General features: G+C 69.3%; 90 protein-coding genes. 39 read left to right on the top strand and 51 right to left on the bottom strand.

The genetic code is table 11. The features are described from left to right. The first annotated feature begins 1,525 nt into the window (after positions 1-1,525). From CVO96_RS17065 to CVO96_RS17055, 3 genes are all read left to right on the top strand, one after another. A complete protein-coding gene (locus tag CVO96_RS17065; RefSeq protein WP_103313659.1) occupies positions 1,526-2,032 on the top strand; it encodes a phospholipase D-like domain-containing protein in 507 nt (168 codons plus the stop codon). Positions 2,033-2,194: 162 nt separating this feature from the next. After that, positions 2,195-2,596 carry a hypothetical protein gene (locus tag CVO96_RS17060; protein WP_133161832.1) on the top strand — a complete coding sequence of 134 codons (402 nt, stop codon included), beginning with the start codon at positions 2,195-2,197 and terminating at the stop codon, positions 2,594-2,596. Further along, positions 2,593-3,624 carry an AAA family ATPase gene (locus CVO96_RS17055; protein ID WP_207795357.1) on the top strand — a complete coding sequence of 344 codons (1,032 nt, stop codon included), beginning with the start codon at positions 2,593-2,595 and terminating at the stop codon, positions 3,622-3,624. Before CVO96_RS17060 ends, CVO96_RS17055 begins: the two co-directional genes overlap by 4 nt. A 58-nt stretch (positions 3,625-3,682) precedes the next feature. Here CVO96_RS17055 and CVO96_RS20805 read toward each other — a convergent pair whose 3' ends face one another. From CVO96_RS20805 to CVO96_RS17035, 5 genes are all read right to left on the bottom strand, one after another. Beyond that, positions 3,683-4,060: a hypothetical protein gene (locus tag CVO96_RS20805; protein WP_133161831.1), complete on the bottom strand. Its 378-nt coding sequence runs from the start codon at positions 4,058-4,060 to the stop codon at positions 3,683-3,685. Between the two features lie 112 nt (positions 4,061-4,172). Beyond that, on the bottom strand, positions 4,173-6,710 hold the full coding sequence (locus tag CVO96_RS17050) for a tetratricopeptide repeat protein (RefSeq protein ID WP_103313657.1): 2,538 nt from the start codon (positions 6,708-6,710) through the stop codon (positions 4,173-4,175). A gap of 90 nt (positions 6,711-6,800) precedes the next feature. Continuing rightward, a complete protein-coding gene (locus tag CVO96_RS17045) occupies positions 6,801-8,132 on the bottom strand; it encodes an alpha-amylase family protein (protein WP_103313656.1) in 1,332 nt (443 codons plus the stop codon). 50 nt (positions 8,133-8,182) lie between these two features. Further along, positions 8,183-9,517 carry an MFS transporter gene (locus CVO96_RS17040; RefSeq protein ID WP_133161830.1) on the bottom strand — a complete coding sequence of 445 codons (1,335 nt, stop codon included), beginning with the start codon at positions 9,515-9,517 and terminating at the stop codon, positions 8,183-8,185. A 141-nt stretch (positions 9,518-9,658) separates the two neighbouring features. After that, positions 9,659-10,966, bottom strand: a complete 1,308-nt coding sequence (locus CVO96_RS17035) for an MFS transporter (RefSeq protein WP_103313654.1) — start codon at positions 10,964-10,966, stop codon at positions 9,659-9,661. 476 nt (positions 10,967-11,442) lie between these two features. Here CVO96_RS17035 and CVO96_RS17030 point away from each other — a divergent pair, with 476 nt between their 5' ends. The 5 genes from CVO96_RS17030 to CVO96_RS17010 all read left to right on the top strand — a co-directional run bounded on the left by CVO96_RS17030 (position 11,443) and on the right by CVO96_RS17010 (position 21,746). Then, entirely contained in the window at positions 11,443-13,287 is a 1,845-nt protein-coding gene (locus CVO96_RS17030) for an NPCBM/NEW2 domain-containing protein (protein ID WP_165795410.1), read from the top strand. Between the two features lie 73 nt (positions 13,288-13,360). Then, positions 13,361-15,130, top strand: a complete 1,770-nt coding sequence (locus CVO96_RS17025; protein WP_103313652.1) for an NPCBM/NEW2 domain-containing protein — start codon at positions 13,361-13,363, stop codon at positions 15,128-15,130. A gap of 412 nt (positions 15,131-15,542) precedes the next feature. Continuing rightward, positions 15,543-17,825: a DUF4832 domain-containing protein gene (locus CVO96_RS17020; protein ID WP_165795409.1), complete on the top strand. Its 2,283-nt coding sequence runs from the start codon at positions 15,543-15,545 to the stop codon at positions 17,823-17,825. A 311-nt stretch (positions 17,826-18,136) separates the two neighbouring features. Continuing rightward, positions 18,137-19,984: an NPCBM/NEW2 domain-containing protein gene (locus tag CVO96_RS17015; RefSeq protein WP_103313650.1), complete on the top strand. Its 1,848-nt coding sequence runs from the start codon at positions 18,137-18,139 to the stop codon at positions 19,982-19,984. A 214-nt stretch (positions 19,985-20,198) separates the two neighbouring features. Further along, a complete protein-coding gene (locus CVO96_RS17010; protein ID WP_165795408.1) occupies positions 20,199-21,746 on the top strand; it encodes an NPCBM/NEW2 domain-containing protein in 1,548 nt (515 codons plus the stop codon). Positions 21,747-22,041: 295 nt separating this feature from the next. Here CVO96_RS17010 and CVO96_RS17005 read toward each other — a convergent pair whose 3' ends face one another. Then, positions 22,042-23,406, bottom strand: coding sequence for a hypothetical protein (locus tag CVO96_RS17005; protein WP_133161829.1), 1,365 nt, complete (start codon positions 23,404-23,406; stop codon positions 22,042-22,044). A gap of 320 nt (positions 23,407-23,726) precedes the next feature. On the opposite strand from CVO96_RS17005, the gene CVO96_RS20800 reads away from it, so the two are divergent. Then, entirely contained in the window at positions 23,727-24,092 is a 366-nt protein-coding gene (locus CVO96_RS20800; RefSeq protein ID WP_133161828.1) for a hypothetical protein, read from the top strand. Between the two features lie 340 nt (positions 24,093-24,432). Here CVO96_RS20800 and CVO96_RS17000 read toward each other — a convergent pair whose 3' ends face one another. The 6 genes from CVO96_RS17000 to CVO96_RS16975 all read right to left on the bottom strand — a co-directional run bounded on the left by CVO96_RS17000 (position 24,433) and on the right by CVO96_RS16975 (position 33,387). After that, positions 24,433-26,772: a type IV secretory system conjugative DNA transfer family protein gene (locus tag CVO96_RS17000; RefSeq protein WP_103313647.1), complete on the bottom strand. Its 2,340-nt coding sequence runs from the start codon at positions 26,770-26,772 to the stop codon at positions 24,433-24,435. Between the two features lie 6 nt (positions 26,773-26,778). Continuing rightward, entirely contained in the window at positions 26,779-28,362 is a 1,584-nt protein-coding gene (locus CVO96_RS16995; protein WP_133161827.1) for a hypothetical protein, read from the bottom strand. A 128-nt stretch (positions 28,363-28,490) separates the two neighbouring features. Then, complete coding sequence (locus tag CVO96_RS16990; RefSeq protein WP_103313645.1) at positions 28,491-29,780, bottom strand: hypothetical protein; 1,290 nt, start codon at positions 29,778-29,780, stop codon at positions 28,491-28,493. Positions 29,781-29,828: 48 nt separating this feature from the next. After that, a complete protein-coding gene (locus CVO96_RS16985) occupies positions 29,829-32,393 on the bottom strand; it encodes a TraG/VirB4 family ATPase (protein WP_103313644.1) in 2,565 nt (854 codons plus the stop codon). 1 nt (position 32,394) lies between these two features. Continuing rightward, positions 32,395-32,817, bottom strand: coding sequence for a hypothetical protein (locus CVO96_RS16980; protein ID WP_133161826.1), 423 nt, complete (start codon positions 32,815-32,817; stop codon positions 32,395-32,397). A gap of 93 nt (positions 32,818-32,910) precedes the next feature. Beyond that, positions 32,911-33,387: a TrbC/VirB2 family protein gene (locus CVO96_RS16975; RefSeq protein ID WP_165795407.1), complete on the bottom strand. Its 477-nt coding sequence runs from the start codon at positions 33,385-33,387 to the stop codon at positions 32,911-32,913. A gap of 36 nt (positions 33,388-33,423) precedes the next feature. Here CVO96_RS16975 and CVO96_RS16970 point away from each other — a divergent pair, with 36 nt between their 5' ends. Further along, entirely contained in the window at positions 33,424-34,965 is a 1,542-nt protein-coding gene (locus tag CVO96_RS16970) for a hypothetical protein (protein ID WP_133161825.1), read from the top strand. Between the two features lie 411 nt (positions 34,966-35,376). On the opposite strand, the gene CVO96_RS16965 is transcribed toward CVO96_RS16970, so the two are convergent. The 4 genes from CVO96_RS16965 to CVO96_RS16950 form a co-directional block, all read right to left on the bottom strand. Then, positions 35,377-37,626, bottom strand: a complete 2,250-nt coding sequence (locus CVO96_RS16965) for a hypothetical protein (RefSeq protein WP_133161824.1) — start codon at positions 37,624-37,626, stop codon at positions 35,377-35,379. Positions 37,627-37,693: 67 nt separating this feature from the next. Continuing rightward, entirely contained in the window at positions 37,694-38,638 is a 945-nt protein-coding gene (locus CVO96_RS16960; protein WP_133161823.1) for a hypothetical protein, read from the bottom strand. Then, positions 38,619-39,548, bottom strand: a complete 930-nt coding sequence (locus tag CVO96_RS16955; RefSeq protein ID WP_103313638.1) for a ParB/RepB/Spo0J family partition protein — start codon at positions 39,546-39,548, stop codon at positions 38,619-38,621. The genes CVO96_RS16960 and CVO96_RS16955 overlap by 20 nt, the downstream gene beginning before the upstream one ends. 128 nt (positions 39,549-39,676) lie before the next feature. After that, positions 39,677-40,621 carry a helix-turn-helix domain-containing protein gene (locus tag CVO96_RS16950; RefSeq protein WP_103313637.1) on the bottom strand — a complete coding sequence of 315 codons (945 nt, stop codon included), beginning with the start codon at positions 40,619-40,621 and terminating at the stop codon, positions 39,677-39,679. 263 nt (positions 40,622-40,884) lie between these two features. Here CVO96_RS16950 and CVO96_RS16945 point away from each other — a divergent pair, with 263 nt between their 5' ends. The 7 genes from CVO96_RS16945 to CVO96_RS16915 all read left to right on the top strand — a co-directional run bounded on the left by CVO96_RS16945 (position 40,885) and on the right by CVO96_RS16915 (position 48,595). Further along, on the top strand, positions 40,885-42,051 hold the full coding sequence (locus CVO96_RS16945; RefSeq protein WP_133161822.1) for a hypothetical protein: 1,167 nt from the start codon (positions 40,885-40,887) through the stop codon (positions 42,049-42,051). Between the two features lie 219 nt (positions 42,052-42,270). Continuing rightward, entirely contained in the window at positions 42,271-43,308 is a 1,038-nt protein-coding gene (locus CVO96_RS16940) for an ROK family protein (RefSeq protein ID WP_165795406.1), read from the top strand. Between the two features lie 56 nt (positions 43,309-43,364). Then, positions 43,365-44,624 (top strand): extracellular solute-binding protein, encoded by a 1,260-nt coding sequence (locus tag CVO96_RS16935; protein ID WP_103313634.1) that lies wholly within the window; start codon positions 43,365-43,367, stop codon positions 44,622-44,624. A gap of 76 nt (positions 44,625-44,700) precedes the next feature. Further along, positions 44,701-45,648: a carbohydrate ABC transporter permease gene (locus CVO96_RS16930; RefSeq protein WP_243398478.1), complete on the top strand. Its 948-nt coding sequence runs from the start codon at positions 44,701-44,703 to the stop codon at positions 45,646-45,648. Further along, positions 45,645-46,511, top strand: a complete 867-nt coding sequence (locus tag CVO96_RS16925) for a carbohydrate ABC transporter permease (RefSeq protein ID WP_103313633.1) — start codon at positions 45,645-45,647, stop codon at positions 46,509-46,511. Before CVO96_RS16930 ends, CVO96_RS16925 begins: the two co-directional genes overlap by 4 nt. Positions 46,512-46,584: 73 nt before the next feature. Beyond that, positions 46,585-47,643 (top strand): SIS domain-containing protein, encoded by a 1,059-nt coding sequence (locus tag CVO96_RS16920; RefSeq protein WP_103313632.1) that lies wholly within the window; start codon positions 46,585-46,587, stop codon positions 47,641-47,643. Continuing rightward, positions 47,633-48,595: a carbohydrate kinase family protein gene (locus tag CVO96_RS16915; protein ID WP_103313631.1), complete on the top strand. Its 963-nt coding sequence runs from the start codon at positions 47,633-47,635 to the stop codon at positions 48,593-48,595. The genes CVO96_RS16920 and CVO96_RS16915 overlap by 11 nt, the downstream gene beginning before the upstream one ends. Positions 48,596-48,739: 144 nt before the next feature. Here the strand turns inward: CVO96_RS16915 and CVO96_RS16910 are convergent, their stop codons facing one another. Beyond that, positions 48,740-49,069 (bottom strand): hypothetical protein, encoded by a 330-nt coding sequence (locus CVO96_RS16910; RefSeq protein WP_103313630.1) that lies wholly within the window; start codon positions 49,067-49,069, stop codon positions 48,740-48,742. A gap of 544 nt (positions 49,070-49,613) precedes the next feature. Between CVO96_RS16910 and CVO96_RS16905 the strand changes: the two genes are divergently transcribed. Both CVO96_RS16905 and CVO96_RS16900 read left to right on the top strand, forming a co-directional pair. Further along, the gene (locus tag CVO96_RS16905; protein ID WP_103313629.1) at positions 49,614-50,807 is read left to right on the top strand and encodes a sugar ABC transporter substrate-binding protein; all 1,194 of its coding nucleotides are present in this window, start codon (positions 49,614-49,616) and stop codon (positions 50,805-50,807) included. A 408-nt stretch (positions 50,808-51,215) separates the two neighbouring features. After that, complete coding sequence (locus CVO96_RS16900; protein WP_103313628.1) at positions 51,216-52,115, top strand: MerR family transcriptional regulator; 900 nt, start codon at positions 51,216-51,218, stop codon at positions 52,113-52,115. Positions 52,116-52,352: 237 nt separating this feature from the next. On the opposite strand, the gene CVO96_RS16895 is transcribed toward CVO96_RS16900, so the two are convergent. Next, positions 52,353-54,335 (bottom strand): alpha-amylase family glycosyl hydrolase, encoded by a 1,983-nt coding sequence (locus CVO96_RS16895; RefSeq protein WP_103313627.1) that lies wholly within the window; start codon positions 54,333-54,335, stop codon positions 52,353-52,355. Positions 54,336-54,494: 159 nt separating this feature from the next. Here CVO96_RS16895 and CVO96_RS16890 point away from each other — a divergent pair, with 159 nt between their 5' ends. Together CVO96_RS16890 and CVO96_RS16885 are read left to right on the top strand one after the other, a co-directional pair. Further along, positions 54,495-55,280, top strand: a complete 786-nt coding sequence (locus CVO96_RS16890; protein ID WP_103313903.1) for a lytic transglycosylase domain-containing protein — start codon at positions 54,495-54,497, stop codon at positions 55,278-55,280. A gap of 199 nt (positions 55,281-55,479) precedes the next feature. Continuing rightward, positions 55,480-56,397, top strand: a complete 918-nt coding sequence (locus tag CVO96_RS16885; RefSeq protein ID WP_103313626.1) for an aldo/keto reductase — start codon at positions 55,480-55,482, stop codon at positions 56,395-56,397. Positions 56,398-56,419: 22 nt separating this feature from the next. Here CVO96_RS16885 and CVO96_RS16880 read toward each other — a convergent pair whose 3' ends face one another. The 6 genes from CVO96_RS16880 to CVO96_RS16855 all read right to left on the bottom strand — a co-directional run bounded on the left by CVO96_RS16880 (position 56,420) and on the right by CVO96_RS16855 (position 63,284). Next, positions 56,420-57,385 (bottom strand): NADP-dependent oxidoreductase, encoded by a 966-nt coding sequence (locus tag CVO96_RS16880; RefSeq protein ID WP_103313625.1) that lies wholly within the window; start codon positions 57,383-57,385, stop codon positions 56,420-56,422. Then, the gene (locus CVO96_RS16875) at positions 57,382-58,308 is read right to left on the bottom strand and encodes an SDR family oxidoreductase (RefSeq protein ID WP_103313624.1); all 927 of its coding nucleotides are present in this window, start codon (positions 58,306-58,308) and stop codon (positions 57,382-57,384) included. The genes CVO96_RS16880 and CVO96_RS16875 overlap by 4 nt, the downstream gene beginning before the upstream one ends. 490 nt (positions 58,309-58,798) lie before the next feature. Then, positions 58,799-60,310: an ATP-binding cassette domain-containing protein gene (locus CVO96_RS16870; RefSeq protein ID WP_207795356.1), complete on the bottom strand. Its 1,512-nt coding sequence runs from the start codon at positions 60,308-60,310 to the stop codon at positions 58,799-58,801. Beyond that, a complete protein-coding gene (locus CVO96_RS16865) occupies positions 60,280-61,173 on the bottom strand; it encodes a branched-chain amino acid ABC transporter permease (RefSeq protein ID WP_103313623.1) in 894 nt (297 codons plus the stop codon). The genes CVO96_RS16870 and CVO96_RS16865 overlap by 31 nt, the downstream gene beginning before the upstream one ends. Next, positions 61,170-62,036 carry a branched-chain amino acid ABC transporter permease gene (locus tag CVO96_RS16860; RefSeq protein ID WP_103313622.1) on the bottom strand — a complete coding sequence of 289 codons (867 nt, stop codon included), beginning with the start codon at positions 62,034-62,036 and terminating at the stop codon, positions 61,170-61,172. The genes CVO96_RS16865 and CVO96_RS16860 overlap by 4 nt, the downstream gene beginning before the upstream one ends. Before the next feature lie 84 nt (positions 62,037-62,120). Next, on the bottom strand, positions 62,121-63,284 hold the full coding sequence (locus CVO96_RS16855; protein WP_165795404.1) for an ABC transporter substrate-binding protein: 1,164 nt from the start codon (positions 63,282-63,284) through the stop codon (positions 62,121-62,123). A 449-nt stretch (positions 63,285-63,733) separates the two neighbouring features. Between CVO96_RS16855 and CVO96_RS16850 the strand changes: the two genes are divergently transcribed. After that, on the top strand, positions 63,734-64,786 hold the full coding sequence (locus CVO96_RS16850; protein WP_341476187.1) for an aldo/keto reductase: 1,053 nt from the start codon (positions 63,734-63,736) through the stop codon (positions 64,784-64,786). A 4-nt stretch (positions 64,787-64,790) separates the two neighbouring features. On the opposite strand, the gene CVO96_RS16845 is transcribed toward CVO96_RS16850, so the two are convergent. From CVO96_RS16845 to CVO96_RS16795, 11 genes are all read right to left on the bottom strand, one after another. Continuing rightward, the gene (locus CVO96_RS16845) at positions 64,791-65,486 is read right to left on the bottom strand and encodes a histidine phosphatase family protein (RefSeq protein WP_103313620.1); all 696 of its coding nucleotides are present in this window, start codon (positions 65,484-65,486) and stop codon (positions 64,791-64,793) included. Continuing rightward, on the bottom strand, positions 65,479-66,603 hold the full coding sequence (locus tag CVO96_RS16840; protein WP_103313619.1) for a phosphotransferase family protein: 1,125 nt from the start codon (positions 66,601-66,603) through the stop codon (positions 65,479-65,481). The genes CVO96_RS16845 and CVO96_RS16840 overlap by 8 nt, the downstream gene beginning before the upstream one ends. After that, positions 66,600-67,394: an SDR family oxidoreductase gene (locus CVO96_RS16835; RefSeq protein ID WP_103313618.1), complete on the bottom strand. Its 795-nt coding sequence runs from the start codon at positions 67,392-67,394 to the stop codon at positions 66,600-66,602. The genes CVO96_RS16840 and CVO96_RS16835 overlap by 4 nt, the downstream gene beginning before the upstream one ends. Before the next feature lie 202 nt (positions 67,395-67,596). Beyond that, the gene (locus tag CVO96_RS16830; protein ID WP_165795403.1) at positions 67,597-68,004 is read right to left on the bottom strand and encodes a type II toxin-antitoxin system VapC family toxin; all 408 of its coding nucleotides are present in this window, start codon (positions 68,002-68,004) and stop codon (positions 67,597-67,599) included. 2 nt (positions 68,005-68,006) lie between these two features. Further along, positions 68,007-68,351, bottom strand: a complete 345-nt coding sequence (locus tag CVO96_RS16825; RefSeq protein WP_103313616.1) for an AbrB/MazE/SpoVT family DNA-binding domain-containing protein — start codon at positions 68,349-68,351, stop codon at positions 68,007-68,009. Positions 68,352-68,388: 37 nt separating this feature from the next. Further along, positions 68,389-69,630 carry an acyl-CoA dehydrogenase family protein gene (locus CVO96_RS16820; RefSeq protein ID WP_103313615.1) on the bottom strand — a complete coding sequence of 414 codons (1,242 nt, stop codon included), beginning with the start codon at positions 69,628-69,630 and terminating at the stop codon, positions 68,389-68,391. Further along, on the bottom strand, positions 69,627-69,971 hold the full coding sequence (locus CVO96_RS16815) for a hypothetical protein (protein ID WP_103313614.1): 345 nt from the start codon (positions 69,969-69,971) through the stop codon (positions 69,627-69,629). The genes CVO96_RS16820 and CVO96_RS16815 overlap by 4 nt, the downstream gene beginning before the upstream one ends. Further along, positions 69,968-71,092 carry an SMP-30/gluconolactonase/LRE family protein gene (locus tag CVO96_RS16810; RefSeq protein ID WP_243398477.1) on the bottom strand — a complete coding sequence of 375 codons (1,125 nt, stop codon included), beginning with the start codon at positions 71,090-71,092 and terminating at the stop codon, positions 69,968-69,970. Before CVO96_RS16810 ends, CVO96_RS16815 begins: the two co-directional genes overlap by 4 nt. Further along, positions 71,089-71,538: a MaoC family dehydratase gene (locus tag CVO96_RS16805; RefSeq protein WP_103313613.1), complete on the bottom strand. Its 450-nt coding sequence runs from the start codon at positions 71,536-71,538 to the stop codon at positions 71,089-71,091. Before CVO96_RS16805 ends, CVO96_RS16810 begins: the two co-directional genes overlap by 4 nt. Then, positions 71,538-71,987 (bottom strand): PaaI family thioesterase, encoded by a 450-nt coding sequence (locus CVO96_RS16800; protein ID WP_103313612.1) that lies wholly within the window; start codon positions 71,985-71,987, stop codon positions 71,538-71,540. The genes CVO96_RS16805 and CVO96_RS16800 overlap by 1 nt, the downstream gene beginning before the upstream one ends. After that, the gene (locus CVO96_RS16795) at positions 71,984-72,760 is read right to left on the bottom strand and encodes an SDR family oxidoreductase (protein WP_103313611.1); all 777 of its coding nucleotides are present in this window, start codon (positions 72,758-72,760) and stop codon (positions 71,984-71,986) included. Before CVO96_RS16795 ends, CVO96_RS16800 begins: the two co-directional genes overlap by 4 nt. A 209-nt stretch (positions 72,761-72,969) precedes the next feature. On the opposite strand from CVO96_RS16795, the gene CVO96_RS16790 reads away from it, so the two are divergent. The 9 genes from CVO96_RS16790 to CVO96_RS16750 all read left to right on the top strand — a co-directional run bounded on the left by CVO96_RS16790 (position 72,970) and on the right by CVO96_RS16750 (position 84,866). Next, positions 72,970-73,803, top strand: coding sequence for an MHYT domain-containing protein (locus CVO96_RS16790; protein WP_103313610.1), 834 nt, complete (start codon positions 72,970-72,972; stop codon positions 73,801-73,803). A gap of 122 nt (positions 73,804-73,925) precedes the next feature. Next, positions 73,926-74,288 (top strand): response regulator, encoded by a 363-nt coding sequence (locus CVO96_RS16785; protein WP_103313609.1) that lies wholly within the window; start codon positions 73,926-73,928, stop codon positions 74,286-74,288. 8 nt (positions 74,289-74,296) lie between these two features. Next, entirely contained in the window at positions 74,297-74,710 is a 414-nt protein-coding gene (locus tag CVO96_RS16780; RefSeq protein WP_165795402.1) for a chemotaxis protein CheW, read from the top strand. A gap of 146 nt (positions 74,711-74,856) precedes the next feature. Beyond that, positions 74,857-76,137, top strand: a complete 1,281-nt coding sequence (locus tag CVO96_RS16775) for an ABC transporter substrate-binding protein (protein ID WP_103313607.1) — start codon at positions 74,857-74,859, stop codon at positions 76,135-76,137. A gap of 90 nt (positions 76,138-76,227) precedes the next feature. Then, positions 76,228-78,102 carry a methyl-accepting chemotaxis protein gene (locus tag CVO96_RS16770; protein WP_165795401.1) on the top strand — a complete coding sequence of 625 codons (1,875 nt, stop codon included), beginning with the start codon at positions 76,228-76,230 and terminating at the stop codon, positions 78,100-78,102. Between the two features lie 63 nt (positions 78,103-78,165). Then, positions 78,166-80,403, top strand: coding sequence for a methyl-accepting chemotaxis protein (locus CVO96_RS21485; RefSeq protein WP_279327020.1), 2,238 nt, complete (start codon positions 78,166-78,168; stop codon positions 80,401-80,403). Positions 80,404-80,414: 11 nt separating this feature from the next. Next, a complete protein-coding gene (locus CVO96_RS16760) occupies positions 80,415-83,297 on the top strand; it encodes a hybrid sensor histidine kinase/response regulator (protein WP_243398476.1) in 2,883 nt (960 codons plus the stop codon). Beyond that, positions 83,294-84,037: a DUF4388 domain-containing protein gene (locus CVO96_RS16755; protein ID WP_103313604.1), complete on the top strand. Its 744-nt coding sequence runs from the start codon at positions 83,294-83,296 to the stop codon at positions 84,035-84,037. Before CVO96_RS16760 ends, CVO96_RS16755 begins: the two co-directional genes overlap by 4 nt. Positions 84,038-84,044: 7 nt before the next feature. Next, positions 84,045-84,866: a response regulator gene (locus tag CVO96_RS16750; protein ID WP_165795400.1), complete on the top strand. Its 822-nt coding sequence runs from the start codon at positions 84,045-84,047 to the stop codon at positions 84,864-84,866. A gap of 56 nt (positions 84,867-84,922) precedes the next feature. Here the strand turns inward: CVO96_RS16750 and CVO96_RS16745 are convergent, their stop codons facing one another. Continuing rightward, positions 84,923-86,719: an acyl-CoA dehydrogenase gene (locus tag CVO96_RS16745; RefSeq protein ID WP_103313602.1), complete on the bottom strand. Its 1,797-nt coding sequence runs from the start codon at positions 86,717-86,719 to the stop codon at positions 84,923-84,925. A 204-nt stretch (positions 86,720-86,923) separates the two neighbouring features. Between CVO96_RS16745 and CVO96_RS16740 the strand changes: the two genes are divergently transcribed. Both CVO96_RS16740 and CVO96_RS16735 read left to right on the top strand, forming a co-directional pair. After that, positions 86,924-87,898: an NADPH:quinone oxidoreductase family protein gene (locus CVO96_RS16740; RefSeq protein WP_103313601.1), complete on the top strand. Its 975-nt coding sequence runs from the start codon at positions 86,924-86,926 to the stop codon at positions 87,896-87,898. Continuing rightward, positions 87,898-88,362, top strand: a complete 465-nt coding sequence (locus tag CVO96_RS16735) for a MerR family transcriptional regulator (RefSeq protein ID WP_103313600.1) — start codon at positions 87,898-87,900, stop codon at positions 88,360-88,362. Before CVO96_RS16740 ends, CVO96_RS16735 begins: the two co-directional genes overlap by 1 nt. Positions 88,363-88,404: 42 nt before the next feature. Here CVO96_RS16735 and CVO96_RS16730 read toward each other — a convergent pair whose 3' ends face one another. Beyond that, entirely contained in the window at positions 88,405-89,817 is a 1,413-nt protein-coding gene (locus CVO96_RS16730) for a replication initiator protein A (protein WP_103313599.1), read from the bottom strand. Between the two features lie 750 nt (positions 89,818-90,567). Between CVO96_RS16730 and CVO96_RS16725 the strand changes: the two genes are divergently transcribed. Together CVO96_RS16725 and CVO96_RS16720 are read left to right on the top strand one after the other, a co-directional pair. Then, positions 90,568-91,374, top strand: coding sequence for a ParA family protein (locus CVO96_RS16725; RefSeq protein WP_103313598.1), 807 nt, complete (start codon positions 90,568-90,570; stop codon positions 91,372-91,374). After that, on the top strand, positions 91,371-92,246 hold the full coding sequence (locus CVO96_RS16720) for a ParB/RepB/Spo0J family partition protein (RefSeq protein WP_103313597.1): 876 nt from the start codon (positions 91,371-91,373) through the stop codon (positions 92,244-92,246). The genes CVO96_RS16725 and CVO96_RS16720 overlap by 4 nt, the downstream gene beginning before the upstream one ends. Positions 92,247-92,290: 44 nt before the next feature. On the opposite strand, the gene CVO96_RS16715 is transcribed toward CVO96_RS16720, so the two are convergent. The 7 genes from CVO96_RS16715 to CVO96_RS16685 form a co-directional block, all read right to left on the bottom strand. Beyond that, positions 92,291-92,986 (bottom strand): HAD family hydrolase, encoded by a 696-nt coding sequence (locus CVO96_RS16715; RefSeq protein ID WP_103313596.1) that lies wholly within the window; start codon positions 92,984-92,986, stop codon positions 92,291-92,293. Between the two features lie 75 nt (positions 92,987-93,061). Continuing rightward, positions 93,062-93,829, bottom strand: coding sequence for a 4-hydroxy-2-oxoheptanedioate aldolase (gene hpaI / locus CVO96_RS16710; RefSeq protein WP_103313595.1), 768 nt, complete (start codon positions 93,827-93,829; stop codon positions 93,062-93,064). Continuing rightward, positions 93,822-94,667, bottom strand: coding sequence for a 2-oxo-hept-4-ene-1,7-dioate hydratase (gene hpaH / locus CVO96_RS16705; RefSeq protein WP_423739383.1), 846 nt, complete (start codon positions 94,665-94,667; stop codon positions 93,822-93,824). The genes hpaI and hpaH overlap by 8 nt, the downstream gene beginning before the upstream one ends. An 8-nt stretch (positions 94,668-94,675) precedes the next feature. Then, positions 94,676-95,689 carry a 3,4-dihydroxyphenylacetate 2,3-dioxygenase gene (gene hpaD / locus CVO96_RS16700; RefSeq protein WP_103313593.1) on the bottom strand — a complete coding sequence of 338 codons (1,014 nt, stop codon included), beginning with the start codon at positions 95,687-95,689 and terminating at the stop codon, positions 94,676-94,678. Continuing rightward, entirely contained in the window at positions 95,682-97,175 is a 1,494-nt protein-coding gene (gene hpaB, locus CVO96_RS16695) for a 4-hydroxyphenylacetate 3-monooxygenase, oxygenase component (protein WP_103313592.1), read from the bottom strand. Before hpaB ends, hpaD begins: the two co-directional genes overlap by 8 nt. A 76-nt stretch (positions 97,176-97,251) precedes the next feature. Continuing rightward, on the bottom strand, positions 97,252-98,820 hold the full coding sequence (hpaE, locus tag CVO96_RS16690; protein WP_103313591.1) for a 5-carboxymethyl-2-hydroxymuconate semialdehyde dehydrogenase: 1,569 nt from the start codon (positions 98,818-98,820) through the stop codon (positions 97,252-97,254). 17 nt (positions 98,821-98,837) lie between these two features. After that, positions 98,838-99,638: a fumarylacetoacetate hydrolase family protein gene (locus tag CVO96_RS16685; protein WP_103313590.1), complete on the bottom strand. Its 801-nt coding sequence runs from the start codon at positions 99,636-99,638 to the stop codon at positions 98,838-98,840. A 110-nt stretch (positions 99,639-99,748) separates the two neighbouring features. Between CVO96_RS16685 and CVO96_RS16680 the strand changes: the two genes are divergently transcribed. Beyond that, positions 99,749-100,960 (top strand): PucR family transcriptional regulator, encoded by a 1,212-nt coding sequence (locus tag CVO96_RS16680; protein ID WP_103313589.1) that lies wholly within the window; start codon positions 99,749-99,751, stop codon positions 100,958-100,960. Positions 100,961-101,123: 163 nt separating this feature from the next. Further along, positions 101,124-102,263 (top strand): ABC transporter substrate-binding protein, encoded by a 1,140-nt coding sequence (locus CVO96_RS16675; protein WP_103313588.1) that lies wholly within the window; start codon positions 101,124-101,126, stop codon positions 102,261-102,263. A gap of 203 nt (positions 102,264-102,466) precedes the next feature. On the opposite strand, the gene CVO96_RS16670 is transcribed toward CVO96_RS16675, so the two are convergent. After that, positions 102,467-102,676: a hypothetical protein gene (locus tag CVO96_RS16670; protein WP_103313587.1), complete on the bottom strand. Its 210-nt coding sequence runs from the start codon at positions 102,674-102,676 to the stop codon at positions 102,467-102,469. A 134-nt stretch (positions 102,677-102,810) separates the two neighbouring features. On the opposite strand from CVO96_RS16670, the gene CVO96_RS21475 reads away from it, so the two are divergent. Further along, a complete protein-coding gene (locus CVO96_RS21475) occupies positions 102,811-105,099 on the top strand; it encodes a LuxR C-terminal-related transcriptional regulator (protein WP_133161821.1) in 2,289 nt (762 codons plus the stop codon). A 210-nt stretch (positions 105,100-105,309) separates the two neighbouring features. Here the strand turns inward: CVO96_RS21475 and CVO96_RS16660 are convergent, their stop codons facing one another. The 5 genes from CVO96_RS16660 to CVO96_RS16640 form a co-directional block, all read right to left on the bottom strand. Further along, a complete protein-coding gene (locus CVO96_RS16660; protein ID WP_103313585.1) occupies positions 105,310-106,035 on the bottom strand; it encodes a DAPG hydrolase family protein in 726 nt (241 codons plus the stop codon). 16 nt (positions 106,036-106,051) lie between these two features. Continuing rightward, the gene (locus tag CVO96_RS16655) at positions 106,052-107,020 is read right to left on the bottom strand and encodes an SDR family oxidoreductase (RefSeq protein ID WP_103313584.1); all 969 of its coding nucleotides are present in this window, start codon (positions 107,018-107,020) and stop codon (positions 106,052-106,054) included. A 182-nt stretch (positions 107,021-107,202) separates the two neighbouring features. Continuing rightward, positions 107,203-108,729: a hypothetical protein gene (locus CVO96_RS16650; protein ID WP_103313583.1), complete on the bottom strand. Its 1,527-nt coding sequence runs from the start codon at positions 108,727-108,729 to the stop codon at positions 107,203-107,205. Then, positions 108,726-110,081, bottom strand: a complete 1,356-nt coding sequence (locus CVO96_RS16645; RefSeq protein WP_103313582.1) for a glycosyltransferase — start codon at positions 110,079-110,081, stop codon at positions 108,726-108,728. Before CVO96_RS16645 ends, CVO96_RS16650 begins: the two co-directional genes overlap by 4 nt. Before the next feature lie 86 nt (positions 110,082-110,167). Next, the gene (locus tag CVO96_RS16640; RefSeq protein ID WP_103313581.1) at positions 110,168-112,045 is read right to left on the bottom strand and encodes a hypothetical protein; all 1,878 of its coding nucleotides are present in this window, start codon (positions 112,043-112,045) and stop codon (positions 110,168-110,170) included. 282 nt (positions 112,046-112,327) lie between these two features. Between CVO96_RS16640 and CVO96_RS16635 the strand changes: the two genes are divergently transcribed. Then, complete coding sequence (locus tag CVO96_RS16635) at positions 112,328-112,876, top strand: hypothetical protein (protein WP_103313580.1); 549 nt, start codon at positions 112,328-112,330, stop codon at positions 112,874-112,876. A gap of 976 nt (positions 112,877-113,852) precedes the next feature. Here the strand turns inward: CVO96_RS16635 and CVO96_RS16630 are convergent. Further along, on the bottom strand, positions 113,853-115,193 hold the full coding sequence (locus tag CVO96_RS16630) for a replication initiator protein A (protein ID WP_165795399.1): 1,341 nt from the start codon (positions 115,191-115,193) through the stop codon (positions 113,853-113,855). Between the last annotated feature and the right edge of the window lie 150 nt (positions 115,194-115,343).

Here is a 115,343-nt window from a genome sequence, read left to right as displayed (position 1 = left end):
TCGCATCTCTCAGCCACTCTACCAAGATGAAGACTTTATAAATGTCGAGACGGCCCCCGGCCATCGGCAACACGCGCCGGATCGGGTGGCCCTCACCTCCCGACAAGCGGTCACCCGGATCAGCATCAACTTCAGAATGGCCTGGGAGGCTGGGCACTGGACTGCCCCGATCTCCGGTCAGCTCACATCCATTCCCTCACCCTCTTCGCTGCCCGTCAGTCGCTCTGTTCTGAGTCACTTGTCCGGCGTCCATCTCCCAACGCCCGGTTGAGCTGACCCGAACGACAGGTCAGCCCCCGACGGTGTTGACAGGATCTCAAAGCAGGGCGGCCCAGGGCCGGGCGGGAAGGCGAGGCGTCCCACCCTCCGCGGTTCCGGGAGACGTACTCGTGCCACTTCCGATGCGAAGTCTGAATGCCGACCTGAGCCGCGCTCCCGTAACCCCCCGCCGACATCGTGGGTCGATCACCCAGGTCAGGGCCTGGATTCAGCCCCGGCGTGAGGCCGGACGAACCCTGAGTTTCGGCCCACTCGGCGGCCCCCTCCCCCACTGGATGAGGAGGTCATGGCCCCTGGCAGGGGAATCCCAGATCCTGCCACCCTCACCAGAGCTTCCAGTAGATGAAGCTTGGGTAAAGACCGATCTCGCCTCCCCGCCAGCGAAGTCGCCCTGACATGGCGCCCACAACACCATGATCCGCCACTGCGGTCAGGCCCAGCCAGGACGGTGTTTTCAGGTGGCGGATGCCCATACCACAGGCGGCGGAGCCCGTCACCAGCCGCGCCATCCGCCGCCACGCTTTCTCACTGTCCTCATATGGAGCACAGAAAACCCCTCATGGCGGATTTCTACAGTCGATTTCAGAGCCAGGCGGCCAGCGTGCTCCTGAATCCGAACGGACGCCGTCCTGGCAAGCCTGACCATCCAGCCCCGGCTCCCGACCTCACATCCCAGAAGTGATGCCCAGAAGTGACGCGAGTTGACACCAGGAGGTGAACCATGCGGAATCCCGACTTCAGAAGTCCAGGCCAGCGGCGCCCACAGGTTCACCTTCCTGCTGTCGGCGGTCGGTACGTCTGGTCTCTGGCGGCTGGAGCCTCCCGTGTTTGAGCTGAGCTTCTCCACCACAGGCCAGGAGGCGCCCCGCCCCATCACCGTCATGACCCGTCTGCCCCAGGGCGCACCGACCCTGCTCGCTCTTCATGCGCCCGCACCTGCGCTTCCCCTGCAGGCTCCCGAGATGAGCAGCGGGCTCCGGGAAGCCTCCCTCAAGAGGACAGCCTGAGAAGCCTGTTCCTCTGCCCTGCGGACTCACCCCCCGGTTCCTCAGCAGCGCGGGCGCACCGGAAGCCGCCCTGTCCCAGCGGCCTGGACTTCTCTGGCCTGCAAAGGCGGACTGGGCGGTGAGATTTTCCCTGGCATCCGCAGATGCCCATGGTGTACTCGCTCCAGGAGGCGACGATGAACAGAGTGGTGCGATCCCCCCCTTCGGGTCTGTCTCCCCGACGCCGCTCCATTGGGCTGATGGTGCTGATGCCCGCGCTGGTGGCCCTGACGGTCTGCGGCGGCGCCCGGGCGGAACGTTCCTGGACGCTGACCACCTCCCAGCAGGTGGGCGCCAGTCTGTATGAGGCCACATCCGAGGTTCTGCTGGTCACACCGACCCTGCGCTCGAAGGACGTGGCCGAGGCCCTGAGACGGGCGGCGGTCGAGCGCGGCGTCCGGATCTTCCTGATCGCCGACGGCCGGTATGTCAACGAGGGCGCCAGCTATCTCGCCAGCCTGAGCCTGACCCCGGGCATCCAGGTGCGGCTGGTGCGCGGTCTGGAGGCCAGCCGGGCCACCATCGACCGACAGATGACCGTCTCGGGGCCGCTGCTGGCCGATGTCCCCAGTCCACGGCGCCCAGGCGCCACCCTGGCGCTGCAGCAGCCTCAGGCCGTCAGGGTGGCCAGCACCTGGTTCAGCAAGGCCTGGGCCACCGCCCGCCCGTACCGGTATCAGGTGCCTGCTTCCCCCCGCAGGAACTGAGGATGGCGCCGCTCCCAGTACGGAATTCCGGAAAGACGCCGATCCCTCTCCACTCACGCTGCACCACCCTGTCGTCGGTGCCCGCTCTGTTTCGCAGCTGTGCCAGTCCGCTCCGTCGATCCCAGAAACAATTTCGCCCGACCTCGTGCCAGAAGGAGTCTCATGTTAAACTCGACCCCCCAAGCCGTGTCCGCCCGCCTGCCCCTGCCGGCCCGCCGTCTGCCCCCGCTGGGCACGCTGGCGGTGACCCTGCTGATCGTCTGCTGCGGGGTGCTGGGACTCGCCGTGTTGATCTTCAAGCTGTACATTCCCGCCCTGCTGTTCTGGATTACGGCCGCCGGCCTGGCGCTGGGCCGGCAACTGACCGAGCAGTCCCGTCAGGCCAACACCCGCTTCGAGGAGATGGCCCGTGAACTTCGGCTGATCCGCATGGGCCTGGCCGCCGCTGCCCAGACCTCAGCGGCTCAGCCATTGGCGGCCCAGACCTCCACCAGCCCGTCGTCCGCGCTTGGTGAACCGGGCAAGGGCGCGCCGACGGCTGAGCCCACCGCGCCGATCCGATGACCGCCCACATCCAGCCCGGCACCCCCCCGCCCCCCCGCGACCTCACGGCCCTGCACCGGGAAGCGCCCGCCATGACCGCCACCGGGTTTCCCGCTTCCGGGTCGTCTGCCGCGGGGATCCCGGCCATCGACGGTGCTGAGCCCTTGCTGCGCCTGCTGCCCGGCTGGATCCGGATGGTGGCCGAGCAGCATCAGGACGGCCTGGAAGAGATCGCCATGGATCTGGGCAAGCCCCTGGCGCTGCGGGCGGGCGATCGGCATATCTTCAGCGACCGGGAGGTCGAGGAGCGCGACATCGACTATGTGGTCGACCGGGCGGGGCAGTTCCGCGCCGACAACCGCCTGGGCATCGAGCGCACCCTGCACCGGATCAGCGCCAAGCGCGACCGCTACGACAGCCTCGACGGCCTGACCCTACGCGTGGCCCGCATGGTACATGGCGTGGCCGAGCCGCTGCGCCAGTACGTGGACGGCGACCAGGGGGTGATGCTGATCGGCCCGCCCGGCGTGGGCAAGACCACCCTGTTGCGCGACATGGTTCGCATCCTGGCCGAGCGGCGCGGCCCCCGCGTGATCGTCATCGACACCTCGAACGAAATCGGCGGCGACGGCAAGCTGGTGCACCCGGGGCTGGGGTCGGCCCGGCGCATGCAGGTGGCCAGCCCCGATCGGCAGGCCGCCGTGATCATGCAGGCCATCGCCAACCACGGCCCCGAGGTGCTGGTGTGCGACGAGATCGGCTACCACGGCGATGTGGCGGTGCTGCAGACCGCCGGGCGGCGCGGCGTCCACGTGATCGCCACCGCCCACGGCCGGGTCTTTCAGGACGTACTGGAAAACCCGGTGCTGCACCCGCTGCTGGGCGACCTCGATCTGGCAGCGGGCCAGCGGCGCTCCCGCCCCATCTTCGACGTGGCCGTGGAGATCCGGGCCAAGAACAGGTGGCTGGTTCATCCGAGCGTGGCCGCCTCAATCGACGCCCTGCTGAGTGGAGGCGAGCCGCCAGCGACGCAATATGGCAACTGGTAAACGTGTAAAGGAACCGGGGGCTCAGAATAAATCTGAGCCCCCGGTTTTAAATTGGCGGCTATTCGAGCAGGCGCTCGATATCCGCCTTCAGTAGTGATGCTTCGTCAATCTCAGACAACCAAAGTTGGTGAATGAGCAGCTCTAATGCTGCTTCAATCCGCCGAAGATCCTGTGAAATCCAGCTGAACCGGGCAGCCACATCGGCCTCAGTGAAATTAGGAAAGAATTTGCGAACTTCACTAATCTCAACCTCAAGCATTATCGCCGATGTCGACAGGTCGTTTAAGGAGGAGAGGGTCAGATTAGACGCACAGTGTATAAACACAACGTCGTAAACTCGTTTTACCTCTATCTGAAAAACTTCAATCGACCGAAGAGTCTCAAGCGCATCGCCCAAGGACGCGCTGCGAATCCGGCCCTTAATCTCTGATAACATAATGTATTCGATAAACAACAGGTCGAAACCAAAGCTTCGACTTCTCTATTTTCGACTGTTCTGCACCGCATCACGCCAAAATCCCACCTACCCAAATCCAGTTGGGTAGCCTCTACTCCAGCAGCCTCTCCTGCAAGGCCCGCGCCACAGCCTCGGCGCGGCCGCGCACACCCAGCTTGCTGTAGACCGAGGCCAGATGGTTTTTCACCGTGTTGTCGGCCAGCTTCATGGCGGACGCGATCTTCTTGTTGGGCCAGCCACGCACCAGCAGGGCCAGCACCTCGCGTTCCCGCTCGCTCAGGTCGTCGCGGTGGGTCGGGATCAGGGCGGATGCGGTGGACGTTGGGACGCTGCGGAACATGTCGGCGGCGCCCGCAATCAGGGTGTCCCACGGCGTTCGCTCGCCCAGGGCCAGCTCAGCCTGCATGCTCTGTCCGCCCAGGGCCTGGCGCCCCTGGGCCTCCACCGTGGCCCGTTCGGCCTGCTGTCCTGGCCAGAGCGGTGATCCCCCGTCCAGGAACAATCTGCTGGCGCCCAGCAGACGGGCCACCCAGGGCCACTGCTCACGCCGGGCAGCCAGGGTGGCCAGCGCCTGCAGCACTCCGGCGCGGTGTATGGACGACACACCGACTGAGCCACCGCCACTGTCTGCAGCGGCCAGCAGCAGCGGCGTCGCCTCGTCCAGTCGGCCCAGCGCCAGGAAGGTCAGTCCCAGATTGAGCTGCGCGGGCGCGATGGCCTGCGGCTGCGTCCCCTGCTGGCGCAGCGTCAGAGCCTGCTCGTGCAGCGCTGCGGCGGCAGCCGCGTCTCCAGCGAGGCGCAGGGCTGTGCCGAGATTGCCCAGCGTCTCCGCTTCCCCGTGCCGGTCGCACAGCTGGCGCCGCAGCTCCAGGGCGCGGCTCAGGTGAGCGCTCGCCAGCGGCCAGTCGGCAGCCTGACACGCCAGCACCCCCAGATTGGAGCGGACGTCGGCCTCACCCCGGGCGTCTCCGGAGGCCAGGCACATGGTCAGAACCCGGCCCAGCAGGTCGGTGGCCCGTTCGAAGTCGCCGGCGCGCAGGGCCACGGCTCCCCTGTTGTTCAGCGCGTCGGCGCTGTGCTGGTCGCCCAGGGTGATCTGCAGGCTGAGTTGCCGGTCGAGGGCGGCGCTGGCCCGGCCCAGGTCACCCTGAAGCGCCAGGGCCACGCCCAGATCGCCGGTGGCCGCCGCCTCCTGCCAGGTGTCCGCCGCGAGCTGCGCGGCCAGGGTGGCCCGCTCGGCCCACTGGACGGCGCCCGCAAGATCACCCTGCTGCCGGGCCAGCACGCCGGCCCCTCGATAAAGGCCCGGCAACCCGGCCTCACCGGCACCGCTCAGCGCCGCTTCCAGCCAGGCGCGGCCCTCGCCGAGGTGGCCGTGGGCCAGCCAGTACGGCCACAGGGCCTCCGCCAGTTGCACGCCCACCTGTCGGTCGGCCAAGTTCGCCTGCGCCCTGAGCGTCCAGGCCAGGGCTGCGCGGACGTTGGGGTGCTCCTCGTTCAGCTGCGCCAGCACCTGCGCCTGGGCCTCAGATCTCCATTCGGGAGTCAGGCGTTCGGCCAGTTCCAGACACCACTGCGCGTGGCGTTGCCGGGCCAACTGGAATTCAGCCGGGTCGGCCTGGGCGCCTGCATAGTCCCGAACCGTTTCGAGCATCCAGAAGCGGGGCTGACCGTCGTGGCCCGGTCTGGCGGACAGCAGATTCACGTCGGTCAGGGCCAGCAGGACGTCCAGGGCGTCGATGCCCAGGGCGTCGGTCTCGGCCATGACCCGGGCGGCGTTTTCGCCGACCCCACCGGCCGCCACCGCCAGACGCCGCAATGTGGCCTGCTGGGCCGCGCTGAGCATGTCGTAACTGGCCCCGATGACCGCGTTCAGCGAATGGTGACGGGCCGGACGATCCGGGGCCGGCGTGGACGGCAGCGCCAGGTGACGCTCCAGCCGCGCCAGCAGGGCGGCAGGCCCGAACTGTGCGGCGCGGGCGGCGGCCAGTTCGATGGCCAGGGGCAACCCGTCGAGCCGGGCACACAGGCGCGCCGCCGCGCCCAGGTCAGTGACCTCTGGCCCACCGGCCGCCCTGGCGCGCTCCAGGTAGAGCTGCACCGCCGGAGAGGCGTCGGCAGGAGACGGGCTTCCGGGCTCCGGCAGGGCCAGTGGCGGCACCTCCAGCCGCCGTTCCCAGCGCAGGTTCAGGGCCACCCGGCTGGTCACGATCACGCGCAGGGCCGGGCAGGCGCCGAGCAACTGGCCCAGCAGCGGCGCAGCGTCCGGCACGCTCTCGAAGTTGTCGAGCAGCACAAGCAGCGGCTGATCGGGGAGTTGACCCACCAGGCTGTCCAGGGGGTCTGCGCCGTCCAGGGTCAGGCCCAGCACCCGTGCCAGGTGGGCCGGCAGCGCAGCCGGAGGCAGACCGCCGCTCAGGTCGATGAACCAGGCGCCGCCGGCGAAGTCGGGCCGCACGGTGGTCGCCAGTTCCACCGCCAGCCGGGTCTTGCCCACGCCACCCGGCCCCAGCAGGGTCAGCAGGCGGGTGGGGCCCCATAACAGGGATGACACCTCCCGCAGGACATCCTCGCGCCCGAGCAGCGCAGTGGGCTGAGGGGGCAGGTTGTGTGCAGCGGCAAGGCTCACAGCCTTCAGTGTAGGGGACGGGTGCCGCCGGGCCAGACCAAAAGAAAGCGGTGAAAATGACTGAGAGTCATCTTCACCGCTTCAACCGCGCTAGTTACCTAAGAGGTAGACCGAGCGGGGCGCTAAAACGCCGCTGATGCGGCCTCCTTCGATTACGAAGGATTTGCCTGGTCGGAGCAGGCAATGAATGGTGCCGTCGGGTAGCAGCCCTTGGGCGTCGATGCCGCCTAGATCGGTCAGATCGACCGCTTCATCCTCATTGTTGAGGAGGACAACGGTGGACTGGAGTCCAATCTTGGCGAATGCCCATACGTTGCGGGGGCCGGGAAGCCATAACTCCCGGTAAGTCCCATGCGCCAGCTCGGGCCGAGTGTGGCGCAACGTGGACAGCCTGGCAATGGCTGTCTCTAGGATGGGGCGCTGGCCCCAGGGGGCGGGCAGCCGGTTGCTGCCGAGAGGGTCTGCCATGCCCTCTAAATTCAGCGCCCAGGAGTCAAGGTAGTAGATGGTGGGGACACCGCGTACGACCATGATCAATGAAAGTGCCATAAGCATGCGTGCCCGCGCATACTTGATGGCGTTGCCGGGGTCTGACGAGCGCCTGACGCACTCGCGGACGAAGGAGGCAACGTCGTGGTTGTCCACAAACGTTGCCAGGCTCTGCTCCCGGCTGTAGGGGTGTGCCAGCAGGGCGTGGAGCTGCTCTACGCTCCCCTTGCCTGCCAGCACTTCAAACATCGAAAAGTTCATTGGATAGTCAGTCCAGTGAACCCCCTTCAGTAGCCCCTGAACCAGGGTGGGGTCGCCATCAAAGACTTCCCCGATGAGAAATAATCCCCGGCGCTGAGCCGTCGCGATGACGGCGCCTAAAAACTCCGAGGGGAGTTCAAAGGCAGTATCCAGGCGGATACCCCAGAAGCCCATGTCCGCAAACCAGTCCACGGTCTGCAGGACATAAGCCCGAACCTCGGGATTGCGGAGGTTCAGACGCGGGAGGACTCCCATACACCAGTCCTCCCGAGGGGTTGCCCAACCCTCAGGAAAACTGGCCCCAGGGCCAAAATGAAAGGTCATTTCCCCGATGACCTTCATTTCGGCGGCTTGACAACTGCGGATGAAGCGCCGCAGCTCGCTCTGGGAACCGAATCGGTGGTTCAGTTCCCGGAAGTTCTTGGGCCAGAACCCGTGAGCAGCAGGGTTCTGAAGCCCAGTCCAGACGTCCCACCGTGGCTCGGCGGGTGCGAATGGACAGGAGACGTGCACGGAGCACGCTCCTAACGCCCGAATGGAACTCAACACTTCGAGCAAAGTGTTGTAGCTCCCCCCCTGGAAGGCCAAAGGATTGGCAAGGTTTTGCCCCGTTGGGGGCGCATTTATCCGGTCGGTTGGGCCGGAGTAAATGACTATCTCTTTAAATTTCATGCAGTCAACGCTGGACGCCAGTTCTTAGCCGACGCCCAGAGATAAGGTCATTAGGTTGTTTGCGCCAATAAGTAGCGGAAGGCCGCTCCCTCAAGTCCGCCCATGCGGAGGCTCAGGTAAACCTCTGCATGCAGGCGCAGGACAGCGATTTCCCACTGCCGCGCCCGGAACTCCAAGACGCTCAGGCCGAGGCCCAGAGCGGTCGCCAGAGTCCCGGCCACCATGAAGGTGGTGCTGGAGCCAACGGCGTCGCCCAGGGTGCCAACCCCAAGTTTCGCCAGCGCATACATCGCCCCGATACCGAGGCTTTCCACGAGCGCCGTGAGGCGCGAAGTCAATGCGGTGGGTGCCGCATAGACCAGGAGGGCGTAGACCCCTCCTCCAGAGACGTTTGCCGCAGCCCCGGTGACCAACCGGAATGCGACGACCAAGGCGAGGGTGCCAGCCACGCCGAGGAACTGATGGCTCAGGCTCATCACCACCGCTCCAGACAGCCCGGTTCCCAGCGCCAGCAGCAGGGTTGCTGCCAGCACCAGGGCGACTGTGAAGCGGGCGTTGATCGCAGCCAGCCCGGTGGCCACTGCGATCTCACCCACCTGGGCGGCAATGACCACCAGACCAAACGCTTCTGGTGCGCCCGCCTCCTTCAGGAGGTAGGCGCCCAGAATGTCCCACGCCGCCCAGACCAAGGTCATCGGCGCGTACAGCGCGAAGACCCGGCTCAGGCGGGAACTGCCCAGGACATAGCGGATGGCCACCGCCACGTCACGGAACACGGCGCGGGGGGCCAGTCGAGGCCCACCAGGTGGGAGCGCAGGTGCGCCCGAACCCAGGGGGAGCGCCGCAACGATCAGGGTGGCAACCCCGAACGTCGCAGCATCGACGATGAAGACGGCGCTCCCCGCCTTCAGAGCGATGACCGCTCCCAGACCCGCCCCGACCGCTGTTCCCAGCCGGTTAGATAAGGTCTGGAGCGAAACCGCCCGCCCGTCAACCCCGCCGCCAGGAGCCAGCAACCGGAAGGCCCGGTTATAGGCCCCATTAAAAGCGCTCTGGCACAGCGCTTTCAGGACGAAAATTCCAGTCAACGCAAGGACGGCCTCACGTTGAGGCAGCAGGAAGGCACCTGCTGCTCCCAGGCTGGTCAGGCCCAGAAGGACGTTGATGAATAGAAGCGCCCGTTTCAGGCGGGCTCCCTCCATCAAGGAGCCTAGAACAGGGGCCAGCACCAGGGCTGGCAGGGCTGGAATAGCCAGCACCAGCGCCAGCTCGGTCGCCGGCGCTCCCTGCGCCGCCCAGAGCGTGGCGAGCCCGGCGGCGCTGGCAGCGCTTCCGAACTCGCTCACTGCCTGAGCGAGCAAGAACCATAAGAATTGAACTGTCATGCTTCACGGAGCCTGTGACTCCGAAGAAAGAACGTCTCAGTCTAGACAGCGCTTACAGACAGACACGGCAAATCTTCACGCTGACCATCCTGAACACAAGAAAGCGCCGCCCCCTCAACAGGTGGAGGAGCGGCGCTCATTTCAAATGCGGCTGATGCCGACGAGGAATTCGCCCTGAGCAGCCGCTATTCCGAGGCCCCCGGCCCGCCGCGCCCAGTAGACGCGGCAGACCATATAGGCCTGGAGATGGTGGTACTGCTGTGCCCGGAACTCGGCACGGCACAGCAGAAGACCGAGCGTCATGCCGACCATGCTGGGCAGGATGAAGGCCAGGGTGGGCCCAACGGCGTCGTTCAATATACCGACACCGACCTTGGCACCGCCTGCAACCAGTCCAGTTCCTACGGCGCCCACCAGCACGGCCATACGGGCCCGCAACTCGGAGGGCGCGTCAAGCACCATCATGGTGTACGAGCCATTGCCACCCAGGTAGCCGGTCATCCCGAACAGACTCCGGAGGATAACCAGCAGGACGATGACATATGGACTCGGCCCGAACATGCCCAAACCACCGGCGACCAAGCCCGTTCCAGCCAGCACCAACGCTGATATCTGGGCCTTGTTGACGCTGTGTCCCAACCCCTGACTGAAAAGCCAGAGGCCAATGGACATTTTCCCTATCTGGGCACCGGAGTTGGCTACCCCTGACGCCTCCGCTGAACCAGCGGCGACAAAGAGGTAACCGCCAACGATGTCCCACGCCGCCCAGGTGAGCGACATGGAGCAGTAGGCGCCGAACAGGCGGGCGATCTGAGCATTGTTGCTCACATGGTCGACCGCGACCTTGACGTCGCGTACCACCTGGTTTCCACCCCGTCGAGCAGGTGCGCCGCCTAGCAGCGGCAGCCAGAGGGTAATCAGACCAGCCACCACAAAGGTGGCTGCGTCGATCACGAAGACCTCGCCGCCGCCCTTGCTGGCAATCAGACCGCCGACAGCCGCCCCCAGCGCCGCTCCGCTCTGGCTGGTAAAATCGGCCACCATCACCGGTCGGCCTGTCGTGGCGGGTGCCAGAGCACCGAACGCCCGCGCGTAGCCTGCCGCAAAGGCGCGGTTGCCCACCTCTTTCAGGGTGAACATGGCGACCAACAGGGTTGGCTCAGCCTGCCCGCCCGAGGGCGCCACCGCCCACGCGACAGCGCATGCGACGGCACCTAGAAAGATATTGGCGCCAATCAGGAAGGGACGCAACGCTACCCGTTCCACCGTCGCGCCGACGAATGGCGCCAGCAGCAGCGACGGAATCGCTGGCAGAGCCAAAATGAGTGCCAACTGCGTGGCTGGTGCGCCGCGAGACGCCCAGAGGGTTGTCAGCCCGACGGTGCTGACCGCCGTTCCAAACTGGCTGACCGCCTGAGCGATCAAAAACAATAAAAACCGAGTTGACATGAGACGCGGTGCCAGACGGCACCGGAGAACAACACCGCGATAGTAGGCGCTGTATGTCAGCTGAACGTTCGCTGGGACGCCGACGAAGGGCGGGTGGGGAGTGGTGAGCGGTATTGACCTTGGTATCAGGAATCCGGGGGTCAGATGAAGAGCTGCCCGCCTGAAGTCGCGCTCACGCGTATGTGAGCTTCCTCACGGGGTAGCCATGAGAAAAGGTCACAGTGTCACAAAGCGGTTCAGGAGAATCGTGATCGACCAGGGGAATCTCTCGATTCACCCGTCTTCGACCTATGGAGTGCCGAATGAAGGAGATCAATCGTTTCCGTTCCCCGGTCGTCACGCAGCTTGTCAGGAACTCTGTTGGGTTCATCCGCCGAAGTGGAACGGGCCTGACGCTGACCCTCTTGCTGGCTGCCTGTGGCTCGGGAGGAAGTCCCAGGGCGCCCACGGTCACCGGGAAAGGATCCATTTCGCTTGTGGCGACCTCTACAGACCTGCAGGGGGGATACCTCAGCGACCAGCTGAACCTGGCAACCGACGTGACCAACGGCTGGGGCCCCGTCGAGCGTGACCGGGAAAACGGTGAGCAGGTTCCCGGCGATGGTCAGCCCCTGCGGCTCTCGGGAGTCGAGTTCAGCAAGGGGCTGGGCGTCCATGCCTCCAGCAGCCTGACTTTTCCCCTGGGCGGCGCCTGCACCACCTTCCGGGCCAGCGTGGGCCTCGACGACGTCGTGCGCCCATTTGGCGGCACGGTCGCCTTCCAGGTCTTCGCAGACGGCGAAAAACTCTTTGATTCAGGTGTACTGACGGCCAAGAGCCCGACCCGCGACGTGCAGGTCAACCTGACCGGGCGCCAGAGCCTGAAACTGGTGGTGACCGATGGCGGTGACCATATCGGCTACGACCACGCCGACTGGGCCGACGCCCGCGTGGAGTGTACGGCGCCCACCCCACCCCCCACGCCCGCGCCTGGCCCGGTCAACACGGTAAGCTACAGCCAGAGCCTGGAAAACTTCCGGAATCCGGAGCGCGGCGACATCATCAGCTATCAGCCGGGCGGGGCGAACGACGGGCTGCCGGAGAACAATCCTCCCCTGACCGTGTCTGGGGTTCGGGACTACATCCAGCGGGAATCCGTCTCGTTGCCCTCAAGCCTGATTCGCTTCGTCTATATCCTCGGTGAATGGAAGGGCGCGCCACTTCCACAGAGCTTCCTCGACCGCATCTCCAGTGACATGGATGTGGTTCGGCAGCTCGGTCTGAAGGCCATTCCCTACTTCGCCTACAGCTGGCCACTGGATGAGCGGCAGGCCTCCGATGCCCCCAGGGATCGGGTGCTCGCCCACATCGAGCAGCTCAGGCCGGTACTGGCCGCGAACACGGACGTGACCGCCTTCATGTTCGCTGGATTCATCGGCCCCTGGGGAGAATGGCATAAGTCGACCAACGATCTGCTGGGCCCGAACGACGAGGTCAATGGCAATACCCGCATGATCATGGACAAGTTGCTGGACGTGGTGCCGAAGTCCAGGGCCGTTGTCGTGCGGTATCCGGGGCTCAAGTACCAGCTCTTCGACAAGACGCCACTGACCCAGCAAGAAGCCTTCACGGGCTCGGCCCGGTCACGGGTCGGCTTCCACAACGAGTGCTATATGGCCGATTACCATCCGGAGGTTCGAAGGATAAGGCTGGCCGACCGGGGCTATCTGCAGCAGGAGGGGCTCTACGTTCCGCAGGCTGAGATGATGGACACCGGCTGCTTCGATTTCGCATATGCAGTGTGGAAGGAAGTGCCCTGTCCAGAGCTGATCGAGGAGATGGCCATCACCCGGCCCGACGCCACCAACCAGTTCCCGGTGAACCGGGTGCAGGGCGACTGCCTCCCCGAAGTCAAGCGGCGCACGGGCTACCGCTACCGCCTGCTGGAGTCCAGGGTGCCGCTGAGCGCCCGGGCCGGCGCAGGGCTCGCGGTACAGCTCACCATGACCAACGACGGTTTCGGGGGCATCTACAATCCCCGGGCCATCGAGCTGATCCTGCGCCCGAAAGGTGGCGGCCAGCCCACCCGGCTGGTGGTCAACCCACCCCAGGACACGAGGCTGTTCCTGCCTGCACCCGGGACGACCAGGGTGTTGACGCTCAGCACTACCCTGCCCGCCGGTCTCGCGCCCGGTCAGTACGACGTATTGCTGGCGCTTCCCGATCCCATGCCCAGTCTGCACAGCCGTCCGGAGTACGCGATCCGCCTCGCCAACGAGAACGTCTGGGAAGCGGGCAGCGGATTCAACGCGCTCGGCCAGACGCTCGACGTTCAACCCTGATCTGAGACTCCAGCCGCTCCAGGCAGCCGGAGTTCTGTTTCAGTGGCATGGCACCCGCCCACCGAGGTCGATCATGAACCAGGATCGCAGAACCGACCGCCACTCGATCTCCCGGCTCTCGCGGGGAGGATCCGGCCCCTTCCTCGCCCTGCTCCTGGCGGCCTGTGCGTCCTCGCCGGCGGCGCCCAAAGCGCTGAATGTAGAAAGGTCAGAGCTGAGCAGCGGCTTCCTGAGTGACCAGCTGAGCGCGGCGACCACCACGGTGAACGGCTGGGGGCCGCTGGAACTCGACCGCTCGAATGGGGACGATCCGGGTGGAGATGGTGAGCGGCTCAGCCTGGCGGGGGTCAGCTTCGAGAAGGGCCTGGGCACACACGCCAACAGCGACCTGGGCTTCGCCATGGGCGGCAACTGCACCCGCCTGACGGCCAGGGTCGGTGTGGATGACAGCGTCCGGGCAGGGGGCAAGTACGACGCTCGTGGGGTGAGCAGTGTGGTGTTTCAGGTCTTCGCCGACGGCCACAAGCTCTTCGATTCGGGCATCATGACTGCCAGGAGCAGTACCCGAACCGTCGATGTCACGCTGCCGGCGGGCGCCCGGACGCTGCACCTGCTCGTGGGCGACGCCGGCGACGGCATCGGCTACGACCACGCCGACTGGGCCGACGCCCGCGTCGAGTGCGGCGAGGGCGCTCAGCCGCCCAGCCCTCCAGCCGGTTCAGGCAAGAAACTGATCCAGTTGGGCTGGGACGCGCCTACCCCGGACTTCGTGCGCGCCAACATCGCCACCATGGAGCAGCAGCCCTTCGACGGTCTGGTCGTCAACCTGAATGCCGGCAAGACCATCTTCAACAAAACCGCCTACCCCGACAGCGCCTATGTTCAAGACCGCGCCGACCTCGCCGCCACCCGCTTCGCCTCGCTGAGACACAACTTCATCTCCATCTGGGCGGCCCGTGAGGCGAACTGGAGCTGGTTCAGCGATCAGGACTGGGCCGCCACCCAGGCCAACGCCCGCAACTTTGCCCGAACCGCGAAGGCCGGCCACTTCAAAGGGTTTTTCTTCGACCCCGAGCCCTACGGCACCAGTCCCTGGTCGTACTCCCGCAGCCTCTATCCGGATCAGGACTTCGCCGCTGTGCAGGCCAAGGTGCGCCAGCGCGGCGCCGCCTTCCTGAGCACCATCCAGGCGGAGATGCCCGACGTGCAGATGCTCACCTTGTTCGGCATGACATACCTGAAAAAGCAGGCAGATCAGCGCGGCGGCCTGGAACAGGTCGAGTGGGGCCTGCTGGCCTCCTTCATCGAGGGCATGCTCGATGTCATCGGCCCCCAGGCCCGGCTGATCGACGGCAATGAGCCCTCGTACTACTACTACCTGCCCAATGCCCAGGAGTTCAGCAGCTTCGCAGGGCAAAGAGACGCGGCGCGGACTCTGGTATCGCCGGAAAACCGCGCCAGATACGACGCCCAGGTGAAGACCTCGCACGCCGTATTCGTCGACGGACTGCTGGGGCTCTACAACGCCAGTGGAGTCAATGGCCTGCTGGGCTGCCACCTGCGGAACACGGCGGAACGCCGGCTGATGCTCGAGCACCACCTGTATCAGGGACTGAACACCACCGACGAGTACGTCTGGGCCTACAGCGAGCAGATGGACTGGTGGGGCAGCCTGGGGCAGGGCGTACGCCTACCCGACGAGACCCGAAACATCGTGGCCCGCGCCCGGCAGAAGGTCAGCGCACAGCAGCCCCTGGGCTTTGATGTGGAGCCCTTCCTGGGGGTGGCGGCCGCCCGCTATGCCCGAACCTGGAACGGCGAACCCACCCTGGGCTGCCTGTGAGGCCCGGCTGATGAACCCAGCATGTACAGCGCGCCAGTTGAGCCCCGGGCGTGACGGCAGCCGAACGACCCACGCAACTGCGACCGCACCTTCCCCCCCGGAAGCGTGATTTTCCCCGGGCCCCTTGAAGACAGTGGGTATGTTCGGTGAAACCACTCCAGCTCATCAGTCCGCCAATCTGTCCTGCGCCCGTCGGCCCCCCGAGGTATGCATGAACGTCACGACGTCCCAGTCCCCTGCGCGGCCTCCGAAGCTTCAAGTCCACGGCCTGGCGGCCCTCAGTCTGAGCCTGGCCCTGGTGGCCTGCGGCAGCCCAGCCTCTACGAAGCCTGCGATCAGCGCTACACCCTACGCCGAAGGCAGAGCACCCTGGAACGATCTGACCGCCGCAGCGACCGAAGTCTCTCCGCTGGTGTCCGGCTTTCTCAGTGATCAGGCCTGGCAGAGCGCCAGCAACGGTTATGGGCCGGTCGAACGCGACCGATCCAATGGCGAGGGCGCCGCCGGCGACGGCAACGCCCTCACGCTGTCGGGAAGACGCTACGCCAGGGGGCTGGGCGTGCATGCTGACAGCAGCGTGGTGTTCGTCACCGCGGGGCGCTGTTCGACCCTGTCGGCCAGCATTGGAATCGACGATGAGAGCCGGGCTCAGACGGGCCGGGGCAGCGTCGTCTTCCGAGTGTACGGCGACTCCGCCAAACTGTACGACTCCGGCGTCATGACCGGCAGCACGGCGACCAGGGCCATCAAGGTGGATCTCCGTGGCCATGAGACGCTGCGACTGGTCGTGGATCAGCACAGGAACGTGGCCGAGGGAGACCGGAGTCCCTGGTTCGACCACGCGGACTGGGCCGAAGCGAAGGTCACCTGTGACGCTGCCGGCGCTCCGGCCAGCCCGGCCGTCTCCGCGCCCCTGAAACTTCAGGCCGAGGACTTTGACAGGGGTGGCGAGGGCGTCGGCTATCACGACAACGACGCGGCCAACCAGGGGGGCCAGTACCGCACCACAGAAGGTGTGGACATTGACCGTCGGGGCAATCCCGAGGGCTACGGTGTGGGCTGGTCCGGGGCGGGCGAATGGCTGAACTACACCGTGAACGTGGACAGCGCGGGAACGTACGGTCTGAATTTCCGCCTGGCGACACTCCGAACCGGGGAACTGCTCGAGATCAGCGTCGACGGGGTGAAGGTGTTGACGCCGAGCCTGCCGGACACCGGGGGTTTCGATACCCCTCAGGTGGTCAGGGCGGGCGACCTGCGGCTCAGCGCCGGGAAGCAAGTCGTGAGGGTGGCGTACGTGGGCTCCGCCCCGGCCGTGAATCTGGACTGGCTGGAACTGGCTCCGTCAGACGCGCCCGCACCTGCACCCACGCCAACCCCGACCCCCACGCCCACACCCGAACCGGCAGTGTCCACGACCTTCACCGGCACCAGCGAGGACTTTCCCAACCCCGAGCGGGGCTTTCACGGCGACAGCTCCGACCTGGCCGCCGAGCCCACCGGCTCCCTGAGTGGGCAGGCCGACCTGGGATTTCGCCTGGTGCGTACCTACATCAGGCTCGACGATTTCCGGAACTCGGCCCTGAGTGCGGACTGGCTGTCCAAGCTGGATCAGGGCTTCGGCAGGGCGCGCGCGGCCGGCCTCAAGGTGGTGCTGCGGTTCTCGTACAACTTTCCTGGCAGTGACTACGCCAACGCACCCGACGCGAACGTCAGTCTGGTTCTCCAGCATATCCAGCAGATCAAGCCCATCCTCGCCCGCAATGCCGACGTGATCGCCTTCTGGCAGGCCGGTTTCGTGGGGGCGTGGGGCGAATGGCACGACTCGGTGAACGGGCTGGATTCGGACGCCAACAAGGTGACCATTCGGGACGCCCTGCTGGACGCCCTGCCCGAGGGCCGGTTCCTGCAGATGCGGTACCCGGACGATATGCGCCGGTGGTATCCCTCGCCCCCCACGGAGGCGGACACCTTCACGACCCGTGCGCGCATCGGCATCTACAACGACTGCTTCCTGGCCAACAACGGGGACGCCGGGACGTACGGCGGTCTGAATGATCCCCTTCGCGAGTACACCAAGGCGTTGTCGAGGGTGACTCCCTTCGGCGCGGAAACCTGCGATGTCGGAGGCAATGAGGCGAGGATGGACTGCCCCGACATCCTGCGCGAAGGGCGCGAATACGCCCTGACCTACCTGAATTTCTACTTCTGGAAGAACTTCATCGACGGCTGGAAGGCCAGAGGGTGCTACGACGAGGTGTCGCGCTCCATTGGCTACCGCTTCCGCCTGACGGCGGCCACGCACCCGGCCAGCGCGGCGCGCGGCAGTGTCCTGCCCCTGCAGGTGACCGTGAGCAACGACGGATGGTCGCGGCTGTTCAACCCCCGCACGGTTCGGGTGGTGCTGCGCCACACCACCACCGGGCAGCTGGTGGACACCGCCGTCTCCGGCGTCGATCCGCGCCGCTGGCTGCCCGGCAGCAGCACCACGGTCGCCCTGCCCGTCGCCATCCCCGCGCAGGCCACTCCAGGCACCTACGACGTCCTGCTCGGCCTGCCCGACGCGGCCACCACCCTGGCCAGCGACGCGCGCTATGCCATCCGGCCCGCGAACGCGGACGACCCCTCCCGCAATCAGGCCTGGGAAACCGGCAGCGGTCTCTTCCGGCTGGGCACCCGGGTCACGCTGAACTGAGAGCCGGCAGACATGGAGGCGGTCGCCTGGCGATTCGCCTCTGTGAAGGCCTGGGCAGGAGTGGCGCCCTCATGCCCTCCGGCACTCCGGGATTCGGGCAAGACCCGGCCCGCATGGTTTCAGCTCTGGCCCTCTACATCCGGCCGCCGATGCCGTCTGCCCAGGCAAATGGATGAGCAGTATTTCCGGCGCCCTCGTCCTGCCGTTGTTACGGTGCCATGCAGCGGTTCAGACCGAATCGCTCTTCTTCCCGGGAGCACGAGCCAGTCGTGTCGACAGGATCTCCCCGTTTCCGAGCAGTGGAGGTTGGTATGCATGACGTCACTCAACGCCAGACGATCCGGCCGGTCAGTCGCCCGACAGGCCAGTACAGCCGGGGGGCCCTCGGCCTGGCCCTGGCGATGGGCCTGGTCGCCTGCAACAGCGCTCCGGGCAGACTCACCCCGGAGTCGGCTCCGGCGGGTGGTGGGCCGTCGGCGGTGCTCAGAACCGGCTTTCTGAGCGACCAGCTGGACGCGGCGACGGCCGCGGCGAACGGCTGGGGGCCGGCCGAGCGCGACATGTCGAATGGGGATGAGGCTGTTGGGGACGGTGAGCCCCTGAGCCTGGCCGGGGGGAAATTTGTCAAAGGGTTGGGTGTCCATGCCCGCAGTGACCTGACCTTCGCTCTGGACGGCCGGTGTGCTCGCTTCAAGGCCAGCGTCGGGGTGGACGACAGCGTGCGGGCTGGCGGCAGGTTCGACGGCCGTGGCGTGAGCACCGTGGCGTTCTCGGTGTTCGCGGGAAGCACGCGGCTGTTCAGCTCCGGCGTCATGAGCGGGAAGAGCCGGACTCAGACCGTGGACGTGGCGATCCCGGCGGGCGCGACCTCCCTGCGGCTGGTGGTGGAGGACGGATCGGACGGCGTCCGCTACGACCACGCCGACTGGGCCGACGCGAAGGTGTGGTGTAGTGGGACGCCAGCACCTCAGCCTGCTCCCGCGCCCATCCCGGCCCCGCCTCCACCACCTGCTCCAGTCCCCCAGCCCACCCCACCGCCCAGCGGGCCACAGACGGGCAGTTACGTGGACAGCACCGGCACCATCGTGGTGGACGGGCAGAGGTTCTTCCCCTTCGGCTTTTACGGCGTCAACTGGCGTCAGCCCTTCGCCGAGCGCCTGACCGGCCTGAGGAACATCGGGGGCAGCGGCTTCAACACCATGCTCGCCGAGGACATCTCAACCAATGAATTTGGCACCCTGCTGGACGAGGCCAACCGCCTCAAGGTGAAGATGCTGGTCGGATTCCCGAGCCTTTCGGGCAACCGGGGTCTGGAGAGCGTGCCCTACCTCCAGCAGAGCATTGAGCAGTACAGGTTCAAGCCTGCCGTGCTGGGCTGGTCGCTCTACGACGACTCCGACGATGGCCGCCTGAGCCCGGACAGCCTGCGGCAGCTGAATAGCGCGGCCAAGGCCAAAGACCCGTCGCATCTCACCTTCTCGACACTGACCGGGTACTACACGGCGCGCCGTGCCCAGAAGGGCCAGTGGCTCACCGCCAGCGACACCAGCGGGCTGCAGATGTACCCGATCGACCCGCCGGGCGACTATGCCTACGACTACGGCGGCAATCCGCTGACCGAGTCCTATAACGTCAGCCGCGATTACGTCGTGGCGGCGGAGCAGGCGGGCAAGGCGATGATCATCAACTCGCAAACCTTCCGCTGGGAGCGCGACGGCACCCGCTACCCCACCCGGGCCGAACTGCGCAACATGGTGTACGGGCAGCTCTTCGCCGGCGCCAAGGGCATCGTGGGTTTCGTCTATTCCCAGGAACTTTTCGATCAGAAGGAACTGTGGAACGAGCTGGTGGCCCTCAAGGACGACGTGCTCATCACTCTCAGGGGCCCCATTCTGGCCGGCAGGCTGACGCGCCGGGCCACGGCGGACCGGGAACTGAACTACGCCTACTGGGAGTATCAGGGGGCCTGTTACGTGGGCATCCTGAACACCTCGTACTCCAGCGCCAAACAGGTCGACCTGACCCTGCCTCCCCAGTGTGAAGGCGCCCTCTCGGCTCCGGTGTCCCGCCTGCCCAGCACCATGCAGAAGACTAGCTCGACGCTGCGTGGCACGGTCGCGCCGACCGACGTCCAGGTCTACCGCGTAGGCGGCACCTGAATGTGCTTGCCCCGGTACGGATCTGCGGCGGGGGTGGGCGGTGTCGTCGGCTCGCCTGGGTGCCCTCCCCCATGACGCCTCACGCTGCCTCAATTCGCCACCCCGCCGTCTGTCCTGGAGGTCGCCCATGAATCCATCCGGTTCCACCCACCCCTTACCTCGTGTCCGTCCTACTCCAGCCCACCAGCCCTGGTGCGCCGGAGGCCTGGGCTTGATGCTCTCGATGACACTGAGCGCCTGCAGCAGTGCGGGCACACCGTCACTGCAGGCGGCCGCGCAGGACGCCCCGGCGTTGAAAAGCGGTTTCCTGAGCGATCAGCTGGACTCGGCACCCGCCCCGGTCAACGGCTGGGGCCCTGTTGAGCGCGACCGGGCCAACGGCGACGATGCCGCGGGAGATGGACCGCCGTTGAGTCTGTCTGGTGTTTCCTTCACCAAGGGTCTGGGAGTTCATGCCAACAGTGAACTGAGCTTTGTCCTCGACGGCCGCTGCTCGCGCTTTAGGGCCAGCGTCGGGGTGGATGACAGTGTCCGGGTCGGCGGAAAGTACAACGCCCGCGGGATCAGCAGTCTGACCTTCACCGTCTACGCGGGAACTGCACGGCTGTTCGACTCCGGAGTCATGACCGAGAAGAGCAGCACCCAGACCGTGGACGTGGCGATCCCGGCAGACGCCAGAACCCTGCGCTTGGTGGTCGGCGATGGAGGCAACTGGATCGGCTACGACCACGGGGACTGGGCCAACGCCCGCGTGGAGTGCAGTGTCCCTACCCCGGTGCCAACACCCGCACCAGCTCCAGCACCTGCACCCACACCAAAAAATGTGGCCTACAGGGGCGTCTCTGCCGCCATGTGGTCTGAGATCGATGCCCGCGCCTCACAATTCGGCGATCCCCACAACTGCCACGCCCGGGTCGACCGCATTCCGGGCAGCGGGCTGACCATCTCGCCGGGCGACGGCAACGCCATCAGCGCGGCCCTGGGCAGGTCGAACACGGTCGTGCTGAAGGGCGGAACGTACCGCATCTCTGACACGGTGGATCTGAGCGGTAAGACCCTGGTGGGTGCCCCTGGCGAGGATGTCGTCATCGACGGCCGCGACGTCCTGATGGCGGTACGCATGGGGCAGGGCGGCACCCTGTCGAATGTCAGGATCATCGATACCCGCAACGTGGGGATAGAACTGGGGAGCGGCGGCACCGCCTACCGGGTGTCGGTCGCCCGCACCGGGCGAAGCGGCCGGGCCAGCGGCTACCTGAGCACCAACGGGCGCGCGTTCGTGCGGGCCAACGATGATTCCAGAAACAACTGCGTCGTGAGCACCGAGGCGCGCGACAGCTACAACGACCGGCGCTACGACGGCACCCTGGACGGCGTGACGGATCAGGGCGGCAACGGGGACGGCTACGTGGTCTCCAGCAGCACCATTATCGATTCCTACGCCTACAACAATTCGGACGACGGCTTCGACTTCTGGGAAAGCAAGGAGTCGAACTACGTGTATTTCTCAGAGGCCTTCGAAGGCGGCAAGAGCCCTCTGGGCTTCCCCAACCCCACCGGCAAAAGTGGGGACGGCAACGGCTTCAAGCTGGGCCGGGGCGACCAGGTGCATTACATCTACAAGTCCAGGGGGTTTAACAACAAGCAAAGTGGCTTCACCCTGAACAGCAATACGGGCTGGCCGGTGATCATGGGCAGCGAGGCCTTCGGGAACGAGATGCGCGACTGGGACGGACTGCCCGGAAACACCAGGGGGCTGTAGGGGTCAAAGGCTCTTCCATGGAACAGCGCAGGGCCGGCGAGGGAGCTCCCTACCGGCCCTGCGCCCGTTGACGGCACTGCAGCTCCGGCACACCGCCGCTCGTGGACTCGACTGGGCGAGCGGTGAATCTGCGAAGAACCCAGAGGCTACACCTCATAGGTTGAGCCGAGGCCCCGGACTGCCCAGTCCGGAAGCGGCACACCCGTGGCTCTCCCCAGGCTGCAGGCATCCTGGCCTCCCCGAACCATCGCAAGAGAAGGGGAGAGATCAGTAGACCGATCTCTCCCCCGCTTCCTTATCTGGTACGTTGCCGCGTCATCGCAACAGGGTGTTGCCGGACGCCACTGCGCCGCGCACGGCGATTTAGCCACGCCCGCTGGGTGGCAGGGATGGACATGTTGCCCTTCACCACCTGAGGTGGTATACGGACGGTTCGGAACCCTCCACCCAGCACTTCAATGAAGAAGTGCGCCAGGTGGGAGCGGCCCGCATAGGCGAGCAGGAGGCCCGCCACGCCGATGACAGCCGTTCCCAGGTAGGCCTGCCGCACAGACCAGCCCAGGTAGAGCAGGGCCCGGCCCAGGATCGGAATCAGGCGGGCGATGGCGTCGAAGATCAGGGCCGGTGACTGCGCATGGTTCAGCTGTCCGAACACTGCGTAGATGTAACCTTCCGCCACCCGTTCGACCAGGGCCGCCGAAGGTCCCTCGACCACCCCACGCACTCCGAACAGGAGCGGAACCGGTTGATGCCCGGCACCAAGCGCCGTGAACGCCAGGGCAGCCGAGAATGCCGCGAAGGCGCCCAGAGCGGCCCAGTGTGCCAGCCGGTGACCTCGGGACGCCAGCCAGACAGACCAGGATGCGGAAGCCAGCGGCCACAGCAGGAACGCGACAGCCACAGCAGCTTCGCCGATGGTGGACGCGCTGCTCCACCAGCCGATGCCGTCACCATCCACACCCATCAGGGCACAGATGGAGACCGCGAAGGTGTCGCGGGCAAAGTAGCCCACCTGCAGCAGCAGGTAGCACCCGACCAGGAGGCCGAACACGGCCCGGGTGGGAACGCCCTCCGCGTGCTCGCCTTCAGTTCCGGTCGCTACCCCGAAACGCTTCACCAGCAGGGTGCCGACGACTGCAGCGACGGTGGTCGCGGCCCCGGCGGCGTACCCCAAGCCCGGATCAGACTGGGCCAGCCCGGCGGCGACCGGTTGCAGTGCGGCGGCGCCTGCCAGAAACATCAGGCTGGCCACGGTGGCGGCCAGACCCGCATGTCCGAAGCCCTCCGCCGCCACCAGGACGGTCAGGGGCACAAAGCTGATCCGGCTGACGGAGCCGAACACCAGAAATGACCGGGCATCGAACAGCCCAGCAGCCGCCCCGACGAGCAGAACGGCATAGACGACCAGAAACACCATCATGCTGGAGGTGGACGTCCAGCTCATCCAGCCCCGGCGCCTGGCCGTAGCCAGGACGATCGCCACCAGCAGGTTGGCCGCGGAACCCCAGTTTTCGGCTGTGGCGAGATCCACGTCCGAGAACTGCCGCTGAACCAGAATCCTGGTCATGATCCAGAACAGAGGCCCGCTGGCAAACACGCCAGCGAGCATCAGGATGGCGCCGGCCATGGCCAGCCAGCGCCTGGTAGAGGAAATTGTCATACATCACGCGTATCGGGTACGCGAAGAAAGGACAACGGCAGAGAGCCGTATCGGGACAACATAGACCGCCCATCTACAGTGCGAGGGTGTTTTCGCCCGCAGACCGGGTACGAGAGTCTCAGCTGGGGGCCAGAGGATCATACCTTCAGTCCTGGGAGCATTCAGGCCCCAGCGCGCCACCCGGATCAGCGCCGACCAGCCCGTTCGCACTGAACTTCGACAAGGGCGGCGGTCAAACTCCCTTGTTGAATAACGGTGCTCTGGAACTCGCTGGCCAAGCAGTGAAGAACTTACCTCGGAACCGGCGACATTGCAGGACGATGAATTTGATTTTTATCGGCTCAACTATGGGATTATTCTGGTTTTTCGCAACTCTGGCTATGAGTTTTATTGCTTACAGCCTCGCCTCCGCCCTTCAGGGGCAGCATGCACTGCAGGCGAGCGCTGAACGCCGTCTGGAAGAAGCCCGCGAGCGTGAAGACGCTGCGGGTGAATTACTCCAGGGCCAGCTTGACCTCCTCGAACAGGAGATCCGTGATGTTGAGCTCGACGATCTCGACACCCGGATATTCCGCGCTCGCCGCAGCGCGGAATTCTTTGAACGGGCCTGGGGCATGCGCCAGGCCCATCAGGTCGCCCGCCTCCGGGTCACCTATCTCACCGGCCTGAAAAACAGCCGGAACTGACCCGAAAAGTCGCTTTCCTCTCAGGATGGCGGCTTTTCTCTGTCCGCTGGTGGGGCTGAGGTCTCCGGAATCTGGGCCTGATCACGAGGGCATCAGCGTCGCTGCAGCGTGTGCGGCTCAGACGACCCCTCACGATCCCCGCGAGAGACGCCGAGAGTGAGGGAATCCATGTCAGCCCCTGGAGTCGTCTTCCGTCTTCCGATTCAGCCCTTCCAGCGAACTCACACTCAGGCGCGACGGCATTCCTTGCTCAGGCATTCAGGGCATCTGGCGCCAGAGAAAGCCGGCGCAGAGCCAGAACACGGCGTCTGCACCGGAAAAGAAAGCGAGCTCTCGTGGGTCAGGCGGACGCCATGACCTGGGAAGTCTCCAGCACTACCGCATCCTGCGCCGCCCAGCGCACCTCGACCAGGGACACAGATCGTCCAGCAAGCTCTATATCCTGCCAGTCCACCGACGCCGCCTCCAGCACATCCAGGGCCACATCCAGCGGCAGCCAGACGGAGCCCGGTGTCCAGCGGCCCAATGGGGACTGTGCCGAATTCTTCGCCCGTGGATGACCTTCCAGCAGAGCGGCGTGATCGGCCGCCCAGCGCAGGGCCGGCAGGCGGGCCTGCTGCTCGCACAGGGCCTTCCAGAGCCGTTCGACACGGCTCAGGCCCAGCCGGGTGACCGTCAGGGTGTGGGTACCCGTCTGTACCCAGCCCTTATCTGCCCAGGCGGCAGCCTCCACGGGCAAGCCGTCCAGATCCCCCGTCTGCAGGATCAACTCCAGGGGTTTGCCCTGGTCGTCCAGCGCCAGCGCCAGCGGTACGCCGCCCTGAAGGAGGTCGCCCACCCAGACCCTGAAGGTCTCGGCCAGGGGATTGCGGGGGGGTTCGGCGGACACCGCGCTCACGGCGTGACGGGGCTCCTCGGGGAGCGCGGCGTCGGGCCGGCGCAGCTGGGGAATGGCAAAGCGGCTTTGGATCCTGCGGTAGACCTGACGCAGCGGGCTGTCCCGTTCGTCCAGGCGCGGCATCCGCACGATCACCGGCGGAGTGCCCACCAGTTCGACCACCGCCGAGCCGTCCGGGAAGGTACGCATGGCCTCGGCTGTCAGCAGGCGCCGCGCCACCTCCTTGAACGACCGGCTCTGGCGGCTGCGGCCCATGATGCCGAAGAGGCCCGGCTCCTGGTTGACGCTGTGGCTCTCCTCCCGCACGGTGACCTCGCCGAAGCTCTCGGAGAAGAACTGGGCGTCCTCCAGGCGCAGCGAGCGCGGAAAGATCACCATCTGGGCGAAGTTGTTGTTGATCATGGCGCGGAACTCGTCGCGGCCGTACACGGCCTCGCCCTGGGCGCGGTTCTGCAGGGCGATGTGGTAGGCCACCCGGCGCGACCTCATGGTCGCCAGGTTCTCGGCGATGTTGGGCAGCGGCCCGAAGGAGGGAAATTCATCGAGGTACACCGACAGGTGCACGGGCAGGCGGCCACCGTGCTCACCCGCCACCTCCAGAATGGCCTGGTCGAGCAGCTTTTTGAACAGCCTCAACAATACCTGGCCCTTGCCGCCCTGCAATTCTTCCTGCGGCACGCCGATATACAGGAAGCCGGGCTCCAGGCACAGCCGGCGCAGATCGAGCAGGTGGCCCGGCCCGGCGCTGGTGGCGCGGTTCAGGTAGGGATGGAGAAACAGCTGCAAGTCGCCGGCCAGCCCGGTACAGATGCCGGCCAGCACGTCGGTCTTGAGGCCCAGCAGGGCAGCCAGCACCTCGCGCACGGCGGGGCGCTCGTTGACGTAGGCGCGCAGGGGATCGGCGCCCTGGCTCAGCAGTTCGTAGACCCGCCGCATGGTCGGCTGGCCGTCGATCGAGACGCCCAGAATCAGGCCCGCGAGCAGTTGACGTTCGTTGTTGCGGTAGAACACGGCGCCGTCCTGCTGGCCGGTGGGCCGGAAGATCTCGGCGATCTCGAAGGCGTGCTGGAAGGTTTTCACGCCGTCCAGCAGCGGCAATCGGGCGCTGTCCGGGTCGAAGGGGGTGAAGGCATAGACCCGACGACCCCAGGCCCGGAAAAAGTTGATGGTTTCCAGGAAGCCGCTGCGTGGATCGGGGTATTTGAGATCGAACACCACGGCGCTCAGGCCGTCTCTGGCGTCCAGCAGCAGGTTGGGATTCAGGTAGCGGGTGGTCTTGCCCGCGCCTGTACCGCCGATGATCAGGGTGTGCGCGCAGCGCGCATTCTCAGGCAGCCGCAGCACGCCCTTGCCGACGAGACCCATGTAGCCGATGCGCCGGGGCTGGCGGGGCGAGTCTTTCAGGTAGCTGCCCAGGTCTTTGGTCTCGGCCCAGCGCCCCTGTCCGGGATCCTGGAACTTGCCGCCAAAGCGCTCGGTGATGCCCAGGACGATCCAGACCACCAGGGGCGCGAAGGGAATGTACAGCTGCCACTGCGGAATCGAGCGGCCCCAGACCCGCAGCAGCACCTCCCCACACGCCGTATCGATCAGGCAGCGCGGCACGAAGATGCCCAGCTCGGGCGACACGCGGATGGCCCGGGCCCAGCCCCGGTTCGCCAAAGCCTGACCGGCGTCGAGCAGCTGCTGCCAGGCCACCGAGCCCAGCCAGGCCAGGCTGACGAGCACGCCCAGGGCGGCCGCCCAGGCCAGGAAAGCCAGAAGGATGCGGTGAGTGCGCATGGAGGATCAGGCCTTGACCTTGGGCACACTGCCCGACGGCCCGCTGTTGCTGGCCCGGCCGCCACTGCCCAGGCCCTTGGCGGAGACCACGGTGTTTGATCCTGCCAGCTGCGTGCTGCCGGCACTGGCCATGGTCGGACTGTTGGTGGGCGCGCTCTTGGTGGCGCTGGCGCCCATGCTCATGTTTCCGGCTTTCAGGGACGCCGCCGACCTGACCCCGGAACTCACGGCGCTCACGCTGGAGCCCACGCCGCCCAGGCCCATTTTCGGCACGCCACCCCCGCCGCCCGCTACCGCCGCCGCGACCCCACTCAGGAATTCGATGATCCAGTTCTGGGCGATCCGCAGCAGATAGACCCCGGCCATCAGACTGAAGACCATCAGGATCAGCGAGGTGACCATGGCGTTCAGGAAGCCGACGAAATCGACCTTGTTCACTGTGGCGTTGACGATGTTGACGGCCTTGCGGGCCAGCTCCTCCGTCCAGTTGATCTTGCCCTCGTCCTCCAGCCGGGTCAGGTTGTCGAAATCCGTCTGGAGGCTGCGTTCGGTGCGGGTCGTGGCAACGTCGAAGTTGCGCGCGGGCTCGACGAAGCCCAGTTCCATCGATCCCGCGAACACGATGGGCATGAAGGCCATCATCAGCACGGCGGAGGCCACGGTCTTGAACCAGGTTTCCACGTACTGCATGCCCAGGTTGGTCGAGAAGATGAACATGGCGCCCACCAGCGGAATGAGCAGCGAGGCGATCACGGTGGCCAGCCCGGTGCCCATGATGATCAGGTAATAGGTGATCAGGATCGGCATCGCCATGTTCATGGCCAGAATCCCGACCTGCGAGGTGACCGTCGCGGCGTTGGCGATCCCCTGCGCGCCGCCGAAGAGCATGCCGATCAGGCCGCCCGCCAGCGGATTGCCCGCCACGGTGCCGACCTTGGCACCCTCCACCCCGCCCTTGGCCGCCTCCGAGACGACCTGCAGGCTGCCGTAGAGCATGACCAGCTTGGTGATGTGATCGCCGAGGTTCTTGGTCTCCTTGGCCGCGCGCTCCATCGCCGGGGTGGCGAAGGTCGCGTCACCCCACTTGTAGGCCTCGACCCAGCTGGCCCGCACGAACTCGCCCATGTTGCCGGTGAATTTCGGCTCGCTGGGCAGGCTGCTGAAGGTCGATGAGCCGAAGACCAGCCAGCCCGAGATCAACAGGCGGGCGAACAGTTCGCGGCCGTCGCTCTTTTCGCTTCCGTTGGCGATGCGGATCCCACTCCAGATGATGCCCAGGAACCAGACCGCGAAGGCCAGGGCACTGATGTATTTGGGCAGCTGCGACGTGGAGATCGCCCCAGTCATCTGTGCCAGCCAGGTCGTCGGGCAGGGCAGGGCGTTGTAGGTCACGGTGATGTTCTGGATGGTGCCGCCGGGGCTGATGATGTTGGTGTTGTCGCCCAGGCTGGCCCGGCGCTTCTGCTCACAGACCGAGGAGTTGATCGCCACGCTCTTCGTCTCCGGGAACGCCACCGCTGGATTGGTCTGGGCCTGGGCGGCTGAGAGCCCCAGCACCAGCATCAGCAACAGACAGATACGTATAAGCATGAGGCACGGCTCCTTTATGGGGTCGGCATGGACAGGCCGCTGGAACTGGAGTTGCCTGCTGGGGCCGGGAAGCAGTCCGCTAGACGACCGAGATCGCCGTCCGACCGCTTCCTGGTATTCAGGCCGGTTTAGAACAGGGCCTCGTTCTTGGGCGGAGGTACCGGGATAGTGACTGGGGCTCCAGGAATTTCCTGGGTTTTGGGCGTGGGCACCGGAATAGGCACAGGGGCGCCAGCCGTGTCCTGGGTGGCGGGGGCCGGATCGGCCGTACCGGGTGATGTCGGAACCGGCCCGTAAGGCTCACTCCCCGTCGGGGTTGCGGATTCAGGGTCGGGATCTTTCGTGATCTCACCGGGCGGCAGACCGATGGAGTAGTCGGTTCCTTTGGGCTTGCCATTGGTGATGGTCAGGGCACTGGAGGCGCCCGCCGCGCCGTCGGAGGCGATGTCCATTGTTGCCGTGGCATTGTTTGCTGCCGCCTGGGTCGAGCGGCCCAGGGCGATGATCTGCGCCTGGCTGTCACGCAAGTTCTGATTCCTCTGCGCCGCAGCTGCGTCACCTTCCTTCCTCAACTCCCGGACAATGTCGCCCAGCTGGGTATTGGTGATCGCCCCCTGCTTGAGCATCAGGTTCAAGCGGGCCTGAATCTGCTCGTTGCCGAACTGCTCCTGGGTCATAAGAGAGGCCACGGCCATGTTCAGGCTCTGCACGACCGCGCGGGTCGATACTGCCTCGGAGGTGTCTTTCAGCAGCTTTTTGCCAGCCTTCTTGACCTGATCGCTCATGGTCTTGTTGAGGGCCTGGGCCTTTTCATCAGTGGCCTGGGTCACGAGGTCTTCGGCCTGCGCCTCATAGTGCCCAGTCGTGACCGCTGCCCGCGTACTGGCCTCGGTCTGCGCGACAGCCTGGGCGCCGCCGATCTTGATCCCCAGGTTCTTCGTCTGGCCTCCCTGCAGGCTGGCGTCCGCCGGCATGGCGTTGGCATCGGACTGAACGCTCTGGCCCAGCTCCCGGTAGGCACCAGTGATCTTCTGGGACGCGCTTTCCACGTACCCGGCGACCGTCGGATTTTTGAGCATCAGCGCAATGGCATCGTTCGTGGTTGCCATGGTCTTGAAGGCGGTAGATCCGCTTCCGTTTTGCAAGACGTCCTGGATCTTCTGGGTGGCGTTGTTCGTGCCCTTGATGCTGACGAGCAGATCCTTGAAGCCGGCCTTGACGATGGTGTTCGGCACGGATTTGAACACGGTGCCGATCGCCTTGTCGATGGCTGCGCGGGGGTTGAGCAGATCTTCGAACGTCCAGTCGGCGGCTTCCAGGGCCTTGCCGGCGCCGTCGAGCAGATCGTTGGCTGTGACGGCCTGGGCCTGAGCGCCCAGCACCAGGACTGCGGTGATTGCCATCATCTTCTGTTTCATAGGCTCCTCCGTGTTACCCAAGACCCGTTGTGTAAGTGTCCGCTGGGCCTAGCCATAGGCGAGCCCCGTCAGCGCGGCCCGCAGGTCGCCGCCCGAGCGCTCGATGGCCTCGTCGCGGCGGGCCATGGCCTGCGCCGAGGTGGTGAACGTCCACAGATCCAGCGGCGTGGGTCTCACCCAGATCACGTCGCCGATGCTGCCGGTCTCGGTGCGCACCCAGGCCAGCACCTCGCTGTACACGCCGTCGATGCGCTTGAGGTCGCGGAACGCCTCCATCGCCGCCTCGGGCAGGTGTAGCAGGTCGCGCACGGCGTCGTCCTCGCCGGGGGTGCGCAGCAGGTAGTGGTAGGTGGTGTTCTGCAGGATGCCGTGCGCCTCCGGGCGCTGGAAGTCGGCCATGGACTGGCTGATGCTCCACACGGCGGCGTTGTAGCGGCGGAAACGGCGGTACAGCTCGACCATGAAGTGCGCGGCGGCCGGGATGGTCAGCAGCGCCCAGCACTCGTCGAAGATCACGACCTTGCGCCGGGTGCGGTCGCCCTTCACGCGCCGCCACACCAGGTCGGCGATCATCATGATGCCCACCGTCGCCAGCGGCGAATCGAGCTGGAACTTGCTGGTGTCGTAGCAGACCAGCCGCGCGTGCGTGAGCGGCACGGTGGTGGAGCGGTCCACGAAGCTGCCGTAGGGCGTCTTGCCCGTCCAGTTCTGCAGGGTGCGGGCCAGCGTGTCGGCCAGCAGCTTGTCCTCGTGGGTCACGGTTTTCTCGCCGATGCGTTCCAGGTTGCCCAGCGTACGCACGAAGTCCGACAGGCGCACCTCGTCGAGCCGCGAGTGGTATTCGCCGTTCTCAAAGACCTCGTCGGTCTTGCGCAGGTACGCGGCCCGCAGCGCGGTGCTGATCAGGGCGTCCTCCTCGGCCTCCAGGCGGGGATCGACGGCCCCGACCATGGCGCGCACCAGCCCGGCCAGGAAGGAGATCTTGTCCTCGTCGGGGGCGGTCTCGCCCGGCATCAGGTCAAACGGGTTGATGGAGGTCTCACCGCCGGGCTCGACGTCGATCATGGCGCCGCCCAGCAGCTCGACGGTCTTCTCGTAACTGCGCCCGCGATCGACGATGATCACGTCCACGTCGTCCTGGCGCAGCAGCTCGGTGATCATGTACTGGGCGAAGAAGGTCTTGCCCTGCCCGGAGCCGCCCACGATCAGGGCGTTCCAGTTGGTCATGTGGGGATCGAAGGGATCGAGGAAGGTCAGCGCCTTCCAGCGGTTGTGGAACATGGCCGAGGGGCGTTTCTGTCCGGCCCAGGGCGCCCCCAGCGGAAAGAAGTGCGCGGCGTTGGTCTCCAGCAGGCTCAGGCGCTGGTCGATCAGCTCGCCGCCGAAGGGCAGGCACTGCGAGAAGGGCTCCAGCAGGCCATGCTGCAGGATCAGGAAGGGGCTGCCCGGCACGTTGGCCGAGGCTCCGAAGGCCTGGGTGATGCGCGATTCGAGTTCCTTGCTCTCGGCGCCCAGCACCACCAGGGTCACGCCGACCTGGAACACGTGATCGCCCGAGGACGTGATGTGGTCGATGGCCGTCTCGGTCTCGGCCAGCCCGGTGCGGACGTTGGGATCGACGTACACGTTGGTGTCGATGGAGGCCGAATAGAACTTGCGGGCCGAGGACTTCAGGCGCTGCATGGCCTTGTCGTACGGGTCGTGCTGCAGGTCGACCACCAGATACAGCTCGCCGGAAGCGTCCAGCAGGTGGTTGATCATGCCGTAGGCGGTCTCGTCGGGGCTGTGCACCAGGCTCAGGATCCGGGCCCGGCGCCAGCCCAGGCCCAGTTCATGCAGGCGGGAATTGTCGACCTCGGTCTTGGCCACCTGCGCCCGCAGGGTGGGCGGGGCGATGCCCTTGAAACGCTCCAGCACCTCGGCCGGCATGACCTGCCAGGTCGGGCGGTAGCCGGGAACCGGCAGGTGCTTGAGGCCCGGATTGAGAAAGCGGAAGCACAGCGCGAACACGTCGTCGTCGGTCATGGCGTGGGCCTCGAGCCCCGCCGAGGCCAGAAAGTGCAGCAGCCGCATCCGAACCGCCGAAGCTTCCAGCAGGCGTTCCTCGAACTCGGGCGCGGTGTAGCCGATGTGGGTCTTACGCCGCAGCGCCGGAATCGCCCGGCCCAGGGCGTAGCTGAGCAGGTTCGGGCTGGTGCCCAGGCGCTTGTCGCCCACCGTGACGGTCAGGAAGGCCCGCCAGCGCAGCACCTCGCCGGGCTCGGCGGCCAGCTTCTCGTAGAAGTCGGCGCGCTTCTCGCCCAGCAGCCGGGCCAGCGGCTCGGGGCTGGTGGTCTCGGCGCGGTAGGGCGCGATGCCGGCGGCGCCTACCGGCCCGACCTCGACCGTCAGGCGCAGCCGCTGGCCCTGCGGCACGGCGTTGCGCAGCACGCTCTTGAGCTGCCGGAGCACCATCTCCAGGCCGCCGGGGCTCAGGAACAGCGCCGGCGGGAACTGCACCTCCACGCCGATCTCCATGCGCCCGTCTTCGAGGAACATGGTGCCGTCGCGCAGATCCCAGTACGGCAGGGCGTCCAGCATCGAGCGCGTGCGGGCCTCGGTCAGTTTCGACATCTCAGCCCCCTTCGGGCGCGCTTATGGGCGCCTTGATCGCCTGCACGGGGGCGCCGGGCACAGCGGGTCTCCGCGCACGTTTGACCGGTTTCCTGGAGGGGCGCACCAGGAAGCGGTCCTCGCGCGGCACGATCAGTGGGTAGGAGCACAGGTCGCGCATGACCCGGTAGCGGTCGCCCTGGGTGAGCCAGGCCAGCACGTGCATCAGCGCGCGGCCTGGGAACAGGTAACGAATGAAGCCGATGACCTTGGAGAGCGCGAAGCCGCTGAGCGCCGCGAGCGGCAGCGTCAGGATGGCAGGCACGCGATCCTGCCAGTACTGCAAGGACATCAGCGTGCCCGCGCCGATGGTCAGGAGCGCCCAGACGTCCAGGCCCATGACGGTCAGGGGGACGGCGAGGCGGTACACGCGCATGCGAAGCATAGGGGTCTCCTCTCAGAACATTCAGTGTGGGCCTGCCGCTCTCGCAGGCCCACGCCCGGGGGTAGTGCTCGGGAAGCAGGTTCCGTGACGCGGTTAGCTGTTCAGGCAGATGGCCTGGCCATTCTTACCAGCGGCGAGGGACATGATCGAACGGGCACCCAGGATGACCGCCGCTCCGGCCAGTGAGGCGATCAGGATTGAGGTGGACTTCTTACCGCCTACCGCCAGGCTGATGCCAGCGATGATGATCGACATGATGACTAGACCGATGCCCACTGGACCACGCAGCCAACCAGAAACCTGACAGATACCGGTATTCACAGTGGTAAACGGATCCGTGTTTTCCGTTACCCCTCCATTGGTGGGAGTTCCCTGTGCCAGCGCGTCCGACATCACGGCCATCGTGCCTACTGCCATGCCCCAGACAAAGGCCGCCCGGTGGGTTTCAGGTTGAACCATGAAGTGCTGCTCACTCCACGTCCGAACCTTGTGATCCGTCAGAAGCAATAGTCCGGTGAGATACTCCATAACGACCTGCCCCTGTTTTGCCACTCCGAACGTTGGATACATTTCTGAGCCTCCTTGTGGTCGAACTACACTTCGATTATGAAAATCGAGGAACAGATCAAGGTGGAAATCCAACAGGCGCTCGGCCACGCCGTTCCCGATCCGAGCGCTCCAGGCTTCGCGGCCTTCTACTCGAAGCTGGAGACCGAACATCCGGAACTGGCCCTGCGGCTGATCGCTGGCCTGCAGAACGACGAGGCCGACGGGATCATGGACTCGCAGGCGTTCTTCCCGGAGGCGGAGGCGCAGGCCCGTACCCGTGCCCAGGCGCGGGGCGTGCTGCAGCGCCTGTTCTACCGGCAGGACGACCTGACCGACGAGTGGACGGTCAGTAAGGGGAAGGTGGGCATGGCTGGGCTGGCGGGCGTCTGCCTGGTGCTGGTGCCCACGCTGATGGCCGGAGCAGGTGGCAGCCCGAAACAGAGTCCGGCCCAGCCAAGTGCTGTGGCCCAGACGCCGCCCCCGGTGGCCGCCGAGCCTCCCGCGGCTGCCGTGCCCCCAGCGGCGCCCCTGCCTCCGGTGCCGGACATGCCGAACACCGAGCTGCCCGTGCCCCCAGCTCCCGAGCCGATGGCCGAGGCGCCGCTCCCCAGGGTCACGGAAGCTGTTCCACTGCCCGAGCCCGCTCCGCCCGCCAGCGACCCGCTGCCGCCCACCCCGGCGGCCCCGCCGCCAGCGCCGGTGGCCGGCGCCACCATTTACACAGCCAAGCGGGCGACCGCCGACACCAGCACCACGGTCTACGTGTCCCAGGCGCGCAGCGGCGCCGGGGAGCCCAGGGCGGAGGGTGAGGGTGGCGCGCCTCCGGGCGACCTGTCGCTGTACCAGGCCAAGCCCGAGGAGTTGCCCACCTCCATGACCCTGTTCGACGCGGACAAGCCCAAAGCAGGCGAGCAGCCCCTGCCCGCGCCTACGCCGCCGGGCAGCGGGCTGACGCCCCCCGCCGCCCTTCCACAGGCCGCTCTACCCACGGCGCCTGCTGAACCGACGGTTCCTGCGGCCCCCACGTCACCCCTGGCGCTGACACCGCCGGCCCCCTCCAAAGCGGCTACCTTCCCAGTCGGCACCACCCTCAAGGCCGTGCTGACCACCGGGCTGCTGGTCACCCAGGGCAGCCGCTCCATGCCCATCCTGGCGCGCAGCGAGAGCGGGGCCGTGTTCAGCGGGCTGGCCACCCTGGGGGCCGCGGGCCGCATCGAGATCGCCTTCAGCAGTGTGCTGGCGAATGGGCAGATGGAGTCCCTGAACGCCCGCGCCTACGATCAGGCGGGGTTGCCGGGCCTGCCTGTAAAGACCAGGGATGTGGCGCCCTCGCTGGCCGCCGACCTGACTCGCGCCGCCGCCGCCGGTGTGGCCGGCTACGTGGAACAGCTGGGGAACCAGACCGAGACCTATACGGAGGGCGGCAGCAAGGTGGTCGTGACGGTGCCGCCACAGCTGTCCACGACCATCGCCGGGGCAATCGCCAACCTGTTCGCCGTGCCCCCCACCCAGAAAGCGCTGGAGCGGATCGCGCAGGTCGACCGGGGCACGCCGCTGCTGATCACGGTGGTCGGCGGCCTGGAACCACAAACGCCCTGAGCCGGCACACAGATTGCGCCCATCCACAAGTCCGCCAGCCGCTTCCAGATCCAGGGGAGCGGCTGAACTCTGTCCCATATGGGAGGGCGCGAAGGTCTGGCCGTGCCCCGTCCGGGGAGTCTGGTCGAAGCCCATCAGCTCTTTTGCACGTACCCGGCAGGAGGCCGACCCCAGTCGTTCAGAACAGGTTCCTCCATGGGCAGACCACCGCGTCAGGCATGATCTGGCGCAGAGATCAAGGCGTCCAGACCGGGGGCCTGAACATCGCCGGGTGGAATCCCGACCTGGAGCGGTTCCGGCCCCAACAGGGGAACCGGCGCCCAGTCATGACCCTGGCACAGGGTCGACAGGTCAGGGCAGCGGCGGCACAGATCACACTGTGCCGCCGCTCCGGAGAGTGTGTTCGACCGCCTACCGGAAGTCGCAGTGCACGTGATCCTTGTGGGCGGGGTCGTTGAAGGCGTTCAGCGAGTACCCGGATCGGGCATCGGCCGCCAGACAGGCTTCCAGCGCCCGCTTGTGGCCTGCGTTGGGCACGTTCAGCAGCACTCCGTCCCAGGTGCCGATGTCCAGCGCCTCGCCGGTATAGTGCGATGAGTTGCCCTTGTGCCCTCCGCCTGTGATGGCCGTGACCCGGTATGACCCCTGCCTGGCCAGCGCCAGCATGGCGGTCAGCAGTTTTGGACTGATCGCCTCGCGCTGACCACAGTTAGGCGTGGTTGGCCCGCACCCACGGGCGGCCGGCACACCGTTGATCGCGTCGACGATGTTCTGCCGGGGGCTCCCGCCACTGGTCGTGCTGCTGGTGTTCAAGGCGATGTTCGGATTGTCCAGCACCTTGCGCGCCAGACACTTCACCGTGGCCTGCTCCCCCCCAGCCGATTCACAGCCGGTCACCGTCCTGGCCGTGCCCTGACTGGTCGGCGTTGGCGTCGGCTTCGGCGGGCTCCCGACGGTGTTGGCCGGCGTCGGTGCCGGCGGCGCAGTGACTGTAGAGGACTGGCTGGCCGCAGCTGCCGCCGCCTGAACCGCCTTGTCCTGCAACGTCTTCTGGGTCGAGGGCAGGGTGGTGACGTCGATCTTCGGGAGCTTGAGCACGGGCAGGCGCTCAGCCAGGTTCATCAGCCCCAATGTGGTGCCGCGCGAGGGCTGCCCACGGACGTGATGCAGAGGATAGCCCTCGGGCGCCGTTTCCCAGCGCACGTGCACGCGTGTGATCCCGCCCAGGTACGTGTTGATGCCGGTCGAGATGTTGGGCAGCGTCCGCGTGACGAGCGTCAGAACCGGCGGGGCGTACGACATGAAACACCAGCGCTGGTATTCGACGGTGCGCGGTGAGGTCAGGCGATCCACCTGTGAAAAGAGCTGCATGAACCCCACGGCACCAACGCCCTCGGTCTCACGCAGGTCTCCCGCGCCGGTCGGGCCCTGGGGTGCGGGCTGCGCTCCCCACCACTGATCAGCCCGGGAAAAGATGTCCTCACGCTGCGACAGGCCGTATTTGAGCACCTCCAGAGTGGGGATGCCCGGCCAGGACGTGCCTGTGGCGCCGCCCGGCAGCCGGGGCACGGCCAGCCCGGCGGAGGCCGATGCCGGGGCGGCCAGCCCCGGGTAGGGATAGTTCTTCAGGATATAGGCGGCGCCGCCCGCCTTCTTCGCCTGGGCCTTCTGGGCCAGCGCCCGGTACTGAAGAGGGCGGCGGCCCGTCGCATAGACCGGCTGAAGCTGCACACCGCCCGAGGTGCCGGCCGCCCCGCTGAGCGGATAGACCCCGTCCCAGGCGAGGGAACCGGGCATGTATGTCTCGATGGCCTCGTAGACTTCCTTCCAGTACTGCGGGTAGAACACACTCACCGCCTGCTGGTAGCCGGCTGCGTACCGCCGGCTGACCTCGGCCCAGTTGGTCACCTGGGGAAGGTCGATCAACGTGCACTGGGCACCCGGAAAGTAGCTGGGCACCGCCGCACTGATGGCGTCCTGCAGACCGGAGCAGAACTGATCCGACTTCAGGGGGCTCGCCACCAGATCGCCGCCGTCCCAGGCATTCAGGTAGCGGTCGACGCGGGCGTTGGCGTTCGGCCCGCAGTTGGCCGCGAAGCTGCGGCCCTGGGTGGACGGTGCCAGGCTCTTGAACTGGGCGGCCACTGACACGGCCGCGAGGGGGCTCAGTTGACCGACCCACGCACCCATGATGCCGGGATCGGGTTTGGCATTGAGTAGCGAGTTCATGTACCAGGTCGAGCGGGCGTCGAAGGTGTTCCAGGCGCGCGAGAGGGCCTCCTCCATCGCCAGGGCGTAGGCCTCGGAGATGAAGGGCACCGACCACTCGTACTGCGGACACTTCTTGCTGGCGGCCGCTCCACTGGCCTTGCACGCGGCCAGGTGCTTGAGGTGGATCAACTCGACCTGAGGCATGACCTGGCCAGCGCCCGGCAGGACGGTACTCAGCCCCGGCCCCCGGCCGGCCTCCTGGCGCGATTCCGGCAACGCCCCGATATCGACGGCGCTGAGCACACCCACATAGGGCGCCTGGGCCTGGGCGCCGGACCACAGGCACAGGGTGGCCAGCGTCCATCGTCGGGCTCGACCAGCCAGGCGGGTACGGCCAGCCTGAACGGTGGAACGGACATGGGTTCGCTGTGGAAGGTCATGCAGGTTCATAGGACACCTCGCTCCTGAGGTCTGAGGGTTTCCCTGGGTGGTTGGCGCGTCAGGTCGGGCCGCATGTTCAACGGACAGGGAGGCGCTCCAGGCGCCGCTGCACCAGGTAACTCACCTGTCCGCTGGGGTCGCGCAGCGTCCAGCTCAGCGTGACCGGCTGGTCGCGGCGCAGACCGGGGGCCAGCTGCAGGATCAGCGTGCCCTGATGGGTGCGGCCGGCGCGCAGGGTGGCCGGATTGGCGCCCTGCTTGACCCGCACAGGAAGGGTCGCTCCGTTCTGACTCACCTTCACGTCGGCCTCGCTGAGCACCAGCAGCGGCACGGTGCCGCTGTGCTCCACCGCGAAGAAGAGCGTGACCTCGTCTGGCCGGGCGTCCAGATCCTGCTCGATGACCCGCAGCGACAGCCAGGAGGGCTGGGCGGCCGTCGACCAGGTCTGCCGGGTGGCCACCGGTGAGGCGGCTGGCCGGGCCACCGGCGCACTCAGGGTCACCGCAGGCGGGCGGGGCGCGGGCGGGCGGGCGGCGGGGGCGGAAGCGGGGGGCCTGACCGGGAGGGCCTGGGCCCGTGGCGCGGCGGGGGGGCGGGGCGCCGGCTTGTTCAGCCTCACGACGTAGCGCCGGGTCGCGTTGCCCGGCGAGATCTCCACATGCAGCAGCTGGGTGCGGGCGCCGACCTCGATGACCAGATCCGTGGAACCCGTGCGGCCCAGGGCCGAAACGTAGATCTTCGCCCCCGCCGCCTCCACATGAAGCAGATCCGGCCGCCCGGACGAAATCTGGTCGATCTCCTGGTAGAACTCGATGACCGTCAGGAAGCCGGGCGACACCAGAGCAGCGGCGGGGGCAGCCTGCAGGTCATTGGCGTAATACACCGCGTTCTGCGCGCGGGCCCCGGCCAGCCAGGTCAGCGCGGCCAGAGCGAACAGCAGCGGCAGGAGTCGGCGCGGCAGCGGCTCCGGGGGGGGCCGGGCGATCACCCGCACCCGGGGCTCAGAGGGTCGCTTCGTCATGGTCGTCCTCCTCGGCGCACAGCAGCGCGGCCAGCTCATCGAGCAGGGCCTGGGCCCGCGCCTGCCTCGCCGGGCTGTGCCAGCGGTGCTGGGCGATCAGGGCGCTGCTCCAGGCATTCAGGCGGGCGGCCAGGGGGGCAGCCGGTTGGGGCGAACTCAGGGTGGACAGCACCTGTCGGCGGAGTTCGGCGTCCGTGACCGGACGAACCCACAGGTCGGCGAGCAGCGCCCTGCGATCCCCTTCGTCACGGACGCGGCCCAGCAGCCGGGCTCCCGCCGCGCTCAGCACGCCGGCGCGCAGCGCTTCCATGACCTCGGGGGGCAGTGAGAACAGGGGCAGCCGGGTCGAGACGAAACTGGGCCAGGCCAGGCGGCCCACCACCGCAAAGACCGTTTCGACCGTCCGGGCCTCCGCCGTACCCAACACCTGCTGGGTAACCTTGTGTTTGGCCTCGTTGTCCATCCGGTAGAGCATCGACTTCACCGCGCCCACCTCACGGCCCAGCCGCAGGGACAGCAGCCTCAGGATCCCCTCGGCTTCCTCCAGCTCGTTCAGATCCTCGCGCTGCAGGTTCTCCATCAGCGACACCTCGAGGGCGGTGTCGTCCCCCAGGGGGCGCACGAGCACGGGCAGGTGGCTCAGTCCGAGCTGCTGGGCCGCCAGATAGCGGCGCTCTCCGGCCACGATTTCGTACAGGTCGGTGTCCAGCGGACGGACGGTGAGGGGCTGCGTGACGCCGTGAACCGCGATGGACTGGGCGAGTGACTCCAGGGCCGCCGCCAGGAAGCGTTGCCGTGGACGGTAGTCTGCCAGCACCAGCTGCGCGACCGGCACCTCGCGGACATCCGGGCCGACGCCGGTCGGACGGATGTGGGCGGAGCGGATGGTTGGTACGGTGGTCAGGGTCATGCGTTCCCTCCTGGGTCTCTGTACGGAACAGTCGTATTGCACTCCCGGACAGCGCCGGTTCGGGGAAAAATTTCGCGGCACCGTGCCGGCACTGTGCGGTGGGGAGCCTGGCCCCGGTGGGCGGCCCGTCAGTTGACGTTCAGGTCGGGCTCCGGCAGATCGCCCAGCCCACTGGTCGTGTCGCCGTCGTCCAGGGCGCCGAGCTGGGCGGCGTAGACCAGCCCCTTGGCCGTCAGACGGATCCGGCCATCCACCTTCTCGATCAGCTCCTGGGCACGGAAATCACGCATGGCGGTGGTCACCGATTCGCGCCGGCAGCCGATGATGGCGCTCAGTTCTTCCTGGGTCGCCACCGAATCGACCAGCAGCAGGCCCCACAGCATCCGCTCCCAGATCTGGCCGCTGGTGGCGATCGACCAGCGGATCAGTTCGCCGATGGGCTGCAGGGCGGCCGGATCGGCCTGATACTGCACGACCCGGGTGTTGCTGGCCGCCTCGGCGTACCAGACCTCGGGCACCCACTTCACACCGGGCCAGACGTGCTCACTGACCAGCGTACAGGCGGGACGCGTTTCATCCGGGCCATACAGCAGCACGGCGCCGGCCTTCACCTTGAAGGGAGCGGTGAGATCCATGACCGTGCCCTCACCGACCACGGTCACGACCTCGGCCGGCCGGAACGCCCGCGCGCCGCAGCGCGCCAGCGCCTCGGTGTGGCTGGGCCGGATCTGGCCGCCCATGGGATCGACGAAGCGGATGGGTTTGCCCAGCTTCTGGGCATGGCGGATATGCTGGCGGGTGAGCTCGTCGATGTACCCGTGGGCGTTCAGCACCACGAACTCGTCACACCATTCGATCTTGTGCAGGTCGGCCTGGGCCTGCGGATGCTCCGGGGCACCTGAACCGGCAGGCGTGCCCGTGGGGTTGGCGATGGTCACCACCACGCAGCCGGAGTGGGTCAGGCGTTCGTCCAGGGCGGTGAACGCCGGCCGGAAGCGCTCGGCGCCGCACAGACAGACGATACGTGAGCCGGGGAGATCCAGCTTCGGTCCAGACCAATCGGTACGCTGCATCACAACAACACCTCCAATAAGAAAAACGGCACAGGTCGCGCCACCAGATGTGGGCAAGTCGGCTGACTTTGCGTGGGTTCATGGTGCTCGGGCACGGCGAAACCCCACAGACCCAAATGGGCCAGCGGGGCGGCTAGTCCATCTGGGCCAGCGGGCCGATGTGCGGTTTTCAGCTCCCCCGGATTCACTGCCCCAGACAATGGCCACAGCCCCCGGCCCGGTTCTCCATGCGGTGCAGGGGCCACGGTTCCAAGGAGGACGTGATGATGGCAATCAATTCCACTGCCCCTACGGGTTCCAGCACCCTGACTGATGCCCCCTCGGGAACGGGCCACACTCCGTCTCCGGCCCAGAACACCGGTACGGGCCGGGCCGTCGTGCAGCCCGCCCTGGTACTGATGCTGACCAGCAGCGCACCTCCCCAGTACCTTCAGGCACAGGGCAGTGCCCTGAGTACGCTGACTCTCGGCGAAGTGCCCTCGCCGGACGGACTCACGCTGGTCTTTGACGAGAATCAGGCGACGGCCGCCGTCGAGGGCATCGTCGCCACGCTGCGGGCCAGTGCCCAGGACGGCTGGTCGTGCGGGGCGGTGCTGGCGGCCGGCCGCCTGGGCTGTCTGCTGTCCGAGGGGCAGCCCCCCCGGTTCGTCGGGGCGGCGCTCGACCGGGCCGCCCGGCTGCTGGGCGGGGCCGGCCGCCCCGGTACGCTGCTGTGCGACGCCGACTCGGCCCGGCTCAGCGGGCTACTGGACACCAGCGCCCCCTTGCTGGGCGCCCAGCAGTCGCTCGTGGCCGCGGGCGACGCGGAGCTGATCTGGTACGACGTGCTCTGGGATCGCCTGCGTCCCGGTGATCTGCAGGCGCCAGCCCCCATAGCCCAGGCCCCCGCGCGTCCCACCACCGCGGCCTCTCCGGCGCCGCCCCGCGCCCGGCAGCGTCGTGAGACTGGAGAGACGGTTCCCCCAGGCCCGGCCGGGCGCGAAGACACACCGCTGAGCCGCTGGGTGCGCGGCACGATCCTGCGCACCGGCCGCAACTTCGGGTTCATCGAGGACACGTCCGGGCAGATCTACTACTTCCAGCCCCGCAACATGGCGGTCGATGCCCCGCTGCGGCGCGGCGCCCGCGTCGTGTTCCGGATTCTGCCCGCCCTGCGCGGCGCCGCAGAACTGCGGGCAGAGGACGTGTTCGTGATCGACGCGGTGGTGCGCGGGGTGCTGGAGCGAACCAGTCCCAAGGGATGGGGACTGGTCAAGCTGGACTGTCTGAATGGCCTGGAACATCGGCTGTTCGTTCAGAACGCGCTGAACCCGGGCTGGCGGGCCGGCCTGACGGTCGCGTGCCGGATCGGCGCGAACCGGCAGGGCCCGGTGGGCATTCCTCTTCAAGGTGTCGCCGACCCTGCCCCCACCCCCCTTGAGGACGACTGACCTCGTCCAGAGGCCCCACAGGCCGTCACGAGGGAGGGGGCCTCTACGGGTCAGGTTCCGTCTGGCGGGCCACGAACGCTGGAGCGGAGAACGGCCCTGACCCCGCTTTCTGCGGCACAGCTTGACAACAGACCAGCGATGCCCCACACTCCAGTTAATTAACCAACTTGGTTTAATAACTGGATCGGAGCCGGAGAACGGCCACAGGGGGATCGTGAGGTGACGGAGGCACAGGGCAGGGCAGGCAACCGCGAGCGGGTCTGGCGCCAGGTGCTCAGCCACGGCCTGAGCTCGCGCGCCGACGTCGCCGAGGGCCTGCGCCTGTCCAAGGTCGCGGTCACGAACATCGCCGCCGAGCTGATCGAAGCTGGCTGGCTGACCGAAGCCGGGCTGGCAGGGGGCTACGCCGGTCGGCCGGCTGGCCTGCTGGATCTGCATCCCCAGGCGGGGACGGTACTGGGCGTCGATGTGCAGCGCCGGGTGGTCACGGCGACCCTCGGCGACCTGCGGGGAGATCCCGGCGCCGTCCAGGCCCTGCCCCTCCCGGTGCCCGACGAGGTCACGGGCACGGTGCTGGAGCTGCTGCGGGCTGCCCACGCCCGGCCCCCCCACGGCCCGCTGCGACAGGTCGTGATCTCCGTGCCGGCCCCGGTGGGCCCGCAGGGCGAGCCTGAAGCCCCGTCGGGCCTGCCGGAGTTCGGGGCCGCGGCGGCGCAGGACTGGGCCAGCGCCCATGAGGTGCCGCTGGCCTTCGAGAACGACGTGAAGCTGGCGGCGGTGGCCGAGCACCACGCTGGAGCCGCCCTGGGCCGCGACGACTTCGCCCTGCTGGCCCTGCGCGAGACCGGGGTGGCGCTGGGCCTGTTCCTGGGAGGCCGCCTGTACCGCGGCGACCGCGGCCGCGCCGGCGAACTCTCCCTGCTGCGCTGGCCCGACGCCGGGAGGCTCACCCCGCTGGAGTCGCTCGACCCGCAGACCCGCCAGGCGGCCCTGGCGATGATCGTCGGGGGTCTGGCCGCGGCCCTCGACCTGCGGCTGCTCGTCGTGCAGGGTGGCCCGGACACGGCCGAGGAGCTGATCGGGCAGATCCGGGCGCTGGTGTCCGGCTCCGTGAGCATCGCCCACAGCGCCCACGGCGACGCGGGCCCACTCCGGGGCGCCCTTGTCCTGGCGGCCCGTCTGGCGCAGGACGGGGTGCTGCGGGCCGGGCTTCCGGCGGCCACGCCCCGAGAAGCCCGGCTCAACCCGTCCGGCTGACCTTCCCCCACCTGCCAGCCACCCCACGCTCCCCAGGGAGTTCATAAGGAGGACGTATGTCGCACCCCCGCCCCGCCGCCCGCCGGTTCCTGCCCCTGAGTGCCGCCCTGGCGCTCGCGCTGTCCGGCGTCCAGACGGCCGCCGCCCAGACCACCCTGAGCGCCCTGTTCATGAAGCAGGCCGCCTATTCCGAGGCCGACGTGCGCGCCATGACGGCCGCCTTCCAGAAGGCGAATCCCGGCATCGTGGTCAACCTGGAATTCGTGCCCTACGAGGGCCTGCGCGAGAAGACGGTCGCCGCGCAGGCCTCGGGCGGCTACGACGTGGTGCTCTTCGACGTGATCTGGCCGGCCGAGTACGCGAAAAACGGCTTCCTGCAGGACGTGACGGGCCGGGTGAACAAGGCCGACGTGCCCAAAATCTTTCCCGGCGCCTGGACGACCGTGCAGCTGGGGAACAGGTATTACGGCCTGCCCTGGATCCTCGACACCAAGTACCTCTTCTACAACACCGCCATGCTGAAGAAGGCCGGCATCGGCGCGCCGCCCCGCACCATGGAGGAGCTGCTGGCCCAGGCCCGGATCATCAAGCAAAAGGGGCTGGCCCGGTACCCCATCGTGTCGAGCTGGTCGCAGGCCGAGGCGCTGGTCGCGGACTACACCATGTATGTCAGCGCCTTCGGGGGCCAGTTCCTGGACGCGGCCGGCCAGCCCGCCTTCAACACGGGGGGCGGCCTCAGGGCCCTGGAATTCATGGTGCAGACCGTCAAGGAGGGGCTGACCAACCCCAACTCCCGCGAGTATCTGGAAGAGGACGTGCGGCGGGTCTTCTCGGGCGGTCAGGCGGCCTTTGCGCTGAACTGGACGTACATGTACGCGCTGACCCAGGACAAGAAGGAGTCGAAGGTGGTCGGGCAGGTCGGCATCGTACCGGCGCCCGGCGCGCGGGGCGGGGCGAAGGTGAGCGCCGTGAACGGCTCGATGGGCCTGGGCATCACGGCGGGCAGCAAGAACCCGGACGCGGCCTGGAAGTACATCAGCTACCTGACCTCGCGGCCCGTTCAGGAGCAGTACGCCAAGCTGTCGCTGCCGATCTGGAAGGCGTCGTACAGCAGCCCGGCCGTCACGCGCGGTCAGGAGGCGGTCGTGAAGGCGGCGGGCGCGTCCATCGGGGCGATGTACCCCCGCCCGGTCGTGCCCCAGTACCAGGAGGTCAGCACCATCCTGCAAAAGGCGCTGCAGCGGGCGCTGCTGGGTCAGGTCAGCCCGGAAGCCGCGCTGGACGACGCGGCCCGCCAGGTCGCGGCGCTGAAGTGAGAGGGCGAGGATGTTCGGGGGGCCCGCCGCCGCCCCCCGGTGCCCGGCCCCGAACCGCGTGGCGACCGGACGCCCCATGAGCCGCGTGGGCACCGCCGGGGAGCGGCACGCCGCCCTGACCCGGGGCCGGGCACCGGGCACCCTGACGCGGCGCGAGTCGCGGGTGGCCTGGGTCATGCTGCTGCCGGTGCTGATCGTGGTGCTGGGCGCGGTGGGCTACCCGCTGCTGCGCACCCTGTATCTCAGCTTCACCGACGCCCGGCTGATGGCCTTCACGCAGGCGCCGCCCTGGGTGGGCCTGAGCAACTACGCCCAGGCCCTGCAGAGCCCGGCCTTCCAGGCGGCCACCGGCCGCACCGCGCTGTTCGTGGTCGCCTCGGTGGGGCTGGAGGTGCTGCTGGGCGTGCTGGCGGCGCTGCTGCTCAACCAGCGCTTCTACGGCCGCGCGCTGGCCCGCGCGCTGCTGATCGTGCCGCTGGCGCTGCCCACGGTCGTAAACGCGATCATGTGGCGCTGGATCTACAACCCCGAGTACGGCGCCCTGAACGCCCTGCTGACCCAGTGGCACCTGCTGCCCGAATACCGCTCCTGGCTGGGCGACCCGGGCAGCGCCATGACCATGCTGATCGTGGCCGACGTCTGGAAGAACTTCCCGCTGGTGGCGATCGTGGCGCTCTCGGCCCTGCAGCTGATGGACAGGGCCCTCTACGAGGCCGCCGATATCGACGGCGCGGGCGCCTGGACGCGCTTCTGGCGCATCACCTGGCCGGGCATCCTGCCGGTGCTGAGCGTGGCCATCGTGCTGCGCACCATCGAGGCGGTCAAGGTCTTCGATCTGGTGTTCGTGATGACCCGCGGCGGCCCCGCCGACAGCACCAAGACCCTGAGTCTCCTGGTCTTCGAGCAGGGCTTCGGCTTCCTGCGCTCCGGGGTGGGCGCGGCCTACGCCTACCTGGTGGTGGCCATCAGCGCCGTGCTGATCGCCCTGTACCTGACCCTGCTGCGCAGGCAGGCGGCGCCGTGAGGTTCCCCCCGCACGCCCCGGCCCGCCGCCGGCTGGAGGGGGTCGCCGTTCATCTGCTGGCGCTGCTGCTGGCCCTGGTGATCCTGACGCCGGTGGTGTGGCTGCTGATCTCCAGCGTGTCCAGCACGGCCGACCTGACGAGCCTGCCGCTGCGCTGGTGGCCGGGGACGCCCGACCTCTCGCGCTACGCGGCGCTGCTGAGCGTGGCACCGGGCAGCCCCGGCGCGGCCTTCCTGCTCGCGCTGCGCAACAGCCTGCTGGTCGCTCTGGGTGCCACGGGCCTGTCGCTGCTGGTGGCCATCCCGGCGGCCTACAGCTTCTCGCGGCTGCCCGGGCGGCGCGCGGGGCTGCTGTACGCGGTGCTGGCCACCTATATGCTGCCCCCGGTGGCCCTGGTGCTGCCGCTCTACGCGGTGCTGGCGCGGGCCGGGCTGCTGAATTCGGTGTATGGTCTGGCGCTGGTGTACTGCACCATCCTGGCCCCCTTCGCCACCTGGCTGCTCAAGACCAACTTCGACGCGGTGCCCCTGGAGATCGAGGAGTCAGCGCAGATCGACGGCCTCTCGCGCTGGGGCGTGCTGGGCCGCGTGACCCTGCCGCTGGCCCTGCCGGGCCTCAGCACAGCGGCCGTGTGGGCGGTGCTGCTGGCCTGGGACGAGTTCTTCTACGCGCTGCTCTTCACCAGCACGACCAGCGCCAAGACCCTGCCCGTGGCCATCGCCGACTTCGCCGCCGGGCGCGCCGTGGACTACGGCCTAATCTGCGCCGCCGGCGTGGTGGCCGCCCTGCCGCCCATCCTGATCGGCTTCCTGCTGCAGCGTGGCCTGCTCTCGGGCCTGAGTGCCGGCGCCGTCAAGGGCTGAAGTGCGGCGACCCCCCCCTCCTGCCCGTCTCCCCGACCCGCCCCAGCAGACCCGCTCCACGAGGACATCCTTCATGACCGACACTGCTCCGCCCACGGGCACCGCTCCACCCACCGACCCCGCTCCCTCCACCGGCCTCAGCCTGATCCTCGGCGAGATGGCCCGGCAGCGCGGCGACGCGCTCGGTTCACTCGCCGACCCCCAGGTGCAAGCCCGGGCCCGTGACCTGGCGCACGCCGCCCGCGACTCCGGCCGACTGCTGCTGCTCGGTATGGGCGCCTCGCACTTCGTGAACCGCATGGCCGAGCCCGAGTACCGCCGGCTGGGCCTGGACGCCACGGCGATGCCGCTCAGCGAGGCGCTGTACACGCCGCTGCCGCCCGGGCCGCGCGCCGCGCTGATCGCCTCCCAGTCCGGCGCCTCGGGCGAGGTGGGCCGCTACCTGCAGACGCCGGCCCAGGACGAGCGCCGCTTCGGCCTGACCCTCGACCCCCACAGCCCGCTGGCCCAGGCCCTGCCCTGCCTGATCGGGCCCGGCGGCGCCGAACGCGGCTTCGCGGCCACCCGCAGCCTGGTGCTCAGCGTGGCCCTGCACGCGGCCGTGCTGGAGGCGCTGGGCCAGGAGAGCGGCAGCGTTCGCGCCGCTCTGGAAAGCCCGGACACCCTCGACCTGACCCCGGCCCTGGACACTCTGAGAAGCGCCGACACCCTGGTGTTCGTGGGGCGGGCCGAGCTGACCGGACTGGCCGAGGTCTGCGCCCTGCACGCGGCCGAACTCGCGCGGGTGCCGGCGCTGGGTTTCGAGGGCGGGCAGTTCCGCCACGGCCCCATCGAACTGCTGCGGCCCGGCCTGGGCGTGGTGCTCCTGCGCACCGGAGGCCCCAGCGCCGACCTGACCGACACGCTGGCCCGGCAGTGCGTGGAGGCGGGCCTGCGCCCGGTCGTGCTCGACTGCGCGGGCGGCGAGGCCGTGCCGGGCACGGTCTGGCTGGCCTTGGCGCCTGGGCGCGGTCTGGCGGCAGTTCTGAACGCCGTGTTTCCCCTGCAGCGCCTGCTGCTCGACTTCGCGTCGGACCGGGTTCGCCAGGTCGGCAAGCCGCGCCACGCCCGCAAGGTGACCCTTGAGCGCTGAGACTCCTGTACCCCACATCATCGTGGCCGGCAACGTGAACGTCGACCTGATCCTCGGGCCCCAGACGCCCTGGCCCACGCCCGGCACGGAGGCGGTGGTGCCCCACCACGACCTGCGCCCGGGCGGGGCCGCCGGCAACACGGCGCTGGCGCTGCAGGCCCTGGGCGCCCCCTCCACCCTGGTCGCCAGCCGCGGCAGCGGGCCACTGGGCGACTGGCTGCAGGCCGCCTTCTCGGGCATCCCGGCCCGCTGGACACGATCGGAGCGGCCCACCGCCATCTCGGTCGGGCTGACCCACCCGGACGGGGAACGGACGTTTTTCACCCACCTGGGCCACCTCGAAGACGACGGCGCCGGGCCGGTGCTGGGCGAGATTGCGCTGGCCCCGGCCGGAAGCCTGCTGCTGCTGGTGGGCACTTTCCTGTCTCCGGAGCTGCGCCGGGCCCAGGCGGGCATCCTGGCCGCCGCCCACGCCCACGGCCTGCGAACTGCCCTCGATCCCGGCTGGCCCCCGGAGGGCTGGACACCGGCCGTGCGCGCCGAGGTGGCGGGCTGGTTGCCGGCGTGCGACCACCTGCTGGTGAACGCGGCCGAGGCGCAGGGCCTGAGCGGGAGAACAGGGGATGAGGCCGCCGACTGGCTGCGCGGCCAGCTGCCGCTCACGGCGACCCTGGTGATCAAACGTGGCCCGGACGGGGCCGTCGCCTGGAGGGAAACCGAACATGGGCAGGTGAGCGCGCCCCCGGTGCGGGTCGTCGACACCATCGGCGCTGGCGACACCTTCAACGCCGCCTACCTGTGGAGCGTGCTGCAGGGACGGACGCTGGAGGCGTGCCTGGAAAGGGGCGTGCAGGCGGCCTCGGCGGCCGTGTCCAGCTCGCCCCGGCGGTACGGCTCACCGCGGCAAGTCCAGTCGTCCACAGCAGCAACGATGACGCCTTCCAACCCATGACAAAGGTGCGGAGAGACCACGCTCCCCGCACCGCACCTTCGACTGATCTCTTTTCCTGCTCACACCGCCCCGTTCGGTGTCCGGACAACCAGGGCTCTGGGCATGGTGGTTGTCCGGACACCGCCTCCCGGAGGGGTGTCCTGATTAGAACTGCTTGACCAGCTGGCCGTCGATGTAGATTTGGGTCACGCTGACGCCATTGACCGAGACCGTCTCCACGCTGGAGTTGTCGCCCCGGTAGATGCCCAGCAGATCGCCGTTGTTGTAGACGCGGCACAGACCGTTTTCGCAGTCGATCCGCACGTTCACGCTGGTGCCGGGCGCCGGAGTAGGCCGGGGAGGACGGACGGGGCGGGCCATGCGCTCTGCGCTGCGGTCAGCCGTGGTGCGGGTGGGCGACCTGAAGGTCTGGGCCGAGGCGGCGCCGAGCAGCAGGCTGGAGCATAGAAAGACACGAATCGCGGTCTTGATCATGGCAGTTCTCCTTGGAATGGAAGGGGGAAAGGACGGATCGGCAGGCCCGAACGGCGTGGGGGGGCGCGCCCGCTGCAGCGGCGCCCAGTGATCTCCGGCGTCCCGGATCTCGCCCCTGTGTAGACCTGTCCAGACCCTACCCAGCCCGCTGAGAAGCGCCCGTAAAAGTCTCACCCCGGGGTGCGGCGCTGTTCCGCCCTGGGCTGGCCGGCACAAACAATCGCGTGTCCTGGGGCCCGCATGGGGAGTGCAGGTCGGCAGGAACTCTGTCCAGGTGGTCTTCCTCCCGGCGATCCCTGAGCGTCCCAGATGCTGCAGCCAGACGTTCCGGCAGGACGCTCAACTCCATCTCCTGATTCAGCCGGATGTCAGCTTGCTTGACACTGACACAATGTGAGGGTTTAGCGTCAATCCAAGTTCAAACCAGCCTCAGCGCCCGCTGCTCACGCCCGACGTTCCCGTATGGGATGAGGTGGCTGTCTGCCGTGCCGTTTTGAACCGGTCGCCTGCCTGCCCGAGCCCTCCCGCGTTCAAAGGATGCCCCATGCACAAGCCCACTGCTCTGCTCGCCCTGGCCCTCAGCCTCTCCAGCGCTCAAGCCGCCAAGCTCACGGTCTGGACTCACTTTAACGGCCCGGAACTGGCCTGGCTCAAAGACGTGGCCGGCAAATACAGCGCCCAGGAGCAGCAGGACGCCGTCGAGATCATCAATGTGCCCTTCGGTGACATCAAACAGAAGCTGATCCTGGGGGCCCCACGCGGGGAGGGCGCCGACCTGGTGCTGTCCCTGCCCCACGACCAGCTGGGAGAGATGGCGGCGGCGGGAGTGCTCGAACCCATGGACAGGTACGTCGGTGCCCGCGGGGACATCAACCGCACGGCCCTGAGCGCCATGACCTACCAGGGCAAGCTGTTCGGGCTGCCCATGTTCGCCGAGGCGGTCGCCGTGGTCTACAACAAGAAACTCATCCAGAAGGTGCCAAGCGACTGGGCCGGCTTTCTGGCCGCCGCAACCCGCCTGACCGACGAGAAAAAGGGCACCTACGGCTACCTCGCCAACCTGGGCGACGTGTACGCGCAGTACGGGGTCATCAGCGCCTACGGCGGCTACGTGTTCAAGAACAACGGGGGCACCCTGGATGTCCGGGATCTGGGGGTGGGCAACGCCGGCGTGGCCAAGGCTATGGGCTTTCTGAACGACCTGCGCTACAAGTACAAGCTGGTACCCGAGGGAGTGGACGGCGGCGGCGCCAAGAGCGCGTTCGTGGACGGCCGCCTGGCGATGCTGCTCACCGGCCCCTGGGACATGGGCGACATCAAGAAGGCCGGCATCGACTACGGCATTGCTGCCTTCCCGACCCCTCCCGGCGCCACCGGCAAGTGGAGCCCCTTCGTCGGCGTGCAGGGCGTGCTGATGAACAGCTACTCCAAGAACAAGGCGGCCGCCGCCCGCTTCGCCAGATTCATCATCAGCCCGGACAGTCAGGTGGCCTTCAACCGGGCAGGCGGACGGATTCCGATCAGCGCCGCGGCCGTCGCGCAGCTCAGAAACGATGTGGTCGTCAGCGGCTTCAGCAAAAACATCGCTGCCGGGGTGCCCATGCCCAACGTGCCGCAGATGGGCGCGGTGTGGGGGCCGTGGACGAGCGCCATCGTCCTCAGTACCGGCAAACCGTCGCCGGACTACCTCAGCATCCTGTCGGGCGCTACCCAGGAGATCAAGGCCAACATCAAGTAGGGCGGCGCGTGCGAGGCAGTGATCTGGCCCCGCAGTGATCCGGCTCTGCCGTCGTTCAGGGTGCAGCGAGCCTGCGCCACGATCCCACCACGGACGCGCCCTTCGTTCAGGACGAGACGGAGGGCGCCGCTTCAGCCTGGCTTGCCCTCCGGTAGGGACTGCCGCTCCGTTCCGCCCCTACCGGGAGAGCACAGGATGGTTCTCTCCTGAGGCGCTCTGCGAGTCCCTCCGCCCCGGATTGATTCCGAACACCGAACGGAGGGCCTTCGGAATTCGTGTGACCCGGCGCTGCCGGACATGCCCGCGCCTCCACCGCCTCGTGACCTGAGAGCGATGGGGGTACAGTGACCGGCATAGGACATCCAGAACCCACTTTCAGTCCGGCTCCCCGAGAAGGCGGTGATCCCCATGTGGAACGAGAGCGCCCGGAGGCCCGCCTCCCTGCTCACCATCGGCCGGTTCTCGGTCATGGTCGGCCTGTCGGCGCGCATGCTGCGGTTCTACGAGCTTCAGCAGCTGCTCGCGCCGGCCCACATCGATCCGCAGTCGAAATACCGCTATTACCACCCGGATCAGTTCACGCGGGCCGTGTATATCCGCCTGCTGCGGAATCTGGACATGCCGCTGCGCGACATCCGGCGCTTTCTGGACGAGCCGGATCTACCGGCCGCCGTGGCCCAGCTCGGCGAGCACCGGGGGCGCATCGCCGAGAAGATCGTGGTCTACGAGCACAGTCTGGAGGTGCTGCGCAGCATGGAAGCCCGTCCGGGCCAGCTCTACCCGGTGCGGGAGGTCCGTGTGGAGGCCCAGACCGCGCTCTGCCTGAGGTTCTGCATCCCCATCCACCGCAAGGATCAGACCCGCACCTTCGCGCTGGGCCGGCTGCGCGAGGCGCTGGTCAGGGTGGGCGCGAGGGCCGCTGGCCCGTGCTTTTCCAGCAACGACCTGCTGCCGGCGAGAGATCCCCTGGAGGCCTCCCGCCGGGAGCTGCAGGGCGATCCCTTCGAGGAGCGGCCTCACCTGTTCGGCGTGCCGGTGGTCGGGGCCACCGAGCCCCCGGAGGGCTTTGAGCTCTGCTGGACGGAGCCCCACCAGGCCCTCTCGACGCTGAACGTGGGCGGCTATGAGCCGATCCATCTGGCCCTGCAGTCGCTGTTCCACCACGCCGCTCAGGCCGACCTGACCCTCAGCACCCACTACCGCGAGCTGTACTGGACGAGTCCACTCGACACGCCCCGCAAGGAGCATTACCGCACCGAGGTGCAGCTCATGATCGCCCCTGCATCCCTTCGGCGACCTCCCCCATAGGATTCAGGGCCAAGCCCCGACTCCACCAGCCGGAGCGCACCGTGGAGGGCGTGCAGCGACGGAGTGGTGCGGCGGAATGGGGACGGCCCTGGAAGCGTGATGTCCAGCCATGACGCCTTCATCCCCCATGACGTCGGCTGCAGGCGGGCGAACCCGGTCATGCGCCCTCGACTCCCGGACAGCTCGCTGCGGCGCCGGATTCGTTTTGGCACTTGGTTCGTCCCACGTGGGTCGAGCCTAATTGAGGATCACCCGTCTCCGGCGGGGCTGCGCGGAACTGGGCTGGTGAAGCTGATCCACTGGGCTTTCCCAGATCAGCAGCCGCGTGCCCTGCCAGCTCAGGCGGGTGCTGCCCTCGGCCCCCGGGACTCCGGTCAGTTCCCCCGACTCCAGATCGCGCCAGCCGCCGGGCGGGAGATAGAGATCGAGCGTGGTGGTCTGCGGGCTGCGGCTGACCAGGCACATCACCCGGGAAAGCGTGCCCCCCTCGCCCAGTTCCCGGAGAAGCGCGAAGCTGTGCTCCCCCACGCCCACGAAGCGCAGGCTGCCACGCTGCAGGGCGGGGAGCGACCGGCGCAGCTGCACCAGGCGGCGAACCCCCTCCAGCAGTTCCCGGTTCCAGGCCGACTCCTCCCAGGGAAAGGTCGCCCGCGCGTAGTTCATCGAGTCGCCGTGAGGCTGCGAGAGCCCGATTTCACTGCCGTAGTACAGACAGGGCGCACCGGGATAGGCCATCAGCAGGCCCAGCGCGCCCAGGTAGCGCTCAGCATTTCCATCCAGACGGTAGAGCGCGCGGGCGATGTCGTGGCTCTCGAGCAGGTTGAACTGGTTCAGGGCCACCGGTAGGGGGAGAACCCGGTAGGCGTCCCACAGGTGGGCCACCAGCGCCTCCGTGTCGATGCGCTGCGGCTCGCCATCCTTGTCGCGGCCCGTCAGCCAGGTCATCACCGGCAGGCCGAAGCCGTGGTAGTTCATCACGCCGTCCTCGCCCCGCCCGTCCTGCAGGGCGTGCTCGGCATCGAAGAAGCGCTCGCCCAGCACGTAGGCCTGTGGATTCTCCTCGCGGGCCGCGCGCTTGAGCCGGCGGAGGATCTCCAGGTTCCCGCCGTCCGTACCGGCCGTGCCCATGCCCTGGGCCACGTCGAGCCGCCAGCCGTCGATGCCCCGACGCAGCCAGTGCCGGGTCACGCTGTCCGGCCCGTCGATAAACTCTCGGTACGCCGCCTCGTGGGTGTAGTCGAGCTTGGGCAGGGTGGGCACGTCGTAAAAGCCGTGGTAGGGCAGCTGGCCGGGGGAAGCGGCGCGGAAGGTGAAATAGTCACGCTCGGGGGCCTGCGGATCGGCCATTGCCCTCTGGAACAGCGCGTGTTCATTGCCTAGGTGATTGAAGACGCCGTCCAGCACCAGCCGCATGCCACGCCTGCGCAGCGCCGTGCTCAGGTGGTCGAAGGCCACCTCGCCTCCCAGGTGGGGATCGACCTCCCGGTAGTCGCTGGTGTCGTAGCGGTGACTCGAGGGGCTGCGGAAGATCGGGTTGAGCCACAGGGCGTTGATTCCCAGGGCCTCGAGGTACGGCAGGGCATCCTGTACGCCGGCCAGGTCGCCGCCGTAGAGGGTGTGGGCATCCTCGGCGATCGAGAGCGGTTCGTCCCAGTCCGGGGTGCGCAGGGGGAAGGCCCCCAGCGCCGCGCGCTCCAGCTCGGAGCGGCCCGGCGAGAGGGCCCCTATCACCTCGGGGTGCAGCTGGGGATAGGCGTAAGCGCCGGGCTCAGGCCGGGGGTGGCTTCCCCCGCGCCGAAAGCGGTCGGGAAAGATCTGGTAGAAGACGCTCTCCCAGACCCACTCCGGCGGCTGGTAGTCGGCCAGGACGCTGTACCAGTCACGGTAGCCCGGACACACCGGCTTCAGACCGGCAGTCGAGACGAAGAGCATGTCCTCCTCGAAGTCGAGTCGCCAGATATAGCGGTTCTGCAGGGAGCCGAGCCGGAGGTCGTAGGCATACCACTTCTCGGCCCAGCCCTCGTAAGGCGCCTCACATGGATGGGCGGCGAAGGCCAGGATCTCGCCGTGACGCAGCTCCAGCACCTGCACCCGGCGGGGCCGCAGGCGGGTTCGCAGTCTCAGGGTCACGGTGCCCCCGATCTCGGCCGTGGCCGGACAGGTGTGGGCTTCGGTGGCGTCGTGCCAAGCGGCAGGATCAGCCGTGAATGCTGGAAACATAGGTCACCTCAGGAGGATGTGGGGGCTCGGCGCTGTACCCAGCACTCTGAAGCCTGACAGCGTGTGAGGGTCAAGCGGCCAGCCCAGAGCAGCGGAGCTGGCTGACCCCATGTGGCGCAATGCCCGGGGGACGCAGGCCCGGTGGCTACGCTGGGCGCCATGAACCGCCTCCTCATTCCGCTGACGATCTGCGCCGCCTCATCGCAGGCTCTCGCCTGCAAGCCGTTGAGCGCAGAGCTGCAGGCCACCGTGACCCGCTCGGCAAGCACCTTCGGACTCGACGCCGGACTACTCACCGCCCTGATCTGGACGGAAAGTCGGTTCTGCATCGGGGCCGTCAGCCCGGTCGGTGCCCTGGGCCTGGGGCAGCTGATGCCACGCACGGCCGCCGCCCTCGGTGTCGATGCCCATGACCCCCACCAGAACATCTACGGCGCGGCCAAATACCTGAGGCAGATGTGGGACACGTTCCACAACTGGACGCACGCGATTGCCGCCTACAACGCCGGGCCCGGAGCGGTGCAGCGGTACCGCGGCATTCCTCCCTACGCCGAGACCCAGGCCTATGTCCGGAAGGTGCTGGGAGCCTACCAGCAGCCGACCAGCCCCCGCCCTCGGCCCGCGACTGCCGCAGTGGCAGTTCGATCCGGAACGTCCGGGGCGCCAGTCGCCACCGTACCCCTTCCCGCCCCTTATGAAGCCCCCAGGGCGCCGATCCGCACCGCTGCTCAGGCGGCGGCCCGTGTCCAGGCCCTCAGGCCAGCGCCTCCAGTGACCGCGGCGCTTCCCCAGACGGCGGCGGTTGGGCCAGCGTCAAACCCGGTGAAAGCGAACGCCCTGCAGCCAGGTCTGGTGCTTTACACGGTGGCCAGGCCAGCCCAGGCCACCCGGACTGGAGGTCTGAGCGTGTTCGACCTGTCGGCGCCGTCATCGACGATCCGCTAGCCCACAACCTGAGACGGCACGAACCGCACACCCTGCTGTAGACAGCCCCGAGGGTGGCCGCTCGAGGGTGGGCTGCGTCTGCCCGGGGGGGGCGGGCCGAGCCAAACGCGCCGTGCGCCGAGCGGATTGCTATGCTGCGCCTCCCGGGGCCGGGCAGCGCCATCTCCTGCCCGCCCCACCCGGTCAGGAGGACAGCCCTATGCGAACCATGAAACTTGGCAGCTCTCAACTGGACGTGCCGGTGGTGGCCGTCGGCTGTATGCGGATCAATGCGCTGGACATGACGGCGGCCGAACGCTTCGTGGGGGCCGCGCTGGAGCAGGGCGCGAATTTCTTCGACCACGCCGACATCTATGGCCAGGGACAGTGCGAGGAGATCTTCGCCGACGCCGTTCACATGAGTGCCTCGGTGCGCGAGGGCCTGATCCTGCAGTCCAAGTGCGGCATCCGTCCCGGCATGTTCGACTTCTCGCGCGAGCACATCCTGGCCTCGGTGGACGGCATCCTCAGGCGCCTGAAGACCGAGTACCTGGACGTCCTGCTGCTGCACCGCCCCGACGCGCTGGTGGAGCCCGACGAGGTGGCCGCCGCCTTCGACGAGCTGGAACGTGCCGGCAAGGTGCGCCATTTCGGCGTGTCCAACCAGACACCGATGCAGATCGAGCTGCTGAAGCAGTCGGTCAGGCAGCCCCTGGTCGCCAACCAGCTGCAGCTCAGCATCACCAACGCCACCATGATCACGCGCGGGTTCAACGTGAATATGGAAAACGCCCAGGCGGTCGACCGCGACGGCGGCGTCCTGGACTACTGCCGGCTGCACGACCTCACCATCCAGCCCTGGTCGCCCTTCCAGTTCGGCTTCTTCGAGGGGGTCTTCCTGGACAACCCGAAATTCCCCGAGCTGAACGCCAAGATCGATGAGATCGCGGCGAAGTACGGGGTCAGCAACACGACCATCGCCCTGGCCTGGCTGCTGCGCCATCCGGCGAAGATGCAGCCGGTGACCGGCACCACCACCGTCCAGCGCCTGCAGGACTGCTGCCGGGCCAGCGAGGTTCACCTGACGCGGGAGGAGTGGTACGCCATCCTGCTCGCGGCCGGGAACACGCTGCCCTGAGGCGGGTCAGGCCGGGACGGCTTCAGCTGCCCCCGCCCTCCACCACCGACACCACGACCTTGCCGCGCACCTCTGTGCCCTCGGCGTAGCGGTGGGCGGCCTGGATGTCGTCCAGCGCGAAGACCCGGTCGACCGGAATCTTCAGCTCACCGCTCTCGATCAGCCGGCTCAGGAAGGCCAGGTCGAGGCCGCGCTCGGCGGTTCTGACGGAGGCGAAGCGGGGCCCGCCGCGCCCCAGCATGGCGGCGGCGTCCGACAGGCGGTTGGGGAGGCCGCGCACGCTCACCAGCGTGCCCTGATCGCCCAGCGCCGGGCGCACCTGTTCGAAGCTCAGCGCCGGCGGGCTATCCAGAATCACGTCCCAGGGTTCGTGGGCCGCCGTCCAGTCCAGCTCCTCGGTGGACAGCACCACGTCGGCCCCCAGGGAGCGCACGTAGTCCAGCTTGGCGGGCCGGGCCACCCCGGTCACGTGCGCGCCCAGGATGCGCGCGAGCTGCACGGCGAAGGCCCCGATACCGCCCGAGGCGCCGTAGACCAGCACCCGCACGCCCGTCCGGCCGGGCTGCAGCCGCCCCTCGCCTCGCAGGGCCTGCAGCGCGGTCAGGCCCGAAAGCGGCACGGCGGCGGCGCTCACCAGATCGGTGCCCTGGGGCGCCATGCCCACGCGCGACTGCCGCACGGCCACGTACTCGGCCGCGCCGCCGCCCCGGTGCCCCAGCAGCGAGTACACCCGGTCGCCCGGCCGGAAGGCGGTGACCTGGGGCCCGCAGCCCACCACCTCGCCGGCCACGTCGAAGCCCGGAGTGAAGGGCAGCTGGCTGGCCATCAGGAGGCCCAGGCCGCCGCCCCGCAGGTTCAGGTCGGTGCCGTTGATGCTCGACGCATGCACGCGGATCAGCACCTCGTCGCGCCGGGGCGCGGGCCAGGCGACCTCGTCGAGCTGCAGCACGCCCGGATCGCCGAAGCGGTGGAAGCGGGCCGCCCTCATCCCGCCGCGCCGGCCGCGCTGGCCGGCGCCGGCGCGCCCCCGAACAGCGCCGCGTGCTGGCGTACCCAGTCCTCCAGCGGGGTCTGGGGCACGGGCAGCGCCCCGAGCACCCCGGCCATGTCGACCACCATGGCGTCCAGGGGTGCGGCGGCCGAGGCGCGGTAGGCGGCGACGATGCCGGCCTCCGCTTCCGGGCCCATCATGCGGCCCATGATGGCCCCGAATTCCTCGGGCGAGATGGCCTGGTAGCGGATGTCGCGGCCCAGGGCGCGCGTGAAGGCCTGCGCCATCTCCGGGCCGGTCAACGCCTGGGGCCCGCCCAGGTCGAAGGCCTGACCGGCCAGCTCCGGGCGCCCGAGGGCGGCCACCGCGAAGCGGCCCAGATCCTGCGCGGCGATCCACGAGATGGGCCGCTCTGCCTCGGTCGGGTAGGCCAGCACGCCCTCCTGCTGCAGGCGGGGCAAGACCCACGGCCCCAGCAGGTTTTCCATATACGCGTAGGGGCGCAGGACGATGCTGGGCACGCCGCTCTCCCGCAGCCCCTGTTCGAGGTGGATGCGGTAGTCCAGCATGGGCAGGCCGGTGCTCTGCCGGGGCGTCTGCCCGCTGGTGTTGAGCACCAGCAGCTTCACGCCGGCCTCACGCGCCGCCGAGATGGCGTTGTGCGCGTAGTCGAGCGGATTGCCGCCGCCCGTGAAGGGCAGCATCAGGAAGACCCGCTCCACGCCCTCGGTGGCGCGGCGCACGCTCTCGGGGTCAGCCAGATCGCCGGCCACCACCTCGGCGCCCGCCTCCTGCAGGGCGCGGTTCTTCTGCACGTCGCGCACCAGCGCCCGCACGCGGTAGCCCGCCGCCAGCAGACCGTGCGCCACCGGCGCGCCCTGCGTTCCCCCTGCTCCATAGGTCAAAACCAGTTCGTTCATGGGTGCCTCCAGCGGTGGACGACCGCCCACCTGAGCGTCAATCTCCGGAAAATCACGCTACCAGCGGCGATTCACTTTGTGAAGAGGTTTCATTTTGGTGGCATGGTTTCCGAAAAGGAACCACTGAGGGATAGACTGGTGCCGCCTGCCCTCGCTGCGCGAGACCGTCTGGGTGGGGCTGAGCGCCGGCAGTGTGGTGAAGACCCCACGGATCGGCAAGGAGGTCGTCGGCTGGATCCCGCTCACCGGAGGCGATGCGCGCTGGGCGGGGTCGATCTTCCCCCACCTGGATCACGCGCTGTTGCCGGGGAACACGCGGGCCCACGCCGAACGGTGGGCCGCTGGCGTGAAGGAAGGGGGTACGCTATCGATGACCAGACCGCCCTCAAGGTGAGCGGCGCGGCCCAGGTCGTGTCCGGGGGACAATGGAAGCGGCCGACCCCCTTGGATGGTTCAGGAAAGTTCTGGGCAGGCCCTGGCGGCCCGTCCCCTACACCCCCAGCAACTCCAGCACCAGCGCGCGGTTCCCGGCCAGGTGGGCGGCGTCGCCTGCCCAGGCCAGCGCGCCGTGGTCGAGCACGCAGACCCGGTCGGCCACCGCCAGCGCCAGATCGAGGTTCTGCTCGGCCAGCAGGACGGTCTCGCCGGCGCCTCGCAGCTGCAGCAGCACGCCTTGCACCACGCCGACCAGCTGTGGGCTGAGGCCCTCGGTGGGTTCGTCGAGCAGTAGCACTGCCGGGTTCTGCAACAGCGCCCGGCCGATCGCCACCATCTGCTGCTCCCCGCCCGAGAGGGTAGTGCTCAGGCTGAACCGGCGCTCGTGCAGGCGGGGAAAGGTCTCGTAGACGTGTGGCAGCGTCCAGCGGCCGGGCCGGGCCGCGAGACGCAGCTCCTCGTCCACGCTCAGCCCGGCCAGCATCCGGCGCCCCTGCGGCACCAGCGCCATCCCGGCGCGGCTGCGCTCCGCGGGCCCCAGCGCCGTGACGTCCTGGCCGGCCAGCGTGACCGTGCCGTGGACAGCAGGGCGCCAGCCCATCAGGGTGGTGAGCAGGGTCGTCTTGCCCATGCCGTTGCGGCCCAGCACCGCCAGCACCTCGCCGGGGCCGACCTCCAGCGACACGCCCTGCAGCGCGGTGGCGCGGCCGTAGGCGGCGCCCAGCCCCCCCACCCGCAGGAGGGGCGCCGGGCGGGCGGGCGCGGACGGGCGACCCGGGCGTTCCAGGGCGGCGCCCACATACACGGCCTGCACCGCTGCGCTGGCGCGGATCTCGTCCGGGGTGCCGGTGGCGACCTCCTCGCCGCCGCTGAGCACCGTGATCCGGTCGGCGAAGCGCAGGCAGAAGGCTAGGTCGTGCTCGATCAGCACCAGGGTCAGGTCGCGCGGCAGGTTCAGGATCAGGTTCGCCACCCGCTCCCGCTCGGGCGCCGAGAGGCCCGCCAGCGGCTCGTCCAGCAGCAGCAGGCGGGGGCGCTGCGCCAGCACCATCGCCAGTTCCAGCTGGCGCATCTCGCCGTGCGAGAGGGTGGCGGCGCTTTCAAAGGCCCGCCCGGCGAGGCCCATGCCCGCCAGCGCCTCCTGGGCCCGCCGGATCGCCTCCGTCTGGCCCGACAGAGGCCGCCAGAGCTGCCGCCGTCCCGGCAGCCCCGCCAGCGCGGCGAGCACCACGTTGTCCAGCACGCTTTCCTGCGGGAACAGGCTGCTGGTCTGGAAGGAGCGGGCCAGCCCCAGCGCCGCCAGCCGGCCCGGCGAGAGGCCGGTGATCGTGCGCCCGTCCAGGCTCACTGCGCCCGCGCTGGGCGGCGCCTCGCCGCTGACCACCCGGAAGAGGGTGCTCTTGCCCGCCCCGTTGGGCCCGATGACCGCGTGACGCGCGCCGGCCGGCACGTCCAGGCTCACCTCCCGCAGCGCCCGCACCCCGCCGAAACTCCGGCTGACCCCTTCCACCCGCAGGGCGAGCCCCGGCCCGGCGTTCACGCCCGCCCCCGCCGGGTCAGCGCCCACAGGCCGCCGCGCCCGCCCAGCACCAGCGCCAGCAGCAGCAGGCCCACCAGCCCGGCCCACAGGTCGGTGCGCGAACTGACGGCCGCCTGCAGGCCGATATACAGCGCGGCGCCCAGCACCGGCCCCCAGAGCGTCCGGGCGCCGCCCAGCAGCACCATGATCAGCAGCACGGCGCTCTGCAGCCACGCCAGGTCGCCGGGGGTCACGATGCCGCGGTGGGCGGCGCCCAGCGCGCCCGCCAGCCCGATGAACGCCGAGGCGATCAGCACCGCGCCGTAGCGGTACGCGAAGACCGGGTAACCCAGCGCGCGGGCGCGCGGCTCGTTCTGCCGGATGGCCTCCAGCACGCGGCCGAAGGGCGAGCGCACCAGCTGGGTCAGGACGAGCAGGCTCAGCGCGGCGGCGCCCAGCGTGAGCAGGTACAGGCCCGGCTCGCTCAGGCCGCTCTGGACATTCAGGCCGTCGGTGCCGCCGGTCACGGCCGTCCAGCGGTCGGCCAGCACCTGCAGCATCTGGGCGAAGGCCAGCGTGACCAGGGTGAAGAAGATGCCGCCCGCCCGCAGCGCCAGCGGCGCCGTGAGGGCCGAGTAGAGCGTGGCGACCAGGGCGCTCAGGGGCAGCGCGGCCGGCAGTGGTAGCCCTGCCCGCATCATCAGCGCCGCGGCGTAGGCACCGAGTCCCCACATCGCGATGTGGCCCAGCGGGGTCAGGCCCAGGTAGCCGACCAGCAGATCCAGCGCGGCGGCGGCGATGGCCCAGCACAGCGCCTCGGTCGCCAGGTACAGCGGGTAGCCGCCCAGCAGCGCGGGCAGCAGCAGGGCCAGGGCCACCCCCCCGATCAGCAGTGGGCGCGCCGTCTTCACGCGCTCCCCACGCGGCGGCCCAGCAGGCCCTGGGGGCGCAGGGCGATCACCAGGATCATCAGCGCGAAGGGAATGACCTCGGCCAGCGCCGGGGCGTACACCGCGCCGAAACCGCTCACCAGCCCGACCAGCAGCGCCGCGATGAAGGCGCCCTCGAGGCTGCCCAGCCCGCCGATCACCACCACGATCAGCGCGAAGAGGGTCATGCGGGCGTCCAGGGTGGGGCTCAGGGCCAGCTGCGGGCTGCCGACCGCCCCCCCGAAGGCCGCCAGCCCGATGCCGGCCGCGAAGGTCAGGGCGGAAATCTTTGGCACCGACAGGCCCAGCGTGCCGGCCATGACGGGGTCGGCCGTGACCGCGCGGATCTGCGCGCCCGCCAGCGTGCGGCGCAGCACCAGGCGCATGACCAGGAACACCGACACCCCCAGGCCGGTCACCACGAAGGGGTAGCTGGGGAAGAGCAGGCCGCCCAGCGTGAGCGGCCCGTCGAAGGGAGCGGGCGGCGACACCGAGCGGATGTCGGCGCCCCAGACCGCCCGGATCAGGTCGGCGAGCACGAAGCTCAGCCCCAGGGTCGCCAGCACCTGGGGCAGTTCCTGGCCGCGCAGCCGCGAGAGCAGCAGCCGCTCGGCCAGCACGCCCAGCGCCGCCCCGGCCAGGGTGGCGACCAGCACCCCCAGCCAGAAGGGCCCCGCCGCCTGCGTCACGGAGAAGCCGAGGTAGGCGCCCAGCACGTAGAAGGCCCCGTGCGCGAGGTTGGCGACCCGGGCCACCCCGAAGATCAGCGAGAAGCCGGCCGAGAGCAGGAACAGCAGCATTCCGAAGGCCAGGCTGTTCAGCAGCGCGAAGAGAGCGAGTTGCATGTCAGCGGTGGGCGGGGCGGGAGCGGGCAGGGGCGCCGGGCGACGAAGGCCGTGGCCCTCTCCGGCGAAGACCGGACGACCGGCTCACTTGCCCGGATCGGCGTAGGAGCCCAGGAACGTCACGGTCTTGTTGGTCAGCCCACCGGCGCCCACGACCACCTGGCGCACGTAGATGTTGTGCACCACGTTCTGCGTCGCCGGGTCGAAGCGGAAGTTGCCGTGCGGCGACGGGAAGGTCACGCCCCGCAGGGCGGCCAGCAGGGCGGCCTTGTCGCTCACGTTGCCGCCGGTCTTCTTCAGCGCCCCCACGATCACGTGGGCGGTGTCCCAGCCGCGCAGGGCGAAAACGCCGGGCGCGTCCCCATACTTCTTGCGGTAGGCGCCCACGAACAGCCGGTTCTGGGCGTTGTCCAGATCCTGCACCCAGGGCCCCACGCTGAGCGCCCCGGCGACGCCCCGGTCCACCGAGTCCAGCAGCTTCTCGTCGACCATCTCGCCCGAGACGGCGAGCTTGACGGTCTTGTTCAGGCCGAACTGCACGAACTGCTTCATGAACAGCACGGCGTCGCTGCCGCTCAGGAAGGCGTACAGCGCGTCCGGCTTCGCGGCGGCGATGCGCGCCAGGTACGGGCTGAAATCGGCGCTGCCCAGCGGGGTGTAGACCTCACCCGCCACCTTGCCCCCGGCCGCGGTGTACGAGGCCTTGAAGTCGGCCACCGAGTCCCGGCCGAAGGAGTAGTCCGCTCCCAGCAGGAAGGTGTTCTTGCTGACCTTGCCGGCCACGTACCGGCCGAAGGGGTGGCTGAACTGCCAGCCGGTGCCTGAGGCCCGGAACACGTAGGGGTTGCCGCGCTCGCGGGTCAGGCCGTTGCCCAGCGCGTTGAAGACCACCAGCGGCACCTGGGCCTTTTCCACCACCGGCGCCAGGGCGTAGGCGCTGGGCGTGAGCACCACGCCGGCCAGCAGGTCGACCCGGTCGGCGCTGATCAGTTTGCTGGCCTTGCGCAGCGCCACCGCCGGGTCGGCCTCCTCGTCCTCACGGACGAGCGTCAGGGCCCGGCCCGCGACCTTGTTGCCGATGGAGTCCAGGTACAGCGTCAGCCCGCGCCAGCCCTCCTCACCGATGGAGGCGTAGACGCCGGAGAAGGGCATGATCACCCCGATCTTGACGGCGCTGGCCTGGGCGCCTGCAGGGGGCGACAGGAGACTGAGGGTGAGGGCAGACAGGAACAGGGGGCGCGTGGGCATGATGGAACCTCCGGAAGCGGGCCCGCCGGGCTGGGGGATCGGCGTGGGCATGGGGACAAGGTGGGAGTCGACTCTGGCTGAGCCGGGACGAAGCCCGGGCGGCCACCGCCCTGTACGGTGCTGTGCCGCCAGAGAGGGGGCCAGAGGTTGTCCAGATGTGCCCCGAATTCGCGTGGAGCGACATGGACACAGGAGCCCCGCCGGCCGTGACCGTCACCAAGTATCCCAGGCTCCGGCACCCTTCAGTCGAGACGTCCCCCGGTGACGGGCGAGAGCGCCGGGCCTCGGCGCCGGGCGGACGTCTGGAACCCCTGCCCGGCGGGTCGGACAGCTTCGGCCGCCGACCGCCGGATTGGGGCGCGGTATGGTTGATCCTGCCACCTCAATGTGGACTCACTGCGTGGTGGGCCACTCGTTCATCTCCCTCCAGAGGCCCATACACCGACCCGTTGGACGACCGCGCCGCCCGAACCCCCTTCCCTGCCCCCGAGGTCTCCATGGTCTATTCTCCCCCGCCCGAGCGCTACGACACCCTCCCCTACCGCCGCGCGGGCCGCAGCGGCCTGAAGCTGCCGGCCATCTCGCTGGGGCTGTGGCACAACTTCGGCGGGGTGGATCGGCACGAGCACGCGCGGGCCATGGTGCGCACGGCCTTCGACGGCGGCGTCACCCACTTTGACCTCGCCAACAACTACGGGCCGCCCCCCGGCAGCGCCGAGGAGACCTTCGGGCGGCTGCTGCGGGAGGATCTGGCCCCCTTCCGGGACGAGCTGGTGGTCTCGACCAAGGCCGGCTACACCATGTGGCCCGGCCCCTACGGCGACTGGGGCAGCCGCAAATACCTGATCGCCTCGCTGGACGCCAGCCTGAAGCGCCTGGGCCTGGACTATGTAGACGTCTTCTACCACCACCGCCCCGATCCGGAGACGCCGCTGGAAGAGACGATGGCGGCGCTGGGGCAGATCGTCCGGAGTGGGCGGGCGCTGTACGCCGCCGTGAGCAACTACCCGGCCGACCTGACCCGCCGCGCGGCCGCCCTGCTGCGGAGTCAGGGCACGCCCTTCGTCCTGCACCAGCCCAGGTACTCGATGTTCGACCGCTGGCTGGAACCGGGCGGGCTGCTGCCGGCGCTGCGCGACGAGGGGGTGGGCGCCATCGTCTTCAGCCCGCTCGCGCAGGGCCTGCTGACCGACAGGTACCTGCGCGGCATTCCGGAGGACTCCCGCGCGGCCAGCGCCACCGGATTCCTGAAGGCCGATCAGGTGACCCCGCAGCGGCTCGCCCAGATCGCCGCCCTGAACGCGCTGGCGCAGGAACGCGGGCAGACCCTGGCCCAGCTCGCGCTGGCGTGGGTGCTGCGCCATCCGGAGGTCACCTCGGCCCTGATCGGCGCCAGCCGCCCGGCCCAGATCACGGACGCCCTGGGCGCCCTGAACGCCGGGCCGCTGGGCGAGGACGAGCTGGCGAGGATCGAGACGATTCTGACTCCGGCCGCCCCATGACCTCTCAGCGCCAGGAGCGCAGCTCAGGGCTCAGGTGATGGATCTCGTTGAAGGAGTCCAGGCTGAGCCGCCCGCCGCCGAAGGTCAGCCGCGTGACGCTGCCGTTCTTCACACGCCAGTTCAGCGCCAGGGCCGAGGCGCCGGGGGCGTCCAGGGCCAGGGCGACCATGAGGCCGATCACGCCGCCACTCGTGAAGGCCAGCACGGTGGAACCGGAGGGCAGGCGCAGGAGATCGGCCAGGGCCGAGCGCACCCGTCCCTGGAAGTCGGCCCAGCCCTCGACCTCCGGGTGGGTCAGGGTGCCGGCCTGCCACGCGGCCGCCAGCGCTTCGAGGTACTTCTGGAAGGCCCGGTTGCGCTCCGGGCCGCCGCGCTGGGCGGCGAAGGCTTCGCTCAGCGCGGCGAGGGCCGGGTCACGCTCCGCCAGTAGCGGCGCGAGCGTCCGCACCAGCCCGTCGCCGTCGTATTCCGACAGGCGGGGGTCGAGGGTCGGCGCGGGCCAGTCGGGGGCGGCGGCCAGTTCCGCCGTGCGCCGCTGACGCACCAGAGACCCGTGCAGGACGTGGGTCGGGCGAACCCCCTGGGCGGCCAGGGCCTCCCCCACCGCGCGGGCCTGCGCCTCGCCCAGTGGGGAGAGCTGATCCGTGTCGGCCTGGAAGGGGGTCGCCTGACCGTGGCGCACCAGGATCAGCTCACTCAAGCGTGCCCCCGCTCTGCCCGTCTTCCCCCGAACTAGTGCCCTGTTCACTGATGCGCCGCCACGCCTCACCGATCAGCCAGGTCGCCTGTCCGGCCAGGGGCGCGAAGCGGGGGTCACTGGTCTGCCCCGCGCGGTAGCGGGCGAAGATCTGCAGCACGATCACGGCGAGCTTGAAATGGCCCAGCACCTCATACCAGGGCAGGCTGCTCGTCACGTGACGAGCAGTGCGCTCCTCGTAGCGGGCCACCAGTTCGTCACGGCTCAGGAAGCCCGCCGAGGCCGCGCCCACGCGGTTCGGCGCGCCGCCCGGCAGCTCGGGCATCGTCCAGTAGGTCAGGGTCAGCCCCAGATCGACCAGCGGGTCGCCCACGGTGGTCATCTCCCAGTCGAGCAGCGCGGTGACCTGGCCCGGATCGGCCGGGTCGAGCATCAGGTTGTCGAGCTTGAAATCGTTGTGCACCAGGGTGTGGGCACTCTCGGGGGGTGTGTGCGCCTCTAGCCAGGCGATCACCAGCTCGTCGCGCAGCTGCGCCGGGGGCGGCAGGTCGCCCGTGTCCTTCAGCGCCTCGCGCGCCCGGCGCCAGCGGCCCGCCCAGCCCGCCACCTGCCGGGCATTGAAACCCTCCGGTTTGCCGAGGTCGCGCAGGCCCGCCGCATCGATATCCACCGCGTGCAGGTCGGCCAGGGTGTCGATCAGGGCCATGGACAGCCGCCGGGGGGCGTCGGGGAGGGCGGCGTACTCGCCCGGCAGCCGTGTCCTGACCACCACGCCCTTTCTCCGCTCCATCAGATAGAAGGGCGAGCCGATCACGCTCTCATCCTCCACGACCAGCACGGGCCGAGGGGCCACCGGCAGGGCGGGGTGGATCTTCTCCAGCAACCTCGCCTCGCGGGCCATGTCGTGCGCGCCCTTCGCCACCGGCCCCAGCGGCGCCCGACGCAGCACGTACTCCTGCTCGCCCAGCCGCAGGAGGTAGGTCAGGTTGGAGAAGCCGCCCGGGAACTGCTCGACGCTGAGGGCGTCCACGTCGCCCGCCACGCGGCCCCGCAGGGCCTCCCGCAGGGCCTCCAGCGGCAGCTCCTCACCGGGCCGCACGGGCGCGGTGTCGCCGGTCATGGCCGGGCGCCCCCGGGAAACGGGGCGTGGCCCTCCAGCAGCGCCATCGCCTTGCTCCGCAGATGGCGCATCTTGCCGATCCACCCGTCATAGTCGTTCGCCTTGTTCTGAAACGACTTCAGGGTGGTGGGGTGGGTCGTGATCAGGAAGCCGTCCGCGCGCAGCACCTCCAGCGTCCTCTCGACCAGCTCGTCTGTGCTGATGGCCGTCTGCTGCAGGATCGGCGCGTTCTGGATCATCGGCGTCCAGACGCCTTCGGGGCACAGGCAGGCCACCTTGATGCCCCTCTCGCCGTAGGTGATCGCCAGCCACTCGGCGAAGGCCAGCGCCGCGTGCTTCGTCACCGCGTAGGGGGCGGAGTGCAGCTCGGTGAGCAGGCCCGCCGCCGAGGCAGTGTTGAGCAGGTAGCCCTCGCCTCTTTCCAGCATGTGCGGCAGCAGGTGGCGGGCCGCCCAGACGTGGCTCATCACGTTCACGCGGTGGATCAGATCCCACTGCTTGTCGGGCGTCTCTGGCCCCTCGCCGATGGCGATGCCGGCGTTCGAGCAGAAGAGGTCGATGCGGCCCTCCTGCGCCAGCACGTCGTCGATCAGGCCCCTCACGCCTTCCTCCTGCCCGATATCGGCCGCGAAGAAGCGGGCCCCGATCTCACCCGCTTTCTGCGCCCCGACCTCGGCGTTGCGGTCGGAGGCGATCACGACCGCGCCCTCCTGCACGAAGCGGGAGGCCAGCGCGAGGCCGATGCCCGAGGCAGCGCCGGTGACGACGATGATCTTGTCCTTGAATTTCATGGGTGAACTCCTTGTGTTGCTGGCCCGCGGCAGCTGGGTGGATGGCGGACGAGGCGATTGTGCATCTGGATTGTCGGCGGGCCTCGGAGGTCACAGTCCCGCGCAGGGGTAGCCGGTTGCGATGGAACGGTTGGCCCTCAACTTCGCAGCTCTGGGCTCCTCAGTGGCCTGCGGCTGTGGCGTGTCCGGCTGTCCACCGCTATTACGAGTCGTCCTGCCCGGCGACCAGCACCGTCAACTCGGTGAACGACCGGTAATCGCGGGCGTTGAGCGTGCACAGGGCGTAGCCGTTGACCTCCGCGTGGGCGCCGATCAGGTAATCGGTAAGCACACGCCGGGGCGCTCCCCCTCCTGATCGGCGCTGGCGAAGGGCGTGCTCACGGTGCAGCAGGGCCACCCGCCGCCAGACCGCCTGATCCAGCGTCCAGTCGATCTCGATGCCCTGCTGGCTCAGCCACCCTTCGGCTCCGGGATCACGGGGGCTGAGTTCGACCACCACCGGGCCACAGACCATGACGCGGTCGAGCCTGTCCAACAGGGTGGCCACCTGTGGGGCCGTGGGCTCCTGAAACCGCAACGACAGGATGACGTTGGTATCCAGGCAGGTCACCATCACAACTGCTCGCGCCCCATAAGAAGGTCACTGATCCGGACGACGCGCTTCGGGCCACCCCCCCCGCTCTGCAGTGCCTCCCGGTCGCCGGGGCCATGCCGAAGGCTGCTGACATACTCGTCCGCGGTCATGCCCTCCGGATCCAGCGTGCCGATCGCCTCGTGAAAACTGCGTCTGGCCCTCCGCTGGGGCTGGAGGATGACCGTCTCGCCCTCTTCGATGAAATTGAGGATGCTGCCCTCTTGCAGGTTCAGCCGGTCTCGGACGGCTTTGGGAATGGTCACCTGACCTTTGCTGGTCACCTTCGCCTGATGCACACCGGGTTCAGCCGTCTTGGGTGTCATTCCTTACTTTACTCCTTACTTCGCTTCGGGGAGTGAGTTACGCTGAGCGGGATCCCCCCACGCCCTGCCGCCCGATCTCCACCTTCGCCACCGTCTCGGCGTGCACGATGTCCGGGCCGTCCGCGAGGCGCAGGGTGCGGGCCTGGGCGTACATCATCGCCAGCGGCGTGTCCTGGCTGACCCCCGCGCCGCCGTAGACCTGGATGGCGCGGTCGATGACCCGCAGCGCCACATTGGGCGCCACGACCTTGATGGCGGCGATCTGCCCGCGCGCCGCCTTGTTGCCCACGGTGTCCATCATGTGCGCGGCGTTCATGGTGAGCAGCCGGGCCTGATCAATCTCCATGCGGCTCTCGGCGATGGCCTCGCGGACGTGCTGATGGCCCAGCAGTGTCTTGCCGAAGGCGACCCTCTGCGAGGCGCGCTGCACCATCAGTTCCAGCGCCCGCTCAGCCTGTCCGATCAGCCGCATGCAGTGGTGGATACGGCCCGGCCCCAGGCGGCCCTGCGCGATCTCGAAGCCCCGACCCTCGCCCAGCAGCATATTGGTGGCGGGCACGCGCACGTCCTTGAAACCCATCTGCGCGTGACCGTGCGGGGCGTCGTCGTAGCCGAAGACCGTCAACATGCGCTCTTTGGTCACCCCAGGCGCGTCCAGCGGCACCAGGATCATGCTCTGCTGCAGATGCCGCTCGGCCTGTGGTTCGGTCTTGCCCATGAAGATGGAGATGACGCAGCGGGGGTCGCCGGCGCCGCTCGTCCACCACTTCTCGCCGTTGATGACGTAGTCCTCGCCGTCCCGGGTGATGCTGGACTGGATGTTGGTGGCGTCGCTGGAGGCCACGTCGGGCTCGGTCATCGAGAAAGCCGAGCGGATCTCGCCGTTCAGGAGCGGAATGAGCCACTGCTCCTGCTGCTCGGGCGTGCCGTAGCGCGAGAGCACCTCCATGTTGCCGGTGTCGGGCGCCGAGCAGTTGAAGACCTCGGGCGCCCACCACACGCGGCCCATGATCTCGCACAGCCCGGCGTATTCCAGGTTGCTCAGGCCCGCGCCGTACTTCCCGTCCCGGCTGCTGGCGGGCGGCAGGAAGAGGTTCCAGAGCCCGGCCTCCTGCGCCCTGGGCTTGAGTTCGTCGATCAGCGGCAGGTGCTGCCAGCGGTCGCCGGTATTGATCTGGCGGGCGATCTCGGCCTCGTTGGGGTAGATGTGCTCGGCCATGAAGGCACTGAGGCGCTCACGCAGATCCGTGGAGCGGGGGGACACGTCGAATACGGTCATAGGGGTTCCTCCTCGGGGGTCAGGGGGCGAAACGAGGCCCGGTCGCTCTCGATGCTGACGAGCACGGTGCGGTAGCCCAGGTTCCCCTCGCGGCGCAGGATCAGCTTGAGGGACAGGAGACGCTCCAGCACGGCCTCGGCCTCCTCCAGCAGCGCGGGCGAGGGGTTGCGGGCCAGGCGCCCGGTCAGCAGGGCCTCCTGGTTGAACAGCTCGCGGTAGGGCGCGAAGGCGGGCGTGGCCTGGAAGTCGGCATGGATGGCCAGGGCGTCCGAACCGCTCACCGTCAGCGTGCCCAGCACCTCTCCCTCGCGCTCCAGGGTGTAGACGGTGCCGGGGATCACGCGCGCTCCCCGCGCACCTGGGAGAGCGGAATGCGCGCCACGGTGGGCTGGTGCAGGGAGCTGAGCAGCAAATCTCCGCCGTGCGGCAGCACCTGGGTGATGTACGAATAGGTGCCGGGGCCGCCCCCCGTCGCGTAGGCCACGACCTGCCCCTGGTCGTCCAGCGCCACCAGCAGCGCTTCCTCCTTGAGCGGCAGCTTCACGTGGGCCAGCAGCCGGGCGACGAGGTCTCGCAGCCACGGCAGCCGGGCGGTGGCGTCCAGCAGCGGCGTGCGGCGGCTGGGCAGCGCGACCCAGTACGTGCCCTGGCCGTCGGCACGGATGTTGTCCGGGTAGCCCGGCAGGTTGGCCACGAAGACGTCCCAGACGCCGGCCTGCGGGCCCGAGAGCCACAGGCGGTGGATGCACGCCGCGCCCGTCTCGGTGACCAGCAGGGCCGAGCCGTCTGCGGTGAGCGTCACGCCGTTGGGGAAGTTCAGGCCGCTGCGCAGCACGGTCGTCTCGCCGCCCTGCAGGTCGTGGCGCAGCACCCGGCCGTGCCCGCCATGTTCCAGCAGGTCGAGCAGTTCGTCGGGCCAGCGGTAGCGGCTGCTGGCGTCGGTGAAGTAGACATAGCGGCCCTGGGAGTCGATATCCAGGTCGTCGGTGAAACCCAGGGGCAGGCCCTGGGCGCTGTCTGCCAGCACCGTGACGGTGGCCAGCCTGCCCACCTCGCCGCCCGGCGTGCAGCGCAGCAGGCCCTTCAGGGCGTCGGCCACCAGCAGGTCGCCGTCCGGGTGCAGCCTCAGGCCCAGCGGCCGCCCGCCCGTGTCGGCGAAGGGCTCGGGGCGCGTACCGTCCGGCGCGAAGCGGTAGACCATGCCGCCGTCGAAGCTGGCATAGACGCGGCCCTGGGCGTCCACGGCGGTCGATTCCGGCGCCCGGCGACCCGGCACGGGGTCGAAGAGGCTGGCCCCCTCCAGCCGGCCGTTGTCGGCGTAGGGGCCGGAGTCGGCCGGCGGCGCGGGCGGGAGGCCGGCCCAGGCGCGGGCCTGGATGGGAGCCGGGGTGCGCCGCAGCCACGCCAGACCGGCCAGCCCACCGAGGGCCCCCAGGCCCAGCAGCAGCCGGGCGGGCCTCACAGGTACACCCGGAACACGCTCTCGGCGGTGCAGGCAGGTTTGGCTTCGCCCTCAATCTCCACCGTGTTCGCCACCGTGATCTGCACGAAACCGGCGCCGGGCTCGGCCGCCTGCAGCACGGCCCGGTTCCTCAGGCGCGCTCCGGCCCGCACGGGGGTGATGAAGCGCACCCGGTTCAGGCCGTAGTTCACGACCAGGCGGGCGCCCTCGATCTCGGGCGAGCCGCCGCGCGACATGAACTCGCCGGCGAGCAGCGAGAGGGTCAGGAAACCGTGGGCGATGGTGGTGCCGAAGGGGCCGCTCAGCGCGCGCTCAGGATCGACGTGGATGAACTGGTGATCCCCGGTGGCGTGCGCGAAGGCGTCGATGCGCGCCTGATCCACCTCGACCCACCCGGAGAGCGCGACCTCCCGGCCGAGGTGCGAGGGCAGGGCCTCGGGCCGCATCAGGGCTCCCGGCCCACGGGGGCCACGGTGGCCAGCGCCGTGGCGACCAGGGTGTCCTGACCGCTCTGGCTGGCGTACACGTCGGCGCGCACGACCACCTGACGCCTGCCGGCGCGCAGCACCTCGCCGCGTGCCCAGAGGGTCTCGCCCCGCGCCGCGCTCAGGAAGTTGATCTTGTACTCGGTGGTCACCACGTCGCCGGCCACGCTGGCGGCGGCCCAGGCGCTCACGGTGTCGGCCAGGTAGCCCAGCACGGCGCCGTGGGCCTGCCCGTGGTGCTGGGTCAGATCCGGGCGCAGGTCGAGTTCGATCTCCACGCGCCCGGCCGCGAAGTGGCGCAGGCGGGTGCCCAGGGCGCTGGTGTAGGCGCTGCCGTGGATGCCGCGCCGGACGAGCTCCCGGGCGCCGGGGCTGTCCAGGCCGTTCCCGCCGGTCAGGTCACCCGTCATACGGAGGTGATGCCGCCGTCGACGGCGATGTTCTGGCCGGTGATGTACGCGCTGGCGCCCGAGCACAGCAGCAGCGCGAGGCCCTTCAGGTCGGCGTCCGTGCCCAGGCGGCGCATGGGCGTGTGCTCCAGGATGGCCTGCTCGCCGTAGGCCAGCGTGCCCTTGGTCATCTTGGTGGGAAAGTAGCCGGGGCAGATGGCGTTCACCGTGATGCCCTTGTCGGCCATCTCGGCCGCCAGGGCGCGGGTGAAGTTCACCACCGCCCCCTTGGAGGTGTTGTAGGCCAGCGTGGCGGCCATGCGCGGGTCGTTGCCCCGCAGCCCCGCCACGGACGCGATGTTCACGACGCGGCCCCGGCCACGCGGCAGCATCGAGCGGCGCAGCACCGACTGCGTGATCAGGAAGAGGCCGTTCACGTTGACGTTCATGACCTTCATCCAGGCGTCCAGCGGGTGATCCACGGTGGGCGCGCCCCAGGTGGCGCCGGCATTGTTGACCAGGATGTCGATGGGGCCGACCTCCTGCACGATGCGCTCCACCACGGGGTCGATGGTGTCCGGGGCGCCCAGGTCGCCCGCGTAGACGTGGGCCGTGATTCCCAGAGACCGCAGATGGGCCTGCGCCTCGTCCAGCTCGTGCTGCTTGCGGGCGGTGAGCACCACGGTGGCGCCGTATTCGCCCAGGGCCTCGGCGATCTGCAGCCCCAGGCCGCGCGAGCCGCCGGTGATGAGGGCGGTCTGGCCGCTCAGGTCGAAGAGTTCCTTCAATGACATGGGGAGTCCTCCAGGGAGTGGAACGAGTGGGCTGAGGGGCTCAGCATAGGGCGGAGTGTACGTGGACGTCAATTTTAAACGTCGGCGGACATTCCGGGGTGCCGGCGACCGCATGTCGGGGGGGGCTTTGTGAAAAACTTGGAATTCGCCCTCCAGGTCGGCAAATTGTAAGAAAGATGTGGGCTGACCCAGCCTAGGGTCAGTTCATCATGGAACATGCCCACCTGAGTCAGACCTGGAACTTCGGCTACGTCGGCCTGTCGTACGTCATCGCCACCCTCACCTCGTTCGTGTCGCTGGAACTGGCGGCGCGCGCCGGCCGCCAGCGCGCGATCGGCTCCACCCACTTCTGGCTGGTCGCCCAGGCGCTGCTGCTGGGCTACGGCATCTGGGCCATGCACTTTGTCGGCATGATGGCCCTGCAGGTCAACTCGCCGTCGGGCTTCAAGGTGCCCCTGACCATCTTCTCGGGCGTGGCGGCCGCGCTGCTGGTGTATCCGGCGCTGCGGATCCTGCACGCCGGCCCCCTGAGTGCGGGCCGTCTGAGCGCGGCGGGCGTGATCGCCGGTTCGGGCATCGTGATCATGCACTACTCGGGCATGGCGGCCTACCAGCTGCCCGGAACGGTCGTCACGGTGCTGTGGGGGCCGCTGGTGGCCTCGGTGGCGATCGCTGTGGGCGCCAGCATGGTGGCCCTGTTCCTCTTCAAACAGCTCGCCAGCGACTGGGCGCAGCACCAGCGCCGCTCGATGCTGCTGGGCGCCAAGGTGCTGGCCGCCCTGGTGATGGGCGTGGCAATCACCGGGATGCACTACACCGGCATGGCGGCGCTGCGCTACACGGCCGATCCGCAGGCCACGCTGCAGACCATCACCACCTTCGCGGGCGCCAACCACAGCCTGCTGGCCCTGATGATCGGCATCGTGTCGTTCCTGCTGATCGGCCTGGCCATCGCCACCATCGCCATGGACGCCTCGGGCAGCCGCGACGCGGCGGACGAGCTGGAGGCGGGCGCTGGACTGGAGCCGGTGGCCGCCGACTGAGCCCTACTGTCCTGTGCCCCTGAGTCGGCCCTGCGCCCACGCCTGAACCCGCACCGAGCTCGCCCCGAGCCGGCATCCCCCACCCCGTCCCCCATTTCCTGATCCTGTTCCCGGAGGAACCCATGGCCCGCGTCCTGATTGTTGATGATTCCCAAGCCGACCTGAAATTTCTCGAAGCCGCCCTGCTGCCGGGCCGCCACACCGTGACCGCCGTGAGCGACCCGGCCGAGGTCGAGGCGGCAGCGCTGCGCGAGCGTCCCGAACTCGTGATGATCGACGTGGTCATGCCGGGCCGCAGCGGCTACGACGTGGCCCGCGCCCTGAAGCGCCTCCCCGAGCTGGCGGATCTGAAGGTCATCTTCGTGTCCAGCAAGGGCAACGACAGCGACGTCAAATGGGGCCTGCGCCAGGGCGCCGTGGACTACGTGGTCAAGCCGTACACCCCCGAGCAGGTGCTGGGCATCGTGTCCCGGCACGTGAGCTGAGGATCGGCGTGGCGCGTGCCCTGGTGTTCGGTCTGGCGGGCCTCCAGCTGGCCCTGACCGAGCAGGACTGCGAGGTGATGCCGCGGGCCCCGGTCACGCGCCTGCCGCAGGCCGACCCGCTGCTGCTCGGGCTGAGCGCCGTGCACGGCCGGGCGGTGCCGCTGGTCAACCTGGCGCGCCTGCTGGATCGGCCCACCGCCGAGGCCGAGCTGATGATCGTGATCCGCCTGGGCCAGGAGTCGGTCGCCTTACCCGCCGACGTCGTGTACGGCCTGACCGACCTGCCACCCCATACCCCGGGGGCGGGCCTGCTGGGAGACGCCCTCGCTCTGGCGGCTCCCGAGCCGCTGCCGGCCACGGCCCAGCCCCTTTCCCTCCAGCCGCTGCTCGGCGCCCTGCGGGCCCATCTGGAGCGGGTCTAGCTCCCGCCGCGGCGGCCCAGTACCAGTCCAGTACCCATGCCCTGAACCAGTATCCAAAGCCCGTGCCCAGGGCCCTGGCTCCCCCTCCATCGCCTCCCGGCCCCGCCATCTCCCTGAACCCCGTTCCCCGAAGGAGACCCACCACGATGACACACTGGACCCCCACTCCCCCACTGCCGACGCGCCGCACTGTCCAGCGTCTGGCGGCGCTGGCGCTGCTGGGATGGCCGGCCCTGCAGGCCGCCGCCCCGGCCGCCGGGCCCGGCCCCATCCGCGTGGGCATGAGCGCCGCGTTCACCGGCGCGTCGGCCGGGCTGGGCACCGAGTACTACCGCGGCGCCCGGGCGCTGATCGACGAGGTCAACGCCACGGGCGGGGTGGGCGGGCGCCGGATCGAACTGATCGCCCTGGACGACGCCTATCAGCCGGAGAAGACCATCGAGAACACCATCCAGCTGATCCGCAAGGAGCAGGTCTTCACGCTCTTCAACTATGTCGGCACCCCCACCCTGACGGCGGCCCTGCCGGTGCTCAAATCCTACGAGAAAGACCGGCTGGTGCTGCTGGGGAACCTGACCGGCGCCCAGATCCAGCGCGACCTGCTGTACGGAAAGTCCGTGTTCAACGTGCGCGCGTCCTACCGCCAGGAGATGGAGGCCATGGTCGACCGCCTCTGGGCGATGGGCATCCGCAAATTCGGCGTCTTCTACCAGATCGACGCCTACGGGCGCAGCGGCACCGACGCCGTCGCCCGGGCCCTCGCCGCGCGGGGTGGCCGCATCAAGGCCGAGGCGACCTACCGGCGCGGCGCCAAGTTCGGCGACGACATGAGCAGCGCGGTCAAGCACCTGCAGGCCGCCGATGTCGAGGTCGTGCTGTGCACCGGCGCCTACGCCGGCATCGGCGCCTTCGTGCGCTCGGCCCGCGACGGCGGCTTCACGGTGCCGATCACCAACCTCTCGTTCGTGAGCTCGGACAACCTGCTCTCCCTGCTGCAGGACGCCGGCAAAACGGCGGGCCGAGACTACACCCGGGCGCTGCTCAACACCCAGGTGGTGCCCACCTACGACAACGTGGCCCTGCCGGCCGTGGCCCAGTACCGCGCGCTGATGGCCAAGTGGCGCCCACAGGTGCCCGCCGCCCTGCGCGACGCGACCTACACGCCCCGCGACCTGAGCTTCGTGGGTCTGGAGGGTTTCCTGAACGCCAAGGTGCTGGTGCAGGGACTGCGCGGCACCGGCGGAAAGCTGGAGAGATCGGCCTTCTACGCCTCGCTGGAACGCCTGAGCAGCTTCGACCTCGGCACCGGCGCCCGGGTCAGCTTCACCCCCGGCCACCACCAGGGACTCGACAAGGTCTATTTCACGACCGTGAAGGGCGGCCGCTGGGTGCCCATTCAGGACTGGAACGATGCTGTCCGGCCCTGATCTGCGCGCGCCGGCACCGCAGCCCGCAGCCCCGCAGTCCCCTGAACCGCACGCCCCGGCCACACCGTTCCCCGCAGTATGGAGCCGCTCATGACGCAACACACCCCCAGCCTTCCCACCTCCCTCGTGGAGCCGGCCCCCCGCAGCGCGGACGCCGGGGCCAGCCGGCCCGACGCCGACCGCCGGGGCCGCTTCCTCGGGCTCCAGGCCAAGATCGTGATGTTCCTGCTGCTGCTGCTGATCACCCTGACGGCGCTCACGAGCGTGCTCTCGGGCGCCCGGCTGCGCGGCGCCCTGGGCGAGGAATTCGGCACCAAGGGCCGCGCCATCGCCTCCTCGCTGGCCAGCGTCATGCCCGGCTACGTCAGCACCCAGGATCTCAGCCAGCTCCAGAGCCTGATCGACGAGTACGCCAAGGTGCAGGGGGTGGCCTACGTGCTCATTCAGGACGCCGATCAGCGCACCATCGCCCACACCTTCGCGCCCTTCATCCCGGAGGAACTGCAGTCGGGGGCGGCCAGTACGGCTTCCGGCAGCACGGGCACGGCCCCCAGCAGCACAGGCACGGCCGAGCTCCGCTACCGCGACCCCGAGAGCGGCGCCCTGAGGCACGTGAGCGACCAGCGGGTGCCGGTGCTCGCCGGCCAGCTCGGCACCGTGCGGATCGGCATGGATCTCGACCTGATCGCCGCCCAGGCGCGCCAGGCCAGCACCTCGCTGGCCATCATCCTGGGTGTGGTCGGGCTCGTGGCGCTGCTGATCGCGGCGGCCTTCGCCCAGAGCATCGTGCAGCCGGTGCGGCGCCTGGCGGAGGTGGCCCGGCGCGTCGGTGAGGGGGATCTGTCGGTGCAGACGACCGGGCGCTCGAACGACGAACTGGGCGTGCTGGCGCGGTCGTTCAACACCGCCATCGTGCGCTTGCGCGGCATGGTGCAGACCGAGGCCGAGCGCGACCAGGAACGCCAGAGCCGCGAGGCGCTGCAGGCCAACGTCAGCGCCTTCCTCGACGTGACCATGGACATCGCCGAGGGCGACCTGACGCGCCGCGGCGAGGTCACCGAGGACGTGCTGGGCAACGTGGTGGACTCCATCAACCTGATGACCGAGGAGCTGGCGCAGACGCTGCGGCAGGTGCGCGGCGCCTCGGTCACCGTGACCAGCGGCTCGCAGGCCATGCTCCAGACGACGGCGCAGATCGAGGAGGGCACCCAGGCCACCACCGAGCAGACGGCCCGTATCGCGCAGCAGGCGCGCGCGATCAGCCAGGAGATCGGGCAGATGGCCGCGATCGCGCGCGCCTCGGCCGAGGCCTCGCGCCGCACGCTGGCCGCCTCGACCCAGGGGCAGCAGGCCGTGAGCGCCACCATGGAGGGCATGAACTCCATCCGCGAGTCCTCGCAGGAAGCCCAGCAGCGCATGCAGGCGCTGGCCGTGCGCTCCGAGGAGATCGGGCAGATCGTGGAGACGGTCTCGCATATCGCCTCGCAGGTCAACCTGCTCTCGCTGCACGCCTCGATCGAGGCGGCGGGGGCGGGGCCGGCGGGCACACGCTTTGCCATCGTGGCCGACGAAGTCCGCACGCTGGCCGATGAGTCGACCCTCGCCACCGCGCGCATCACGGCGCTGGTCGGGGCGCTGCGCGGCGAGATCCGCGAAGTGGCCCAGGGCATCCGGGCGAACGCCGCGCAGGTCGAGCAGGGGTACGAGATCGCCGGCACCGCGGGCGCCAGCCTGCGCGAGATCGGCGACCTGGCGGGCATCACGGCCCAGCTGGCGCAGAACATCTCCGGCGCGACCGACCGTCAGGTGAGCAGCGTGGGTGAGGTGTCGCGCGGGATGCAGGACATCGCGGCGGTGGCCAGCACCTCCCAGCTCTCCGCCGCCCGCGCCCGCGAGGCCGCGCAGCAGCTCGAACAGCTGGCGCAGACCCTGGACAGCCGCCTGGCCCACTTCCGCCTGGCCTGAGCCCACCCACCGCCGGGCACACCTGTGTCCCGGCCCACCGAGCCCACCTCAAGGAGCCTTCCGATGCTGAACCGACTGTCTGCCCCCGCCCCCACCCGGCGCACCCCGGCCGCCCGTACCCGGGCACGCCGCGCCGCCACCGGCCTGCTCGCCCAGCTGAGCGTGAGCCAGAAGCTGGCCCTGAGCGCCTTCGCCTTTGCCGTGCCGATCGCCGCCGTGATGGTGCTGGCGGTCAGCGTGCATCAGGAAAACCTGAGCTTCACCCAGCGGGAACTCGCGGGCGCCTCCCAGTTCGGCGCTTTCCAGCAGCTGCAGAGCGGAATGCGCGAGTACCTGAACTTCAAGACCGAGAGCGACCCGGCGGGCGCCCGCACCGCCGAGCAGAAGGTGCGCGCCGCCCTGGACGCCCTGACCAGCGGGGCGGGCAACCGGGGCCTCTACGAGACCCGCGCCACGTTCGAGCAGGTCGGCGCCCAGTGGGCCACCCTCCAGAAGGGTGACGTCGGCCCCGGCGGGATGCTCGCGGTCACCAACCTGACCCAGCTCGGCAAGGAAACGCTGCTGCCCGGCCTGGAGACCCTGCTGGCCGACTCCGCCCTGGCGCTCGATCCCCGCGAAACCACCTACTACGCCATTCAGAGCACGCTCTCGAAGCTTCCGGAGGTGCAGCTGCGGCTCTCGAACATGTACCTGCTCGCCGAGACGCTGGAGCGCATGCAGGGCCAGCCGGCCATCGCGTCGCTGATCGTGCCCCAGTTCCAGGAGGAGGCCATCCGTACCGGTGTGGCGCTCGACGCCGCCCTGGGCTACGCCAGTCGGGCCCAGCAGGCCGACGAGAGCCTGACCAACACGCTGGGCGCCGCGGTGAAGGATCTCGAGAGCCTCCGCCAGCTCGTGAACCTGGGCGCCGGCAGCGATCTGCGCGACTACCGCAGCCTGCAGCCCGACGCGCTCGAAGCCGCCAGCGACAAGGTGGGCGCAGCCGTTCAGGTCGGGCGCGGCGAGGTCACCCGGCTGCTGGGCGAGCGGCTGGCCCAGACGCGCACCACCATGTACACCCAGCTGGGCGTTCTGGGGCTGATCACGCTGGGCGCCGTCCTGCTGCTGGTGCTGGTCGGCCGCGCCATCTCCCGCCCGCTGACGCAGCTGGCCCGCGGCGCCCAGCGACTGGGCCGGGGCGACCTGAGCGTCCACGTGCCCGTCGACACGCGCGACGAGGTGGGCGTGGTGGCCGGGGCCTTCAACGACGCCGTAACCCAGCTGCGCGCGGGCGACGAGGTCAGCCAGGCCCGCGCTCAGGAGGCCGAGGCCCTGCAGGCCAACATCGGCCGCTTCCTCGACGTGACCATGGACATCGCCGAGGGCGACCTGACGCGGCGCGGCCTGGTCACCGAGGACGTGCTGGGCAACGTGGTGGACTCCATCAACCTGATGACCGAGGAGCTGGGCGTGGTGCTGCGCTCGGTGCAGGGGGCCTCGCAGTCGGTGCTGGGCGGCTCGAAAGCCATGCTGGGCACCACCGCCCAGATCGAGCAGGGCGCGCAGCTGACCGCCAGCGAGGCTGTGCGCGTCTCGGAGCGCGTGCAGGAGATCACCGCCGCGATCCGGGCCATGGCGCTCAGCGCGCAGTCCTCGGCCGACACCGCGCGGGCGGCGCTGCTCGCCTCGCAGCAGGGTCAGGCGGCCGTGAGCGGCACGCTGGACGGCATGCAGAACATCCGCCGCGAGGTGCAGGCGGTCGCCAAGCGCATCAAGACCCTGGGTGACCGCTCGCTGGAGATTCAGGAGATCGTGGACACCATCTCGCAGATCGCCCGGCAGACCAACCTGCTGGCGCTGAATGCCTCCATCGAGGCGGCCGGCGCGGGCGAGGCCGGCAGCCGCTTTTCCATCGTCGCCGACGAGGTGCGCAAGCTGGCCGACACCTCCTCCCAGGCCACCGCGCGCATCGCCGGGCTGATCAAGACCGTGCAGGCCGAAATTCAGGACGTGGTGGTCTCGGTCGAGGACGGCACCCGCGAGGTGGAACAGGGCTATCAGGTGGCCGGCAGCGCCGGGGAACGCCTGCGCGAGATCGGCGCCCTGGCCGAGCAGTCGGCGCAGCTGGCCGAGGAGATGGCCGAGTCGACCCGCGGTCAGGTGCAGGGCGTGGAGCAGATGAACCAGGCCGTGCAGCAGATCGCGGCCGTGGCGCAGGACTCGCAGGACTCCGCCCAGCAGGGTCGCCAGACCGCCGAAACGCTCGAGCAGCTGGCCGAGACCCTGGGACGCAGCCTGGAGCGCTTCCGGCTGCCGGCGTAAGGGTGAACACTGTGGAACGAAGTGGTCTCCTGGACAGCTTCCTGACCGAAGCCCGCACCGATCTGGCGACCCTGCGCGCAGGCGTGGAGGGCCTGCAGGGTCAGGCCCCGGAGGACGGCGACCAGGCCCGGCTTACCTCCCTGGGCGTGCTGGCCCACCGGATGCGCGGCAGTGCCGGCCTGTACGGCTTCCCGCAGCTCTCCCGCATGGCGGCGCTGCTGGAGAGGGTGCTGGACGCCCGACCGGAGCTGGGCGGCGCGCTGCGTGCCCCCTTCCTGGAGCTGCTGCACACCGCCGTCAGGGTGCTGGAGGGCGGCCTGAACCGGGCGGCGCAGGGCGAGCGCGAGAGCGATCTGGGCCTGGAATTCAGCCGCGCCGGGGGCGCCACGCAGCTCCAGACGGTGCTGCGGGCCCAGCCGCTGGCCTTCGTGCCTCGCCCCCTGCCTTCGGGGCCGCACGATGACCCGGCGCTGGATGAGACGGGGCTGGATGAGCCCGCCGAAAGGTCGGACGCGGCCGCCGACCCCGGCACGGGAGGCTCGACCCTGGAGGGCACCCTGCGCGCCTTCGTGCAGGAGCAGGGCGAGGTCTGGGAGTACTTCGCCCCGGAGGTGCGCGAGCACCTGGGCCACCTGCGAACCCAGCTCGACGAACCCCAGCCCGATCTGGACGTGATGTTCCGCGCGGCGCACACCATCAAGGGCTCCTCGTTCATGGTGGGCCTGCCGCCCCTGGGCGACTTCGCCCACCGCCTGGAGGACGTGCTGGGCGCCGCCCGCGACGGCCTGACGCGCCTGGACGCCCCGCTGCGCGAGGAACTCCGGCAGGCGGCCGATCTGGCCGACGCCCTGCTGCTGACCGCCGAGGCCCCGGCCGGCGCCCCCGGCACGCTGGGTGAGCGCATAGGCGCCCAGGCCGCCCGGCTCGCCGCGCTGGCGAGCGGGGAGGCGCCGCAGCCCGGCTCACCCGCACCCAGCGCGCCTGAGGCCGGCGCCTCCGAGTCCGCTGCCCCGGCGGCCGCTCCACAGAACGCCACCCTGCGCGTTCCAGCCCGCCAGATCGAGGGGCTGATGGATCAGATGAGCGAGCTGGTGACCTCACGCGCCCGGCTGGGCCAGGCCCTGGCGCGGCTCGACGAGCTGCAGCGCGGGATGCAGGACAGCCAGCTGCGCTTCCAGCGCATGGTGCGCGACTTCGAGGAGCGGCACCTGAACCCCGACATGCTGCGCGGCGCCGAGGGCGAGGCGCGCCCGGAGCTGGCCGGCCTCAACCCCACCGAGGGTTTCAACGAGCTGGAGCTCGATACCTACAGCGACCTGAACATCCTGGCGCGCGGGGTGACCGAGCTGAGCGCCGACTTCGCCGAGGTGCGCGGGCGCCTGAGCGCGGCCGTGGGCGAGCTGCAGGACGAACACGACGCCATGGGCAAGCTGCTGCGCCGGCTGCGCGCGGACGTGACCCGCACCAGCCGCCTGCCCTTCTCCCAGGTCACGGCGCGGCTCAGGCGCTGGGCGCGCGAGCACCAGGGTCGCCTGGAGTTCGTGACCGTGGGCGACGACCTGAAGGTCGACAGCGCCACCCTGCAGCGGCTGGGCGAACCGCTGCTCCACCTGCTCACCAACGCCCTGCACCACGGCCTGGGCAGCGCCGACCAGCGCGCCGCGGCCGGCAAGGCGGCGCGCGGCCGGGTCGAGCTGCGGGCCACGCAGCGCGGCGGCTTTCTGGAGATCACCGTGCAGGACGACGGCCAGGGCCTGGATCTGGAGGCCATCCGCGAGCGGGCCCTGGCGCGCGGGCTGCGCTCGGCCCAGGAGCTGGGCCTGATGAGTGGGGACGAGGTCGCCCGCCTGATCCTGCTGCCGGGCCTCTCCACGGCCGCGAGCCTCAGCACCGTCGCCGGGCGTGGCGTGGGCATGGACGTGGTGGCCACCACCACCCGCCAGCTCGGGGGCGAGCTGCTGATCAGCTCGGTTCCTGACGAGGGCACCGCTTTCACGCTCAGGCTGCCCACCACGCGCCGCATCATGGACATCCTGCAGGTCAGGGTCGGCGAGGTCGAGCTGGCCTTCGCGGTGAACAGCGTGCGGGCGCTGCGTGAACTGCCGGCCTCCGAGACCCGGGTCAGCGAGCACGGCTCCCTGGCGCCCTTTGAAGGCCGCTGGGTGCCGGTGGTCGACCTGCGCGCGCTGTGGGGCGTGGAGTCCCCGGGGGACACCTTCTCGCTGGTCGTGCTCTCCACGCTCTCGGGCGACGTAGCCGCGCGGGTGGACTCTTTCGGCACGATCCAGGAAAGCGCCGTGACCCCGCCGGACACGCTGCTGGGCGCGCTGGACTTCCTGTCGGGCACCGCGCTGTCGCCGTCCGGTGAGGTCTTGCCGCTGCTGGAGGCCCAGGGCCTGCTGCGGCTGGCGCGCCGCCCCGAAACCTGGCTGCGCGCGGAGGGACAGCTCGGCGCCGAGCCGCGCCGTGGCCGGCTGCTGCTGGTCGACGATTCGCTCAGCGTGCGCCGGGTGGTCGGCAACATGCTCACCCGCGCCGGCTTCGACGTGCAGACCGCCAACGACGGTCAGGACGCCCTGGAGCGGCTGCAGCAGGACGCGGGCTTCGACGCCGTGGTCAGCGACCTGGAGATGCCGCGCATGAACGGCTTCGAGCTGCTCGGGGCGCTGCGCGGCCGGCCGGCCACCGCCGCGCTGCCGGTGGTCATCATGACCACCCGGGCGGGCGAGAAGCACCAGCGGCTGGCCTTCAGCATGGGCGCCACCGACTACTTCACCAAGCCCATCAACGAGGCGCTGCTGCTGCGCCGCATGGCCAGCATCGTGGCCGCCGCCTCCACTGAGGCAGCGGACATGGCGCCGGCGGTGGGCGCCGCGTCCGGAACCCGCCCATGACCGCGCGCTCGCTGCTCACGGTGCTCAATAGTCCCGAACGCGCCGTCATGTACGGCCACCTGGCGGCGCAGGCGGGCGTGCAGGCCATCCACGCGGAGGGCGCCCTGCACGCGCTGACCCAGCTCGAACGCACGCCGGTGGACGCCATCATCTGCGACGCCCAGATGCCGGACATGACGGGGGCCGAATTCTGCTCGGTGGTGGCCGGTGATCATTCGTCGAGCCGGCTGCCGGTCTACCTCATTCCCAGCCCGCCCGACTCCGCCGACGACCACCGCTTCCTGACGCTGCCTGCCGGGCCGGAGGTGCTGGCCCGCGCTTTCCAGCACCTGGGGCTGGACTCGGCGCAGTATCCGCCGCCCATGAACAGCGCCCTGGCGCCGGAACTGGCCGGCCTGGTCGGGAGCTTCGGCCTGCCGGAGTTCCTGGGCTGGGTGGCGGAGCTGGAATTCAGCGGCCACTGGCTGGTCACCACCCGTCCCGAGGGCGGCTCGCAGCGCACCGGGCACCTGGCCATGAACGCCGGCCGGGTGGTGTACGCCGAATTCGGCGGGCTGGCGGGCAAACAGGCCATCCTCTCGCTGCTGCGCTTCATCGACCGGCACCAGGCCACCGAGTTCAGCTTCTACCGCGCCCCCGAGGTGCAGCTTCACCACGCCAGCGACTTCACGCAGTCCACAGCCCGCCTTCTCATCGAACTCGCCGTCGATCTGGATGAATCCAGCGTCCGGCATCCCTAGGAACCCCATGGCACAGATCTTTATCGTCGATGACAGCATTAGCGTCCGCAAGGCGCTCGAAATCACCTTCAAGCGCCACGCCCTGTCCAGCCTCAGCGCCGTGAGCGGCGAGGAGGCCCTGGAGACGCTCCAGAACCAGACCACGTCCTTCGACCTGCTGATGGTGGACGTGATCATGCCCGGCATGAGCGGCCTGGAACTGTGCGCCACGCTGCGCCAGCAGGCCCGCTTCCAGAGCGTGCCGGTGATCCTCATGAGCGGCAACGTCGACGACGACATCCGTCAGCAGGCGCGCGACGCCGGCGCCACCGCCGTGCTGCGCAAGCCCTTCAGCCCCGACGAGCTGATCCCGATGGTCGAGGGCCTGCTGCCGGCCCGCGCGGAAGCTGCGGCGCCCGCCCGTGCGCCGGCAGAGGAGGTTCCCACCCCCACGGCGCCTGAACCGGTGGCCCTGGCCCCGCAGGAGCCTGCCCGGCCCGAAGCGGATCCGCGCGGCCAGCCGGGCACCCCCGCCAGCCGGGCGCTGGAGGATGCCGGGCGGCTGATCAGCCACTACCAGAGCGGCGGCCACGCCGAGGCGCTGGCCCTGCTCAACGCCGAGCACCGACTGCTGGGCAACGTGGGCCAGCCCCTCGACCCCAAGCTGCTGACCTTCGCGGTCTACTTCGTGAACACGGCCCGCGTGATCGGCCAGCAGTTCATGGACGATGCCCTCCAGACGGTGACCCTGCGCTACCTGCAGCGCGACCTGATCCTGCACGTGCATCCGGAGTTCACCCTGATCGTGCTGACCCGCGCCGAAGCGGGCGGGAGCAAGGTGCTGAACTGACCCCCGGCTGAGCCGCCTGCGCCAGCCATCAGGAACGGGGAGCGCGGATCTGCCGCCTAGAACCAGTCATCCTGCATGTCCAGCGTGCTGCGGTCGGCGCTGGCCAGCAGCTCCGCCTGGGCACGCACCTTGGGCAGCTCGTGGGCCGCGAAGAAGCGCGCCGCCTGCAGTTTGCCCCGGTAGAAGGCCGCGTCGTCCCCGGTGGCCTCGGGGAGCGCCCGCGCGGCGGCCCGGGCCTGGCGCAGCCACATCCAACCCACGACCAGCTGACCCAGCATGTCCAGCGCGGCGTTGGCGTTGGCGAGGTACAGCTCCGGCCCGAGCGTGGAGGCCCGGGACGTGACCGACTGCAGGGCGTCCCGGGCCTGCCCGGCGGCGATCTCGACGGCGCGGCGGATCTCGTCGGCCACGCCGTCCCCGGCCGCGCCGTCCAGATCGGCCTGCATCCGGGCCCACAGCAGCGCCAGGCCCCGGCCCCCGGCCTGGGTCACCTTGCGGCCCAGCAGGTCGTTGCCCTGGATGCCCTCGGTGCCCTCGTGGATGGGGTTCAGGCGGTTGTCGCGGTAGTACATCTCGACCGGGTAGTCGCGGGTGTAGCCGGCGCCGCCCATGACCTGGATGGCGTCTCCCAGCGAGTCCTGCGCGTACCTGCTGGGCCAGGACTTGACCAGCGGCGTGAGCAGGTCGAGCAGCAGCGACACGTCCGCGCGCTCCGCTTCGGGGCCGGTCTGCAGGTCGTCGACCAGCGACGAGGCGTAGAGGCACAGTGCCAGCCCGCCCTCGACCACGCACTTCTGGCGCAGCAGCAGGCGGCGCACGTCCGCGTGCCCGGTGATCGGGATGGGCGGGCTGAGCGGATCGCGGCTGCCGGGCGGGCGGCCCTGGCGCCGCTCGCGGGCGTACGCCAGGCTGACCTGATAGCCCGACGAGGCCAGCATCACCGCGCCCAGCCCCACCCCGATGCGCGCCTCGTTCATCATGTGGAACATCTGCGCCAGCCCCTGTCCCGGCTCGCCCACGAGTTCGCCGATGCTCTCGCCGCCCTCGCCGAAGTTCAGCAGGGTGTTGGTGGTGCCGCGGTAGCCCATCTTGTGGTTCAGTCCGGCGAGAACCACGTGGTTGCTCTCCCCCACCCCGCCCTGCCCGTCCACCCGGAAGCGCGGCACGAGAAAGAGGCTGATGCCCCGCACACCCGCCGGCCCGCCCTGGATGCGCGCCAGCACGAGGTGGACGATGTTCTCGGTCAGCTCGTGCTCGCCGCCCGAGATCCACATCTTGCTGCCGCTCACGGCGTAGGTGCCGTCCTCCCGCGGGGTGGCGGTGGTGGTGATGTCGGCCAGCCCCGAGCCCGCCTGCGGCTCCGAGAGGGCCATGGTGCCGAACCAGCGGCCCTCGATCAGCGGCCGCATGAAGCGCCGCTGCTGCTCGGGCGAGGCGAACACCCGCTGCAGGTTGGCGTTCCCGATGGTCAGGAAGGGGTAGCCGCTGGAGCCGATGTTGGCGGCCTGGAAGTGGGCCATCACGGCCTGCATCACCACCCAGGGCAGCTGCAGGCCGCCCAGTTCCTCGTCGTGGTGGGCCGAGAAGAAGCCGGCCTCGCGGAAGGCGCGCATGGCGCCCTCTACCTCCGGCACCAGCACCACCCGGCCGCCCTGGACGTGCGGTTCGTTCAGGTCGGCCGCGCGGGCATGGTTGGCGAAGTGGCGCTCGGCCACGCTGTAGGCGAGCTTCAGCACGTCCTGATAGACCTCGCGGGAGTGGTCGGCGAAGCGGGGCCGCTCGGGCAGGCGGGCGGTGTCCAGCAGTTCGAAGAGCTGGAACTGCAGGTCGCGGCGGTTGAGCAGGGGGGCCATGGGAAAACTCCTTTGCGGGGCGGGAGCAGGGGGATCAGCGGCGGGCCCCGGTCAGCGGGGGGACTGAACCCAGGGCCGGAGTGCGGGAATCCGCCTGAGCCTAGCCAGGGTTTCCGTGAACGTCAACTTTGAACGCCCGCGTTAAGATGCGTCCATGACCCCCAGCGTGTTCAAGACTCCTGTGCTCAGGAAGGGTGGCCGGCCATGCGCGCCCTGATCTGCGAGGCCTTCGGCGAGCCCGAGCACCTGAAGGTGCAGCTCCTCCCTGATCCCCAGCCGGGCCCCGGCGAGGTGGTGCTGGAGGTGCGCGCCGCCGGCGTGAACTACCCGGACGCGCTGATGGTGATGGGCCAGTACCAGGTCAGGCCCCCGCTCCCCTTCACGCCGGGCGCCGAGGCGGCGGGCGTCGTGTCGGCCGTCGGCGAAGGGGTGGAACACCTGCAGGTCGGGCAGCGGGTGGTGGCCTTCACCGGCACCGGCGCCTTCGCCAGCCACCTGCGGGCCAGCGCCGGGGTGGTCACGCCGCTGCCGGACGGGCTGGAGTTCGACGTCGCGGCCACCCTGCCGCTGGCCTACGGCACCACCATGCACGCCCTGATCGACCGCGGGGGGGTGCAGCCCGGCGAGACGCTGCTGGTGCTGGGCGCGGCCGGCGGCGTGGGGCTGGCGGCCGTGATGATCGGCAAGGCGCTGGGCGCCCGGGTGATCGCCGGGGTCAGCACGCCCGAGAAGGCCGAGGTGGCCCGGGGGCACGGCGCCGACGAGGTGATCGACTACACCTCCGAGGACTTGCGGGAGCGCCTGAAAGCGCTGACCGGCGGCCGGGGGCCCGACGTGATCTTCGACCCGGCGGGCGGCGCGCTGGCGGAACCGGCGTTCCGGTCGATCGCCTGGGGCGGGCGCTACCTGGTGATCGGCTTCGCTGGCGGCGAGATCCCGCGCCTGCCGCTCAACCTGCCGCTGCTCAAGGGAGCGGCGCTGGTGGGCGTGTTCTGGGGGGAGTTCGCCCGCCGCGATCCGGCGGCCAACGCCCGGCACCTCGCCCGGCTCGCCGGCTGGGTGCAGGCCGGCACGGTGCGGCCCCTGGTGAGCGCCCGCTATGAGCTGGAACGCGCCCCGGAGGCCCTGCGCGCCCTGCTGGAACGCCGCGTGACCGGCAAGGTCGTCCTGGTGCCCTGATGACCGTCCCGCCCATCCCCTTTTACACCACCGCCGAGCTGGCCCGTGAGGCCGGGGTCACCCGCCGCACCGTGATGCATTACGCCGAGCTGCAGCTGCTGACGCCGGATCACGAGACCGCCTCGGGGCGGGCCCTGTACGGCCCCTACTCGCTGCGGCTGCTGCGCGACCTGATCGACCTGCGTGCCCTGGGCATGCCCCTGGAGGAGGCGCGCGACATGGTCACGCTGCGCCGCGCCACCCACGACATCGAGGGCCGCTACCGCCACGACTGGACGCGGGAGGACGTGCCCATCAGCGATGAGCGGCTCAAAACCCTGCACGCGCGGCTGCGGGCGATCAACGAGGCGTATGTGCGGCAGGCCGACAACCTGGCGCGCTTCGATCGCTGGCTGACCAAACGCCTCACCGGCGGGGACGTGCCGGGAGCGCGGGAGCTGCTGGAGCCCGAGGAGCAGGGATAGTCCTGGCGGATCCGGCTGCCCCCGGGTTCAGCCGCCCAGGGGTCAGCGTGTGGGCTCCAGCAGCGGCTTGAGGCTCAGGCGGGCCCGCAGGTCGCGCACGATGGTCATCTTCTGCCCGCTGGCGATGCCCCCGATTGCCCAGGCCTTGATCTCCAGCGGATCCTCCAGGCCCTCGTCCAGGGCCAGGCGCAGCGTGTCGAGTTCGATCAGCTTCAGGTCGTTGCGCAGCAGGAAGGTCAGTGTCCGCATGACCTCCTCGACCTGTGTCTCGCGGGGGAGCGTCCGCAAACGCTCCTCCTCCCGGCTTTCCTCCTCAGCGGCCCGTGAAGGGGTCTCGAAGAGGCTGGGCTGAACTGCACCCCTCTCTTTGGTCACCTGAGCCTTGGAGGGTGCTTTCTGGGCCGCCCTGGCCTCTTCAGGCAGTTGATACTTGCCTGGGTTCTTCAGGACGTCCACATAGAACGCCGGTTTGCTGCGCGGTTTGTAACCCCCGGCCAGTATGGCCTTGCACCGAACCACCGCGTCCTCGACCCCGTGCTCGCCATGCTCGCGTACCAGCTGCAGGGCGCGCGTCTGGGTCACCCCCAGCTCGGCCAGTTCCTGCAGCAGCGCGGGATCGGGCGGGATGAAGGCCTCACCGAAGGTGTACTGCAGCAGTTTCTTCTTGCCCCGGCCCAGGTACTCGACGCTCTTGAGAAAGCCCTTTTCGATCAGTTCCTCGTGGGCCGAATCCAGCGTGCGCTGCGCCATGCTGGGCCGGTCGGTGACGATTTTGCAGGCCTCCGCCCACTCCATCAGGCCGACCTGATAGGCCATCGCCACGGCGTCCGGGTTCTCCGGATCACGGCGCTGGGCGTCGAGCAGGCGGTAGAGCGCGCGGGTCGGCGGCCGCTTGAGGGTCTGCATGAACGACAGGTCGAGCGACTTGATGTAGCCGGCCCTCACCGAGCGTGAGATCTCCTGCGGCAGGGTGATCCGCAGCACGCTGGAGGCGTCCAGCCGCTCGGCCTGTCCGGAGGTGAACTCGATGCGGTCGATGTAGCGGAAATTGACGTTCGTCCAGCGGCCCTTGGGATGGTCGCGCCAGCCCTCGGCGATGAAGTAGGTCGTGGTGGTCAGGCGCTTGAGGCTCTCGTCCAGGGAGGCGTAGTAGCGGCCGCTGGTGTCGAGACCGGCCATCTGGAGCAGCTGGTAGGGGGTGCAGGTCACCGTGCCGTCGGTGGGGGAACCCTGGTCGATGTAGAGGTTGACCAGCGCCGCGCTGATGTCGGTATCGATGCCGTGCGGCACGCCGTATTCCGGGAGGGCCTGGCAGGTCACCCGGTAGCGGCGATCGCCGTCCTCCAGTTCCACCGTCCAGTCCCGGTAGTCCGAGGGAATCCGCTCCTGAACACTGATCAGGCTGAGCCTGGCGATGTTCAGCTCATCGAAGCGTTTGATTCCCTTTTCGGTCACGGCGTCTCCTGTTGTTGTTTATCTTTTAAATCTTCTACTTCTTAAAAGAATATATGTTGTCAACAACAGGCGCCCAGGCTCGGCGCGTACTAGACGGCCTCGAGCGGGTGAAACGGCGCAAGTTGTCCGATAGTTTGGCGCAAGTTGTCCGATAGTTTGACCCCCCTTTCGGCGCAAGTTGTCCGGGCCTCCGTTCCCAACGGCGCAAGTTGTCCGATACTTTCGGCGCAAGATGTCCGATACCCGGAAGCCCCAAACGGCGCAAGTTGTCCGATAGTTCCGCCGAAAAACGGCGCAAGTTGTCCGAGCCTGGAGCCCCGAACGGCGCAAGTTGTCCGATAGGGGATGGTCAGGACACCGGGGCCGGGATTTTCAGCGATATCGACGGTCTTTGGACGAGCAACGGCGCAAGTTGTCCGATAGTCGGAGCTCCCCAAACGGCGCAAGTTGTCCGATACCCCCGTAGTCAGTCTGCAGGAGGGGTGGACTGGAGGGGTGGACTGGTGCCGCACGAGGGAGCTTGGTCACCGAACGGCGCAAGTTGTCCGATACCCCCGCGGCGGGAACGGCGCAAGTTGTCCGATAGGCCCGTGGGGGCGGGTGTCCAGAAAGCGACGTGCCAGACCCACTCTCTGGGCTCTCAAGGAGAACTGGCTTCCTATTCCTGCTCGTCATGTGACGAGCAACAAGGGTGCCCGGCGCACACACCGTGCCTTGCGCCCACGCCGCGGCGCGGTAGTCTGTTCTTCAATGCGCACAATGACGCTCTTCAATCATGCGGGTGGGGTCATGAAGTCCAGCCTGACCCGCGACGTCGGGTACACCCTGTCCGAAGCCGGGCAGCGGGTGTTGCTGATCGACCTTGATCCCCAGGCCAACCTGACGGACTGGCTGGGCGTCAGCGGCGTGACCCAGGAGCAGACCGTCTATGACACGGCCACGAAGGGGACGCCTCTCCCCTCCCCTGCCCGGGTTCACGGCCTGCACCTGATTCCCAGCGACGTCTCGCTGGCACTGGCCGAGGGGCAGATGATGGGGGTGGTCGGGGCGCATCTGCATCTGCGGCAGGCGCTGGCCCAGGTGAGTGAGCACTACGACGTGGTGCTGATCGACAGCCCCCCGAGCCTGGGACAGCTGGCGATCCTCGCGGCGCTCGCGGCCGACCACCTGATCGTTCCGGTGCCGACCCGTCAGAAGGGGATGAACGCGCTGGCCGGGCTGGGAGAGGCCATGGCGACCTACCGCAAACTGCGCCCGGATCTGACGGTGGCGCTGTATGTCCCGACGCTGTACGACGCACGGCGCTCCCACGACCGGGAGGCGTACGGCGCCCTCAAGGAGATCCTGCACCCGCTGGCCAGTCCCATCGCCGACCGGGGCGCCGTGTGGAACGACAGCTCCAGCGCCGGGCAGCCGGTGGGGGTGTACGCGCCGGGCTCGCCCGTTCACCGGGACATCCTGAAGGTCACGGCCGAGATCGCCCAGGCCACGGGGCTCAAGGTCGAGGGTCTGCAGATTCAGGGCGCCGCAGGTCAGGGCGCCGGGGAGCAGGCGTGACCCGCCGCCCCCGGCCGGCCATCGGGTCGCGGCTCAGCGGGCTGGTGGCCGGGGTGGACGCGCTGGCCGAGCCGGCCGCGACGACCCTGCCCACCGACGCCCTGACGCCGGGCGTCTTCCAGCCCCGGACATCGTTTCCTGAAGACCGGCTCGAGGAACTCGCCCGCAGCATCCAGGAGCAGGGCGTCCTGCAGCCGCTGCTGGTCAGGCCACTGGGCGCCGGCGCCTACGAGATCGTGGCCGGCGAGCGCCGGTGGCGGGCCGCCCGCCGGGCCGGGCTGAGTAGCGTGCCGGTGCTGATCCGCGCCCTGAACGACCATGAGGCGCGGATCGCCGCCGCCATCGAGAACCTGCAGCGCCAGGATCTCAACGTGATCGAGGAGGTGCGGGCCAAGCTGCAGGTGGCCGCCGCGACCCTGGGCGTGCCCGAGGGCGAGGCGGTGGCCCGGATGTTCGCGCTGGAGCGGCACGCCGAGCAGCAGGCCCCGGCGATCGCCGACCTCGACCGGGCGTTTGCGGCGCTGGGCCGGGAGACCTGGAACTCGTTCATCCGCAACCGGGCCGCCGTGCTGAACCTTCCCGACGACGTGCAGGACGCCGTGCGGGGTGGACTCGACTACCGCAAGGCGCTGGTCGTGGGCCGGGTGGAGGACGCCCAGCGCCGCCGGGAACTGCTGATGATGGCCCAGGGGGGGGAAACCGTGCAGAACTTGCGCGCCCTGGTCTCCCCCGCGCCCGCCGCGCCTCAGGACTCCTGGGCGCCGCTGGGCAAACGGCTGGCCGACCGCAAGACCCTGGCGTCCCTGGATGAGGCCAAGCGGCGCAAGCTCGACCGGCTGCTGCGGCAGGTGCAGGCGCTGCTGGGCGAGTAGGCGAGGGCACCCGCGGCTGCTCGTCACGTGACGAGCAGCCGGCACTATTCGTCCTCGTCCTCGTCTGGCACGCGGGTGGCCCAGGGACTGGCGCCCGGTACCAGGGCGTAATCACACAGGGCCAGGAAGTCGGCGTCGCTGCTCTGGGCGCTGACCCCCAGGATCAGGTCGGTCTCGTCTCCGAGGTACCCAATCACGTAATTGACGGCGCTCGCCGGCGTGAGTTCACGCGGCAGGACGCTCAGGGTGTCCCCCTGCCGCCGCGCCTGCAGGTCGCTCTGGAACGGGCCGTCCGTCAGCCACTCGCGCAGGGCCTGCTCGGCCTGCTCGAGGGCCAGATCCAGGCCGTGGGGATGGCGCAGCTGCACCAGCAGCGGCCGGCCATAGCGCTCGACCAGCACAACGTCCAGGCCCAGCTGACCCAGCTGGGTGATGTGCAGGGCAGCCTGGTGGGTGAGTTCGAGGCCCTGCTGACGGAGGGCCTGGGTCTCCATGATCAGGCGGCGCCAGGCCACGTCCTCTTCTCCGTCCGGCGTCAGGATCACGGCGCCGTGCTGGAGGATCTGCCAGGACGTGAATGCGGCGGGCACCGACAGCAGTTCCGACTCGTCCATGCCGGTCACCGGGATGAGTTCGGCGCTCCCCAGGAACAGCGACAGTCCGCTGGCGAGGCGTTCGGATTCGGGGGTCGGCTCGGTATTGACCAGGGTGGACATGGGATTGACGAAGGCGACGATCATGGGCCCATCCTAGGCGCCCCAGATATCGACACCGGATCGCCGGGCATCCTAGGTGCTCGTCACGTGACGAGCACGTCAGGAACCCGGGCGGAAGCGCGCCGCGAGGCCGGTCGTGGCGCGCGCGAGCAACGTGACGTCAGTGCCCACTGCCACGAAGGTGTACCCCCAGTCCAGGTAGGTGCGGGCGACGTCCTCATCGGTGGACAGGATGCCGGCCGCCTTGCCGGCCTGGCGAATCCGCCGCGCCGAGTCCTGGATCGCCGCCTGCACCTCCGGGTGACCCGGTTGTCCGAGGTGGCCCAGACTGGCGGCCAGATCTGCCGGGCCGATGAAGACGCCGTCCACCCCCTCGGTGCCTGCAATCTCGTCCAGTTGCGCGAGCCCGGCGGCCGATTCGACCTGCACGATCAGGCACAGGCCCTCGTCGGCGTGCTGCAGATAGGCGGCGTCACGGCCGAAGTGGCTCGCGCGGGCCAGCGCCGCCCCGACCCCCCGGATGCCCCGGGGCGGATAGCGCGTGGCGGCTACCAGGGCCCGGGCCTGCGCGGCGGTGTCCACCATGGGAATCAGGAGGGCGCGCGCCCCGATGTCCAGCAGCTGTTTGATCAGCACCGGGTCGCCCACTGGCGGGCGTACCAGCACGGCCGACGCGAAGGGCGCGGTGGCCTGCAGCGCGGCCAATGTGGAGCGCAGGTCGTTCGGCGCGTGCTCGCCGTCGATCAGCACCCAGTCGAAGCCCGCACCGGCACAAATCTCGGCGCTGTAGGGGTCGGCCAGGGCCAGCCAGAGCCCGATCAGCGTCTCGCCCCGTCCCAGGGCGGCCTTGAAGGAAAATTCAGCCATGTGCGGCCCCCCTGGGCTGACCGGCGAAGCGGCAGGAGAAGGTGCCCAGCGGGCCGTAATCGAAGGTGAACACGTCGCCGCTGCTGATGTCCACCGGGCGGGTGAAGGAGCCGGCCAGCACCAGTTCACCTGCGCGGAGCCCCTCCCCGTGGGGAGCGAGCCGGTTGGCCAGCCAGGCGATGCCGGCCGCCGGATGGCCCAGCACGCCGGCCGCCACGCCGGTTTCCTCAATCACGCCGTTGCGGATACACAGCGCCGCCGCCCAGCGGAGGTCAATATCGGCCGGGCGAACCGCGCGGCCGCCCACGATCACGCCGGCATTCGCGGCGTTGTCGCTGATGGTGTCCTGAACCCGGCGGGGCTTCCCGGTCGCGCGGCTGACGCGCTCGATGCGGGCGTCGATGATCTCGGCGGCCGGCGTCACGTACTCGGTCGCGCGCAGGACGTCGAACACGCTGACCCCGGGCCCGCGCAGGTCGCTGCTCAGCAGGAAGGCCAGTTCGACCTCGACCTTGGGCGCCACGAAGCGGGAGAGCGGGATGTCGCCGTTCGCCTCGAACAGCATGTCGTCCAGCAGGGCGCCGTAGTCGGGCTCGGTGATCTGCGAGGCAAGCTGCATTGCCCGCGAGGTCAGGCCGATCTTGTGGCCGATGAGGCGTCGCCCGCCCCCCAGCTTGCGGGCCACCCAGGCGCGCTGCACGGCGTAGGCGTCGGGAATCGTCATGCCCGGGAAGCGCTCGCTGAACGGGGAGAGGGGCACGCCAGTCTGCTCGGCCCTGTCGAGTTCGGCGGCCAGCGGATCGAACTGGGCTTCGGGGATGACGCGGTCTGCCAGCATGTCGGTCATCAGATCACATGCGCCGGGATGCCGGTCAGGTCGCCCTCGACCGCCGGCACCGCGCCCCCGTCAAAAGCTTCCAGCTCACTCGCCTCCTCGAACCAGGAGCGCGGCGTGCGGGCGCCCCACAGCGTCTGGCGGCGGGGATCGTCGCGCAGCCAGCGGATGGGCTCGAAGTCCGGATCGACCGTGAGGTAGTCGCTGGTGTACAGCTCGATGCGGTGGCCGTCGGGGTCGCGGATGTAGAGGAAAAAGGCGTTGCTGACCCCGTGGCGCCCGGGGCCGCGCTCGATGCGCTCGGGCTGGCGCGCGCCCGCCAGGATGTCGCAGGTGCGGATGATGGAGGTGATGTCGGGCATCCAGTAGGCCCAGTGGTGCAGCCTCGGGCCGGGGCCGTTGGTGAGCGCTAGGTCGTGCACGCCGCCGCGCCGCTGGATCCAGGCGGCCCAGTAGCGCTCCTGCTCGTCCACGGTGTACTCCGAGAGCCGGAAGCCCAGCTCATCCAGGTACCAGCGCATGGTGCGCTCCACGTCCGGCACCATCACGTTCACGTGGTCGACCCGCTGCAGGCCGGGGCCGCGGTGCAGGTGGTAGTCCTGCAGCAGCCAGCGGTGGGTGCCGCTCTGGTGGTAGAAGGCCAGCGGAAGGCCGAAGGGATCCTGCAGCCGCAGCACCCTGGGCCGGTCGAGTTCCTCCTCCCAGCGCCAGGGGAGACCCTGCTGCTCGGCCAGCGCCACCAGCGCGTCCAGATCCGCCTCGCCGGCCACCCGGTAGGCGAGGTGGCGCACACGGGGGGAGACCTGCTGCTCCAGCTTCAGCGTCCACTCGCGGTCTTCCACCCCGCGCAGATAGAGGGCGCCCGACTCCTCGTGCAGGACGTTCATGCCCAGCAGGTCGACGTAGAAGGCGCGGCTGGCCTCCAGGTTCCGAACCGTGAACACCGTGTGCGCGATGCGGATGATGTTCGGGCGAATCCGGGGCCCCCCTGATCCCTGTGTCCCCGATACCTGTGCCTCAGTCATCAGCCGCCACCCCGGCGGGCTGGGCACTGCGGTTCAGGAAAGCCTGAATCCGCTCCACGTAGGGGGCCTTGTCGTAGACCTCGTACAGCGCCGAGTGCATCCGCACGGGGTCGCCGAAGAAGAACTTCTCGTACAGGCTCTGGCGGCCGCCAAACGAGCTCATGGACATGTCCCAGGCCAGCCGGAAGAGCTTCAGGCGCTCCTCGGCGCTGGCGTTGCCGGCCTGCAGGTACCGGCTGATCTGGGGCCCCAGCGGCCCCTCGCGGTCGGCCTTGCCCGGCATCATGATGATGCCCGAGGCCCCCAGCAGCTGCAGCAGCTCGGGCAGGCGGGCGTAGACCTGCGGGTAGTAGTTGCGCGCGGCGTCCAGCGGCCCGCGCGCCGGGGTCATCACCCCGTAGGCGTTCGGCTGCGCGTTCGCCACTGCCGCCACCTCGAGAGCTTTCATGATCTCCAGCATCACGATGATCTCGGCGACCTTGCTCTGCACGTGCTGGAAGCCGCCCGAGCCGATGGCGTCCACGATGGCCTGCGCGGTGCCTAAGAAGGCCTCGGTCTTGGCGACCTTGAGGTTCACCACCTGGTAGGCCATGTGCAGCACGGCGTCCGTGCCCGCGTAGGCCTTGTTCGCCAGTTCCACGTCGTAGAGCAGGAAGACCCGCTCCCAGGGCACGAGCACGTCGTCGAAGATCACGAACGCATCCTGCTCGTCGAAGCGGCTGCCCAGCGGGTGATCCTCCGGGTCGCGGCCGGTGTCGAAAGGCTCGCGGCACTGGAACGACAGCCCTGGCGTATTGGTCGGCAGCGCGAAGCCCATGGCGTAGCGGCTCTTGTCGGCGTTCTCCTTGAGGACGGTGGAGGGAAAGACCAGGATCTCGTCGGCGATGGGCAGGGTCGCCATCATCCGGGCGCCCCGCACGATCACGCCCCCCTCGGTCTCCTCGACCACGCCCAGCGCGATGAAGGGATCGGGCAGCTCCGAGGCCAGCCTGGCGCGGTTGACCTGCGGGTTGGTCAGGGCGTGCGTGAGGCACAGGTCGTGGTTCCGCACATGCTCGAAATAGCGGCGCATGTTCGCGGCGAAGTCGCGCCCCGGGACGCTGGCCTGGCTGGCCTCACAGGCCGAGAAGTAGTCCGCGCCCATGCCGGCCGCCATCACGTTGGCGTTCATGTAGTCCGGCGCCCGGCCCAGGAAGCCCAGCGCGTAGTTCGCCCGGACGCGGTGCGCCTCGCCGATGCGCGCCAGATCCTCCCGCGTGCGCGGCACCAGGTAGGACATGGCGTAGCGCTCGCCCTCCTCCTCGAAGGTCAGCAGGTCGCGGAGTTCCGGCTGGTGCTGCAGGTCGTAGAGCCCCGCCAGCGACAGGCACATGTTCCGGGTCGCCGGGTGGGTCGTGGGGTCGTCCACCCGAGCGCCGTCGATGTAGAGGGTGGGGGGACTCTGCCGCAGGCGGTGGAGGAACTGCTGTCCGGTGATGGCGCCCATGGTTACCCTTCCTTTCCGGCGAGGCCGGTGTGGCGAGAAAGCGAGACCCGATGACCCGCGTCGGCGCGGGCGCCCGTCATTCGCCCGCCTCCCTCGGCGTGACGACCGGCGGCGTGCCCACGCCCAGCCGGGCCGCCTTGTGCGTCCCCAGCGAGATGGCGACGTTCTTGGTCTCCATGTAGAAGTCGAAGGAATAGTCTCCGCCGTCGCGGCCGATGCCGCTGTTCTTCACGCCGCCGAAGGGGGTGGGCAGGTGGCGGACGTTCTCGGAATTGACCCAGATCATGCCCGCCTGCAGGCCGTGCGCGAAGCGGTGGGCGCGCGTCAGGTCGTTCGTCCAGAGGTAGGCGGCGAGGCCGTACTGGACATCGTTGGCGAGGCTCAGCGCTTCAGCCTCATCGGAGAATGGAATCGCCGTGAGCACCGGCCCGAAGATCTCCTCCTGGGCGATCCGCATGTCGTTGCGCGCCCCGGTGAACAGGGTAGGGGAGACGTAGTTGCCACTCTCGCCCACGCGCTCGCCCCCCGCGGCGATGGTCGCGCCCTCCTCGCGGGCCGCCCCGAAGTACGACATCACCTTCTCCAGATGCCGCGGATGCACGAGCGGCCCGATCTCGGTCTCGGGGTCGAGCGGGTCACCCACCCGGATGTTCCTGGCCCGCTCGGCGATGCGGGCGGTGAACTCGTCGTAGATGCCCTCCTGCACCAGCACGCGGCTTGAACTCGTGCAGCGCTCACCGTTGAGCGAGTAGATCATGAACACCACGGCGTCCAGGGCCCTGTCCAGATCGGCGTCGCCAAAGACCACCACCGGGTTCTTGCCGCCCAGCTCGAAATGCACCCGCTTGAGGGTCTGCGCGCCCTGGCGCATGATCGCGCTGCCGGTGGTGGTCTCGCCGACGAAGGCGATGGCCTGGATGAGCGGGTGCTCGGTCAGGGCCTTTCCGGCACTCTCCCCGAGGCCGTGAACGAGGTTGTGAACCCCCGCCGGCAAGCCGGCCTCGTCCATGATCTCGGCGAGCAGCGTGGCGCTCACCGGGCTCCACTCGGCGGGCTTGTGCACCACCGTGCAGCCGGCCGCCAGCGCGGGCGCGATCTTCCAGGTGGAGAGCATGAACGGCGTGTTCCAGGGCGTGATCACCCCGACCGGCCCGATGGGCTGCCGGAGGGTGTAGTTGAGAAAGCCCGGCGCCGGCAGGCTCTGGCCGTCGCCCGCACCCGGGGCCCGGTCGGCGTAGAAGCGGAAGTTCTCGGCGCCGCGCGTGGCTGCCGACTTCATGAAGCGGATCGCCTGACCGGTGTCCAGGCTCTCCAGCACGGCGATCTCCCCGGCGCGCGCCTCGATCAGGTCGGCGATCTTGTGGAGAAGCCGGCGCCGCTCGGCCCCGCCCACCTCCTTCCACAGCTGAAAGGCGTCGTGCGCGGCGCGGGCGGCCCGGTCGATGTCGGCCTCGTCGCCGCGGGCGACGGTGGTGAGGAGGGAGTTGTCGATGGGGGAGTGGGCCTCGAAGGTCGCTCCGCCCTGAGAGTCCACCCACTGCCCGCCGATGAAGTGCCGCAGGCCGCCCGCGAGCCGGGTGCGGCGCAACTCCTCGGCCAACAGCTGGTTGGGATGTCGGGTCTGCGGTGCGTCGATCTGGGTCATCTGCGTCTCCTCGTGGCCTAACGGCCGTCCCACTCGCCCTCGCGGCTCTCCTGGCCGGTGATGGGCTCGGCCAGGTCGTCCTCTTCCTGAATGTCGTTGACGAGCTGGCCCAGGCCCTCGACCTCCAGCGTCATCACGTCGCCCGGATGCACGTGGCTGATGCCCTTGGGCGTCCCCGTCAAAATCACGTCGCCTTGCTGCAGGGTCATGAAGCGCGAGATGTGCTCGATCAGCTCCGGAATGCTGAAGATCATGTCGGCCGTGCTGCCTTCCTGGCGCAGTTCGCCGTTCACGTGCGCGGTGAGGCGCAGGGCGTGGGGGTCGGCAATCTCGTCGGCCGTGACGTAGTACGGCCCGAGCGGCCCGAAGGTGTCCCAGCCCTTGCCGCGCATGGGCGGGCGGAAGGTGTTGGTCACGTAGTCGCGCACCACCAGGTCGTTGCCGATGGTGTAGCCGCCGACGTAGCCCATGGCGTCCTTCGCCTTCACGCGCCGGGCGTCGCGCCCGATGATCACGCCCAGTTCGACCTCGTAATGCATGAACTGCGCGCCGCGGGGGTAGATCACCGTGCCGCCGTGGGGCAGCAGGGTGGTGTTCGGTTTCCAGAACAGCGCGGGCTCCTTGGGCTGCGTGAGGCCCAGCTCCCCGGCGTGATCGTGGTAATTCAGCGCCAGCGCGATGACCTTGGGCGGATCGACCGGCAGCCGGAACTGCACGCGGGCGGGGTCGTGGGCCACCCCGGCGGCGTCGATCAGCCGTCCACCGTCGAGGTGACCGCTGAGGGCGCGGCCTCCGGAGAGAAATCGGGCGTATTTCATGGGGGCTCCTGGGGAGAACAGACGCTTGAGGGGGTCAGCATAGGACGGGCAATGACCGGTGCCGCTGTAGGAAGTCACAGCGTCGGCCGCGGTGGTTGTAGATTTGGACAATGGCCACCGTGAACGCCCTGCGCGCCCAGCTGCAGCTGGCTCCGCTTAGGGACGACGAGGCGCTGGAGTCGGTGGGTCAGGCCCTGCGGCTCTGTCCAGAACGGCCGGCGCGGGAGGTGATGCTGGCCGCGGGCGGCCTGGCCGCCGGGGAACTGCTGCCGCTGCCCGGCCTGGGCGTGGTGCTGGATACCCTGCGGGACGCGGTAATGAGCCCCCACCCCGAACAGGCCCTGACGCGGCTCCTGGCCCAGTGGACCGGCGGGCTCGCCGAGATCGTCGCGAGCTGGGGCGACCTCGTGGCGACGGCCGGCCGCGCGGCGGGGCCGGAACTGATCCTGCGGCTCGAGCACCGGGAGCGGCACGTGGGTGCCCTGCGGCTGGCCGTGCCGGAGCGCTGGCAGGGGCTGGCGGCCGTGGCGGCCGAGTACGCCCTGCTGGCCCGCCTGCAGTCGGCCGCCGCCGGGGCCGCGCGGCGCCGGGTGGGTGAGCGCGTGCTGGAAGGGCTGCTCAGCGGCAGTGGGGGCGGCGACGTGCTGGGCAGCGAGCCCTTCGCGGTGGCGGTGGCCTCGTTCCCATTGCCTCTAAGCAGCGCCGGCGGCCTGCGCGGCCGGGAAGACGCGCTCGACGTCCTGGCGGCCGTGGGCGAGGGCTACCTGATGGAGCGCCGCCTCGCCGGCTATTCCACCGTGCGGAGTGGGGAGGCGGTCTGGCTGTGGTCGAGCCTGCACCTGCCCACCGAGGGGCGGGAACTGCACGCGGCCCTGCTCGCCTCCACCGCCCAGGACGTCCGGCTGGGGGTAAGCAGCCGCCACGCCATGGCCAGTCAGGGCGCGGCCGCCGCCGTCCAGACGGCCTACCGGGAGGCCCGTCAGGCACTGGCGGCCACCCGCAGCCGGCGCGGCGTCACCCCCTTTCAGGAGATGGATCCGCTGTTCGCCCTGCTCTCGGATGGACGCCTGACGGTGCTGCAGAGTCAGGTACAGACCCGGCTCTCGGCGCTGGCCGACGACGGGCGGATCGAGGCCACCCTGCGCGCCTACCTCGCACACCGAGGGCCGCTGGGCGACCTGGCGACGCGCCTGGACATCCACGTCAACACCCTGCGCGCCCGCCTGCGCCGCGCCGAGGAGGCCCTGGGGGGAAGCCTGAGCGACCCGGCCGTGCTGGCCCGGCTGTACCTGGCGTTCGGGGCCGGGTCAGGAGCGGAATGACCCTGGATGACGACCCGGGGTCTGCTCGTCACGTGACGAGTGGGGCCCGAGTCTCCCCCCTCAGACGCCTTCATCCGTGGCCTAACGTGCGTTTGGTCGCAGAGTCTTTCTGCTACTCTCGCGGCAGCCACAACTCGTTTTTCCCCTCCGGGAGGTCATACCTATGAAGAGCCGTATCGTCCTGACTGCCCTGCTGAGCTGCTGCTCGCTGGCCCTCGCCGACGTCCGTGTGGGCGTGATCGTCTCGGCCACCGGCCCGGCCGCCAGCCTGGGCATTCCCGAGCGCAACACCGTGGCCCTGCTGCCGCAGACCATCGCCGGGCAGAAGATCGTCTACACCATTCTGGACGACGCCAGCGACACCACGGCGGCCGTGACCAGCGCCCGCAAGCTGATTCAGGACAACAAGGTCGACCTGATCATCGGCACCACGACCACGCCCGCCAGCCTGGCGATGATCGATGTGGTCTCGGAAGCCAAGGTGCCGATGATCAGCCTCGCGGCGTCCGAGGCGATCATCAAGCCGGTGGACGCCAAGCGCGCCTGGGTCTTCAAGACGCCGCAGACCGACGCGCTGATGGCGGCGGCCGTCGTGCAGCACATGCAGAAGAACAAGGTCAAGACCGTGGGTTACATCGGTTTCAACGACGCCTACGGCGAGGGCTGGCTGACCGAGCTGAAGAAGAACGCCGCGGCCAGGGGCATCCGGGTCGTCAGCGAGGAGCGCTACGGCCGCAGCGACACCTCCGTGACCGGGCAGGCCCTCAAGGTGCTCGCCGCGCGCCCCGACGCAGTGCTGATCGGCGCCTCCGGCGTGCCGGCGGTGCTGCCACAGAAGACCCTCAAGGAACGGGGATACACGGGGCAGATCTACCAGACCCACGGGGTCGCCAACGCCGACTTCCTGCGGGTGGGTGGCAAGGACGTCGAGGGCGCCATCCTGCCGGCCGGCCCGGTGCTGGTGGCCGACCAGCTGCCCGACACCAACCCGAACAAGAAAGTCGGCCTGAACTATTTCGGTCTTTACGAGGCCAAATACGGCGCGGGCAGCGTCTCGACCTTCGGGGCGCACATGTGGGACGCCGGACTGCTGATGCAAAAGGCCCTGCCGGTGGCCCTGAAAAAAGCCCAGCCCGGCACCCCCGAGTTCAGGGAAGCCCTGCGCGTCGCCCTGGAGGGCACCCGCAACGTGATCGGCGCCCACGGCATCTTCAACCTGTCGGCCACCGATCACCTGGGCCTGGACGCCCGCAGCCGCGTGATGGTGCAGGTGGTCGGCGGCACCTGGAAACTGATCAAGTAGAGGCGGCCGCGCCTGGCCTTCGCTGAAGGCCGCAGCCGTCTCCGCACATGTCCGAACACCCTGCGCCCAGCACCCGCGCCTCACGGTCGGCGGTGCTGGGTTCACGCTGTCGGTGGGAGTCCGGGTGGGGACGGCGTCCCTGCGCCCCTGGAGTCGGGCGCGGCGTCTGAGGGTCGGGGGCCTGGCCCTCCAGAGCTTCCTCGTCAGCCGCGTGAGGCTTCGGGCCCCAGGCACCCCTCCAGATAGCGCAGCAGCGTGGCTGGCGAACTGAAAAAGCGCCGCTGCTCCTCGTGGGGCGGTTTGAGCGACGCCCGCCAGACGGGACGGTCGCCATCGTATTCGTACCAGACGCGCAGCAGGTAGAGGGCGTGCTCGCCCTGCAACAGTGGGCCGGCGTGGCCATGCATGGTCATCGGTCACCTCCTTTCGCGAGGCAGCGTAGCGGGGAGGCGATGATTGGAGCCTGATTGCGCGGATGCCCGCCCGCCCGCGCGCCACGCGCCTCTGCCTGACCGCGCCGCGGCCCGGCCGCGTACGATGGGTGGACATGACCGGTCTCACGTTCGGCGGCCCCCTGTCCGGCTGGCCCCAGCCCCTGCTGGGCCGGGATGCTGAGCTCAAGCAACTACAGTCGGCGCTGCTGCGGCCCGACCTGAGGCTCCTGACCCTGCTGGGGCCGGGCGGCGTGGGCAAGACCCGGCTGGCGCTGGCGCTGGCCGAGCGCTGCGGAACCAGCTTCGCCGACGGCGCAGAGGTCGTCGACCTGGCGCCGGTGCAGGAGGTGGCGCAGGTGGCGCCCGTGATCGCCCGCACGCTGGGGGTGCCGAGCGGGCCGCGCTCCGCCGCCGAGGCCCTGGCGGCCGAGCTGCGCGACCGGCAGTTGCTGCTGGTGCTGGACAACTTCGAGCACCTGCTGGGAGCGGCGGGCACGCTGGCCGAGCTGCTGTTCGCCGCGCGCGGGATCACCGCGCTGGTCACCAGCCGCGCGCCGCTGCGCCTGGGCGGAGAATTCGAGTACCCGGTCTCGCCGCTGCCCCTGCCGGCCCGGAACCGGGCCGAAGAGCTGCGCGCCTCCAGCGCCGTGCAACTCTTCCTGGCCCGCGCCGCGCGGGTGCGGCCGGAGTTCGCGCCCGGCGACGTAGAGCTGGAACAGATCGGCCAGATCGTGCGCCGCCTGGACGGGCTGCCGCTGGCCATCGAGCTGGCGGCCGGGCACCTGCGGCTGCTGCCGGTGCGGGCCATCCTGACCCGGCTGGGCCAGCGGCTGGATCTGGGCGGCCCGGCGCGCGACCGACCCGTCCGCCAGCAGACCCTGCGCGCCACGCTGGACTGGAGCCTGGGGCTCCTGCCGGACGAGGCGCAGGCCCTGTTCACGCGCCTGGGCGTGTTCGTCGGCGGTTTCACGCTGGAGACGGCGGAAGCGGTGCTGGGCCAGCCGGATGCTCTCCCTGGTCTGAGTGTGCTGGCCGAGCACAGCCTGATCCAGCCCATGTCCACGGAGCCCCCCTCCAGAGAAACTGTGGCCTCCGAGCCCGAGCCGCGCTTCACGATGCTGGAGACGGTGCGGGAATTTGCGCTCGAGGCGCTGGAAGCGCGCGGCGAGGCGCCCGCCGCCCGCCGGGCGCACGCCCTGAGTCTGCTCGCGCTGGCCGAGGCGTCGGTGCCCGGCCAGCGCGGCCCGCAGCAACTGACCTGGTTCGCGCGGCTGACCCAGGAGCAGCCCAACATGCTCGCGGCGCTGCGCTTCTGCCTGGATCAGGGCCGCCTGGACACCTTCGCCGCCCTCGTGCGCGCCCTGAGCTTCGCGTGGATGGTGCGTGTGGACTACGCCGCGCTGCCGCTGCTGGAGGAGGCGCTGACCTCGGGCGACCTGAGCGGCCCTGACCGGGTGGAAGTCCTCAACGCGCGCTCGGCCCTGCACTTCCGGCAGGGCCGGCTGACCGAGGCGCAGGCCGGGGAAGCGCTGGCTCAGCTCGACCCGGCTGTTCCCACGCTGCCGCGCGGCGCGGCCCTGTTCTACCGTGGCGTCGCCCGCGCGGGCCGCGATCCCGCCGCCGCCATCCAGGATCTGGCTGAGGTGGCCCGCATGGCCGATGTCCTGGGCGACGCCTGGTCCGGCGCTCAGGCCCGGCAGGTCGAGGCCTGGCTGAGGCTGATCCTGTGCGACCATGGCGGCGCGGCCGAGCGCTGCGCCGAGGTGCGCGCGGGCGCGGACGCGCAGCATGACCTGACCCTGCTCGCCTGGAACGACCTGTGCCGCGCGGCGCTGGCCCTGGGGCGCGGCCCGTGGGAGGACGCGGCGCCGCTGCTGGGGGCGGCGCTGGAACACGCCCAGGCCAACCGGGATGCCACCCTGCTGACCGGGGCGCTGGAGGGCTTCGCGGCGCTGGCGGCCCGGCACGGCGAAGGCAACAGGGCCGCCGCCCTGCTGGGCGCCGTGGACGCCCTGCGGCGCGAAGCCGGGGTGAGCGGCACTGTCGAGCACGCGGCGCTGCGCCCGCTGGCGGAAGCGGGCGTGACCGGCCTGAGCGCCCCCGAGCGCGAGGCGGCGGCGCGGCGCGGCGCCGACCTGACGGCCGAGGAGGCGAGCGTCCTGGCCCGGGGCGGAGCCCCGCTGGACGCCCGCCCCGCGCCCGTCGCCGGCCATGACCTGACCCCGCGCGAGGGGGACGTGCTGCGCGCCCTGTCGCGTGGACTGAGCAACAAGGAGATCGCCCGCGAGCTGAGCATCAGCCTGTACACGGTTAACGACCACGTCAAGACCATCTATTCCAAGCTGGGCGTGAGCAGCCGGGCCGCCGCCACCCGCTCCGCGCTGGAGCAGGCCCCCCCTTAACTCCGCCTCCGCGGGCCTCCACGGAGTGCTCGGGCGCCCAGTGTGGCGGCGCGAGCAGGGGCGTGACGAGCGAGGCGGGCAGGAATCAGGGTCATGGGCGCACCGCCCCGCGGTGAGGGTGATGACGAGGTGCTTCCCCTCCGGGCCGGGCCCAGGGGGGAGAGCGCCCGCCAGCCGGACGTCTGAGCGAGGCTCTGGCGCGCGGGAAGCTCAGTGATGAGCCGTGGTGCCTGAGGCGAGGCGTCTCCTGCCCCCCGCCTCCTGGGCCCACAGTTCCGGCAGGAAGAACTCGAAATTGCCGACCTCCTCCACGTTGTGCCGCAGCCAGGCCCGGCCCATGGATTCGGGAAAGACGCGCGTGGTGAGCAGGGGGTTCAGGACGCGGCCCAGCAGCGGACTCGACGTCCCCACCACCATCTGCGATTCGTAGCGCGTGCCGCCGGGCAGGGCGCTGAACCAGTGCTCCAGCGAAAAGACCCGCACGCCGGCCACGAACTTGAGCAGCCGGATGCCGCTGTCGTCCAGCTTCTCGACGTACTCGGTGGAGTCCACCCGGAAGCGCCCGTCGCGCCCGAAGACCTCCTGGATGTGGAAGTGGGCGCCCTCTCCCGCCAGACCGTTCCGGTGCAGCCGGGGCTTGCCCAGCGCGATGTGGTCGCGGGGGTGCCAGACCCGGTAGCGGGGCAGGCGCTGGCCCCGGTAGACCATGTCCAGGTGCACGCCCTCGAACCACCAGCGCAGCATCGCCGGGGTCACGCCGCGCAGGGGCGCGTGGTCGATGGTCAGTTCCAGGGCGCCGCCCCGGCGCCGCGTCAGCGTGGTTCGGGCGGTCTCCAGTCCCCGCATCTGCCAGCCGAACTCCAGTGGGGCCGGGAGGGAGGGCCGTGGGCGGCGGGCCTCGGGGACGGTCATGGCGGGGGTCAGGTGTCCGGACATACCTGCCTCCGGACGCTCAGCGGGCCGCGGCCGCGGGTGGGGTGATCGCTGCCTGGTGGGCCGGCGGCGCGGCGCGCTCGGTGGCCAGCCACTCTGAGGCCACCTCGCGGGCGTACTCGGCGAAGGAACGCGGTGCGCGGTCCAGCAGGTCTTCCGTCTGCCGAAGTTCGGCCGCCGACGTCTTGACCTTCACCTTGCCCACCGTGCGATAGCTCTTCTGGCAGTCGAGCGCCTTGCGGCCCCCGTAGGCGCGCCCGAACAGGGCGTCGGTAACCGCGAGATCGGGCACATGGGTGACCGGCCGGCCCAGCGCCGCGGCCCAGTGCGCCGCCGTCATCGCCCCGCTCAGCGATTCCGGGCCGACGAGCGCGTAGTCGCCGCCGGGCACCGAGGGATCGAGCAGGGCGCGGGCCGCCGCCTCGCCCACGTCGCGCGTGTCCACCCGCGGCACCAGGCCCATCGGGAAGGGGTAACGCCCGGCCAGCAGCTCGGCCCGGCAGACCTCGTCCATCTGGTAGTAGTTGCCGGGCATCAGGATGACCGGGCGGGTGCGCGAGGTGCGGATGCGCTCGGCGAGGCGCAGTTTGCCGCGGTAGTGCGGCATCAACAGGCCGAAGATCGTGCGCTGCGCGAAGCGGGCGAGGCGGGTCTTGCCGCCGCTGTGAACCCCGGAAAAGACCAGCCGCACGCCGGCCCGCTCGCAGGCGGAGACGACGTGCTCGGCGAAGACTTCCTCCAGTTCGTCGTGGGGCGAGACGTAGAAGGCCGCCTGCACGCCCTGCAGGGCCCTGTCGATGGCCTCGGGATCCTCCAGCGTGCCCACGGCCCGCTCGACGTGGGCGGGCAGCGCCGCGACCTTCCCGGGCGAGCGGACGAACACGCGGATGGGCGCGCCGCGCGCGAGCAGCGCGCGCACGACCTGCGAGCCGATGGCGCCGGTGGCGCCGATGACGAGGATGGGGCGGGTGGATGGGGTGGGGTGCATATGAACCTCCTGGGCACAGGGTGAACCGAGAGGGATGATCGCAGGGTGATTTTCGAGCTGGCACGGGGGAGACCCCGCTGCCGCGTTTTGGGGGAGGGCCTCCAGTGGTCGGGTGTCGGCCTAGCCTTGCCAACCCATGGTTCGGCGCCCGCCGTGGGGACGGGCGCCGGACGGGCGGCGGCTCAGAGGGGCGCGTGGCGCAACGTCAGGGTGGTCTTTTCGTGGTAAACGCGACCAGCGGCCGGCACGGTGCGCTCGTAGGTTTTCGTGCCGAGCACGCTGCCCACGCCGGGCTGCCAGTCCTCGATGCGGTAGCACCCCTCTGGAGAACATTCGTCGAGATGCGCGGTGCTGAACGAGGAACTCCAGTCCGGCAGGTCTCGGGTGACCGGACTGTTGGACGTTTTGCACACGATGGTGCCAGGCACCCGGTTGTAGCCGGGCAGAAGGTCGAGGAACGGGATGCCGGCAGTGGTGTCCAGCCAGGCCAGGCCCAGTTCGGCTTCGACGTCGAGTTGGGCCACCGGGGTGCCCGGCGTCACCGTGCAGTTCTCGATCTCGGCGCGGTAGCCCCGCACCTCCAGGGGCGCGTGGCCCATCAGGGTGGTGGGCAGGTCGGTTTCACCGCCGGCGGGCATCAGGGGAATGTTCGTGTGTACGGTGCTCTCGAACCGGGCATCGCCCAGATCCATCGTGATGGTGGAGTTCACCTCCAGCTCGAAGCGGGCACAGTCGCGGGCGAGCTGTTCAAAGCGGGCCATCTTGCCGTTGAAGTAGGGCGACAGGCGCGGGTTGCGCTTGACCCACGAGACCCAGGTCACGATGTCGCGCAGGCGGGTCAGGTCACTGTTCACCGCGCATTCGGCGTGCGCCCGCTCCACGGCCCCCTCGATGCCCTGCGCGATCAGCTTCCAGCCCTGGTAGATCTGCGTCTTGTAGACCTCCGACAGGCCCAGGCGCTCGACCTCACTGCGCCAGGTCAGAAACTGCCCGGTGGCGGTCTTGAGCTTGGCATCGCTCGTGAGGGCCGCCTCCAGCAGGGGCCCAAGCTGGGCATGAAACCTGTCCAGAAGCTGCGTTTCCTTCGTGATGTCCAGCGCGAGGTCGTTTTCCAGGCGGTCGCGCGGGCTGGTCGGCACGGGCGGCACGGGCAGGTCGCTCTCCTCTATGACCGCCACGCCGGGGTTGGAGAAGTGCAGCAGGCGCAGGGTGGCGGTGCGGCCCTCCACCGCGCGGCCCTGGAAGTAGAAGTCAGCGCCCAGGGCGTGCGAATTGAAGGCGCGCAGCGTCTCGGGCTTCAGGGCCTGCGGGGCCGCGATCTTGAGCGTCAGTGGCTCGAAGAACTCCGCGCCCTTCGGCTCCAGATGCACGGCGGCGAGGTAGCCCCCGGCGCCGTTCAGGCCGCCCAGCCTGGCGACGGGGGTCATCCTGACCTTGAGCGGGCCGAACACCGCGTTCGCGGGCGCGGTCAGGGTGAATACGGTGCCGTCGGCGGCCGTGGCGGTCAGGGTGCCGCCGTCGGGGGTCAGGGTGCCCTCGACCATGCGCGGGCGGTCGGGGGTGACCTGGACGGTCAGGGGCCGGGGGGCGCGGTCGTCGCCGGGCGTGGGGAGTGGAGCGGGCGTGGGGGCGGGAATGCCGCCGGTGCCGCCACCCCCACCGCAGGCGGCGAGCACGAGGCAGAGGGTGGCGATCAGGAACCTGTTCATGGGTGGATCCTCTGGGGCTGTGATGAGAGGGATGGAGTGGGGCTCAGAACGGCCTGGGTCGGGGCAGCAGCGCGGGCGGCCACCGTCCCTGGGGCGGCCAGCGCCTCCAGCTCTTCCACGGCCCGCGACTCCCGGACGTCGCGGGCGATGGCGGCGGCCATTTCAGCGGCGCGCAGGCGGTAGCCAGGGTCGGCCAACACGTCCTGCACCGCGGCGTGGATGGCCGCTACGGGCGCGGTCGGCGCGAGCATCCGGCCCAGGCCGCGCTCGGCCACACGCACGGCATTGCCGTTCTGGTCGCGGCCCATCGGCAGGCAAACCAGCGGTGTGCCGTGGGCCAGCGCGCGGATGACGGTGCCGTGCCCGGCGTGTGTGACCACCAGGGCGGCCTGCGGGAAGAGCTGCCCGTGCGGCACGTAGACCTGCGTGTGGACATTGGCGGGCAGGCGGAAGTCCGCCGCGTTCATCGCCGGCCCCAGCGTCACGAGGCCGCGTACCGGCAGCGTGCCCAGCGCGTCGATGACGTTCTGCAGGGTCTGGCGCTGGTTCTGGAAGGTCGTCGAGAAGCCCACGGCCACCAGGGGCGCGTCGCCTCCGGGCAGGTTCAGGGGCACCGTGGGGGTGCCCACGGGATCGTCCACCACCGGGCCGACGTAGCGGACATTGGCGGGCAGCGGATCGGCCGCGAAGTCGAAGGCCGGGCTGGTCAGCACCAGCACCCGCTCCGGCACGCGCAGCAGGTCGAAGAGGTGGCGCAGCGGCGCCAGGCCCTGCGACGCGCGCAGGGCGTTGATGCGGGGCAGCCCGGCGTCGAACAGGCGGGTCAGCAGGGCGTAGAACAGGCGGTCGCGCCCACGCCCCAGCGCGCCCCTTGCCGGGCGCATCCCGGTGGGCGGCAGCCCAGGAGCCGGGTAGTAGTAGTGGTGGGGCATCAGCAGCGCGCAGGGCACCCCGGCCGATTCCGCCGCGATCACGGCGCCGAACAGCCCGTCGCTGACCGCCACTGCGTCGGGGCGCGCCCGCTGGATCTCGGCCAGCACGTCCTGTGCATAGCGGGCGGCGGGGCCGACCAGCACGGCCTCTCGGGCACGGGCCAGGGCCGCCAGAGGGTTACTGGCCGAGGCGTCGTTCACGAGGTCGCTCGCCGGGGACTTGTCGGGGCGGCTGGGCGCCGTGGTGTAGGGGACAAAGGCGCAGCCTGAGGCGCGCACTTCGACCTCGTTGCAGGCGTCGCTCATCACGCGCACCGCGTGGCCACGCTCCCGCAGCCGCCGGGCGAGGTCGAGAAGAGGGGGAATGTTGCCGCCGCCCTCCCAGAGGACGAAGAGAAACGTTTGTGCAGTCTGGTTCATGGCATGACCTCCGGGCTGGTGAAGAGGAACGGGGGAGTGGATGGGGCGGCGGCCGAAGGAAGGGGGTCAGCCGCCGCCCGCGTCGTTCAGGGCCAGTAGCGGCTCAGGGCGAAGTCGTTGTTGCTGTCGTTGCGGGAGCCGCCCAGCACGACGCGCGTGGCGGGGATGCGGTCGTCGGGCTGCAGCAGGACAGCCTGCGCCTCGTCGGCCTTGGTGCCGGGCGCGACGGGGGTCAGGGTCGTGCCGTTCTGGCCGAAGCCCGCGTCCCGCGCGCCGTTCCCTTCCAGGCGCGTCACGGCGAAGTTGCCGGCCGAGGAGTTGCCCTCGTAGACCCAGCCGCCCAGGACGAGCTTGCCGTCCGTCTGCACGGCCAGGCCGGTCGCGCTGTCCCAGTTGTCGCTGAGCTTCACGATCTGCTTGCCGCCCGCGCCGAAAGTGGTATCCAGGGCGCCGTTCGCCGTCAGTCGCACCACCGCGGTGTCGTTCTCGCTGGTGCCAGCCAGCATGAGGCGCCCCTGGGCGTCCACCGCCACCGCGTTGGCGACGCCGATGGAGCCGGAAAAGACGGCGCTGACCTTGCCGCCGCTGCCGAACGTGCTGTCCAGCGCGCCGGCCGCCGTGTAGCGCGCGGCCTTGAAGTCGCCGTCGCCCCCCACCGCCACGATCTTGTCGCCCTGCGCGGCGAGGGCGCGCACGGTGTCCTTGGCGCCGCTGCTGCCCAGCGCGGTCGTCACGACGCCGGCCGAGCCGAAGCCCGCATCCGGCGCGCCGTTCGAGCCGTAGCGCGCCAGCGCGAAGTCCTGCCCGGTGGCACTGCTGCCGTACGAGGCATAGCCGCCGGCGACGATCTTGCCGTCGGGTTGAATCATCAGAGCCTGTGCGCGATCCGAGGAGCTGCCACTGATGGACGTCGTGACCTTGCCGCCCGTCCCGAATCCCGTGTCCAGCGCTCCGTTCGCGTTCAGGCGGGCCACGCCGAAGCGCTCCTCGTTCGCGCTGTTCGTCGCGCCGCCCGCCACCACGATCTTGCCATCACTCTGCACGGCGACCGAGCGGGCGATGTCGGCCTTGCCGGCGAAGTCGATCATGACCTTGCCGCCACTGCCGAACGAGGTGTCCAGGCCGCCGTCGCGGGTGTACCGCGCGACCGCGAAGTCCTCGGACGTGCCGAAGGCCGTGCCCGCCAGCAGCACCTTGCCGTCGTTCTGGATCGCCATGGCGTAGCCGTAGTCCTCACCCGCACCGATGGCGTTCACGGCGACCCCGCCCGCGCCGAAGGTGGTGTCCAGGCTGCCGGCCGGGCCGCGCACGGTCACGGTGATCGTCTTGGTCACGTCACTGACGCCCGTAGCCTTGCCGGTCAGCGTCACGGCGGTGGGGAAGGAATGGGGCGCGGAGGCGCCCGCGCTGACCGTCACCGTGGCGGCCGTCTGCCCCTCGGGGATGGTCACGGCGGCGCTGCTCGCGCCCGTGGGCAGCCCGGCCAGGCTCAGGGTCACGGCGCCCGCGAAGCCGTTCTTGCGCGTGACCGTCACGGTCAGGCTGGCCGAAGTGCCGGTGACCACGGGCAGCCGGTCGCCCGAGACGCTCAGGTCGAAGGCCCCGCCGGGCTGCGGCTGGGGTTGCGTTCCGGTGACGGTGATGCTCGCCGCGTTGCTGGTGACGCCGCTGGCCGAGGCCGTGACCTGCGCGGCCCCGGCACTCTTGCCGGTCACCACACCGCCCGCCACCGAGGCGACGGTCTCACTGGACGTCTTCCAGCTGAAGGCGACGCCGGGCACGACCGCTCCCTGGGCATCCTTGGCGGTGGCGTTCAGGGTGGTGGTGGCGCCCACGGCGACCGAGGCCGACGCGGGGGTCAGAACGATGGACGCCACGCCGGGCGCCGGGGCGGGGCCGCCCGAAGTGCAGGCGGACAGCAGGGCGGTGAGGAACAGGGCGCTGGTGGTCAGGGATCGTTTCATGGGTCGGTGCCTCCTTGAGGTGGAACGAGGACACCGTGACCCAGCGGGGCTGATTGGGGGGTGATCGCGGAGGGGGAGCCGTATTCGCCCTGTGCGCGCCCGGCTTTCTGGCCAGACCCGCCCGGGGTGCGGCCAGGCGGGACTCGTTCTCCAGTCCTCCGGGGCGGGGCGGCCCGATCATCGGGGAATCACGGGGCTTTCCCTACGCTCGCGCCATGGATCGGGATCCACGGATCCTCGGGGGTTCCGGGAACGCCGCCGCGCCCGATCAGGAGGAACATCATGGAAATGAGAAGCGAGCTGGAGCGCAGGCCAGCGGGAGCCACCGGGCGCCGGCTTGGTGGGCTGGCGGTGGCCACCCTCGTGGCCGCGCTGTCCGGGGCCCGCGCCGCCCCGGCCCCCGACCTGAAGGGCGCCACGCTGTGCCTCAGCCCCCTGCTGTCCGTGTCCGTCACGGTCGAATCCGGCGCCAGTCTGAAGCTGTCCGGGCTGGACACGCAGGTCTACGCTGAGGCCCGGCGACTCCTGCGCGCCGGAGGGGTGCCGTATCAGGAGGCTCAGGTGTGCCGCCGCTCCAGCGCGGGGCTCAGCCTGTCTGTGCGGGTGCGGCCCATCCAGGGGAGCGCCGCGCTGGAAACGCAGGTGTCGGCGTCCGTGGAGGATGGCCGCGCGCCAGGGGGAAGTTCCTGGCTGGGCGGCCCTCTCCGCTGGTCGGCGGTGGAGTACGGCCAGGTCGGCCCGACCGCCGCCGAGGTGACGGCCGAGCTGTGGAGGGACACCCGCGCCTCGCTGGGGCGGCTCGTGGACGACTGGCAGGCGGCCAACCGCTGAGGCCTCGGGGAACTGGACGTGGCTCTGCCCTGGTGGGCGGGCGCCGAGGAGGCGATGGGCGGTGTCTACGGCGCCGGGTCAAGGCCGGTAGGCACCGGGAGAGGGAAGGGAACCGAAGTGGTCTCGTGGTGAGGTCTCGAAGAGAAAGCTGCCCCTGTGCGACTTGCGTGTGAGGGTTGGGAGAAATCTCTTCCAGCAGAGCGGTCGAGGAAGCAGCCTGTTCAATCCGCGTTAACTCCGCTGAAAACTTCGGAGAGGTCTTGTCGGATTGCGCTCTCAGGAGCTTCAGGTGCGACCTCCGTGCCCGGTCGTTTCATTGCACCGGATCTCCTGCGGGAACCCTGGCAGATGGCGCGGCACGGACATCTCAGGTGGTCGTGCAGTTTCCGCCCAGGAAGTTTGCCCTCAGGGAAGGGATGTCGCCGACGAGCCTCGTGTCGGGACGGAGAGACCACGGACAAAGCAGGTGCTTTGAGCCGGTTGAGCACGGGCATCTCAAGCGGTTCGCACTTGTAGGGCACGTACAAATCAGCTGCTTTTCGTCGGGTGGCACGGGTATCTCTGATGGTCTGAAGCATGCTGCACGGACATCTCAGGTGGTTCGTTGTCGAAACCACGGACATCTCAGGTGGTTGCAGCAGTCCGGCCACGGACTACTCAGGTGTTCCTTGCGAAAAATCCCGTGCCAGTCGAGGGGGCGTGCACCGCCTCGACGATGATCATCATTCCTTTACAGTTGTTCTCAGTCCAAAGATCGACATCAGGACAGGTGGACGCAGGATGCGGGAGAGCCAACCGAGGGCGAATGGCCCCCGCGTCTGCAGTGGTGCCCCAGACGCTGTCGAGATCATGGCCTTCCAGGCGCCCCATCCTCGCGGTCTGGCCGCATCCATCGGCTGGCAGGCTCCAGTCTGTCATCCACTCGCACCAGGGAGATGGAGCCTGACAAGCACGGCGCTGCGCCTCACCTGGCCGCTCAGACCTGCAGAACTGCCCTCTCCCACTGCGCCACGTTGGCCGCAGCCTCATCGGTGGTCGCGGACAGCAGGCCGATCAGGTCGAGACTCCTGATGTGCCCCGACACATAGAGGTTCACGGCCCGGTCTCGGAGGCCCCTTCGGACGGGGGTGTCGTCGAACTGACCCACAAGGATGACCCGCGCGGCGGCTGCAGTCCGCTCCGGCGTCTGTGGTTCGCTGGTTGCGAGCACGGCTCGCGCGGCGGCGGCACGCGACGATTCCTCGCGGGTGAGGATGGAGTCGTAGCGCTCAGGGGATTCGATGATGTCCATCAGGATGCCGGCGCGGTTGCGAATCTTGCTGCGGTAGGAGGTCTGAAGCAGAGCCTCCAGGACGCTCACCGCCCGCTGAATCGCCTGCTGACCATGGGTCTGGGACAGGATCAGGGAGCGGCCTCCGCTGACACCGTATCGGGCCAGCAAGGCGGCCGTCTCCGGATCGGCGGACATCACTCCCTGTGTACCGAACGCATAGTGAACCGTGCGCGCCTGACCACGTCCCTGGAAGGTGACCTCTTTCAGGAAGCCGACTTCGACCAGCTCCTCGTGGGCGGGCTTGAGAGACCGCAGGACGGTGTCGAGTCGCAGCCCGTGCATACCGAGATGCGCCGCCCAGACTGTCAGGGGCACCGAGTATGCGAGCACGGGTACGTCCCTCCCGCTTTCTCGTTGAAACGACAGGGTACGGAACAGATTTCGGGTGAGGGGTTGAGAGAGTTTTGACAGCAGTTCAAAGTCCAGCGGCAGGATATGGCCGGCGCGGATGTTCTTGACAAGGCCATCATCGAGTTTGATGGCCAGCACCGTCTGGGCGCGCCACTGGCCCAGATTCGTCACGTCCTTGAAATTGTCCTCTGCCCAGTGTTTGACGATCAGGCTGAACGACATGCTGCGCCAGCGCTGCTTGAGGCCATCAAACCAGCTGTCAGTCACGTCGTACGCCGTGTGTTGCAGGCGCCGAAGGGATTCGTGCAGGTTGACATAGGCCCGCGCGCTGGGCGTGATCCCACTGAGCTTGAGCAGTTCGCGGCCGGTCAGCCGAACCGTGTCATCCTCGGGCAGTCCCTGCAGGATCGCCGCATTGACCAGGCCGAGAAGGATGTCGTTATCCACTCCATGGGGCACCAGGCTGTTCCGGGGTGCAGTGCAGACCACGCTGATCCCGCCCAGGGCGTCGATGGCCAGCTGCCGCCTCCACTCGAAGAGCTCTGTACGGTTGGGTGCCAGTACCAGATTCAGCCGGGCCAGGTTGGGCTCATCGTGCCGAACGCTTCCAAGCTCGAGATCCCATTTTCCCATGGGGAAAGTATACCCATGGGCGGCCGATACCTGAGTGTTGATCATGTTTTAAAAGAAAAGAAACAGAATGAATGATCATCATCAAGGGACTGCAAAAAAGCCCGCTCCCGACGCGAGAAACGGCGGCGATTCCACAAAGTGCCACGGGTT

This window comes from Deinococcus koreensis, from assembly GCF_002901445.1.
Taxonomy (GTDB): Bacteria; Deinococcota; Deinococci; order Deinococcales; family Deinococcaceae; genus Deinococcus; species Deinococcus koreensis.
The sequence above is the reverse complement of the archived record's forward strand: the minus strand, read 5'-3'. Positions and strand labels throughout refer to the sequence as shown.

What these genes read in the sequence shown, in the direction of transcription:
- CVO96_RS17065 (WP_103313659.1), top strand. Translation starts at nt 1,526, where the DNA reads ATGGTGCTGATGCCCGCGCTGGTGGCCCTGACGGTCTGCGGCGGCGCC.
- CVO96_RS17060 (WP_133161832.1), top strand. Translation starts at nt 2,195, where the DNA reads ATGTTAAACTCGACCCCCCAAGCCGTGTCCGCCCGCCTGCCCCTGCCG.
- CVO96_RS17055 (WP_207795357.1), top strand. Translation starts at nt 2,593, where the DNA reads ATGACCGCCCACATCCAGCCCGGCACCCCCCCGCCCCCCCGCGACCTC.
- CVO96_RS20805 (WP_133161831.1), bottom strand. Translation starts at nt 4,060, where the DNA reads ATGTTATCAGAGATTAAGGGCCGGATTCGCAGCGCGTCCTTGGGCGAT.
- CVO96_RS17045 (WP_103313656.1), bottom strand. Translation starts at nt 8,132, where the DNA reads ATGAAATTTAAAGAGATAGTCATTTACTCCGGCCCAACCGACCGGATA.
- CVO96_RS17040 (WP_133161830.1), bottom strand. Translation starts at nt 9,517, where the DNA reads ATGACAGTTCAATTCTTATGGTTCTTGCTCGCTCAGGCAGTGAGCGAG.
- CVO96_RS17035 (WP_103313654.1), bottom strand. Translation starts at nt 10,966, where the DNA reads ATGTCAACTCGGTTTTTATTGTTTTTGATCGCTCAGGCGGTCAGCCAG.
- CVO96_RS17025 (WP_103313652.1), top strand. Translation starts at nt 13,361, where the DNA reads ATGAACCAGGATCGCAGAACCGACCGCCACTCGATCTCCCGGCTCTCG.
- CVO96_RS17015 (WP_103313650.1), top strand. Translation starts at nt 18,137, where the DNA reads ATGCATGACGTCACTCAACGCCAGACGATCCGGCCGGTCAGTCGCCCG.
- CVO96_RS17010 (WP_165795408.1), top strand. Translation starts at nt 20,199, where the DNA reads ATGCTCTCGATGACACTGAGCGCCTGCAGCAGTGCGGGCACACCGTCA.
- CVO96_RS17005 (WP_133161829.1), bottom strand. Translation starts at nt 23,406, where the DNA reads ATGACAATTTCCTCTACCAGGCGCTGGCTGGCCATGGCCGGCGCCATC.
- CVO96_RS20800 (WP_133161828.1), top strand. Translation starts at nt 23,727, where the DNA reads ATGAATTTGATTTTTATCGGCTCAACTATGGGATTATTCTGGTTTTTC.
- CVO96_RS17000 (WP_103313647.1), bottom strand. Translation starts at nt 26,772, where the DNA reads ATGCGCACTCACCGCATCCTTCTGGCTTTCCTGGCCTGGGCGGCCGCC.
- CVO96_RS16995 (WP_133161827.1), bottom strand. Translation starts at nt 28,362, where the DNA reads ATGCTTATACGTATCTGTCTGTTGCTGATGCTGGTGCTGGGGCTCTCA.
- CVO96_RS16990 (WP_103313645.1), bottom strand. Translation starts at nt 29,780, where the DNA reads ATGAAACAGAAGATGATGGCAATCACCGCAGTCCTGGTGCTGGGCGCT.
- CVO96_RS16985 (WP_103313644.1), bottom strand. Translation starts at nt 32,393, where the DNA reads ATGTCGAAACTGACCGAGGCCCGCACGCGCTCGATGCTGGACGCCCTG.
- CVO96_RS16980 (WP_133161826.1), bottom strand. Translation starts at nt 32,817, where the DNA reads ATGCTTCGCATGCGCGTGTACCGCCTCGCCGTCCCCCTGACCGTCATG.
- CVO96_RS16975 (WP_165795407.1), bottom strand. Translation starts at nt 33,387, where the DNA reads ATGTATCCAACGTTCGGAGTGGCAAAACAGGGGCAGGTCGTTATGGAG.
- CVO96_RS16970 (WP_133161825.1), top strand. Translation starts at nt 33,424, where the DNA reads ATGAAAATCGAGGAACAGATCAAGGTGGAAATCCAACAGGCGCTCGGC.
- CVO96_RS16965 (WP_133161824.1), bottom strand. Translation starts at nt 37,626, where the DNA reads ATGAACCTGCATGACCTTCCACAGCGAACCCATGTCCGTTCCACCGTT.
- CVO96_RS16960 (WP_133161823.1), bottom strand. Translation starts at nt 38,638, where the DNA reads ATGACGAAGCGACCCTCTGAGCCCCGGGTGCGGGTGATCGCCCGGCCC.
- CVO96_RS16955 (WP_103313638.1), bottom strand. Translation starts at nt 39,548, where the DNA reads ATGACCCTGACCACCGTACCAACCATCCGCTCCGCCCACATCCGTCCG.
- CVO96_RS16950 (WP_103313637.1), bottom strand. Translation starts at nt 40,621, where the DNA reads ATGCAGCGTACCGATTGGTCTGGACCGAAGCTGGATCTCCCCGGCTCA.
- CVO96_RS16945 (WP_133161822.1), top strand. Translation starts at nt 40,885, where the DNA reads ATGATGGCAATCAATTCCACTGCCCCTACGGGTTCCAGCACCCTGACT.
- CVO96_RS16935 (WP_103313634.1), top strand. Translation starts at nt 43,365, where the DNA reads ATGTCGCACCCCCGCCCCGCCGCCCGCCGGTTCCTGCCCCTGAGTGCC.
- CVO96_RS16930 (WP_243398478.1), top strand. Translation starts at nt 44,701, where the DNA reads ATGAGCCGCGTGGGCACCGCCGGGGAGCGGCACGCCGCCCTGACCCGG.
- CVO96_RS16920 (WP_103313632.1), top strand. Translation starts at nt 46,585, where the DNA reads ATGACCGACACTGCTCCGCCCACGGGCACCGCTCCACCCACCGACCCC.
- CVO96_RS16910 (WP_103313630.1), bottom strand. Translation starts at nt 49,069, where the DNA reads ATGATCAAGACCGCGATTCGTGTCTTTCTATGCTCCAGCCTGCTGCTC.
- CVO96_RS16905 (WP_103313629.1), top strand. Translation starts at nt 49,614, where the DNA reads ATGCACAAGCCCACTGCTCTGCTCGCCCTGGCCCTCAGCCTCTCCAGC.
- CVO96_RS16900 (WP_103313628.1), top strand. Translation starts at nt 51,216, where the DNA reads ATGTGGAACGAGAGCGCCCGGAGGCCCGCCTCCCTGCTCACCATCGGC.
- CVO96_RS16895 (WP_103313627.1), bottom strand. Translation starts at nt 54,335, where the DNA reads ATGTTTCCAGCATTCACGGCTGATCCTGCCGCTTGGCACGACGCCACC.
- CVO96_RS16890 (WP_103313903.1), top strand. Translation starts at nt 54,495, where the DNA reads ATGAACCGCCTCCTCATTCCGCTGACGATCTGCGCCGCCTCATCGCAG.
- CVO96_RS16885 (WP_103313626.1), top strand. Translation starts at nt 55,480, where the DNA reads ATGCGAACCATGAAACTTGGCAGCTCTCAACTGGACGTGCCGGTGGTG.
- CVO96_RS16880 (WP_103313625.1), bottom strand. Translation starts at nt 57,385, where the DNA reads ATGAGGGCGGCCCGCTTCCACCGCTTCGGCGATCCGGGCGTGCTGCAG.
- CVO96_RS16875 (WP_103313624.1), bottom strand. Translation starts at nt 58,308, where the DNA reads ATGAACGAACTGGTTTTGACCTATGGAGCAGGGGGAACGCAGGGCGCG.
- CVO96_RS16860 (WP_103313622.1), bottom strand. Translation starts at nt 62,036, where the DNA reads ATGCAACTCGCTCTCTTCGCGCTGCTGAACAGCCTGGCCTTCGGAATG.
- CVO96_RS16855 (WP_165795404.1), bottom strand. Translation starts at nt 63,284, where the DNA reads ATGCCCACGCGCCCCCTGTTCCTGTCTGCCCTCACCCTCAGTCTCCTG.
- CVO96_RS16840 (WP_103313619.1), bottom strand. Translation starts at nt 66,603, where the DNA reads ATGACCGGCGACACCGCGCCCGTGCGGCCCGGTGAGGAGCTGCCGCTG.
- CVO96_RS16835 (WP_103313618.1), bottom strand. Translation starts at nt 67,394, where the DNA reads ATGAAATTCAAGGACAAGATCATCGTCGTCACCGGCGCTGCCTCGGGC.
- CVO96_RS16825 (WP_103313616.1), bottom strand. Translation starts at nt 68,351, where the DNA reads ATGACACCCAAGACGGCTGAACCCGGTGTGCATCAGGCGAAGGTGACC.
- CVO96_RS16820 (WP_103313615.1), bottom strand. Translation starts at nt 69,630, where the DNA reads ATGACCGTATTCGACGTGTCCCCCCGCTCCACGGATCTGCGTGAGCGC.
- CVO96_RS16805 (WP_103313613.1), bottom strand. Translation starts at nt 71,538, where the DNA reads ATGCGGCCCGAGGCCCTGCCCTCGCACCTCGGCCGGGAGGTCGCGCTC.
- CVO96_RS16800 (WP_103313612.1), bottom strand. Translation starts at nt 71,987, where the DNA reads ATGACGGGTGACCTGACCGGCGGGAACGGCCTGGACAGCCCCGGCGCC.
- CVO96_RS16795 (WP_103313611.1), bottom strand. Translation starts at nt 72,760, where the DNA reads ATGTCATTGAAGGAACTCTTCGACCTGAGCGGCCAGACCGCCCTCATC.
- CVO96_RS16790 (WP_103313610.1), top strand. Translation starts at nt 72,970, where the DNA reads ATGGAACATGCCCACCTGAGTCAGACCTGGAACTTCGGCTACGTCGGC.
- CVO96_RS16785 (WP_103313609.1), top strand. Translation starts at nt 73,926, where the DNA reads ATGGCCCGCGTCCTGATTGTTGATGATTCCCAAGCCGACCTGAAATTT.
- CVO96_RS16775 (WP_103313607.1), top strand. Translation starts at nt 74,857, where the DNA reads ATGACACACTGGACCCCCACTCCCCCACTGCCGACGCGCCGCACTGTC.
- CVO96_RS16770 (WP_165795401.1), top strand. Translation starts at nt 76,228, where the DNA reads ATGACGCAACACACCCCCAGCCTTCCCACCTCCCTCGTGGAGCCGGCC.
- CVO96_RS21485 (WP_279327020.1), top strand. Translation starts at nt 78,166, where the DNA reads ATGCTGAACCGACTGTCTGCCCCCGCCCCCACCCGGCGCACCCCGGCC.
- CVO96_RS16755 (WP_103313604.1), top strand. Translation starts at nt 83,294, where the DNA reads ATGACCGCGCGCTCGCTGCTCACGGTGCTCAATAGTCCCGAACGCGCC.
- CVO96_RS16750 (WP_165795400.1), top strand. Translation starts at nt 84,045, where the DNA reads ATGGCACAGATCTTTATCGTCGATGACAGCATTAGCGTCCGCAAGGCG.
- CVO96_RS16745 (WP_103313602.1), bottom strand. Translation starts at nt 86,719, where the DNA reads ATGGCCCCCCTGCTCAACCGCCGCGACCTGCAGTTCCAGCTCTTCGAA.
- CVO96_RS16740 (WP_103313601.1), top strand. Translation starts at nt 86,924, where the DNA reads ATGCGCGCCCTGATCTGCGAGGCCTTCGGCGAGCCCGAGCACCTGAAG.
- CVO96_RS16735 (WP_103313600.1), top strand. Translation starts at nt 87,898, where the DNA reads ATGACCGTCCCGCCCATCCCCTTTTACACCACCGCCGAGCTGGCCCGT.
- CVO96_RS16725 (WP_103313598.1), top strand. Translation starts at nt 90,568, where the DNA reads ATGCGCACAATGACGCTCTTCAATCATGCGGGTGGGGTCATGAAGTCC.
- CVO96_RS16715 (WP_103313596.1), bottom strand. Translation starts at nt 92,986, where the DNA reads ATGATCGTCGCCTTCGTCAATCCCATGTCCACCCTGGTCAATACCGAG.
- hpaI (WP_103313595.1), bottom strand. Translation starts at nt 93,829, where the DNA reads ATGGCTGAATTTTCCTTCAAGGCCGCCCTGGGACGGGGCGAGACGCTG.
- hpaH (WP_423739383.1), bottom strand. Translation starts at nt 94,667, where the DNA reads ATGCTGGCAGACCGCGTCATCCCCGAAGCCCAGTTCGATCCGCTGGCC.
- hpaD (WP_103313593.1), bottom strand. Translation starts at nt 95,689, where the DNA reads ATGACTGAGGCACAGGTATCGGGGACACAGGGATCAGGGGGGCCCCGG.
- hpaB (WP_103313592.1), bottom strand. Translation starts at nt 97,175, where the DNA reads ATGGGCGCCATCACCGGACAGCAGTTCCTCCACCGCCTGCGGCAGAGT.
- hpaE (WP_103313591.1), bottom strand. Translation starts at nt 98,820, where the DNA reads ATGACCCAGATCGACGCACCGCAGACCCGACATCCCAACCAGCTGTTG.
- CVO96_RS16685 (WP_103313590.1), bottom strand. Translation starts at nt 99,638, where the DNA reads ATGAAATACGCCCGATTTCTCTCCGGAGGCCGCGCCCTCAGCGGTCAC.
- CVO96_RS16680 (WP_103313589.1), top strand. Translation starts at nt 99,749, where the DNA reads ATGGCCACCGTGAACGCCCTGCGCGCCCAGCTGCAGCTGGCTCCGCTT.
- CVO96_RS16675 (WP_103313588.1), top strand. Translation starts at nt 101,124, where the DNA reads ATGAAGAGCCGTATCGTCCTGACTGCCCTGCTGAGCTGCTGCTCGCTG.
- CVO96_RS16670 (WP_103313587.1), bottom strand. Translation starts at nt 102,676, where the DNA reads ATGACCATGCATGGCCACGCCGGCCCACTGTTGCAGGGCGAGCACGCC.
- CVO96_RS21475 (WP_133161821.1), top strand. Translation starts at nt 102,811, where the DNA reads ATGACCGGTCTCACGTTCGGCGGCCCCCTGTCCGGCTGGCCCCAGCCC.
- CVO96_RS16660 (WP_103313585.1), bottom strand. Translation starts at nt 106,035, where the DNA reads ATGTCCGGACACCTGACCCCCGCCATGACCGTCCCCGAGGCCCGCCGC.
- CVO96_RS16655 (WP_103313584.1), bottom strand. Translation starts at nt 107,020, where the DNA reads ATGCACCCCACCCCATCCACCCGCCCCATCCTCGTCATCGGCGCCACC.
- CVO96_RS16650 (WP_103313583.1), bottom strand. Translation starts at nt 108,729, where the DNA reads ATGAACAGGTTCCTGATCGCCACCCTCTGCCTCGTGCTCGCCGCCTGC.
- CVO96_RS16645 (WP_103313582.1), bottom strand. Translation starts at nt 110,081, where the DNA reads ATGAACCAGACTGCACAAACGTTTCTCTTCGTCCTCTGGGAGGGCGGC.
- CVO96_RS16640 (WP_103313581.1), bottom strand. Translation starts at nt 112,045, where the DNA reads ATGAAACGATCCCTGACCACCAGCGCCCTGTTCCTCACCGCCCTGCTG.
- CVO96_RS16635 (WP_103313580.1), top strand. Translation starts at nt 112,328, where the DNA reads ATGGAAATGAGAAGCGAGCTGGAGCGCAGGCCAGCGGGAGCCACCGGG.
- CVO96_RS16630 (WP_165795399.1), bottom strand. Translation starts at nt 115,193, where the DNA reads ATGGGAAAATGGGATCTCGAGCTTGGAAGCGTTCGGCACGATGAGCCC.